90 protein-coding genes and 1 pseudogene (1 of these 91 only partly in view) are annotated in these 92,844 nt (G+C 67.7%); 53 read left to right on the forward strand and 38 right to left on the reverse strand.

Translation table 11 applies throughout. From position 1 onward, the window contains the following. The 5 genes from pheT to NI1_RS34040 form a co-directional block, all read left to right on the forward strand. Positions 1 to 2,080, forward strand: partial view of a phenylalanine--tRNA ligase subunit beta gene (pheT, locus tag NI1_RS34020; protein WP_067829612.1) — the 3' portion only. 422 nt of this gene lie to the left of the window's left edge; only the last 2,080 of its 2,502 coding nucleotides appear in the window; its start codon lies off the left edge, out of view; the stop codon is at positions 2,078 to 2,080. A gap of 479 nt (positions 2,081 to 2,559) precedes the next feature. After that, positions 2,560 to 3,891, forward strand: a complete 1,332-nt coding sequence (locus tag NI1_RS34025; protein ID WP_084524185.1) for an MFS transporter — start codon at positions 2,560 to 2,562, stop codon at positions 3,889 to 3,891. 9 nt (positions 3,892 to 3,900) lie between these two features. Beyond that, entirely contained in the window at positions 3,901 to 4,659 is a 759-nt protein-coding gene (locus NI1_RS34030) for an alpha/beta hydrolase (RefSeq protein ID WP_067829618.1), read from the forward strand. A gap of 9 nt (positions 4,660 to 4,668) precedes the next feature. Further along, the gene (locus NI1_RS38295; protein ID WP_157535486.1) at positions 4,669 to 5,178 is read left to right on the forward strand and encodes a PspA/IM30 family protein; all 510 of its coding nucleotides are present in this window, start codon (positions 4,669 to 4,671) and stop codon (positions 5,176 to 5,178) included. 36 nt (positions 5,179 to 5,214) lie between these two features. After that, on the forward strand, positions 5,215 to 6,246 hold the full coding sequence (locus NI1_RS34040; RefSeq protein WP_067829621.1) for a hypothetical protein: 1,032 nt from the start codon (positions 5,215 to 5,217) through the stop codon (positions 6,244 to 6,246). 58 nt (positions 6,247 to 6,304) lie between these two features. Here NI1_RS34040 and NI1_RS34045 read toward each other — a convergent pair whose 3' ends face one another. Genes NI1_RS34045 through NI1_RS34055 form a run of 3 tightly spaced genes read right to left on the reverse strand, consistent with a single transcriptional unit; the run spans position 6,305 to position 8,548 of the window. After that, a complete protein-coding gene (locus NI1_RS34045; RefSeq protein WP_067829624.1) occupies positions 6,305 to 6,715 on the reverse strand; it encodes a RidA family protein in 411 nt (136 codons plus the stop codon). Between the two features lie 10 nt (positions 6,716 to 6,725). After that, positions 6,726 to 7,481, reverse strand: a complete 756-nt coding sequence (locus tag NI1_RS34050; RefSeq protein WP_067829627.1) for an IclR family transcriptional regulator — start codon at positions 7,479 to 7,481, stop codon at positions 6,726 to 6,728. Further along, positions 7,478 to 8,548, reverse strand: a complete 1,071-nt coding sequence (locus tag NI1_RS34055; RefSeq protein ID WP_084524161.1) for a sugar kinase — start codon at positions 8,546 to 8,548, stop codon at positions 7,478 to 7,480. The genes NI1_RS34050 and NI1_RS34055 overlap by 4 nt, the downstream gene beginning before the upstream one ends. A gap of 87 nt (positions 8,549 to 8,635) precedes the next feature. Between NI1_RS34055 and NI1_RS39700 the strand changes: the two genes are divergently transcribed. From NI1_RS39700 to NI1_RS34080, 5 genes are all read left to right on the forward strand, one after another. Next, complete coding sequence (locus NI1_RS39700) at positions 8,636 to 10,240, forward strand: type III PLP-dependent enzyme domain-containing protein (protein ID WP_245663538.1); 1,605 nt, start codon at positions 8,636 to 8,638, stop codon at positions 10,238 to 10,240. Between the two features lie 10 nt (positions 10,241 to 10,250). Beyond that, positions 10,251 to 11,867, forward strand: a complete 1,617-nt coding sequence (locus NI1_RS34065; protein ID WP_067829630.1) for an N-acyl-D-amino-acid deacylase family protein — start codon at positions 10,251 to 10,253, stop codon at positions 11,865 to 11,867. 124 nt (positions 11,868 to 11,991) lie between these two features. Beyond that, complete coding sequence (locus NI1_RS34070) at positions 11,992 to 12,609, forward strand: bifunctional 4-hydroxy-2-oxoglutarate aldolase/2-dehydro-3-deoxy-phosphogluconate aldolase (RefSeq protein WP_067829861.1); 618 nt, start codon at positions 11,992 to 11,994, stop codon at positions 12,607 to 12,609. After that, the gene (locus NI1_RS34075) at positions 12,606 to 14,153 is read left to right on the forward strand and encodes a GntP family permease (protein ID WP_067829633.1); all 1,548 of its coding nucleotides are present in this window, start codon (positions 12,606 to 12,608) and stop codon (positions 14,151 to 14,153) included. Before NI1_RS34070 ends, NI1_RS34075 begins: the two co-directional genes overlap by 4 nt. Before the next feature lie 74 nt (positions 14,154 to 14,227). Then, positions 14,228 to 14,593: a DUF6188 family protein gene (locus NI1_RS34080; protein ID WP_067829636.1), complete on the forward strand. Its 366-nt coding sequence runs from the start codon at positions 14,228 to 14,230 to the stop codon at positions 14,591 to 14,593. Positions 14,594 to 14,881: 288 nt separating this feature from the next. Here the strand turns inward: NI1_RS34080 and NI1_RS34085 are convergent, their stop codons facing one another. Together NI1_RS34085 and NI1_RS34090 are read right to left on the reverse strand one after the other, a co-directional pair. After that, a complete protein-coding gene (locus NI1_RS34085; protein ID WP_084524163.1) occupies positions 14,882 to 15,376 on the reverse strand; it encodes a nitroreductase/quinone reductase family protein in 495 nt (164 codons plus the stop codon). An 85-nt stretch (positions 15,377 to 15,461) separates the two neighbouring features. Then, positions 15,462 to 17,132: an LCP family protein gene (locus tag NI1_RS34090; RefSeq protein WP_157535487.1), complete on the reverse strand. Its 1,671-nt coding sequence runs from the start codon at positions 17,130 to 17,132 to the stop codon at positions 15,462 to 15,464. Between the two features lie 89 nt (positions 17,133 to 17,221). On the opposite strand from NI1_RS34090, the gene argC reads away from it, so the two are divergent. Genes argC through NI1_RS34120 form a run of 6 tightly spaced genes read left to right on the forward strand, consistent with a single transcriptional unit; the run spans position 17,222 to position 23,045 of the window. After that, on the forward strand, positions 17,222 to 18,289 hold the full coding sequence (gene argC / locus NI1_RS34095) for an N-acetyl-gamma-glutamyl-phosphate reductase (RefSeq protein WP_067829639.1): 1,068 nt from the start codon (positions 17,222 to 17,224) through the stop codon (positions 18,287 to 18,289). After that, positions 18,286 to 19,497 (forward strand): bifunctional glutamate N-acetyltransferase/amino-acid acetyltransferase ArgJ, encoded by a 1,212-nt coding sequence (gene argJ, locus NI1_RS34100; protein WP_067829642.1) that lies wholly within the window; start codon positions 18,286 to 18,288, stop codon positions 19,495 to 19,497. The genes argC and argJ overlap by 4 nt, the downstream gene beginning before the upstream one ends. Continuing rightward, positions 19,494 to 20,393: an acetylglutamate kinase gene (gene argB / locus NI1_RS34105; RefSeq protein WP_067829644.1), complete on the forward strand. Its 900-nt coding sequence runs from the start codon at positions 19,494 to 19,496 to the stop codon at positions 20,391 to 20,393. Before argJ ends, argB begins: the two co-directional genes overlap by 4 nt. After that, positions 20,390 to 21,589 (forward strand): acetylornithine transaminase, encoded by a 1,200-nt coding sequence (locus tag NI1_RS34110; RefSeq protein WP_067829647.1) that lies wholly within the window; start codon positions 20,390 to 20,392, stop codon positions 21,587 to 21,589. The genes argB and NI1_RS34110 overlap by 4 nt, the downstream gene beginning before the upstream one ends. After that, positions 21,586 to 22,527, forward strand: coding sequence for an ornithine carbamoyltransferase (gene argF / locus NI1_RS34115; protein ID WP_174564550.1), 942 nt, complete (start codon positions 21,586 to 21,588; stop codon positions 22,525 to 22,527). The genes NI1_RS34110 and argF overlap by 4 nt, the downstream gene beginning before the upstream one ends. Next, positions 22,524 to 23,045 carry an arginine repressor gene (locus NI1_RS34120; protein ID WP_157535488.1) on the forward strand — a complete coding sequence of 174 codons (522 nt, stop codon included), beginning with the start codon at positions 22,524 to 22,526 and terminating at the stop codon, positions 23,043 to 23,045. The genes argF and NI1_RS34120 overlap by 4 nt, the downstream gene beginning before the upstream one ends. 4 nt (positions 23,046 to 23,049) lie before the next feature. Here NI1_RS34120 and NI1_RS34125 read toward each other — a convergent pair whose 3' ends face one another. The 3 genes from NI1_RS34125 to NI1_RS34135 all read right to left on the reverse strand — a co-directional run bounded on the left by NI1_RS34125 (position 23,050) and on the right by NI1_RS34135 (position 25,762). Further along, positions 23,050 to 23,808, reverse strand: coding sequence for an MmyB family transcriptional regulator (locus NI1_RS34125; protein WP_169815675.1), 759 nt, complete (start codon positions 23,806 to 23,808; stop codon positions 23,050 to 23,052). A gap of 2 nt (positions 23,809 to 23,810) precedes the next feature. Further along, positions 23,811 to 24,602 (reverse strand): helix-turn-helix domain-containing protein, encoded by a 792-nt coding sequence (locus NI1_RS34130; RefSeq protein ID WP_084524165.1) that lies wholly within the window; start codon positions 24,600 to 24,602, stop codon positions 23,811 to 23,813. A 407-nt stretch (positions 24,603 to 25,009) separates the two neighbouring features. Further along, positions 25,010 to 25,762, reverse strand: a complete 753-nt coding sequence (locus NI1_RS34135) for an MBL fold metallo-hydrolase (protein ID WP_218026859.1) — start codon at positions 25,760 to 25,762, stop codon at positions 25,010 to 25,012. Between the two features lie 72 nt (positions 25,763 to 25,834). Here NI1_RS34135 and NI1_RS34140 point away from each other — a divergent pair, with 72 nt between their 5' ends. From NI1_RS34140 to argH, 5 genes are all read left to right on the forward strand, one after another. Continuing rightward, positions 25,835 to 26,419, forward strand: a complete 585-nt coding sequence (locus tag NI1_RS34140; protein WP_169815676.1) for a TetR/AcrR family transcriptional regulator — start codon at positions 25,835 to 25,837, stop codon at positions 26,417 to 26,419. A 194-nt stretch (positions 26,420 to 26,613) separates the two neighbouring features. Next, on the forward strand, positions 26,614 to 28,146 hold the full coding sequence (locus NI1_RS34145; RefSeq protein ID WP_067829659.1) for a hypothetical protein: 1,533 nt from the start codon (positions 26,614 to 26,616) through the stop codon (positions 28,144 to 28,146). 85 nt (positions 28,147 to 28,231) lie between these two features. Beyond that, positions 28,232 to 29,434 (forward strand): argininosuccinate synthase, encoded by a 1,203-nt coding sequence (locus NI1_RS34150; protein WP_067829666.1) that lies wholly within the window; start codon positions 28,232 to 28,234, stop codon positions 29,432 to 29,434. 39 nt (positions 29,435 to 29,473) lie between these two features. Then, positions 29,474 to 30,391, forward strand: coding sequence for an SAM-dependent methyltransferase (locus NI1_RS34155; RefSeq protein WP_067829669.1), 918 nt, complete (start codon positions 29,474 to 29,476; stop codon positions 30,389 to 30,391). After that, a complete protein-coding gene (argH, locus tag NI1_RS34160; RefSeq protein WP_067829672.1) occupies positions 30,388 to 31,812 on the forward strand; it encodes an argininosuccinate lyase in 1,425 nt (474 codons plus the stop codon). The genes NI1_RS34155 and argH overlap by 4 nt, the downstream gene beginning before the upstream one ends. 22 nt (positions 31,813 to 31,834) lie before the next feature. Here the strand turns inward: argH and NI1_RS34165 are convergent, their stop codons facing one another. Beyond that, complete coding sequence (locus tag NI1_RS34165) at positions 31,835 to 32,074, reverse strand: DUF397 domain-containing protein (protein WP_245663539.1); 240 nt, start codon at positions 32,072 to 32,074, stop codon at positions 31,835 to 31,837. Further along, complete coding sequence (locus tag NI1_RS34170; RefSeq protein WP_067829678.1) at positions 32,071 to 32,925, reverse strand: helix-turn-helix domain-containing protein; 855 nt, start codon at positions 32,923 to 32,925, stop codon at positions 32,071 to 32,073. The genes NI1_RS34165 and NI1_RS34170 overlap by 4 nt, the downstream gene beginning before the upstream one ends. Before the next feature lie 387 nt (positions 32,926 to 33,312). On the opposite strand from NI1_RS34170, the gene NI1_RS34175 reads away from it, so the two are divergent. Next, positions 33,313 to 33,771: a hypothetical protein gene (locus NI1_RS34175; protein WP_157535489.1), complete on the forward strand. Its 459-nt coding sequence runs from the start codon at positions 33,313 to 33,315 to the stop codon at positions 33,769 to 33,771. Positions 33,772 to 33,791: 20 nt separating this feature from the next. Here NI1_RS34175 and NI1_RS34180 read toward each other — a convergent pair whose 3' ends face one another. Further along, positions 33,792 to 34,430, reverse strand: a complete 639-nt coding sequence (locus NI1_RS34180) for a TetR/AcrR family transcriptional regulator (RefSeq protein WP_067829684.1) — start codon at positions 34,428 to 34,430, stop codon at positions 33,792 to 33,794. A gap of 74 nt (positions 34,431 to 34,504) precedes the next feature. Here NI1_RS34180 and NI1_RS34185 point away from each other — a divergent pair, with 74 nt between their 5' ends. The 3 genes from NI1_RS34185 (at position 34,505) to NI1_RS34195 (ending at position 36,977) form a co-directional block, all read left to right on the forward strand. After that, the gene (locus NI1_RS34185) at positions 34,505 to 34,981 is read left to right on the forward strand and encodes an ester cyclase (RefSeq protein WP_067829687.1); all 477 of its coding nucleotides are present in this window, start codon (positions 34,505 to 34,507) and stop codon (positions 34,979 to 34,981) included. 75 nt (positions 34,982 to 35,056) lie between these two features. Beyond that, entirely contained in the window at positions 35,057 to 35,275 is a 219-nt protein-coding gene (locus tag NI1_RS34190) for a hypothetical protein (protein ID WP_067829690.1), read from the forward strand. A gap of 286 nt (positions 35,276 to 35,561) precedes the next feature. Then, entirely contained in the window at positions 35,562 to 36,977 is a 1,416-nt protein-coding gene (locus NI1_RS34195; RefSeq protein ID WP_157535490.1) for a DUF1254 domain-containing protein, read from the forward strand. 300 nt (positions 36,978 to 37,277) lie between these two features. On the opposite strand, the gene NI1_RS34200 is transcribed toward NI1_RS34195, so the two are convergent. The 6 genes from NI1_RS34200 to NI1_RS34220 form a co-directional block, all read right to left on the reverse strand. Next, positions 37,278 to 37,796, reverse strand: a complete 519-nt coding sequence (locus NI1_RS34200; RefSeq protein WP_174564551.1) for a ferredoxin — start codon at positions 37,794 to 37,796, stop codon at positions 37,278 to 37,280. 811 nt (positions 37,797 to 38,607) lie between these two features. Next, on the reverse strand, positions 38,608 to 39,030 hold the full coding sequence (locus NI1_RS34205) for a VOC family protein (protein WP_067829698.1): 423 nt from the start codon (positions 39,028 to 39,030) through the stop codon (positions 38,608 to 38,610). A 54-nt stretch (positions 39,031 to 39,084) separates the two neighbouring features. After that, positions 39,085 to 39,831 carry a helix-turn-helix domain-containing protein gene (locus NI1_RS34210; RefSeq protein ID WP_245663540.1) on the reverse strand — a complete coding sequence of 249 codons (747 nt, stop codon included), beginning with the start codon at positions 39,829 to 39,831 and terminating at the stop codon, positions 39,085 to 39,087. An 84-nt stretch (positions 39,832 to 39,915) separates the two neighbouring features. Next, positions 39,916 to 40,086 (reverse strand): hypothetical protein, encoded by a 171-nt coding sequence (locus NI1_RS38300; RefSeq protein ID WP_157535491.1) that lies wholly within the window; start codon positions 40,084 to 40,086, stop codon positions 39,916 to 39,918. Between the two features lie 173 nt (positions 40,087 to 40,259). After that, entirely contained in the window at positions 40,260 to 41,240 is a 981-nt protein-coding gene (locus NI1_RS34215) for an AurF N-oxygenase family protein (RefSeq protein WP_067829701.1), read from the reverse strand. A 28-nt stretch (positions 41,241 to 41,268) separates the two neighbouring features. Then, the gene (locus NI1_RS34220; RefSeq protein ID WP_067829704.1) at positions 41,269 to 42,414 is read right to left on the reverse strand and encodes an acyl-CoA dehydrogenase family protein; all 1,146 of its coding nucleotides are present in this window, start codon (positions 42,412 to 42,414) and stop codon (positions 41,269 to 41,271) included. A gap of 110 nt (positions 42,415 to 42,524) precedes the next feature. Between NI1_RS34220 and NI1_RS34225 the strand changes: the two genes are divergently transcribed. Further along, positions 42,525 to 43,193, forward strand: coding sequence for a TetR/AcrR family transcriptional regulator (locus NI1_RS34225; RefSeq protein ID WP_245663541.1), 669 nt, complete (start codon positions 42,525 to 42,527; stop codon positions 43,191 to 43,193). Positions 43,194 to 43,197: 4 nt separating this feature from the next. Here the strand turns inward: NI1_RS34225 and NI1_RS34230 are convergent, their stop codons facing one another. Then, on the reverse strand, positions 43,198 to 45,759 hold the full coding sequence (locus NI1_RS34230; RefSeq protein WP_067829883.1) for an ATP-binding protein: 2,562 nt from the start codon (positions 45,757 to 45,759) through the stop codon (positions 43,198 to 43,200). Between the two features lie 183 nt (positions 45,760 to 45,942). Between NI1_RS34230 and NI1_RS34235 the strand changes: the two genes are divergently transcribed. Continuing rightward, positions 45,943 to 46,221 carry a DUF4242 domain-containing protein gene (locus NI1_RS34235; protein WP_067829706.1) on the forward strand — a complete coding sequence of 93 codons (279 nt, stop codon included), beginning with the start codon at positions 45,943 to 45,945 and terminating at the stop codon, positions 46,219 to 46,221. A 24-nt stretch (positions 46,222 to 46,245) separates the two neighbouring features. Here the strand turns inward: NI1_RS34235 and NI1_RS34240 are convergent, their stop codons facing one another. Continuing rightward, entirely contained in the window at positions 46,246 to 46,710 is a 465-nt protein-coding gene (locus NI1_RS34240; RefSeq protein WP_369690161.1) for a DoxX family protein, read from the reverse strand. Positions 46,711 to 46,802: 92 nt separating this feature from the next. Between NI1_RS34240 and NI1_RS34245 the strand changes: the two genes are divergently transcribed. Both NI1_RS34245 and NI1_RS34250 read left to right on the forward strand, forming a co-directional pair. Further along, entirely contained in the window at positions 46,803 to 47,471 is a 669-nt protein-coding gene (locus tag NI1_RS34245; RefSeq protein ID WP_067829712.1) for an NAD(P)-dependent oxidoreductase, read from the forward strand. A 21-nt stretch (positions 47,472 to 47,492) separates the two neighbouring features. Further along, a complete protein-coding gene (locus tag NI1_RS34250) occupies positions 47,493 to 47,858 on the forward strand; it encodes an antibiotic biosynthesis monooxygenase family protein (protein WP_067829715.1) in 366 nt (121 codons plus the stop codon). Between the two features lie 49 nt (positions 47,859 to 47,907). Here NI1_RS34250 and NI1_RS38305 read toward each other — a convergent pair whose 3' ends face one another. After that, positions 47,908 to 48,111 (reverse strand): hypothetical protein, encoded by a 204-nt coding sequence (locus NI1_RS38305; RefSeq protein ID WP_157535492.1) that lies wholly within the window; start codon positions 48,109 to 48,111, stop codon positions 47,908 to 47,910. Positions 48,112 to 48,319: 208 nt separating this feature from the next. Here NI1_RS38305 and NI1_RS34255 point away from each other — a divergent pair, with 208 nt between their 5' ends. Beyond that, entirely contained in the window at positions 48,320 to 48,643 is a 324-nt protein-coding gene (locus NI1_RS34255) for a DMT family transporter (protein WP_067829717.1), read from the forward strand. Between the two features lie 6 nt (positions 48,644 to 48,649). Here NI1_RS34255 and ilvA read toward each other — a convergent pair whose 3' ends face one another. Further along, the gene (gene ilvA / locus NI1_RS34260) at positions 48,650 to 49,876 is read right to left on the reverse strand and encodes a threonine ammonia-lyase (RefSeq protein ID WP_439957328.1); all 1,227 of its coding nucleotides are present in this window, start codon (positions 49,874 to 49,876) and stop codon (positions 48,650 to 48,652) included. Positions 49,877 to 50,272: 396 nt separating this feature from the next. Here ilvA and NI1_RS34265 point away from each other — a divergent pair, with 396 nt between their 5' ends. From NI1_RS34265 to NI1_RS34280, 4 genes are all read left to right on the forward strand, one after another. Continuing rightward, complete coding sequence (locus tag NI1_RS34265) at positions 50,273 to 50,791, forward strand: hypothetical protein (RefSeq protein WP_067829720.1); 519 nt, start codon at positions 50,273 to 50,275, stop codon at positions 50,789 to 50,791. A 133-nt stretch (positions 50,792 to 50,924) separates the two neighbouring features. Beyond that, on the forward strand, positions 50,925 to 52,427 hold the full coding sequence (locus NI1_RS34270) for an NCS1 family nucleobase:cation symporter-1 (protein ID WP_067829722.1): 1,503 nt from the start codon (positions 50,925 to 50,927) through the stop codon (positions 52,425 to 52,427). A 77-nt stretch (positions 52,428 to 52,504) separates the two neighbouring features. After that, positions 52,505 to 52,960, forward strand: coding sequence for an RrF2 family transcriptional regulator (locus tag NI1_RS34275; RefSeq protein WP_067829889.1), 456 nt, complete (start codon positions 52,505 to 52,507; stop codon positions 52,958 to 52,960). 9 nt (positions 52,961 to 52,969) lie between these two features. Then, positions 52,970 to 54,193, forward strand: a complete 1,224-nt coding sequence (locus NI1_RS34280; protein ID WP_067829724.1) for a globin domain-containing protein — start codon at positions 52,970 to 52,972, stop codon at positions 54,191 to 54,193. 13 nt (positions 54,194 to 54,206) lie between these two features. On the opposite strand, the gene idi is transcribed toward NI1_RS34280, so the two are convergent. From idi to NI1_RS34300, 4 genes are read right to left on the reverse strand one after another with little or no spacing between them, the layout of a single operon-like run. Then, a complete protein-coding gene (gene idi, locus NI1_RS34285; RefSeq protein ID WP_245663542.1) occupies positions 54,207 to 54,776 on the reverse strand; it encodes an isopentenyl-diphosphate Delta-isomerase in 570 nt (189 codons plus the stop codon). Then, positions 54,773 to 55,645 carry a geranyl diphosphate 2-C-methyltransferase gene (locus NI1_RS34290; protein WP_067829727.1) on the reverse strand — a complete coding sequence of 291 codons (873 nt, stop codon included), beginning with the start codon at positions 55,643 to 55,645 and terminating at the stop codon, positions 54,773 to 54,775. The genes idi and NI1_RS34290 overlap by 4 nt, the downstream gene beginning before the upstream one ends. A gap of 14 nt (positions 55,646 to 55,659) precedes the next feature. Continuing rightward, a complete protein-coding gene (locus tag NI1_RS40020; RefSeq protein WP_281179525.1) occupies positions 55,660 to 57,561 on the reverse strand; it encodes a family 2 encapsulin nanocompartment cargo protein terpene cyclase in 1,902 nt (633 codons plus the stop codon). A 15-nt stretch (positions 57,562 to 57,576) separates the two neighbouring features. Then, on the reverse strand, positions 57,577 to 58,986 hold the full coding sequence (locus tag NI1_RS34300; RefSeq protein WP_067829729.1) for a family 2B encapsulin nanocompartment shell protein: 1,410 nt from the start codon (positions 58,984 to 58,986) through the stop codon (positions 57,577 to 57,579). Positions 58,987 to 59,465: 479 nt separating this feature from the next. Here NI1_RS34300 and NI1_RS34305 point away from each other — a divergent pair, with 479 nt between their 5' ends. After that, positions 59,466 to 62,381: an AMP-binding protein gene (locus tag NI1_RS34305; protein WP_067829731.1), complete on the forward strand. Its 2,916-nt coding sequence runs from the start codon at positions 59,466 to 59,468 to the stop codon at positions 62,379 to 62,381. 13 nt (positions 62,382 to 62,394) lie between these two features. Next, the gene (locus NI1_RS34310) at positions 62,395 to 63,042 is read left to right on the forward strand and encodes a class I SAM-dependent methyltransferase (protein ID WP_067829734.1); all 648 of its coding nucleotides are present in this window, start codon (positions 62,395 to 62,397) and stop codon (positions 63,040 to 63,042) included. Positions 63,043 to 63,071: 29 nt separating this feature from the next. Here NI1_RS34310 and NI1_RS34315 read toward each other — a convergent pair whose 3' ends face one another. Together NI1_RS34315 and ribB are read right to left on the reverse strand one after the other, a co-directional pair. Then, the gene (locus tag NI1_RS34315) at positions 63,072 to 63,758 is read right to left on the reverse strand and encodes an HAD family hydrolase (RefSeq protein WP_067829737.1); all 687 of its coding nucleotides are present in this window, start codon (positions 63,756 to 63,758) and stop codon (positions 63,072 to 63,074) included. Continuing rightward, positions 63,755 to 64,411 carry a 3,4-dihydroxy-2-butanone-4-phosphate synthase gene (ribB, locus tag NI1_RS34320; protein WP_067829739.1) on the reverse strand — a complete coding sequence of 219 codons (657 nt, stop codon included), beginning with the start codon at positions 64,409 to 64,411 and terminating at the stop codon, positions 63,755 to 63,757. Before ribB ends, NI1_RS34315 begins: the two co-directional genes overlap by 4 nt. A 176-nt stretch (positions 64,412 to 64,587) precedes the next feature. Here ribB and NI1_RS34325 point away from each other — a divergent pair, with 176 nt between their 5' ends. Beyond that, positions 64,588 to 65,124 (forward strand): RNA polymerase sigma factor, encoded by a 537-nt coding sequence (locus tag NI1_RS34325; RefSeq protein ID WP_245663544.1) that lies wholly within the window; start codon positions 64,588 to 64,590, stop codon positions 65,122 to 65,124. 40 nt (positions 65,125 to 65,164) lie between these two features. Next, the gene (locus NI1_RS34330) at positions 65,165 to 65,644 is read left to right on the forward strand and encodes a peroxiredoxin family protein (RefSeq protein WP_067829745.1); all 480 of its coding nucleotides are present in this window, start codon (positions 65,165 to 65,167) and stop codon (positions 65,642 to 65,644) included. Between the two features lie 102 nt (positions 65,645 to 65,746). Here the strand turns inward: NI1_RS34330 and rffA are convergent, their stop codons facing one another. Both rffA and NI1_RS34340 read right to left on the reverse strand, forming a co-directional pair. Further along, a complete protein-coding gene (gene rffA, locus NI1_RS34335) occupies positions 65,747 to 66,886 on the reverse strand; it encodes a dTDP-4-amino-4,6-dideoxygalactose transaminase (protein WP_067829748.1) in 1,140 nt (379 codons plus the stop codon). Continuing rightward, a complete protein-coding gene (locus tag NI1_RS34340) occupies positions 66,876 to 67,961 on the reverse strand; it encodes a glycosyltransferase (protein ID WP_067829751.1) in 1,086 nt (361 codons plus the stop codon). Before NI1_RS34340 ends, rffA begins: the two co-directional genes overlap by 11 nt. Positions 67,962 to 68,266: 305 nt before the next feature. Between NI1_RS34340 and NI1_RS34345 the strand changes: the two genes are divergently transcribed. The 3 genes from NI1_RS34345 to NI1_RS34355 are packed head-to-tail and all read left to right on the forward strand — an operon-like array spanning position 68,267 to position 71,154. Beyond that, positions 68,267 to 70,456 (forward strand): hypothetical protein, encoded by a 2,190-nt coding sequence (locus NI1_RS34345; protein WP_245663553.1) that lies wholly within the window; start codon positions 68,267 to 68,269, stop codon positions 70,454 to 70,456. After that, complete coding sequence (locus tag NI1_RS34350) at positions 70,453 to 70,923, forward strand: GtrA family protein (protein ID WP_067829754.1); 471 nt, start codon at positions 70,453 to 70,455, stop codon at positions 70,921 to 70,923. The genes NI1_RS34345 and NI1_RS34350 overlap by 4 nt, the downstream gene beginning before the upstream one ends. A gap of 9 nt (positions 70,924 to 70,932) precedes the next feature. Then, complete coding sequence (locus tag NI1_RS34355) at positions 70,933 to 71,154, forward strand: Trm112 family protein (protein ID WP_067829901.1); 222 nt, start codon at positions 70,933 to 70,935, stop codon at positions 71,152 to 71,154. 38 nt (positions 71,155 to 71,192) lie between these two features. On the opposite strand, the gene NI1_RS34360 is transcribed toward NI1_RS34355, so the two are convergent. The 4 genes from NI1_RS34360 to NI1_RS34375 form a co-directional block, all read right to left on the reverse strand. Next, positions 71,193 to 71,804, reverse strand: a complete 612-nt coding sequence (locus NI1_RS34360; RefSeq protein WP_067829757.1) for a TetR/AcrR family transcriptional regulator — start codon at positions 71,802 to 71,804, stop codon at positions 71,193 to 71,195. Next, the gene (locus NI1_RS34365; RefSeq protein ID WP_084524169.1) at positions 71,801 to 72,589 is read right to left on the reverse strand and encodes an ABC transporter permease; all 789 of its coding nucleotides are present in this window, start codon (positions 72,587 to 72,589) and stop codon (positions 71,801 to 71,803) included. The genes NI1_RS34360 and NI1_RS34365 overlap by 4 nt, the downstream gene beginning before the upstream one ends. Then, positions 72,586 to 73,314: an ABC transporter ATP-binding protein gene (locus NI1_RS34370; protein ID WP_067829760.1), complete on the reverse strand. Its 729-nt coding sequence runs from the start codon at positions 73,312 to 73,314 to the stop codon at positions 72,586 to 72,588. The genes NI1_RS34365 and NI1_RS34370 overlap by 4 nt, the downstream gene beginning before the upstream one ends. 97 nt (positions 73,315 to 73,411) lie before the next feature. Continuing rightward, positions 73,412 to 74,932 (reverse strand): multicopper oxidase family protein, encoded by a 1,521-nt coding sequence (locus NI1_RS34375; RefSeq protein ID WP_084524170.1) that lies wholly within the window; start codon positions 74,930 to 74,932, stop codon positions 73,412 to 73,414. Between the two features lie 287 nt (positions 74,933 to 75,219). On the opposite strand from NI1_RS34375, the gene NI1_RS34380 reads away from it, so the two are divergent. Further along, on the forward strand, positions 75,220 to 76,278 hold the full coding sequence (locus NI1_RS34380) for an NAD-dependent epimerase/dehydratase family protein (protein WP_067829765.1): 1,059 nt from the start codon (positions 75,220 to 75,222) through the stop codon (positions 76,276 to 76,278). A 3-nt stretch (positions 76,279 to 76,281) separates the two neighbouring features. Here the strand turns inward: NI1_RS34380 and NI1_RS34385 are convergent, their stop codons facing one another. The 3 genes from NI1_RS34385 to NI1_RS34395 are packed head-to-tail and all read right to left on the reverse strand — an operon-like array spanning position 76,282 to position 79,686. Continuing rightward, positions 76,282 to 77,316, reverse strand: a complete 1,035-nt coding sequence (locus NI1_RS34385; protein WP_067829767.1) for a sensor histidine kinase — start codon at positions 77,314 to 77,316, stop codon at positions 76,282 to 76,284. Further along, complete coding sequence (locus NI1_RS34390; protein WP_169815679.1) at positions 77,306 to 78,067, reverse strand: response regulator transcription factor; 762 nt, start codon at positions 78,065 to 78,067, stop codon at positions 77,306 to 77,308. Before NI1_RS34390 ends, NI1_RS34385 begins: the two co-directional genes overlap by 11 nt. 11 nt (positions 78,068 to 78,078) lie before the next feature. Beyond that, entirely contained in the window at positions 78,079 to 79,686 is a 1,608-nt protein-coding gene (locus NI1_RS34395) for a hypothetical protein (RefSeq protein ID WP_084524172.1), read from the reverse strand. 124 nt (positions 79,687 to 79,810) lie between these two features. Between NI1_RS34395 and NI1_RS34400 the strand changes: the two genes are divergently transcribed. From NI1_RS34400 to NI1_RS34420, 5 genes are read left to right on the forward strand one after another with little or no spacing between them, the layout of a single operon-like run. After that, entirely contained in the window at positions 79,811 to 80,476 is a 666-nt protein-coding gene (locus NI1_RS34400; protein WP_067829770.1) for a glycosyltransferase family 2 protein, read from the forward strand. Beyond that, positions 80,473 to 81,336, forward strand: a complete 864-nt coding sequence (locus tag NI1_RS34405; protein WP_084524173.1) for a TIGR04282 family arsenosugar biosynthesis glycosyltransferase — start codon at positions 80,473 to 80,475, stop codon at positions 81,334 to 81,336. The genes NI1_RS34400 and NI1_RS34405 overlap by 4 nt, the downstream gene beginning before the upstream one ends. 34 nt (positions 81,337 to 81,370) lie before the next feature. Beyond that, positions 81,371 to 82,666: a molybdopterin-dependent oxidoreductase gene (locus NI1_RS34410; RefSeq protein WP_245663545.1), complete on the forward strand. Its 1,296-nt coding sequence runs from the start codon at positions 81,371 to 81,373 to the stop codon at positions 82,664 to 82,666. Next, positions 82,663 to 83,097 (forward strand): hypothetical protein, encoded by a 435-nt coding sequence (locus tag NI1_RS34415; RefSeq protein ID WP_084524174.1) that lies wholly within the window; start codon positions 82,663 to 82,665, stop codon positions 83,095 to 83,097. Before NI1_RS34410 ends, NI1_RS34415 begins: the two co-directional genes overlap by 4 nt. Positions 83,098 to 83,106: 9 nt before the next feature. Continuing rightward, entirely contained in the window at positions 83,107 to 84,333 is a 1,227-nt protein-coding gene (locus NI1_RS34420; RefSeq protein WP_067829773.1) for a low temperature requirement protein A, read from the forward strand. Between the two features lie 93 nt (positions 84,334 to 84,426). On the opposite strand, the gene NI1_RS34425 is transcribed toward NI1_RS34420, so the two are convergent. Further along, positions 84,427 to 85,146 (reverse strand): DsbA family oxidoreductase, encoded by a 720-nt coding sequence (locus tag NI1_RS34425; protein WP_067829776.1) that lies wholly within the window; start codon positions 85,144 to 85,146, stop codon positions 84,427 to 84,429. A gap of 180 nt (positions 85,147 to 85,326) precedes the next feature. Here NI1_RS34425 and NI1_RS34430 point away from each other — a divergent pair, with 180 nt between their 5' ends. The 3 genes from NI1_RS34430 to NI1_RS34440 all read left to right on the forward strand — a co-directional run bounded on the left by NI1_RS34430 (position 85,327) and on the right by NI1_RS34440 (position 88,168). Then, the gene (locus tag NI1_RS34430) at positions 85,327 to 86,508 is read left to right on the forward strand and encodes an NAD(P)/FAD-dependent oxidoreductase (protein ID WP_067829779.1); all 1,182 of its coding nucleotides are present in this window, start codon (positions 85,327 to 85,329) and stop codon (positions 86,506 to 86,508) included. A gap of 73 nt (positions 86,509 to 86,581) precedes the next feature. Further along, the gene (locus tag NI1_RS34435; protein ID WP_439957329.1) at positions 86,582 to 87,496 is read left to right on the forward strand and encodes an RNA polymerase sigma-70 factor; all 915 of its coding nucleotides are present in this window, start codon (positions 86,582 to 86,584) and stop codon (positions 87,494 to 87,496) included. Positions 87,497 to 87,550: 54 nt separating this feature from the next. Continuing rightward, positions 87,551 to 88,168, forward strand: a complete 618-nt coding sequence (locus tag NI1_RS34440; RefSeq protein ID WP_245663546.1) for a DNA-3-methyladenine glycosylase — start codon at positions 87,551 to 87,553, stop codon at positions 88,166 to 88,168. 14 nt (positions 88,169 to 88,182) lie between these two features. Here the strand turns inward: NI1_RS34440 and NI1_RS34445 are convergent. Then, positions 88,183 to 89,553, reverse strand: a pseudogene (locus NI1_RS34445) (2-isopropylmalate synthase); the annotation flags it as partial. A gap of 175 nt (positions 89,554 to 89,728) precedes the next feature. Here NI1_RS34445 and NI1_RS34450 point away from each other — a divergent pair. The 3 genes from NI1_RS34450 (at position 89,729) to tyrS (ending at position 92,488) form a co-directional block, all read left to right on the forward strand. After that, the gene (locus NI1_RS34450) at positions 89,729 to 90,400 is read left to right on the forward strand and encodes a FadR/GntR family transcriptional regulator (RefSeq protein ID WP_067829784.1); all 672 of its coding nucleotides are present in this window, start codon (positions 89,729 to 89,731) and stop codon (positions 90,398 to 90,400) included. Between the two features lie 147 nt (positions 90,401 to 90,547). Next, entirely contained in the window at positions 90,548 to 90,976 is a 429-nt protein-coding gene (locus NI1_RS34455) for a DoxX family protein (protein ID WP_067829787.1), read from the forward strand. A gap of 207 nt (positions 90,977 to 91,183) precedes the next feature. Next, positions 91,184 to 92,488, forward strand: a complete 1,305-nt coding sequence (gene tyrS, locus NI1_RS34460) for a tyrosine--tRNA ligase (protein ID WP_067829790.1) — start codon at positions 91,184 to 91,186, stop codon at positions 92,486 to 92,488. Positions 92,489 to 92,844 lie beyond the last annotated feature (356 nt).

Here is a 92,844-nt window from a genome sequence, read left to right on the forward strand (position 1 = left end):
CTCCGGCATCCTGGTGCTGGAGCCGGGCACCGCCGAGCCGGGCGCGGACGCCAATGTGGTTCTCGGCCTGAACGATACGGTCATCGAGCTGGCCATCACCCCGGACCGCGGCTACGCCTTCTCGGCGCGCGGCCTGGCCCGCGAGCTGGCTTGCGGTTTCGACCTGGAGTACAGCGATCCGGCGGTGCGCCTGCTGCCCGACTCCGATGCCGAAGCCTGGCCGGTGAAGATCGACCCCGAATCGCTGTGCACCCGTTTCGCGGTGCGCCGGGTGACCGGGATCGATCCGAAGGCCGTGTCGCCGTGGTGGTTGCAGCGCCGCCTGCTGCTCTCGGGCGTGCGTCCCATCTCGCCCGCCGTGGACGTCACCAACTACGTGATGCTCGAGCTGGGCCAGCCGCTGCACGCGTTCGACACCGCCAAGGTCAACGGCGGCTTCGTGGTGCGGCGCGCCAACAAGGGCGAAACCCTGCGCACCCTCGACGAAGCCGAGCGCACCCTGGACGCCGAGGACGTGGTGATCGCCGACGATTCCGGCGTCATCTCCCTCGCGGGCATCATGGGCGGCGCGAGCACCGAGGTCGGCGCGGACTCCACCGACATCCTGCTCGAGGCCGCGACCTGGAATCCGGTCGCGGTCGCCCGCACCGCGCGCCGCCACAAGCTCGGCTCCGAGGCGAGCCGCCGCTTCGAACGCATCGTGGACCCCGAGGTGAACCTGGCCGCGCTCGATCGCGCCGCCACCCTGCTGGCCGAAATCGCCGGTGGCACCGTCGAATCCGTGCAGACCGACGTGCGCGTGCCCACCCCGGCCCCGCAGCCGATCAGCATGGACATCGACCTGGCCGACCGCACCGCGGGCGTCCAGTACGAACGCGGCGCGGCCACCCGCCGGTTGCAGCAGGTCGGCTGCACCATCGAGGTCGGTGTCAGCGACACCGGGCACGGTCAGCTCGTCGTCACCCCGCCCACCTGGCGGCCCGACCTCACCCAGCCCGCCGATCTGGTCGAGGAGGTGCTGCGCCTGGAAGGGCTCGACAAGATCCCGTCCGTGCTGCCCACCGCCCCGGCCGGGCGCGGGCTGACCGCCGAACAGCGCCGTCGCCGCGCCGTCAGCAAGGCCGTCGCGTTCGAGGGCTGCGTCGAGGTCCCGGCCCCGGTCTTCATGTCCGGCACCGTCTTCGACACCTGGGGCCTGGCCGCCGACGACCCGCGCCGCAACACCATGCGGGTGCTCAACCCCCTCGACGTCGATCGCGCCGAACTCTCCTCCACGCTGCTCCCGGGCCTGCTGGAGATCGCCGCGCGCAATATCTCCCGCGGCGAACGCGACCTCGCGATCTACGCCATCGGTCAGGTCACCCTGTCCACCGGCAAGACCGGCGCGGTTGCTCCGCTGCCGGTCGACCGTCGCCCCACCGAGGATGAGATCGGCGTCCTGCTGGATTCGCTTCCGCTGCAACCGGTTCGGATCGGCGCCGTGCTCACCGGCAAGCGTGAACCGCGCGGGCCGTGGGGTCCGGGCCGTCCCGTCGAGGCCGCCGACGCCTTCGCGCTGGCGGATGCCATCGGCGACGCCGCCGGGCTGACCATCGAGCGTCGTGCCGTGGCGTACCTGCCGTGGCATCCGGGTCGCGGTGCGGAACTTCTCGTCGACGGCGTCGTCGTCGGTCACGCGGGCGAACTGCACCCGGCCGTGCTGGAGCGCTCGGGCCTGCCCCCGCGCACCTGCGCCATCGAACTCGATCTCGATGCCCTGCCGCTGCGCGAAGTCCGTCCGGCCCCGGTCATCTCGGCCTTCCCGGCCGTCCTCCAGGACGTGTCGATCAGCGTCGAGAAGTCGGTCCCGGCCGCCACCGTGGAAGCCGCCCTGCGTTCCGGCGCGGGCGAACTCCTCGAAACAATCTCCTTGTTCGACGTCTACGAAGGCGCGCAGGCCGGCGAGGGCCGCAAATCCCTCACCTACGCCCTGCGCTTCCGCGCCACCGACCGGACGCTGACCGAGGACGAGGCCAGCGCGGCCCGCGACGCCGCCGTCGCCAAGGCCGCCGACACCGTCGGAGCGGTGCTGCGCGGATAGCGCGGAGATTGATAGCTATCTTGCTATCACCGAATGGTGTTGTCGCGTAGCATAGGCGGCATCACCACGTGTGATGACTGAGGAGGATGGAGCGCTGCGGTAACAGCGCCCCACCCGTACGGGCTACCTAAACCAACGAATCAGTCGGATCAGGCACAGGACCCCGGCGACTGCGGCAGCGCCAATTGCGATGGATGCCCAGTCGATCGGGGTTTCCTGCTTCAAGGAATGTTTCCCCATAACCCGTCACCTCCTCTCTGGCGGGGCGGCGAGGATCAGGCCAGGCCGCCACCCCCCTCGAGAAGAGGTGGCCCAACCATACTTGCTGGCTATCAATCGCGGGTTGCTTTGGCGCGCTTGATATTTCGATACCTTGCGGTCGGAAAGCGTCGTGATCGTAGACGGCATGCGGTCCAATTGGTGGGACGAATGTTTCGAAGGGGTGTAAGCGGGCGCATAGCCGGGTGCAGAATGCCTGGGTGGAATCTGATGTGGTGGGGCGCGCGACGCTGCGCAAGGTGACCCTGCGGCTGGTGCCGTTCCTGGGGTTGCTGTACTTCGTGAACTATCTGGACCGGGTGAATATCGGGTTCGCCGGGCCCAATGGCATGAAAGCCGATCTCGGATTGAGCGAGACGGCGTTCGGGTTCGCTTCGGGGATCTTCTTCATCGGGTACCTGTTGCTGGAGGTGCCCAGCAATTTGGCGCTGCATCGGTTCGGGGCGCGGCGGTGGATTGCCCGAATCCTGTTGACGTGGGGGATCATTGCCTCCGCCATGGCATTCGTGCCCAACGGGACCATGCTCGTCGTGCTGCGGTTCCTGCTCGGCGTGGCGGAGGCCGGCTTCTTTCCGGGCATCCTGCTGTACCTGACCTATTGGTTCCCGCAACGGCATCGGGCGCGGATCGTGGCGCTGTTCATGACCGCCGTGCCGATCTCGACCGCCCTCGGCGCGACCCTGTCGAGCCTCATCCTGCAATACGGCGACGGTGTTTTCGGCCTGACGGGCTGGCGTTTCATGTTCCTGGTCGAGGGTCTCCCTTCGCTGGTGCTCGCGGCCGTCACCTGGTGGTACCTGACCGATCGCCCCGATCAGGCGAGCTGGCTCGAACCTGCCGAAAGGCAATGGCTGGCAGCGGAACTCGAAGCCGAGCAGGCGAAAGCCGAAGCGGCCGAGCACTGGACGCTGCGGAAGGCGTTGACTCATCCGCGGATCATCGGGTTGGCGCTGGTGTACGGCGGCATCGTTTACGGGCTGTACGCGCTCGGGTTCTTCCTGCCGACCATCATCAACGGATTCCAGGAGCAGTTCGGCACGCACTATTCGGTGGTGCAGCGCGGGCTGATCAATGCGGTGCCGTATGTGATCGGCGCGGTGGTCATGGTGTGGTGGAGTCGCCATGGTGACCGCACCGGGGAGCGGGCCTGGCATGTGGCGCTGCCCGCCCTGGCCGGCGGTCTCGCGATTCCGGTGACGCTGTATCTGGGTAATCCGTTCGCCGCCATGGTCGCGGTGACCGTGTGTGCGGTGGGCGTGCTCGCCGCGCTGCCTACTTTCTGGGCGTTGCCCAGCACTTTCCTGTCCGGCGCGGCCGCCGCGGGTGGTATCGCGCTGATCAATTCCATCGGCAATATCAGCGGCTTCGCGGCCCCGTATGTGACCGGCTGGCTCAAGGATTGGACCGGCACCCAGAAGGCCGGTCTGTGGGTGGTCGGCGCGGCCATGATCGGCTCCGCGCTCGGCGTGCTGCTGCTGTGGCGCGGCACGCGGTCGAACGCGGTGGGTGAGCGCGCGGCCGAGGCAGGGTAAGAAAGGAGCATGCGGCATCCGGCGACCCCCATCCTCAATGCGCTGACCTATATGCCGGATCGGCGGATAGTGGCGACTCCCCAGCAGTTCGGGCTCGCCTACGAGGACCTCACGCTGACCACCGCCGACGGGCAGACCGTCAACGCGTGGTTCGTACGGGCGGCGGGGAAACCGTTGGCGCACTTGCTGTTCGCGCACGGGAACGCGGGGAATATCGGTGACCGTTCACCGGTGCTGGCCATGTTGTCCGCGGTGGGTTTCGACGTGCTGGTCTTCGACTATCGCGGATACGGTCGCAGCAGCGGCCGGCCCAGTGAAGCGGGCACCTATCTGGATGCGCGCGCGGCTCGCGAAGCACTGCTCGCCCAGCCGGGTATCGACCCGGAACGTGTTGTGTACCTGGGGAAGTCGCTCGGCGGCGGGGTGATGACGGAGCTCGCCACCGCGTACGAACCCGCCGGGCTGGTGCTCATGTCCACCTTCACCGGCCTGCGCGATGCGGCGGGCGCGGTCTATCCGATCCTGCCGAAGCGGCTCGTACCCGACGCCTATCCCTCCCTGAAACGCATCCGCCAACTGCACTGCCCGGTCCTGATCATGCACGGCGAAGCCGACGAGATGCTCCCCGTGGCGATGGGCCGCGCCCTGTTCGCCGCCGCCCCCGAACCGAAGGAGCTGGTTGTGTATCCGGGCGCCGGCCACAACGATCTGATCGGAATCCCGGGGTGGCCGCAAACCGTAGCGGCCTGGGTCGCGGGGCTTGCGTAGCCTGGCTGCATGAGCCATGCCGAAGGACTTGCTGCCGAATTGGGGAAGTTGCCGGATGCCGAGCTGGCCGCGGTGGTCGGAGCGGCGACGGACGGCCGGGCCGGATTGGCGGCGCTGCACGAGGTGGCGCTCTCGGTGGCGGCCACCGTGGGTCATGCCCCCAATGTCGATGATGTGATGCCTGCCACGTCCCCGCCGCTCGGATCGCCGCGCGCCCTGGTGACCGATACGTTCCAGCAGGTGGGGACCGGTCCGGTGGTCGATGCCGAGCTGGTACCACCGGCGGGTATGCCGTCCGCGCCGGGTGCCGGCGGGTATGCGAACAACGGTGTCCCTACTTTCGAGTCAGTTCGCGATAAGGTCGAGCAGCGCTACGGCACCGCGCAGGGGATGAGCGAACTGGATTCGCAGACGCCGGTGGGCCGCAGCGTGGAGGAACAGTGGGACGCGCGGGAGAAAGCCGCGCGGGAGCGCCTGGAACAGATTCGGAAGTCGGTGCACGGCAACGACAAGGACTGACATCCGGGGCTCCGTCTTATCGGATGGGTGGAAACTGTGACCGAGCCACGGGAAATCGCCGAGCGGCTGCTCGACCTGCAAGTTGACTGGATCGTGTCGGAGGTGTCGGGGGAGCGTTTCGCCGAGGTCATCGCGCGCGACACCGACGCCGTCATCGGCGTCGCCGACACCATCGTCTTCCGCGACGTGGTGGGGATCGATCAGGCCAAGGAGACCGTCGCGACGATCATCGACCTGATCGGTGGTTCGCCGGTGCTGGGCGAGATGGTCGGCTCGCTGGCCGATACGCTCTACGGCGAGATCGCCACCAACAAGGACTACACCCTGGGCGATGTGGTCGAGCGCGAGCCGGTGGAGCAGCTGCTGGAGAAGATCTTCGGCATGCATCAGGCGCAGGAGCGGATCCTGGAGCGCCTCACCGAGAGCCCGCTCATCGCCACCGTGGCCGCCAAGTTCGTGGACAAGCTGGTCGACGATCTGATGGAGGCCAACAAGCAGATGGCCTCCAAGATCCCGGGCGTGGGCTCGCTGGTGTCGATGGGCACCAATGCCGCCAAGTCGGCGCGCAAGGCCGCGGAGAAGGCGGGCGGCTCCTTCATCGGCGAAATGGCCGGTAAGGGTGCGCAATTCGCGCTCAAGCGGACCAATAACGCCATTCGCGAAATGCTTCGGGACGCGCCCGTGCACGACGCGGCCATGGAGTTCTGGGATCTGCACGCGGGTGAGCCGGTCGCCGGTCTGCGCGAATACCTTTCGCAGCAGGACCTGGTGGATCTGGCGCTGATCATCTACCGGATCGCGCTGACCACGCGTGAGAAGGAGTACTTCGGCGTGCTGGTCGATCAGGGCGTGGAGGTGTTCTTCGAGAAGTACGGGGATCACACGCTGGGCGCCATGCTGCCGGAGCTGGGGCTTTCGGGCGAGTCGATCGCCAACGAGATCCTGCGTTACGGTCCGGCCGTGGTGGAGGCCGCCAAGCGTAACGGCGTGCTGGCCAAGCTGGTTCGGGAGCGGCTCGAGCCGTTCTTCCTGTCGGAGCCGGTGCTCGCGGCCATCGCCGGGAAGTAGTTCGATACGACGCCGGGCCGCACCCTCGAAAGGCGTGCGGCCCGGCGTTCTTCGTTGGTCAGTTCTCGACGATTGCGATGCCGTCGATCTCGACCAGCATCTCCGCGCGCGGCAGCCCGGTGAAAACCGTGGTGCGGCTGGGCAATACGCCGCCCGGGCTGGTGTGCTCGGTGACGAACTTGCCGTACGCCTCGTTCATGATCGGGAAGTCCTCCCGCTTGGTGAGGTACACCCGCAGCATCACCACATCGTCGAAGCTCGCCCCGCCGGCCTCGACGATCGCCTTCACGTTCTCCAGCGTCCGGATCGTCTGCGCCGCAACATCACCCGGGTACAGGTACTCGCCGGTCACCGGATCGACCGGCCCCTGCCCGGAGACCTGCACGAACGGCCCCTTGCGCACCCCCTGGGAGAAGGTGTGCGCGGGTGCGGGCGCGTTCTCGGTGCGGATGGCGACTTTCTCGGTCATACGGTGCCTTTCACTTCTCGGGGCTCGGACTCCAGCCGAGCTCGGTGGATACGGCCTCGCCCGTTGCCCGCACGCGGGGCAGCAGCTCGAGGACCTGGTCGTGATCGAGCAGCATGTCCGGCACCGACATGGACAGCGCGGCGACGACCGCGCCGGTGCCATTGCGAATCGGGACGGCCACGCAGTTGATGAAGCTCTCGTGCTCCTCGTGGTCCTCGGCGAAGCCTTGGGACGCAACGAGTTCCAGCTCCGCCAGGTACTGCTCGGGATTGCGGATGGTGCGTTCGGTGAATTTGCGATATTCGAGCCGCTGCGCGATCCCCGCCCACTGCTCGCGGGGTAGCCCGGCCACCAGTATTTTGCCGACCGCCGTGCAGTGCAGGGCGGCGGGGCGGCCGATCCGCGAGTACATGCGCACGCTGTGGGTGGCGTCGAGTTTGTCGATGTACACGGCTTCACCGGATTCGTAGGTGGCCAGATGCACGGTCTGCCCGGTGTCGTGGTTCAGCGCGGCCAGATGCGGGCGCGCGATGGTGCGCACGTCCCGGCCTTCCAGCGAGTGGTTGGCCAGTTCGAACAGCCGGGTGCCGAGCCGGTAGCGGTGTTCGCTGTCGTGGGTGACGAAGCGCTCCGCCTCCATGGTCTGCAACAGCCGCAGCACCGTGGATTTGTGCACGCCGAGCGTAACCGCCAGCTGGTCCAGGGATTTCGGCTCTTCGCCGAGCTGGACCAGGAGGGTGAGGGCGCGCTGGAGACTCTGGCTCATGAGCCCACATTCTCGGGTACGGCCGCGAAGGTGCGGTAATGCATGCCCGCCCATTCGTCGGCGCTGACGGCGGCGAGGGATTCGAGCAGGGCGAGCGGCGGTAATTCGGCGACATCGCCGGTGCCGGTGAGGGCCGCCGCCGCGCACAGGTGGCCGAAGCGCAGGAGCTGCTCGTGCGGGCGGCCCTGGAGCAGGGCGGCGAGGTAGCCGCCCGCGAAAGCGTCTCCCGCGCCGATTCTTTCGGTGACTTCGAGGGTGAGCGCCGGGACTTCCAGGCGTTCACCGCCGAGGAATCCGGTGACGGAGTGTTTGTCGTTCTTGACGATCAGGTGGCGGGGTTCGGGGAAGGCGGCGCGCAGCTGATCGGCGTCCTCGAGGCCGAAGACGGCGAGGGCCTCGTCCGCGCCGAGGAACACCACGTCACTGCCGCGAATGTGTTCGGCCAGGATGTCGGCGGCGACGGCGGCGCGCTTATCCCACAGTGCCGCGCGGTAATTCAGGTCGAAGCTGATCAATCGGCCGTCGCGCGGGTGCGCCAGCAGGGCTTCGGTGAGCGCGGTGGCGGTGGGGGAGAGCGCGGTGGTGATGCCGGTGAAGTGGATGAGCCCGGCCCCGCCGAGCAGGGCATGCGCCGATTCGAGATCGGCGGGGGAGAGGGCGCTTGCGGCGGAACCGGTGCGGTAGTACAGCATTCGGCTGGCTCCGGCGGGCAGATCGTGCGGGCGACCCGAACCGCTGCCGCGTTCCTTCACGTACACGGCGGTCGGCCGAGCCGGATCGACGGTCACCGCGGAGGTGTCCACCCCGCGTTCGGCGAGCTGCCGCACCAGGTATCGCCCGAACCCGTCATCGCCCACCCGGGAAACCCAGGCCGTCGGCACGCCCAGCTGGGTGAGCACCCCCGCCACATTCGCCTCGGCCCCCGCCGCGCCGCGCTCGAAGACCGGCGAATCCTCCAGCGGCCCGGGACGCGCGATCAACACCGCGAGTCCCTCGCCCACGGTGACGGCCTGCGCGGTCGGCTGGATCACACCGATCTCCTTCGAATGCTTGCGGCTTTCGGACATTACGTGCAGACTAACCACGAGAAACACGATGTGCAACAAGCGTTGCAAATTATGCAATGCAGATTTGCTCTGATTGGAAGGAGCGTCGTGGCCACCGACAATGCCGTCGCCCTCGGTGATCTCTCGGCCTTCGCCGACACCGTGCTCGGCCCGCAGCACAAATCGCTGCCCCCGGCCGCCTGGGGCAAGACCGTGCGCGAATACCTGGCCACCGCACCGCATCTCGACGACCTGCAAACCCCGGTCCTCACGATGGACCGCGCGGCCCTGGACTCGAACCGCGCCACCATGGCCGACTGGGCTGCCGCCGCGGGCGTGCAGCTCGCCCCGCACGGCAAGACCACAATGTCCCCGCAACTCTGGTGGGAACAGCTCGCGGCCGGGTCGTGGGGCATCACCCTCGCCACCGGCTGGCAAGCCCAGGTCGGCCGCTCCTTCGGCCTGAACCGCATCATGCTCGCCAACGCCCTCCTCGATCCGATCGGATTGCGCTGGGCCGCAACCGAAATCGCCGCCGACCCCCATTTCGAGCTGTACAGCTGGGTCGACGGCATCGCCTCGGTGTGCGAGATGGAACGCCACCTCGAATCCGCGCCGGAGGGAGTGCGACTGTCCGTCATCGTGGAACTCGGCGGCCCGCACGGCCGCACCGGTGCGCGTGGACTGGCAGCCGCCCACGAGGTCGCCGAAGCGGTGCACAAGTCCCCGCGTCTGCTACTCGCGGGCGTCGGCGGCTACGAAGGCGCACTCGCACACGACCGCACCCCCGAGGGCCTCGCCGCCGTCCGGCAGTACCTGGACGAATTGGCCGTATTGCACCGCGAATTGGCGGCCGCCGGGCGATACGACGATTTCATCGGGGCGGACATCGCGTTCACAAACGTCACGCCCGCAGTGGATGAGCCGAGCCGCGCCCGCGAAATCGACGTGCGCAGCGGCAAAGCCACCGCGTCCGGGAGGGCTGCCCTATCCGGTGCGCCCATCGCCGGGGAATCCGATGGCACAACCGCCGCTCCGGGAGGTTCGAGTGCTGAGCCCGCGCGGGAGGGCGCGGCCCGGGGCGGTGTGAATGATGTCGCTGACGCTCCGGGGCATGCCGAGGTGTGCGCGGACCGCGTGAGCGCGGGTCCGGTGCGGCGGTGCGCGATCGTCACGGCCGGCGGCAGCGCGTATCCGGATCTGGTCGTCGAGCGGCTCGGTGCGCTCGCCGATGAGGATGGGGTGCACGGGGTTCCGACGACGGTGGTGCTGCGGTCCGGGGCGTATCTGGTGCACGATGACGGGTTCTACTCGGGGATTTCGCCGTTGGCGTCGGGGCGGGCGGACCGTCCGCTGCGTTCGGCGATGCACGGCTGGGCGCGTTCGGTGTCCCGGCCGGAGACGGAGCTCGCGCTGCTCGATGCGGGTAAGCGTGATCTTCCGTTTGATGAGGGGCTGCCGGTCCCGCAGGTGACCGCGGGACCGGTGGCGAAACCCTTGCCCGCGGGCGCGGTGGTGTCGGCTTTGAACGATCAGCACGCGTTCCTGCGGTTGCCCGGTGGTAATGACAGCGATGTGCCCGTGGGGAGCGTGGTGCGGCTGGGGTTGTCGCATCCGTGCACGGCGTTCGACAAGTGGCGGTTGATTCCGGTGATCGACGACGCGGGGGCCGGGCGGCCGCGTGTGGTGGATTTCCTGCACACCTTCTTCTGAGTGGAACATCATGGCTGACTTGCTGATTCGCGATATCGACGTGATCGACGGCACGGGCGGGGCGGTGTTCCGGGCGGATGTGGTGGTGGACGGCGGGCGGATCGCCGAGATCGCCGCGCCGGGGACCGTCGCGGGCGCGGACCGAGTGCTCGACGAGGGTGAGACTCTGGTGCTGGCACCGGGTTTCATCGATATGCACGCGCATTCCGATCTGCATCTGCTCACCGATCCCGGGCATTTCCCGAAGCTGAGCCAGGGCATCACCACCGAGGTGATCGGGCAGGACGGACTGTCCTATGCGCCGATCGACGAGGCGACCCTGGACGTGGTGCGCCGCCAGATCGCCGGGTGGAACGGAAATCCCGCCGACCTCGACTTCTCCTGGCGGACCGTGGCCCAGTACCTGGACCGCCTCGACAGCGCGGGAATCACCCCGAACGCGGCCTACCTGGTACCGCAGGGCACCTTGCGCCTCATGGTGGTCGGCAGCGAAAAGCGTGATGCCACACCGGAAGAGCTCACCCGCATGCGGGAGCTGCTGGCGCAGGCGCTGCGCGAAGGCGCGGTCGGCATGTCCAGCGGCCTGACCTACACGCCCGGAATGTACGCCGACACTTCGGAACTCGCGGCCCTGTGCGAGGTGGTCGCGGAGTTCGGCGGCTTCTACGCCCCGCACACCCGCTCCTACGGCGCGGGCGCCCTCGGCGCCTACGCCGAGATGATCGAACTGTCCCGCCGCACCGGCTGCGCGCTGCACCTCACCCACGCCACCATGAACTTCGGCGAGAATCGTGGCCGCGCACCGGAATTGCTCGCCATGATCGATGCCGCGCTGGCGGACGGCTGCGATATCAGCCTCGACACCTACCCGTATCTGCCCGGCTCCACCACGCTGTCGGCGCTGCTGCCGAGCTGGGCCATGTCCGGCGGACCCGATGCCGCACTCGCGCGCATCGCCGACCTCGGCACCCGCCTGAGGATCGTCGCCGATGTGAACGTCAACGGCTCCGACGGCTGTCACGGCGTCACCGTCGAATGGGAAACCATTCAGATCAGCGGCGTCGCCAACCCGGACCTGAACCGCTATGTCGGCAAGACGGTCGCCGCCATCGCGATCGAACGAGACATGCCCCCGGTCGAGGTCTTCTTCGACCTGCTGACCCGGGATCAGCTGGCCACCACCATCCTTCAGCACGTCGGCCACGAGGAGAACGTGCGCACCATCATGCGCCACTCCCGCCACATGGGCGGCACCGATGCCCTCCTGGTCGGCGACCGCCCCCACCCGCGCGCCTGGGGCACCATGCCCCGCTACCTCGGCCACTACACCCGCGACCTCGGCGTCCTGAGCCTCGAGGACTGCGTCCACCACCTCACCGGCCGCCCCGCACAACGCCTGCGGCTGCGCGAACGCGGCCTGGTCCGTACGGGTTACGCCGCCGACCTGGTCCTCTTCGACCCCGCGACCGTGCGTGACGCCGCCACTTTCGAGCACCCGAAACAGCAGGCCGACGGCATCCCGTACGTCCTCGTCAACGGCGAATTCGCGCTGGACGCGGGCAAACCCACGGCGGTCCGCGCCGGGCGCACCCTGCGCCTGGACGCCGAACATGGGGAAACCCGATGACCCCGGACCCGTTCGACCGCCGACTGCCCACTGCCGGAACGGAACTCATCTCGGTCAGGCATGCCGCCGATGGCCGATCGATCAGCGTGGACGCCACGCGAGAGGAGCAATCGTGACCACCGCCATGGATGTCATCCTGGCCGACCGGGTGCTGACCGTGGTGCGCGCGCCGGAGATCCCGGACCCGGTGGCGCTCGCCGATGCGCTCGCGGGAGCCGGAATCCGGGCCGTGGAGCTGACCTTCACCACGCCGGGCGTATTGGATTGCCTGCGTAAGGTTTCCGAGGCCGGGCGGGCGGTGATCGGTGCGGGGACCGTGCTGACGCGCGAGCAGGCCGAGGCCGCCATCGATGCGGGGGCGCGGTTCCTGGTGACGCCGGGGGTTACCGCCCCGGTTGCCGCCGTCGCCGCCCAGCACGATATTCCGGTTGTGATGGGCGCTTTCACGCCCACCGAGGTGATGCGCGCGCTCGATCTGGGCGCGGCGGCCGTGAAGATCTTCCCGGCCCGGGCGCTCGGCCCCGGTTATCTGAAGGACCTGCGCGGCCCGTTCCCGGGCGTGCGCTTGATTCCCTCCGGTGGGGTCAATGCCGGTAATGCGGCCGAGTTCCTCGCCAATGGCGCGGTCGCGGTCACCGCCGGCACCGATGTCGTCCCGCCCGTCACCGTGGCGGCGGGCGACTGGCCGGAAATCGCCGCGCGCGCCGCGGCTTTCGTTTCATCGCTGGAAGGTAAACCATGAGCGCCACCGTCGACTGGCTGCGCACCACCACGCCGGGACTGCTGCTGCTCTGCGGCCTCTCGATCGCCGTGCTGCTGCTCGCCATCATCAAGTTCAAGCTGGAACCGTTCATCGCCCTGCTGCTCACCGGGCTCGGGCTGGCGCTCGCGGCGGGCCTGCCGGTCGCCAAGATCGTGGGCACGCCGTTGAAGGCCGGGGAGTCGATCCTGGAGACCGGCTTCGGCGGCATCCTCGGGCATATCGCCGTCATTATCGGTTTGGGCACGGTGCTCGGGGCGATCCTGGAACGCTCCGGCGGCGCGGACGTGCTCACCGAGAAACTGCTGAAGGTGTTCGGGGAGAAGGGCGCTCCGGTCGCCATGGGCCTGCTCGGGCTCATCTTCGGCATTCCGGTCTTCTTCGATATCGGCATCTTCGTGCTCGCGCCGCTGGTGTACGTGGCGGCCAAGCGCGGCGGGCGGTCACTGGTGCTCTATGCCATGCCGATGCTGGCGGGCCTGTCCATGACGCACGCGTTCCTGCCGCCGCATCCGGGTCCGGTCTCGCTCGGCGGGCTGCTCGGGGTGAGCCTGGGCTGGCTGATCGTCATGGGATTCGTCTGCGGCATACCGGGATTCATCGCCGCCGGCATCGTGTGGGGCGGATGGATCGGCAGGCGGGTGCATGTCGAGGTGCCCGCGGAATTCCTGGTGCGCAAGGAGAACGGCGCCCCGGCGAACGGGGCGGAATCGAACGGCACCGAATCGAACGACACCGAGCCCGGCCGCACGCCGACCGATGCCGATACCGCTTCGGGCAGCGGCGGTTCCGTCGCGACGACCGCCACGACCACGACCGCGATCACAGGCACGGCGACCGCGACCAAGCGCCCGCCCTCGGTCGCTCTGATCGGCGGCATCATCGCCATCCCGCTCATCCTGATCCTCGGCGCGACCTTCGGCAGCCAGCTGCTGATCGCCAACTCCGAACCCCTTCAGGTGCTGACCTTCCTGGGCACCCCCGCGGTGGCCCTGCTCATCACCGTGCTGATCGCCTTCTACGTGCTGGGCGTCCGCCGCGGCTCCTCGGTGCAGGAGCTCAGCGCCATCACCGCCGAATCCTTGCGCCCGGTCGGCATGCTGCTGCTGGTGGTGGGTGCGGGCGCGTTCTTCGGAAAGGTGATCTCCGCCACCGGAATCGGCACCGCCCTCGCCGAAACCATGTCCGCCGCCGGACTTCCGGTGATCGTGCTGGCCTATCTGATCAGCTGCGGTCTGCGCGTCGCCCAGGGCTCGGCCACGGTCGCCATCGTCACCACGGGCGGCATCGTGGCCCCGCTGGTCGCCGAGCACGGCTACTCGCAGGTCTCGCTCGCTTTGATCGCCATGGCCATCGCGGCCGGGTCCATCATTCTCAGCCACGTGAACGACGGCGGCTTCTGGATCATCAGCAAGTACTTCAACCTGACCGTGAAGCAGACCTTGCAGACCTGGACGGTCCTGGAAACCGTGCTGTCGGTGGTCAGTTTCGCGGTGGCCGCGCTGCTGTTCGCGCTGCTGAGCTGAGCCGTTCGCCATGCTGCCCGGTGGGTAATCGGGCAGAGTGGACCCGAGGACCACTCGAAGCTTGGAGATTGCTCATGGACATACCGATCACCGGCGAACGTCTGACGGTGCGGTCGTCCAGCCCCCTGCTCGTCATCGAGGCGGGCGATTACGAGCTACATATCGAAGGCGAACTGGCGGTGCACAATCCGACCGGTCCGACCATTCATCGCATCCCCGGTGAGCCGCACACCGACGAACTCGTCGCCGCGCTCACCGGGGCCGTGGTCTCGGCGCTGGTGAACGACGGCGGGGAGCTGCGCATCGACCTGGATTCCGGCCATCGCCTGGTGGTGGAGCCGGATCGCTACTTCGAAGCCTGGACCGTCACCGCGCCCGGGCGCTTCCTGGTGGTCTGCATGCCCGGCGGCGAACTGGCGGTCTGGAACCAGGAGTCCTGAGCTTGCGCCGCGGCTGTGGGCTGTCAGGAGCCCACGGCCACGGCGTCGGCCCGTGTGGGATACCGCTCAGCACGTACGACGGAACCGACCGTCGCCATTGACGTGGCCCGCGTTCATGCCGTCCCCTCGCGGGCATCTCCGTGGTGGCCGTGCGATCAGCACGACCGCTCAGAGCATCCCGATCCGGAGGGGTGCACGTCAAGGCACAAGCGTGTCCCAAATTGTCCCACCTGAGCGGTTCGCGAATGTCCGGTCCGGTTTGCTATACGTCATGCGCATACCGGATGCTCAGGCGGACCTGCGCAATACCGCGATCGGGAAGCGGCGCGGGCTCAGCTCCCGGTAGGTCGCGAAATCCGGGTACCCGGCGACCAGTACTTTCCAGAGCCGCTCGTACTCGGTGTCATCGCTGATCACCTGCGCGTCCACGGCCCAGCGCTCCCGGCCCACCTGCACTTCGGGCCGCTCGGTCGCGAGCAGGTTCCGCCACCAGTTCGGCAACTCGGGGTGCCCGCCGTTGGACCCGCACACCAGCAGATCCTCGCCATCGCGCACCAGCATCAGCATCACCGGGCGCGGTTCGCCGGATTTGCGGCCGGTCACCAGCAGCCGGAACACCGGTTTGCCCGCGAGGGTGGTGAATCGCGTCCCGCCGAAGCGGTCGTAGAGGCGCGCGTGCAGCCGGGCGTAGAACCGCGCGACCGCGCCCAGATACGTGGAGGAGTAGTGGTTGAACCGCCCGCTCAGTGTGAGCTCTCCGGTTCCGGAAGTCTTGCCAGCCACCTGTTTTCCTCACGCCGAGCCGGTCGAATCGCAACTCACAATACACAGTGTCCAGTGAGTAGTCGGGGGTGTCCGGAAAGGATGCTCAGTTCACGCAGGGGATGTCGCCGCCGAGGTCGGTGACGACCGGCTTACCGGAGTCGGGGACATCGGAGGAGGTCGAGGTGGCGGGAGTCTTGGCGGCGGTGGTGGTGGTCGGGGTGGCGGCGGTACTGGCCGCGACATTCGGATCGAGGGCGTCGGGGAGCACGAAATCGGTTCCGAGGACCAGCTTTACGCGGCCCAGCTCGACATCGGCCGACGCGGCGATGGGGACGCCGCCGAGCATGTCGGAGAGCTGTTTGGCATCGGTCTCCGCGCCGGTGCCGTAGTAGACGGCGGTGGCGGTGCCGTCGGCGTAGGTGCCGTTGCTGACCTGGCCGGTGGCGAAACCCTTGGCGCCGAAGGTCTTCGAGATCTGCGCCGCCATGCCGGGGGTGCCGGTGGCGTTCACGACGTCCAGGGTCGAGGTCGGGACGGTGGTGGGGGTGGTCGGCGTCGCGGTGGGTTTGATGCCGAACGCCGCCTGCACTTCCTTCTTGATGGCGGCCGGATCGATGATGTTCACGTCCTGGCCGTTGATGTTGTCGTAGCGCAGCACCGGCAGCGTACGGAATTCGATGCTGGGGGAGTCGGCGCGGCCCAGGCTGGTGACGAACGATTTCAGATCCCAGTCGTCGGAGACCACCACATCGCGGTGCGCGGCGTCCATCAACTCCTTGATCCGGGTGATATTGGTGACGGTCCCGGAGTCCTTGAGCGACTTGGCGATCGAGGTCAGGAACGCCTGCTGGCGATGGGTGCGGTCGAGGTCACCGTTGGGCAGGCCGTGCCGCTGGCGCACGAAGGCGAGCGCATTGGAGGCGTCGAGGTGCTGGCGGCCGGCGGGGAAGACCGCGCCGGAGAAGTAGCTGTCGTCGACGGCGCTGTTGAGGCAGACGTCCACGCCGCCGAGGACTTTGGCCAGATCGTAGAAGCCGACCAGGGATACCTCGGCGAATTGGTTGATGGGCACCCCGGTGAGGGTCTTGACCGCCGACCGCACCGAATCGCGCCCCGCCTCGCGGCCCTGGCGCTCCAGCTCGACCTTGTCGGTGACGCCCTTGGCCTTGAGCTTCTCCTCGGTGTAGTACTTCTTCAGCCCGTAGGTCTCTTTGATCTTGGCGTGGTCGTAGCCGGGGATGCCGGTCACCGCCACGTAGTCGTCGCGCGGGATGGAGAAGGCCACGATCTTCTTCATGTCCTTCGGAATGTGCATGAGGATCAGCGAATTGGCGTTGTAGCCGCCTTCGGAGCCGTCGCCCGCGTGCAGCTGATCGAGGATGTCCTTGGGCAGATCGTTGCCGTTCAGATCCTTACGCGTGTCCAGGCCGATGATCAGCAGGTTGATATCGCCGGCCAGCGAACGGTCCTCGTCCGGAATGACATTGGTGCGCACGAACCCCGATTCCGCCGAGGTTTCGCCCCACCACACCACCCCGGTGATTCCGAGCACACAGACGGCGATGACCGCCATGACGCCGCGCCCGGTATTGCGCAGCCAGAGGTTGCCGGGCTTGCCGGAACCGGGGGTGCCGGCCTTGCGGTGACCGGCGCGCCGGCGGCCGTTTGCCGGACGTTCGCGCCGTGAGCGGCCGGATGTGGGCGCTGCCGAACGCCGGCTCTTGCCGCCGGTGTCGCGGATGGCCGGGATCGGTTCGGTTTTGTCGTCGTACATGGCCCTGTCGAGTCTGCCGGAGCGAACGGGAACCTGCCGGATTCGTACCCACCTGTGAATGAGCTTGCACAGTCGTGCATAATCATCACATGGCGGATACCTCGGTTGGGCCCACATTGCGGGTCGCGGTGGCTGGTGCGAGCGGGTACGCGGGCGGTGAAGTCCTGCGCCTGTTGCTCGGACACCCAGATTACCGAAGCGGGCGTATCCAGATCGGCGCGTTGACGGCGGGATCCAATGCCGGCGCCGCCCTCGGTGAATTGCAGCCGCATCTGCTGCCGCTGGCCGACCGCATCCTGGAGCCGACCACCCCGGAGATCCTCGCGGGCCACGATGTGGTGTTCCTGGGCCTGCCGCACGGGCAGTCCGGCGCGATCGCCAAGGCGTTGCCGGAGTCCACCGTCATCATCGATTGCGGGGCCGATTTCCGGCTCGCCGATGCCGCGGCGTGGGAGAAGTACTACAAATCCGAGCATGCGGGCAGCTGGCCCTACGGTTTGCCGGAACTGCCCGGCGGGCGCGACAAACTGCGCGGCGCGACCCGGATCGCGGTCCCCGGCTGCTATCCGACGGTGTCGAGCCTGGCGCTGGCCCCGGCCGTCGCGGCGGGCATCATCGAACCGAATGTGAACGTGGTCGCGGTCAGCGGCACCTCCGGCGCGGGCCGCAAACTCGATGTCGGCCTGCTCGGTTCCGAGGTGATGGGCTCGCTGCGCGCCTACAGCATCGCGGGCGCGCACCGGCACACCCCGGAGATCGCCCAGAACCTCAAGGCCGCCAGTGGCGATGCGGCCGTGGATGTCTCGGTGTCCTTCACCCCCGTGCTGGCCCCGCTGCCGCGCGGCATCCTGGCCACCTGCACCGCCCCCACCACCGTGGATGCCGCCACCGCGCGCGCCGTCTACGAGAAGGCCTACGCCGACGAGCCTTTCGTGCACCTGCTGCCCGAAGGCGTACTGCCGCAGACCGGTTCGGTACTCGGTTCCAATGCGGTCACCCTTCAGGTGACGGTGGACACCGATGCCGGCCTGCTGGTGGTCATCGGCGCGATCGACAACTTGACCAAGGGCACCGCGGGCGCCGCGGTGCAATCGATGAACCTGGCCCTCGGCATCGAGGAGACCGCAGGACTTTCCACCGTAGGAGTGGCACCGTGACGACAAGCAACGACGGGAAACTGGTCCGGACCCAGGGCGTGACCGCGCCGCTGGGTTTCCGCGCCGCCGGTATCGCGGCGGGCATCAAGGTGAGCGGGAAGCCGGACCTGGCACTGGTTTTCAACGAGGGGCCGGACTATTCGGCGGCGGGCGTCTTCACTCGTAACAAGGTGAAGGCCGCGCCGGTACTGTGGTCGCAGCAGGTGCTGAAGACCGGGAAGCTGCGCGCCGTCATCCTGAATTCCGGTGGGGCCAATGCCTGTACGGGTCCGGGTGGTTTCCAGGACACCCACGCCACCGCCGAGGAACTCGCGAAAGCCTTGAGCAACTGGGGCACCGAGACCGGCGCGGGCGAGATCGCGGTCTGCTCCACGGGTTTGATCGGTGACCGGCTGCCGATGGACAAGCTGATCCCGGCCGTCACCGAGATCGTGCACGAGATGGGCGGCGGGCTCTCGGGCGGCGCGGAGGCGGCGCGGGCCATCATGACCACCGATACGGTGCCGAAAGAGGCCGCCTACCACCACCGGGACAAGTGGAATGTGGGCGGCATGGCCAAGGGGGCGGGCATGCTCGCGCCGTCGCTGGCCACCATGCTCGTCGTGCTGACCACCGATGTGGTCGCGACGCCGGAGCAGCTGGATACCGCGCTGCGCAACGCGACCCGCTACACCTTCGATCGTCTGGACGTGGACGGTTCCTGCTCCACCAATGACACCGTGCTGCTGCTGGCCAATGGCGCGTCCGGCGTCGCGCCGTCGCAGGAGGAACTGAACGCGGCCGTGCTCGCGGTCTGCGACGATCTGGCCGAACAGCTCATGGGCGATGCCGAGGGCGTCACCAAGCGAGTGCACATCACCGTGCAGGGCGCGGTCAGCGAGGACGAGGCGCTCATCGGCGCGCGCGCCCTGGCCCGCGACAGCCTGGTGAAGACGGCGTTCTTCGGCTCCGATCCCAACTGGGGCCGGGTGCTGGCGTCCATCGGCATCGCGCCCATCGAACTGGATCCGAACCGGATCTCGGTGTCGTTCAACGGTTTCCCGGTCTGCGTCGACGGTGCGGGTGCGCCGGGTGCGCGCGAGGTGGACCTGTCCGGCGCCGATATCGCGGTGCTGGTCGACCTCGGCCTGGGTGACGGCACCGCCACCGTCCGCACCACCGACCTCTCGCACGGGTACGTCGAAGAGAATTCGGCCTACAGCTCATGAGCACGGTGCGCGAACAGCTTTCGGCCCTGGACAAGGCGCACGTGCTGGCCGGCGCGCTGCCCTGGTTGCAGAAGTTCCGCGACAAGATCGTGGTCGTGAAGTACGGCGGCAACGCCATGATCGACGACGAACTCAAGTCGGCCTTCGCCGCCGATATGGCGTTCCTGCGCACCGTCGGCGTGCACCCGGTGGTGGTGCACGGCGGCGGCCCGCAGATCAGCGCCATGCTGAAGAAGCTCGGCCTGCAAGGCGAATTCCGCGGCGGCTTCCGGGTCACCACCCCCGAGGTGATGGATGTCGTGCGCATGGTGCTCTTCGGTCAGGTCGGCCGCGAACTGGTCGGGCTCATCAACGCGCACGGCCCGTACGCGGTCGGCATCTCCGGTGAGGACGCGCACCTGTTCACCGCCACCCGCCGCACCGTGCAGGTCGACGGCGAGGCCACCGATATCGGCCTGGTCGGCGATGTCACCTCGGTGAATCCCGATGCCGTGCACGACCTCATCGCCGCCGGGCGCATCCCGGTGGTCTCCACCATCGCGCCGGACGTGAACGGCGTGGTGCACAACATCAATGCCGATACCGCGGCGGCGGCGCTGGCCGAGGCCATCGGGGCCGAGAAGCTCGTCGTGCTCACCGATGTCGAAGGGCTGTACACCGATTGGCCGGATCGGTCCTCGCTGACCTCGCGCATCGACACCGCCGCGCTCGCCGAGTTGCTGCCGCGCCTGGATGCGGGCATGGTGCCCAAGATGGAAGCCTGCCTGCGCGCCGTCGAGGGCGGGGTCCCGACCGCGCACGTGATCGACGGCCGGGTGCCGCATTCGGTCCTGCTGGAACTGTTCACCGGGGAGGGCATCGGCACGATGGTCACCCCAGCTCAGGAGATGCCATGACGACAGCCGACATCCAGCAGCGGTGGCAGACCGCGCTGATGAACAACTACGGCACCCCGAAGATCGCGCTGGTGCGCGGGCAGGGTGCCGTGGTCTACGACGCCGACGGCAAGCGCTACCTGGACTTCCTGGGCGGTATCGCGGTCAACAGCCTCGGGCACGCGCATCCGGCGATCCTGGAGGCGGTCACCGGGCAGCTGGGAACGCTCGGGCATGTCTCGAATCTGTATGCGAGCGAACCGGTTGTCGAGCTCGCCGAGCGGCTGCTCGCGCACTTCGGTGACGGGCACGGTAAGGCGTTCTTCTGCAATTCCGGCACCGAGGCCAACGAGGCCGCGTTCAAGATGGCGCGGCTCACCGGCAAAACCAAGATCGTCGCGTGTGAGGAGGCGTTCCACGGGCGGACCATGGGGGCGCTGGCGCTGACCGGTCAGCCCTCGAAGCGGGAACCGTTCGCGCCCATGCCCGCCGGGGTCGTGCACGTGCCATACGGCGATGCCGCCGCGCTGGCCGCCGCCGTGGACGACGACACCGCGGCGGTGTTCCTCGAACCCATCATGGGGGAGAGCGGGGTGGTGGTGCCGCCCGCCGATTACCTGGCGCAGGCGCGGGCCATCACCAAAGAGTATGGGGCGCTGCTGATCCTGGACGAGGTGCAGACCGGTATCGGCCGCACCGGGGCGTTCTACGCGCACCAGGCGGCGGGCATCGTGCCCGATGTCATCACCCTGGCAAAGGGTTTGGGCGGCGGGCTGCCGATCGGCGCGGTGCTCGCGCAGGGCGACGCGGCCGAACTGTTGCAGCCCGGTATGCACGGCACCACCTTCGGCGGCAATCCGGTCTGTGCCGCAGCGGCTTTGGCGGTGCTGCGCACCATCGACGAAGAGGGGCTGCTCGCGCACGTCGAGTCCGTGGGCAAGATCCTGGTGGACGGCATCGAGGAGATGAACCACCCGCTGGTCGACCATGTGCGCGGCGCGGGCCTGCTCATCGGCATCCAGCTCACCGAGGATGTCTCGGCGCAGGTCAACGAGGCGGCTGTGGCAGCCGGTTATCTGCTGAATCCCGCCAAGCCCAATGTGATTCGACTGGCCCCGCCGCTCGTGCTCACCGAAACCCAGGCCGACAACTTCCTGTCCGACCTGCCCGGCATTCTCGACGCCGCGCAGGCGAAGGCGAAGGAGACCACCAAGTGACCATCCGGCATTTCCTGCGTGACGACGACGTCACCCCGGCCGAGCAGGCCGAAATCCTCGCCATCGCAGCGGAATTGAAGGCCGACCCGCAGAGCCGCAAGCCCTTGGCCGGTCCGCGCGGCGTCGCCGTCATGTTCGAGAAGAACTCGACGCGTACCCGGTTCTCCTTCGAAATGGGTATCGCCCAGCTCGGCGGGCATGCCGTGGTGGTCGACGGCCGCGACACCCAGCTGGGCCGCGAGGAGACCCTCGCCGACACCGGCCGGGTGCTCTCCCGCTACGTCGAGGCCATCGTGTGGCGCACCTTCGAACAGACGCGCCTCGATGAAATGGCGGGCGCGGCAACGGTTCCCGTGGTGAACGCGCTCTCCAACGAGTTCCACCCCTGCCAGGTCCTGGCCGACTTGCAGACCCTGAAGGAACGCAAGGGCGACCTCACCGGCCGCAAGCTCGCCTACCTCGGCGACGGCGCGAACAATATGGCGCACTCGCTCATGCTCGGCGGCGTCACCGCGGGCCTGAACGTAACCGTCGCCGCCCCCGAGGGTTTCGAGCCGTTCCCGTGGATCGTGGACCTCGCCCAGAAGCGGGCCGCCGAAACCGGCGCGACCATCACCTTCACCGCGGACCCGCAGGAAGCGGCCGACGGCGCGGACGCCCTGGTCACCGACACCTGGATGTCCATGGGCCAGGAGAACGACGGCCGCGACCGCGTCGCCCCCTTCCGCCCCTTCCAGGTGAACGCGGACCTGCTGTCCCGCGCCGCCTCCGATGTGACCGTGCTGCACTGCCTTCCGGCGCATCGCGGTGAGGAGATCACCGACGAGGTCATCGACGGCCCGCACAGCGCGGTCTGGGACGAGGCCGAGAACCGCCTGCACGCCCAGAAGGCGCTGCTGGTGTGGCTGCTCGAAAAATACGACGGCAGCCGCGCGTGAGCACCAGCGAACGACGCTCGGCGACCGGCAGATCGGGTGCGGCCATCGCCCGCACCCGCGCCGGCCGCCAGGCCCGCATCGTCGCCATCCTCTCCCAGCACGAGGTCCGCAGCCAGACCGAACTGGCCGCGCTGCTCTCCGGCGAGGGCATCGAAACCACTCAGGCCACCCTCTCCCGTGACCTGGACGAGCTGGGTGCCGTGAAGCTGCGCGCCGCCGACGGTGGCGCGGGCGTCTACGTGGTCCCCGAGGACGGCAGCCCCGTCCGCGGCGTCACCGGCGGCACCGAACGCCTCTCCAAACTCCTGGGCGACCTGCTGGTCTCGACCGATGCCAGCGGCAATATCGCGGTGCTGCGGACGCCCCCGGGCGCGGCGCACTTCCTCGCGAGCGCGCTCGACCGCGCGGCGCTACCCGAGATCGTCGGCACCATCGCCGGTGACGACACCATCGCCGTCATCGCCCGCGAACCCATGACCGGTGCGGAATTGGCCGCCAAGATCGAGCAATTGGCCTGAGCGGTCAGGTGACCGGTACGAACAGGTGGATCTGCACTCGGTCGTAATGGACGCCGGCGGCCAGGCGGAACGATTGCAGATACACCTGGGATCGCCGATCGGTGACCGGATCGCGCAGCTGCGCGGGACCGAGCTCGCGGTGATAGCTCACCTCGCCCTTGTCCCAGATGCGCCGGAACTTCGGAAAACGGGACAGCTCCGCCAATAGCTCTGTGCACCAAGGCAGATCGGCGTGCTGGGCGAGACGCCCGCGTAGCAGCCGCACCGCCTGCTCCGCTTCCGCTTGCCAGTCGACCAGGATCTGCGTCGACATGGGATCGGCGAACAGACAGCGCAGCACATTGCCGTCCGTGACCATGCCTGGAAAGGCCGCCGCGTAGGAATCGTTGCAGGCCAGCAGATTCCAGCCGATATCCACGCAGCAGGCCGGGACAACGCCGAAACTCGCGAGCAGTTCACCGGTGACCGCGGTGACCTCGGCACGCAATTCCGCCAGGGTGGGCACCGGCCGGGTGATCCGCCCGGAGAGATCGTTGAGCTGGCGGACCTGTGCCTCGGTGAGCGGTTCCAGCTTCTCCAGATGTCGTACCAGCGCGGTCATTACGGCGGCCGTGGGCCGATTGCGCTTACCGGCCTCCAGATGGGTGATGTAACTCGTGCTCACGCCCGCGGCGAAAGCCAGCCGCTCCCGCGACAGCCCGCGCTCCAGGCGCAGTTTCCGCAGCAGCCGGCCGATATGGGGCAGGGCAGGTTCGTCCGGCATCGTCACCGCTCCGGCATCGGTACTCGGCGGCCGAGGTAGAACCAGATCCAGCCGGGGTGCGCGGCGGACTCGTGCACGAACACGTTCACCTCCGCGGCGAAAGTGTCGCCGTTCACCGGATCGCGAAACACTTTCGGCCGCCGGATGTGGTCGTAAACGATTTCGGCTTCCCATTTTTCGCGGAATTCGGGATAGGCGTACAGCTCGTCGAGAAATCCTCGATACAAGTCGGGAGCGTCGGTGCGGCCGATCATGCCGCGTAGTGCGGCCGTCATCATCGCGGCGTCGTAATCCCAGTCGGCCAGCGCCTGTTTCGCGATTTCGTCCGCGAAGAACCAGTGCATGATATTGCCGCGTTCCACCACACCCGGCATTGTGCGCGCATAGGTTTCGTTGCAAGACAGCAGGTTGTAGTGAATATCGAAATAGCAGGCCGGATTCGGCTCGGCGACCTCGAGCAGCCGAAGCATGTCCCGCGTGATCTCGTCGCGCAGCTCCGCGACCGTCGGCACGCCGGGCAGCGGCAGTCCTGCCAATTCGTGCAGGTGCCTGCGCTCCACCTCCGAAACCGGCTCGATCCGGTCCAGATGGCCGATAAGAACTTGCAATACGTCCGGCCCCGGATGGGTACGCACCCCGGATTCCAGCCGCGCGACATAGCTCACGCTGACCCCGATCGACATGGCAAGTTTCTCGCGCGAAAGATCTCGGTCGTCCCGCAGCTTGCGCAGCGCCGCCCCGAAACTGGGCGGCTGCACCATTTTTCGCCTACCGAGGCCGTACTGCTCGTCCATGACATTCAGAAACTATCAGACGGTCATAACGCCGGCCGAATTCGTTTCCGGTGAATTCCGAATCGCGACAGCAGTAGAGCGCACTTGTCAAGTCCGTTCGCGTTGATCGACGCCGGTTCATTCATATTCGCAGGAATGAAAAGCGGACTTCAGTGATCTCGAGCGCACCCGTATTGCGTTCAGCCGTTCCGGGCGAGCGCGTAGAGCTTGCCCTCGCCGAGGATCCAGATTCGGTGTCCCGAGGAATCGACGGCGAGGCCCGATCCCGCTCCGACACGCTCACCCTAACCGTCCGCACCCCACCCCTCGCGCCGAATTCCGCACCGGCACTTCAAGATCAACGGCACGCCAGTGCGGGAAATCCGGGCAAAACCCCTCACTGGTGTGCCACTCGATCGGTAGGGGGTCTAGTTCGCGACGGGCAGCGGCATGCCGGGGTCGAGGATGTGCACGGCCGTATCCGGCGCGAGGTCGGTGGTCGCGTCGCGGTAGAGGTCGGGGCGATTGCGGGTGGATTTGGTCATGATGCGGTCGCCGATCGGGCCGCTGGTGAAGGCGTAGTGGATGGGAACCGCGAGGCGGGGGCGCAGGACTCGGGTGAAACCGGCGGCTTCGGTGGCGTCCATGACCGCCTGGCGATTGCCGAGCGGGCGGATCCGCAGGCCGTTGATGGGCAGCAGCGCCAGGTCGATTTCCGGGAAGCGGGCCGGGATTTCGTCCAGGTCGGCGATGCGCCGGGTGTCCGCGCCGAAGTAGGCGGTGTGGCCGTCGGCGCGCAGGATGAACGTCACCTCGGGGACGCCGTGACTGGCGGGCGTGGCGATCACCTCGACGGGGCCGAGATGTGTGCTCTCCCAAGGATCCAGCTCGACCACATCGGTGAAGCCGGTGGCGCGCACGCGGCGGGCGATACCCTTCGCCACCGCGAACGGCACCGACTTGTCGGGGTAGGCGGCGAGGGCATCCAGGTCGCAATGGTCGTAATGCTCGTGGCTGATCACGATGCCCGCGAGCGCGGGCAGCTCGGCCGCGGTCGCGATGCCGCGCGGCTCTCCGGGGCGGTAGAACCGGCGCTCGGAAAACCAAGGGTCGGTGAGGATTCGGGCTCCGCCGAAGTCGAGCAGAACGCTGGCGTGGACGACACGGGTGACGGTCAGCATGGGGCACATCCATAAGAAGACGGGTGTCTAGTGATGTGTGTCAGTAGACAGCTGTCTTGTTATGCTGTCAAGGTGTCGGAGAAGAATTCGCGAAGCCGCAACCGGCGAGGTGAGGGAGCGCGCCTGCGCGACGAGATCGTCTCGGCGGCAAGCGTTCTGCTGGAATCCCTCGACGGGCAGGAGGCATTGTCGTTGCGGGCGGTAGCGCGGGCGGTCGGTATCGCACCGCAGAGCGTCTACCTGCACTTCGCCGATCGGCGGGAATTGCTGACCGCCGTATATGCGGTGCGGTTCGCGGAATTGCGTGCCGCGCTGGAGGATTCGCAGCGCGACCCCGACCCCGCCCGGCGACTGACGGCGCTCTGCCGGGCCTACCTCGACTACGGCCTGACCCACCCCGGCCACTACCGGGTGCTGTTCGGGACGGCAGGAACCCCCGGCTGGGAACCCACCCCCGAACAGCTACCCGGACTGCCCACCTTCCAGTTGCTCGTCGACGGCCTGACCGCCTGTAACAGTGCGGATCCGAAGGTCGACGCGACCTGCCTGTGGGCGGCGCTGCACGGACTGGTCACCCTGCGCCAGGACCGCCCCAGCTTCCCCTGGCCGGAACCGGCGGTGCTGATCGACGCGCTGGTGCGCGGTTACGCCCGCTGAACGGGTCGGTCGCCGAGCTGCTGCGTCCCGAAGCCGCGTCACCGGGATCCCGCACAAGAGCAGCAGCACACCACGGAGGGCTGCACCGGCGTGTCGCCACCGTCATGTGCCGTTGATCATGATGTGGGCGGTGAACGGCTGCCCGATGCCGCGCGGCGTTCCGGCGGGAAGCGACCGTGTGTGACCATGAGGCCGTGCCCGATTGGACCTATCACCCGCTGCGGCCGGCGGCGAACGCGCTGCTCGGGGAGCGCCGTGCGCAACTGGTCGCGCTGCGGTTCCTGTCCGTGCTGATCGCGGTGCCGGGCGGTGGGGCCGCGATCAAGCGGGCGTTCGACCATCCGGAGCCACCGGTCGAATGGGGCGGCCGGCTCGGGGCCACGGTTCCGGTTTCGGTGGCGCGGGACGCGATTCGCGTATTGCCGGTGCAGGGGGCGCGGGTGATCGAGGTCGGTCCCGTCGGCCCGGATGACGTGGAGGCGGTCCGGGCCGCTGCGGCTGGTCGCCGCTGCCGCGTCATCGCACGGACGGCGGATCGGGATACCGCCGCGGCGCTCGCCGATGCGGTGGACGGTGTCGTGCTGGATGTTTCCGCGGGCGCTGAGCGGGCCGCTGCGGATACCTGGCCGTGGCGATACATCACCGACACCGATGTCTCGAAAACGCTGGCGGCGCTGCGGGATCCGGATGTAATGGTGCTCGTACGGCCGAGTGTGCTGGTCGAGGCCGGCCCGGGATGGTTTCAGCGGGTGATCGAGGCGGCGGTAATGAGTGAGCCGCCGCCGCAGACCTTGCGCGAGGTGCCGATCGATCCGCGCCGGTGGCCGGGCTGGTTCTGGGGACTGCTGGTCGGGCTCGGGATGATCGTGGCGGGGCTGGCCGCGGCGGCGATCACTTTGGGGCCGGTGCTGCTCTGGTACGACCGGGATTATCTCGGGACCGACGTCGACGGGCTGCACGCGATCAACCACCATCTGGTGCACTTCTTGCAGCACGATCGAATCACCATGGCGGGCAACATGATCGCCATCGGATGCCTGTATGCGGGTCTGGCCTGGGGTGGGATCCGGATGGGGCGGGTGTGGGCGCGGAACGCCTACCTCGTATCAGGGCTGATCGGGTTTCCGACGCTGTTCTACTTCCTGGTGATCGGGTTCGTGGAGCCGTTGCATGTGCTGGCGGCCGTGGTGTTGTTCCCGATGTTCGTGCTGGCCGTCGCACGCAAGCCGGGTCCGCCGCGCTGGTCGACTCCGCCGCCGTGCCCCGAACCGGTTCGCCGCCGCGCGCTGATCGGCCAGCTGCTGATGGTCGCGATGGGCGTGGGCGTCATGATCGGCGGCATCGTCATCTCGTGCGTGGGCCTGACCTACGTCTTCGTCCCCACCGATCTGGCGTTCCTGCACACCGACGCGGACAACCTGCGGGCCGCCAACGATCACTTGCTCCCGTTCATCGCACACGACCGCGCCGGTTTCGGGGGTGCGCTCATCTCCACCGGCGCGGCGATCCTGCTGCTCGCGCTCTGGGGCTGGCGGCAGGGCGAATCATGGGTGTGGTGGACGCTGTTCGCGGCCGCGTTCGCGGGGTCGGCGAGTGCGCTGGTGATTCACTTCTTCATTCACTACACCGCGTTCGCGCACCTGCTTCCGGTGTATTTCGGCACCGCGGTGATCCTGCTCGGACTGGCTCTGGCCAGGCCGTTCCTGGTTGGGGCACCCCGGTTATGAATGGGCTTGCATCGTCATGCATAATCATTTGCAGCACGGCGGGGGGCTGCCGGAGAACTGGACGTAAGAATCGAGGAGCACTGACATGACCAAGCGCGTCGTACTCGCCTACTCGGGCGGGTTGGACACCTCCGTCGCCATCAGCTGGATCGCCAAGGAGACCGGCGCTGAGGTTGTGGCCGTCGCTATCGACCTCGGTCAGGGCGGCGAGGACATGAACGATGTGCGCCAGCGCGCCATCGATTGCGGCGCCGTCGAGTCCATCGTGGTCGATGCTCGCGACGAGTTCGCCAACGAGTACTGCCTGCCCACCATCCAGGCCAACGCGCTGTACATGGGCCGCTACCCGCTGGTCTCGGCCATCTCCCGGCCGCTGATCGTCAAGCACCTGGTCGAGGCCGCCGAATACCATGGCGCCGACACCGTTTCGCACGGCTGCACCGGCAAGGGCAACGACCAGGTCCGCTTCGAGGTCGGCATCGGCGCGCTCGCGCCCGACCTGAAGGTGATCGCGCCGGTCCGCGACTACGCCTGGACCCGTGAGAAGGCCATCGAGTTCGCGGGTGAGAACAACCTGCCGATCAACGTCTCCAAGAAGTCGCCGTTCTCCATCGACCAGAACCTGTGGGGCCGCGCGGTCGAGACCGGGTTCCTCGAGGATCTGTGGAACGCGCCGACCAAGGACGTCTACGACTACACCGTCGACCCGACCGTCAACTTCGAAGCGCCCGACGAGCTCATCGTCACCTTCGACAAGGGCATCCCGGTCGCCATCGACGGCCGTCCGGTTTCCATGCTGGAGGCCATCACCGAGCTGAACCAGCGGGCCGGGCGTCAGGGCGTGGGCCGGCTGGACATGGTCGAGGACCGTCTCGTCGGCATCAAGTCGCGTGAGATCTACGAGGCGCCGGGCGCCATCGCGCTGATCACCGCGCACCAGGAGATCGAAGCCGTCACCATCGAGCGCGAACTGGGCCGCTACAAGCGGCAGGTCGAGCAGCGCTGGGGCGAGCTGGTCTACGACGGCCTGTGGTACTCCCCGCTCAAGCGCGCGCTGGACGCGTTCGTCGCCGAGACCCAGCAGCACGTCTCCGGTGATGTCCGCATGGTCCTGCACGGCGGCAATGTCGTCGTCAACGGCCGGCGCTCGGACGAATCGCTGTACGACTTCAACCTGGCCACCTACGACGCGGGCGACACCTTCGACCAGTCCCTGGCCAAGGGCTTCGTGCAGATCCACGGCCTCTCCTCCAAGGTCGCCGCGCGCCGGGACCTCGGCAAGAAGTAGTAGCCTGCGACCGGGGGACCGGTCCAAGGAGGCGCGCCCATGCGAACCGATGACGACAGCTGGGACATCACGGAGAGCGTGGGCGTGACCGCCATCGGGGTCGCCGCCATGCGGGCCTACGAAACCCATCGCGGCGACGCGCTTTTCCACGATCCGTACGCGGCGAAGCTGGTGCGCGCGGTCGGCTCGGAGAATTGGAATTCGATGCTGTCCGCGGTGCTGGACGGTGAGAAGCCCGACGGCGGCGATTTCATCAACGGGGTGATGGGCTACTTCCTGGTGGCCCGCACCCTGTATTTCGACGCCTACTTCGAGGCCGCGATGCACGCCGGGATCCGGCAGTTCGTGATCCTGGCCTCCGGGCTCGACGCACGAGCGTATCGACTCGAATGGCCTTACGAGAGCCGGGTTTTCGAGATCGATCTGCCGAAGGTGCTGGCGTTCAAGGGGCGTGCCCTGGCCGACGACCAGCCCGCCACCGATCGCCGCGAAGTGCCGGTGGATCTTCGTCAGGACTGGCCGAAAGCCCTGCTGGACAAGGGATTCGAACCGGAACTGCCGACCGCGTGGCTGGCCGAGGGCCTGCTGCGCTACCTGCCCGGACAAGCGCAGACCCAGCTGCTCGAACACGTCGACGCGCTCAGCGCGCCGCGCAGCCGCATGGCCTTGAACATCGGCACCGGCAAGGCCGCGCTCTCTCCGGAATCGCGGGACAAACGCGCGAAAGCCTTGTCCGAGGCCGGGATTCACGCCGACCTCGAACAACTCTGGTATCCGTGGGAGGGCCGCACCGACCCGCGTGACTGGTTCGCCATGCACGAATGGCTGGTGTTGAACGGCGACCCGGTCGCCCAGCTGGAAGCTCGCGGCCGTACCGTGCCCGAGGCGGCCCGCACCGATATGGCCACTCACATCCTGATGACCGCAGTCCGACCCGAAGGAGACAGCACACGATGACGCAGCAGAGCGGCGGAACCAATGAAGGTGCGCTCTGGGGCGGGCGCTTCGCGTCCGGACCGGCGGCGGCCATGGCGGCGCTGAGCAAGTCGACGCATTTCGACTGGGTGCTCGCCCCCTACGACACCCTTGCCTCCAAAGCCCATGCGCGCGTGCTGCACAAGGCCGGGCTGCTCTCCGAGAGCGACCTGACCGCCATGCTGGCCGGCCTGGATCAGCTGGCCGCCGACGTGGCCTCGGGCGCGTACGGTCCCGCCGAATCCGATGAGGACGTGCACGGTGCGCTGGAGCGCGGCCTGATCGAACGCGTCGGCGCGGAACTGGGCGGTCGGCTGCGCGCCGGTCGCTCCCGGAACGACCAGGTCGCCACCCTGTTCCGCATGTGGCTGCGCGATGCCGCGCGCCGCGTGGCCGCCGGTGTTCTCGACGTGGTCGACGCTCTCGTCGAGCAGGCCGCCGCGCATCCGGATGCCGTCATGCCCGGCAAGACGCATTTGCAGGCCGCCCAGCCGGTGCTGCTGGCCCACCACCTGCTCGCCCATGCTCATCCGCTGCTGCGTGACATCGACCGCCTGCGCGACTTCGACAAGCGAGCCGCGGTGTCCCCCTACGGTTCCGGCGCGCTGGCGGGCTCCTCCCTGGGCTTGGACCCGGAAGCCATCGCCGCCGACCTGAACTTCGATGCGGCCGCCGCGAACTCCATCGACGCCACCTCTTCTCGTGACTTCGCCGCCGAGGCCGCCTTCGTCTTCGCCATGATCGCCGTCGACCTCAGCCGCATGGCCGAAGAGGTGATCATCTGGAGCACACCGGAATTCGGCTACATCACCCTCGCCGACGCCTGGTCCACCGGCTCTTCGATCATGCCGCAGAAGAAGAACCCCGACGTCTCCGAACTCACTCGCGGCAAAGCGGGCCGCCTGATCGGCAACCTCACCGGCCTGCTCGCAACCCTGAAGGCCCAGCCCCTGGCCTACAACCGCGACCTCCAGGAAGACAAGGAACCGGTCTTCGACTCGGTAGCCCAGCTCGAACTGCTCCTCCCCGCCATCGCGGGCCTGGTCTCCACCCTCACCTTCCACACCGACCGCATGGCCGAACTGGCCCCGGCAGGCTTCACCCTCGCCACCGACATCGCCGAATGGCTTGTCCGCCAGGGCGTCCCGTTCCGCGTAGCCCACGAAGCCGCCGGCGGCTGCGTCCGCGCCGCCGAGGCCCGCGGCGTCGGCCTGGACGAACTCACCGACGAAGAGTTCGCCGCCGTAGACCCGGCCCTCACCCCGGCCGTCCGCGAGGTACTGACCGTCCAAGGCTCCATCGCCTCGCGCAACTCCCGCGGCGGCACCGCCGGCGTCCAGGTCGCCAAGCAACTGGAAGAAGTCCGCTCGGCCGCCACCGAACAGCGCGGCTGGCTGAACTGATCATCCGCCGTGGCGGGCTGGACTATTCGGCCCGGTCCGCCACGACGTACCGCAGGAATGCGTCCCACGCGGCGGGACTGACCGCGAGCATCGGTTGCGCGGCATGGGCGTTCGCGGGATCGCGGCGGAACTTGGTGTCGCGGACGAGTACGCGGTCGGTGTCGAAGGCGACCTCGACGCACTCACCACCGTTGGGTCCGCTGTAGCTGGAGGTCCGCCAGGTCGGCTCGGCGGGATTCATGGCAGGTCTTTTCGAACTCATAAGGGCAGGTTAGCGATTCGTGCTGCGATGAGATCCGCGGTCTCGGTCGTGGACAGCGCCGCGGCCCGCATCCGTTCTGCCATCATCCTATAGAGCCTGACCTGCTCTTGATCCTGCACGTAGAGGGCACCGGCCGCGAACTCCAGATATGCGATCGGCTGCGCCGCGTCGAAGTCGAGCAGCATGAAGTCGTCGAGCAGACCGTCGTGTACGGCGACCGATGTCGGAATCACGTGCAGCTCGACATTCGGGCGTCGCATCAACTCCAGTAGGTACGTGAGCTGTGCGCGCATGACCCGTGCTCCGCCGACCGGACGATCCACGATCGATTCCTCGATCACCGCGCAGAATTCGAGCGGATTGTCGGGGTCGGTGAGTCTTTGCCGTGCCATTCGGCCCGCGACCACCTGGGGCACGTCCATCGGAGCGATCTGCAAACTGCTCTCGAGCAACGTGGTGGCGTACTGAACGGTCTGTAATTGTCCGGGAAAGGTTTTGGATCGGTAGACGAATTGCCCCGTCGCCAATCCCTCCAGGCCGACGAAGGTGCGAAACCAATCGGGAAGCACCTCGGAGAAAGGGGCCCACCAGGTCGTCCGATCAGCCTGTCCCGCCAGGGAAGCGATCCTGTCGACATGCTCGACATCGGCGCCGTACGCGCGGAGCAGCTTGGTGACCTCGTCGGGCTTCTGCTGCGTGCGTCCGGACTCCAGATAATTGATCTTCGGCTGCTGGCACCCGAGCACCTTCGCGGCTTGGGCCTGCTTGAATCCCGCGGACTCCCGCGTGACTCGCAGGTCGTGGCCGATCAGAAACCGCAGTGCCGCAGGGTCGGAACGGCGATCCGGCATGGCACCCTCACCCTCGTCCTGGCTACTGCTGGCTGATCGCATGCTATGCCCGCGTCGCGGGTCGACACGCCGGATCTCATTGCCGATTGTATATATACAACCTATCATTTATTGCATCGCGAGGTCATTGATCTGATTCGAATTCCTAAGCGTTCCTCGGCATCTCGGAATGGGTGCATCATGGGTGCTCTTCTACTCTTTGTAATCGGCGTCGGAATCGGCTGCTGCGCAATGTATTCGATGAACCGGCTACTTGACGTGCGCAATGCGAACAAATCCGCTTGGTCGGTCCAATCCATCCTGGCCCGCCTCGAATACGAGCAGCGCTCCACGGGCGCCGCGGCGCACGCTCGAGCTCGCAACCTCACCGGGCTGAGGTGATCGCCGATGGCTGATCACGGCTTACCCGCCCCCGAAATGCCCCTGTGCGCTTTTCGTGGTCACCTGGAAAACGATGGCGCAATGGTGGATTGGGCCCGCGAACTCGCCCGCCTGCACCGCGAACTGATCGCCGACCCGTCCTCCGCTGCTCGCATCCGTGCCGAAATCGCCACCATCACCCAAGCCGTCAACGCCTGGCTGATCATCCGCCTCCCACGCCCCCTGGCGGGAACCCCGCTCCACACAGACTCTCTGGGCGGCGTGATCGCCCGCCTCGCCGAAGCGTGGGAATGCGCCCACTGGACGCTCATGCATCATCCACCCGAAGACCCGCGCGTCCACCGCGCCTGGCAACACCTGGCCGAACTCCGCGACGGCTACCTGGACCTACTCCACGCCGCCGAATCCGGCCGAGTCATACTGCCCACCTTCTGGCCCGGCCTCGAAGCCCTCACTCGCGTTTGACGATTCGGCCGCGGGTCCGGTCAGCTGTCACTGATGCCGAGCGCGAGCACGAGGTGGTCGCCGAGCCAGGTTTCGTAGGCGGCGGCGCTCCACTTGCGGCGGCGCATCAGGCGGTCCGCGGTTTCCGGGGCCGTCAGTACCCACACGCTGTCGATGGCGGTCTGCGGGGTGAGCCCCGGGCGCAGTCCGTGGCGTGCCTCCAATGCGGTGACCATATGTGTATTGCCGGTTCGCCGTTCGGTTTCGATGGTGGCCGCGAACGCTTCGAGCGCGGGATCGGCGCCGGCGTGGGCGAGCACGGTCCAGAGCAGCGGGCCTACCCGCTCGTAGATCGCACGGGTCCAAGCCGCATAGGCGCGGGCATGGGCGGCGCCGTCGGGTGTGCGGCTCATGGCCAGGAATTCGGGCCGTTCGCTCATCGGCACCTCGGAGTCGTCCCCGGCCAGCACCGTGTCGTAGGTCGCCTTGAGCACCTCGGCCTTCCCGCCCACCGAGTTGTAGACCGTTTGCGGGCTGACGCCCGCGGCCTTCGCCAGGGCGGCGATGGTCATCGCCGAATACCCCGAGGTCATCAGCATCTCCTGCGCCGCACGCAGGATCCGCTGCCGGGTTTCGCGGGCGGCGTCGAGACGGCCCGAGTTGTCGTAAGAGCGTGCCATTGCCACCCGGTCATCATATTGGCTAGAATCCAATTCCATTGGAATTACAATCCACCCAAATGAGGTGAGTCCCCATGGACAACCCGGCCCTTCCCGCCGCCCTCGCGGTCTTCGACGCCATCAATACCGGCGACCTGCGCGCCCTGCCCGATCTGGTCACGCCCGACTTCATCGACCACGGCTCACCGTTCCCCCTCGAACCGGGCCCCGAGGGATACCGCCGGATCCTGACCTGGGTCACGCGCGTCTTGAAAATCCACTACCGGATCACCGACACCATCCAGGCAGCCGACCGAATCGTCCTGCGCGCCGAGGCCTCCGGCTACGGGATCGAAGCACTGCACGGCCCGGCCGCCATCGGCAAGCCCTACACCATGACCACGATCCACATCTACCGCACCGAAGGCGCCCGCCTGGCCGAACACTGGGGCGTCCGCGACGAGATCGGCGCGATGATCCAAGTCGGCACCCTGCCCGCACCCAACCCGGCCGCCCTCGACCTCGCCGCCCAACTGCCACCCCCGACCCGCGAAACCGCCTCCGCGAGTTGAAGCCAAGCCGACGCCAAGGATTTGTTAACGACCGCCCGGCATGGTGATCTTGTCAGACAACGAGGAGGGAACACAGTGAAGGTATTCAAGACCGCAACCGTGATCAGTGGGGTTGTCGCCGCAGCACTCATCGGCTTCGCCGGACCGGCTTCCGCATCGACGCCGATCGCGCACACTCCGTGCGAACGCGGCGAGGCCATGCAGAAATCGTGGGATGTGAACACCGGCGCACCGCTGATCTGCGTCAGCACCGGCGCCAGCGGCCCCAAGTGGGTTCCCGACGCCACCCGCTGACTCCACGCAGGGGGAGCGGACGAACAGCGTCTATTTCGACAGGCCGAGGCGAAATCGCCTCGGCCTGTTCGCTTTCCGCGGGGATTCAGCTCGCGCAAGGGCGCTGGAGGCCGCGGAACTTGGCCATGGTTGTGCAGGTCGCGGTGCCGATGTTCGCCTGGACGCTTGCGACGCGAGTGTCGAATGTTCCGGCGGGACGGGCGTGGTGACTTAGCCTCGATAATGCCTCAGCTATTTGATGGCAAATCTATTGGTTCGATCCTGGCGAGCCCCATGAGGAGGGCCTGTGAGTTCGAGATCGTATCGAGGGAAGATGCTCGCGGTCGTGGTCGGCGCAGCGGTACTCGCGCTGGGCATGACCGCATGTTCGAACGGTTCGTCGTCGGATTCGGGTGTGAGCGAGGAGGCGGCGATGAAGGCGTACATGTATACCTATCCGCTGGTGTCGGTGGAGGTGACGCGCCGGCAGTCGACGAATGTGGCGCGGCCGGCGGCGAGTGGCGAGGCGCCGATGAATCAGTTCGGGAATCTGGGGTTCCTGCCGGACGCGTCGTTCACCAATGTGGTGCGCGCGAACGTCGACACCCTGTATTCGTCGATGTTCTACGACGTGTCCAAGGAACCGCTGGTGATCAGCGTTCCGGACATGGGCGACCGCTATCACCTGTTCCCGATCCTGGATATGTGGACCAACGTGCAGGCATCCCCGGGCACGCGGACGCTCGGTGCGGGACACGCCTATCAGTTCGCCATCACCGGCCCGAACTGGCACGGCGACCTGCCCGAGGGCGTGCACGAGTACAAGATGCCCACCGACGGCGGCTGGATCATCGGCCGCATCCAGGTCAACGGTCCCGACGACCTTCCGGCGGTCGTAGCGATCCAGCAGCAACTCACCGCCGCGCCGCTGAGCGCCTACGGTACCTCCTACACTCCGCCGGAAAACACTGACCTGCACCAGGATTGGCCGATCGGCCAGGAAGTCGCGAAATACATTCACAACCTGAGCCCCCAGCAGTACTGGGACCTGTACTACTCGAGCCTGTCGCACAACCAGCCCCGCTCCGAGGACAAGGACCTGCTGGACGAACTGGCCAAGGCCGGCTGGACACCGGACAAGAAACTCGACCTGTCGACGCTCCCGGAGTCCGACCGCAAGACCTGGGAAGCCGCCTGGCCCAAGGCGCTGACGAAGATCGAGGTCGATCTCGGCGGCACCCCGGTCAACGGCTGGAGCGTCGCCCGCACCGGCATGGGCACCTACGGCACCGACTACGGCCGGCGCGCGCTGGTCGCCTACGCCGGTCTGGGCGCGAACCTGCCTGAGGACGCCCTCTACCCCGCCACCCGGATCGACTCCACCGGTGCGAACCTGACTTCGGACCGGAATTACGTGCTGCACTTCGCCGCCGGCGAGACCCCACCCGTGCGCGCCTTCTGGTCGCTGACCATGTACAACGACAAGGGCTTCTTCGTCGCCAACCCGATCAACCGCTTCGCCGTGCGCGGCGAGCAGATGCACAAGAATCCCGACGGCTCGCTGGACGTCTACATCCAGCGCGAAAACCCCGGCCCGGAAAAAGAATCCAACTGGCTGCCCGCCCCGGAATCAGGCGAGTTCAACCTGTTGATGCGGTTGTACTGGCCCGACGACAAGATCATCAACGGCAGCTGGAACCCACCCGGCGTCAAAACCGCCTGACCACGCGCGTGGTGACCAGTGCGCACGCAGTGGTCACCACACGAAACCGGCATGAGCGTGTACCGGGAAGCGTTGTCGGCCAACATGTTCGATGAGATAACCACAACGACGAGTGTCATTAGGCGGCTGGGTCGGTCGATGGCGACAAGTTCGTGAAACCCATTGACAACTCCGATAACCCAACCCCAGTCACGCTCGGCATCGTGGGTCTTCAGGACCACCCCCGGCGTAGTTGTCGCGGTATTGCGGGTGGCCGATGAACGCGGTGAGCAGCTCTGTGTCGGGCCGATCGTGGCCTTGCTACAGGTTTGGCAGCGGGTCACCGGGGGCCGGATATCGCCCGTTCTCCAATCTGAATACGTACCTCCGAAGATCGGATTCGAGGTCGGTGGCCAGATATGCGAGGAAGTCCCGGACACCTTCTGCCGCTTCTCCTTCCAACGTGTGAGCGCCCTCCCTGGTGTACTCGGCGAGCAACTGCGCAAGGTGGTCGGCAACCTTACCGCGGTCACTCCACCACGCACGAACGGCTGCGGGCGTCCATCGCGAGTCCCCATCACAGGCATAGCCGTCGAACGGGTCTGCGTCTGCTGCCTCCAGCAGGCATTCGACCTCGGCCGGCGAGTTGGGCTGGCGGTAGACGAACTCGTTGTAATACTCACCGCCGTAGAGCACGTTGCGCGGCGCGTGAATCCTTCCGGTCCAACAGGTATCGGTCTGCGCTGTGTAGAAGGGCCCCGGCACGTTCATCCAATGCCGGTCCTTCCACTTGTCACCGTGATAGACGGAATCGTTGAGATCGCGCTGAACCGAAGTCATCGGATCCCAATGTTGCGGTAGACCATTCACGACACCAGCATTCCGCATATACGGCACGCGGGCGAAGAGGGACTTCCTGGAATGCCGCAGGGGAGACTGTATGCCCGCGGGTTGGGCGGCTTCCCCGTGACATCCTGTCCGGCAGGAGGATTCCTCGTCGTTACCGGCCCGTGTTGAACTTGGCCTTGACGCCGGGCGACTCGCGCACCACGCGGTCCGGGGGACGCCACCCGATCCCGTTGCAGCGGCTGCATTGCTGGTGTCGCGGTGGGTCTGTGCGGTGACAGGGCGGGAGCATGATGTCGCCGGTGGCGTCGCAGGATGTACACGGCCGCCAGTTCTTCGGAACGTTGGAGGGCCGTACCGGTTCGAATGCGGTCATGTTCCAAGGCTATGACACATTTCAGAGTGCCGCAGGGAGATGATCCACTGAGGGTCGAAAGGAGTTCATGATCGACGTGTGGACGGGTTGCTGGTCTTGGTGAATGGTCTTTCCGGCGCGGGCAAGACGACCTTGGGTTCGGGGCTGAGAACTGGGACGACTGGGCTGCGCACGCGGTACCGCTCGGAGTGGGTCGCGTGCTGCTCGTGGACACTACCGAGCGGATTGATTATGCCGCCGTCGCATTGCAGGTTCGGGCGCTCGCCGATTCGTAGGCGATAGATTTTGTCGCACTTAGGATCTGACGGCGTGGACGTCTATCTGTTGCGGCACATTCATCACGCACGGCCGTCGGGCTACTTCACTTACCGCTACTAGGCATGGGAAGGACCGACGACTTCGGCTGGTGGGCAGCCGAAGTAATCGATGTCAATCCTCGAGGGGCGTGGTGTCCTCGCTCATTGCACTCGCGTCGTAGGCCAGGAGTTCCCAGCAGTGGCCGTCCGGGTCGTTGATCGCCCGGTTGTACAGCCAGCCCAGGTCCTGGATCTCACGTGGTTCGGTGGCTCCTGCGGCCAGGGCCGCGTCGGCGAGGCGGTCGACTTCTTCGCGCGATTCGGCGGCGAGGGCGTTGATCACCTCGATCGGGCCGTCGGCGATGTCTCGTTTGGTGAAGGTCGCGAACGTTTCGCGTGTCATCAGCTGCACCGCGAGGGCGTCGGCGAAGACCAGCTGGGCGGAGGTGTCTCCGGTGAAGTCGGGGTTGATCGTGGCTCCCAGGGCCGTGTAGACCTTTTTGCTCGCTTCCAGGTCGGTGACCGGCAGGTTGATGTAGATCTGGGTGAATGCCATTGCGTGCCTCCAAGAATGGTCGGTGTGCCGGGTGTTCGCGGCGACATCACAAACCTAGGGACGCACCTCGACTTCGGTCTTGTACAGAAGCGACAGCATCTCGTCATCGTCGGTTTGCCGCAGCTGGGAGGCGGTGCGACCGATGAACCGGGTCAGCGAACGCGCAAGATGCGGCTGGTCGTGGTAGCCCGTCCGCTGTACGACTTCGATCGGCGGCATTCCGTGCTGTAGGAGTAGTACGGCCTGTCTGGCCCGTTCGATCTGCCGGATCGCTCCCTGTGTCAGCCCGGTCGCCGCGGCCACCCGCCGCTGCACCGACCGCGGCGTGACCAACGTTGTCGTATCGCCGCGCAGCACATCGGTGACCAGCGGATCACGCATCAGCAGGCCGGCCCTCACCAGGCGGTTCACGAAAACGTCGGCGTTGTCGTAGGACGGAATCTCCCACTGCTCGCCCTGTAGTGCGAACGAGCGGGCCGTGGCGTGCGGACTCGACACCGCGGTGTCCACCAGCGCTGACATCGGCATCGGCGCCAGGAACGCACCGTGCCGGAAGATGATTCCGAGCGTTTCGCCCGTGCCGGGGCCCAATTCCAGCACCGTGGGGCCGGTCTCCGGGCCGCGAACCGAAACGTGTGTCTGTCCGCGATCGCGCCAGACGACGAGTTCCCAATTCGAATTGGCCACCGACCGCATCCGCGACGCGACCGCCCCGGTGTCCGACCCGGCTCGATAGACCCGCTCCATATAAGGCGAATCGGACAGTCGCTGCTCGATGCCAGCGTCCGGTTCGAAGCTCACGGCCAAGAAACTAGCACTGGCAATCGGTCTCAGGTCATGGCCGGCCAGGGGTGGCTTCGAATCGGCGCGGGCACAATGCGGGTTTCACCATTGCGCGGTCAGCTCGACCGGCGGCAGTCCTTCCTCGCGGCGCAGCCGCTCGGCGGCCGTGGTGAGTTCGGCGAGCGCGGCGTCGGACAATCCCGGCGCGACCCGAAGCGCTAGACGGTGCAAGCCGAACTTGTTCGGTACGGCCGATTCGCGTGTTTGCGCCAACTCAGGTCTCCTCGGGGGTTTGAAGCATTTGGGCGGGAATGTCCTGATCAATCACCAAGATCGGGTGCGATGCCCCGAAACCAAGCGGTACCCCCGCCGGCTCGACACCAAACTCCGCACAGCCGACACGCCGATCCGCCGTGCGGCGCGCGCGTCACCACGGTCCGGTCGGTTTACGGCGCGGTGAAGGCGGTGCGGTCGGGTTCGCTGCGGTAGCGGGAGGGGGCGCCGTCGATGTTCAGGACCTGCCAGAGGCGGCGGGTCACCGGGTTCATGAGGCCGAGATCGGTTGCCAGGCGGCGCATATCGCCGAAGTAACCGGAGAGGATGCGGCGGGAGTTGGGGGAGCGCCAGTAGGCGTCGGCGAAAACCTCGTCGGGAATGCCGAATTCGCGGGCGAAGGATTTCGGGGGGACGGTGATTTCGCCGGCCAGCCAGCGCATGGCGATGGGGAAGGCGATGCCGCAGATCTGTTTGAACAACGGATTCGTCTGGGCCAGGTGGGATTTCAGGAATTCGCCGGCGAAGGAGATGTGGCGGGCCTCCTCGGCGATGTGAATTTGCATGCAGCGCAGGACGGCCGGGGGGATGTTCGCGCCGTTGCGGATGATTTCCTTTTGCAGGTGGTCGATCGGTTCTTCGCCGCCGAGGATGCCGATGAAAAGGATGAGGTGGGCGTAGCCGCCGGCTACGCCGATCAGCGGGGACAGCGCCCGGAAATGCCTTCTACCGGCGGGGACATCCTCACCGATGCGGTTCACCAGCTCCTGGAACATCTGGATGTGATTGCATTCCTCGGTCATTTCGTGCATGCAGTACCGGAACTCGGGGGAGTTGTTCGGCAGCTTCATGACGTACTGCATCATGCCGCGGATCAGGATGCTCTCGAACATGAGACCGACCTTGATGGCGTAGGCCATCCGCCAGCGGCCGATCTCGATCTGCCGCGCCAGCGGCTGGTTCCGATACCAGCTGGTGCCGCCGAGCGGATCGTATGCCGGCAGCACCCAGCGCGGGTCGTCGCGGTCGATGGCGAATTCCGGTGAATCCCAATCGATGTCGAGAAAGGGGTCGAAATTCATGTCGACCGAGCCCTGGGAGAGGGTGGCCAGCATTTCGTGGTAGGAGTTGCCTCGCGGCGCCGCCAACGTCATTGTTGCCTCCTGATGGTCCGGAACGCCCTCACAGTGAGCGGGCGATGATTTCCTTCATGATTTCGTTGGTGCCCGCGTAGATCTTCTGGACGCGAGCGTCGGTCCACATGCGCGAGATCGGGTATTCGGTCATGTAGCCGTAGCCGCCGAACAGCTGGAGGCATTCATCGGCTACCGACATGGCGCGGTCGGTGATCCACCATTTCGCCATCGCCACGGTCGGAATATCCAACTCGCCCTTCAGGTGCCGGGATACGCAATCGTCGACGAAGACGCGCGCGACCCGGGTTTCGGTGGCGACCTCGGCCAGGGTGAACTTGGTGTTCTGGAAGGCGAAGATCGGCTTGCCGAATGCCTGCCGGTCCTTGGTGTAGGAAATCGTCTGCGCCAGCGCCGATTCCATGCCCGCGACGCCACCGACGGCGATGATCAACCGCTCCTGGGGCAGCTGCTGCATGAGCTGGATGAAGCCCAATCCTTCCTGCTCGCCGAGCAGGTTGGCGACCGGAACCCGGACATCGTCGAAGAACAGTTCCGAAGTGTCCTGGCCCTTTTGGCCGATCTTGTCCAGCACCCGGCCGCGCCGGAAGCCCGCCCGGTCGCCCTCGACCAGGATCAGCGAGATGCCGGCGGCACGATCCTCCGGGTTGGTCTTGGCGACCACGATGATCAGATCGGCTTGCTGACCGTTGGTGATGAAGGTCTTCGCACCGTTCACCACATACTCGTCGCCTTCGCGAATGGCCTTGGTCTTGACGTTCTGGAGATCGGAGCCGGTGCCCGGTTCGGTCATGGCGATGGCGCCGACCACCTCGCCGCTGGCCATCTTCGGCAGCCACCGCTGCTTCTGCTCCTCGGTGCCGTAGGCGAGCAGATAGTGCGCGACGATGCCGCTGTGCAGGCTCGCGCCCCACGCCGTATCTCCGGACCGGGCCTGCTCCTCGATGAGCACCGCTTCGTGCGCGAAGGTGCCGCCACCGCCGCCGTAGTTCTCCGGAATCGACATGCACAGCAGGCCGAGCTCACCGGCCTTGTTCCAGAGCTCGCGATCGACCTGATGCTGGGCGGCGAAGCGTTCGGCGTGGGGCTGCAATTCCTTTTCGCAGAAGGTGCGAGCCAGCTCGCGCAGCGCGTCGAGTTCGTCGGTGTGCCAGGGGGAGCGGTGGGCGGACATGGTTCTCCTGGGCGCAGGCGTTTGGGTACACCATGTACCCGATGCATATGGGTACATGGTGTACCCGAAGTGTTGTCCGGCGCAAGACCCCGGACCGATACGCTGGGTCGGTGGTGCACACAGAGGGCAAGGTGGACAGCTTGCACGCCCGCCGCGCGGCCAGCCGCGGCGATCGTGGCGAGGAGCGCCGCCGCGAGATCGTCACCGCCGCCATCGAGGCCATCGAGGAGCGCGGGCCGGACGCCAGCACCGGCGACTTCGCCACCCGCGCCGGACTGAACCGCGCCCACATCTACCGGCACTTCGCCAGCAAGGAAGAACTCGACCGCGAGGTCACCCTGCGGCTGTACCGGGAGCACAAGGAACGCATCCGCGACGGCATCCGCACCCACGAAACGCCCATGGACGCCATCCGCGGCCCGATCACCCGGCACGTCACCTGGGCGCAGGAACACCCGAATCTGTTCCGCTTCCTGGTCAGCCGCCGCTACGCCCGCACCGACGATCAGCCGCGCGGCAGCGAGAGCGCCTTCGCCTTCGAAATCGCTTCCGCCGGAAGGCGATACATTCCCGGCTTCTACGACCACCGGGACGTGGCCGACCAGTTCATCATCGCCGTGCACGGATTGATCGACGCGTCGATCCAATGGTGGCTCGACCATCCCAACGAGAGCCGCGAGCAGCTGATCGAGCGCCTCGCCGCCCAATCCTGGCTGCTGCTGCGCCAGCGGCTCGACGAAGTCGGGTTGGCGTTGGAGGACTCGCCCGCACCGGAATAGCGGCTCAGGACAGCAGGCCCGCTTCCCGGGCGCGGCGCACCGCATCGCGGCGGTTGGGGACCTGGAGTTTGGTCAGGATGGCGGAGACGTGATGGTCGACGGTCTTCACCGACAGGTAGAGGCGCTCGGCCAGTTCGGCATTGGTGAGGCCGTGTTCGAGGAGTTTCAGGACTTCGATCTGGCGGGTGGTGAGGCCCATCGGGTTGGCCAGGGTGGTGGCGCGGCGCGGGGCGGGGATATCGCGAACGCCGTTGGCGCGCAGGTCATATCGGACTTTCGCGGCGACGGCGTCCGCGCCCAGCCGGTCGAGGGTGTCGAGCGCGGTGCGAACCAGGACGATTTCGCCGGAGTCCACGCGGGCGAGCGCCGCGTCGTAGGGGGTGCCGAGCGCGTCGAAAGCCGTGGCCGCGGCCGGATATTGCCCGGCGGCCAGCAGCCGGTACGGTTCCGCCACCAATTCGTCGTCGATCCGGTCCCCGATGCGGCGTAGCCAGGTGGTCAATTCGCCGCGCGCCCACTCCAATCCGAGCGTGGGGACGCTGTCCAGGAGGCTGCGGCACTGGTCGAGCCGCGCGTCGGTGCCGCCGGTCAGCCAGACCCGCTCCACGATCGCCGCCGCCACCGGCAGCATGCGGATCGGTTCGCGGTAGCGGCAGGCGAGCTGCCACGCCCGGTCGATGCCGCCGTCGTCATCCCCTTTGCCACGCAGGGCGATCAGCGCGCGGATGAGCAGCGGCCAGCCGCGCGCCAACGGTGCACTGGGACTCTCCAGTACGGCGTCGGCGTCGGCCAGCGCACCCGGCCAGTCACCGGTGAGCAGCTTGAGCCGGCTGCGCGAACCGAGTTGCACGACATGGCAGACCGGCAGATCGTGTTCGATCATCAGCGGCAGGCAGGTGTCGAGCAGTTCGGTGGCCGCGCCGAGCCGGCGCTGTTCGACATCCAGGAACGACAGATTGGTGTAGCCGCTGGAGTAGATCTCGTCGATGTGTTGCGGTCCGGCGGAGAGGATTTCGAGGATGCCCTCCCGCGCGACGGGCTGCCCGCCTAGGATCGTGCAGTAGCCGGTGATCAGCTCGATCCGGACATGCAGCAGCGGATCGGCTGCAGTGCGGGCGATTTCGCGGGCGCGGTCCAGCAACCGGGTGGCGGTCTCGAGCTGGGAGGCGTGGACGGCGAGGAACGCCTGGAGGGCGAAGGCGTGCCCGGCCTGCGTGCGGGACCCGGGTGCATCGGAGGCGGCGAGCACGGCGGCGGCCGCGTGATCGTCGGCGGCGGCCCGGTTCGAGTTGTACCACTGGTACACGGCCAAATCGTGATGGTCGGCGCTCACCGCCGGCCGCGCGTCCATCTCGGCGCGCAAACGCATCGCCTTGCGGCACACCGTGATCGCATCGTCCAGGCGATCGGTGAGGTAGTACTCGGCGGCGAGCAGTTCGAGCAGTTCGGCCTCGGTTTCGGGCGGCAGCCGATGCTGATCCAGTGCGAGGCGGAAGAATTCGGCCGCCTGGGTGTGCGCGCCCGAACGCGCGGATACTCGCCCCGCCGCGGCGGCCGCGCGGGTGATGAGTTCGCGGTCACCCGCGCCCAGTGCGTGATGGGTGAGGACGGCGGGATCCGGTTGCCCGGCCGCGCGATGTGCGGCGATGAAACGGCGATGCAGGCTCGGTTCCGCGCCGGGTGGAATGACGCCGGCGACGGCCAGCCGGCACAGGTCGTGCCGGAAGGTCACGCCGCGCTCGTTGCGTTTGATCAGTTTGGCGTCGTCGAGGGCGCGCAACGCGGGCAGCGTGACACCCAGGCCGGTGAGCAGATGGTCGGCGATCGCGCCGGGCGCGCAGGTCAGCAGGTTCAGCAAATCCCATGCGGCGACGGTCAATCCGGCGGTGCGGGCCAGGATGGCGTCGCGCACCGTGCCGGGCAGTTCATCGGTGTGATGGTCGAGCATTTCGCAGACGAAGAAGGCATTGCCGCCGGTCAAGCGGTGCAGCCGGTGCGGATCGACCGGCCGGTCTCCGGCGAGGGCGGTCACCGCCGCCACACTCAACGGCGGCACCGTGAGGGTGCGCGCGTGCGGCGACCGCGCGATATCGCCGAGCAGTCCGCGCAGCGGATGGGTGACGCCGACCTCGTCATCGCGGGCGATGCCGATGAGCAGCAGATCGGTGCGCGATATCCGCCGCAACAGGAATCGGAACAGGTCGATGGTGCCTTGATCCGCCCAGTGCAGATCGTCCACGACCAGCACCGAGGGCTGAGCTCGCAGGGCGTCGAAGACCGCGGTGAAGATGTCGTAGGACTGGTCCCCGTCGCGCAGCAGCGCGCGGGTGGTGTCGTCGAAATGCTCGGCGAGATCATGCAACGGCCCCAATGGCCGTGGTGTGGAGAGCGGATCGCACGCACCCCACAGCACCCGTTCGCCCCGCCGTTCGGCGAAGGTCTCCACGAACGCCGTTTTGCCTGCCCCGGATTCGCCGCGCACCAGCACGGCCCCGCCCTGCCCCGCCCGGGCGCGATCCGCCCGGGTGGTGAGCTCCTCGAGCTCGATCTCGCGCTCGGTGAGCATCACCCGGTGAATTTTACCGGCGTAACGGCCTTTCCGAGGGGGTCCTGCACCGAATAGGCAGCGGTGCGAGACGCCCAATATAGGGAATCGCTCCCCATGATTTCGGTTCCCGATCGCGCGACCGTAGAAGTCACCGAACGCGACCGCGTCGGGCCCACACCAACAGCATCGGAAGCATGAATCATGAAGCGTTTCCTCATCGAACGGCAGATCACCGGAGCCGCCGAGCTCACCCCCGCCGAACTCGCCGCCATCTCCGAGAAGTCCAATGCCGCAATGGCTTCGCTGGGCGTCCCGTACCGCTGGATCACCAGCTATGTGGCCGGTGACAAGATCTACTGCCTGCACGAGGCCGACGACGAGGAAGCCATCCGCGAACATGCCCGCCGCGGTGGCTTCCCCGCCGATCTGGTCACGGTGGTAGCCGATGAGTTCGGGCCGCACACCGCCGCCGAACACTGACCTCGCCACGAAACGCCCGGGCAGCTACGACCACTGCCCGGGCCGCAGCACATCCACCCAATCGGCCGGCCAGGTCGCCAGCACGATGATCACCATGAAGACCAGATGCACCGGTGCGGCGGTACTCTCCTTCACCCCGTGATGGTTGACGATATGCGTGACCACGGCCCCGGTCAGGACGAGTATCAGCACCGCCGCGCCGAGAAACCGCGCCTCCTGGAACGGGATCGCCAACAGCACCGCACAGACGCCCTCGATGCCGCCGACGACGAACCGGAACCAGCCCGGCCACCCCCATTCCGGGAACTTTACCGAGTAGGCCGGGCCGAAAAACGTTGGTCCAGGCCAAAATTTGGTCACCGCGCCCAGAAGGAACTCGAACGCCAGAAACCAGAGCAGGCCGGTAGCGACCCATCCGGGCCAAGTGTGAGCGATACCCATACCGCCATGACCATCGGCCCGCCCGGAGTGTGACAGCCCCGCGTGCATCGGTGCTGTCACATTTTGCCGCTCCCACGCGTCATGGAGGTGAGGGCCCGAATCAGGGCCGCCGAGTGATGGTGTCGCGAAGGAGTCGGTCGATGAAGCTGGTCGTGTTCGGGGCGAGTGGCGGGGTGGGGCAGCAGCTGCTGGAGCAGGCGGTGACGGCGGGGCATGAGGTGACGGCGGTGGTCCGGGACGCGCGGAAGGTGGAGCGGTTTCCGGTCCGGGTGGTCACCGCGGACGTGCTCGACGGCGATCCCGCGGAGCTGGCGTCGGCGATCAGCGGCGCCGACGCGGTGCTCTCGGCGCTGGGCCCGGCGGGAAACAAACAGGCGGGCGTGGCATCCCGGGCCACCGAAGCGATCGTGCGAGCCATGACGGAGGCGGGCGTGCGTCGACTGGTCGTGGTCAGCGCCGCACCGGTGCGAACCACCCCGTCGCCCGGAAACCCGAACCCGCCCAAGCGCGACGAAGGCGACGGCCTCTTCCTGAAATACGTCATCTACCCGATCGTCAAAGCCGTGCTGCGCCCCCAATATCTGGACCTCGCCCTGATGGAGGACGAACTGCGGACGAGCAACCTGGATTGGACCGCGATCCGCCCGGTGCAGCTCACCGACAAACCCCGCACCGCCGCCTACCGCACCGCCATCGACGAGAACCTCCCCGGCGGCCGCTACATCTCCCGCGCCGACGTGGCGCACGCCATGCTCCACGCCCTCGACCGGCCGCAATCCATCGGCCACGCCATCGGTGTAGCCAACTGACACAACAGAATCGAGAAAACCATGCACGAAATACCGGTAACCCGTACCGAAACCCCGGTCCACGAACCGATCACAATGATCAACGCCTTCACCGTCCCCGTCGCGGAAACCGAAGCCTTCCTCCAATTCTGGCGCGAGAACGCCGAAATCATGGCCGCCCAAGCAGGTTTCGTCCGATCCCGCCTACACCAATCCCTGATCGACGACGCCGAACTCCGCTTCGTCAACGTCGCCAGCTGGGAAAGCGGCGTCCAACTGGAAGCAGCCCTGGCCCGCCCCGAATGGCAAGCCAGCGCCCAGCAATTACTGAACCTGGACGTCACCGCCCGCCCCAGCATCTACCAGGGCATTATCGACGTCGAACCCGGAGCCAGGCTGCGAGGCTGAAGAAGTCCGCCCGTGGCGTTCTCGGAGTGAGAACGCCACGGGCGGTGGGTTATCCGCGGCGGTAGTTCTGGTGCTTGGCGGGTGGGATGGCCAGGCGGCCGGTGCCGTGAATTTTGCCGGTGGAGGCTTGTTGTTGTTTGCCGGACTTGCCGCGGCGTTCGCGGCGGGAGAGGGGCGGCTCCGGGGGAGTCGCGTTCTCGAGGTCGGGCATTGTGTGGGGGTCGAATTCGGGGTGCGGAAGGTGCTTGGGCACGGGTCCTCCTGGGGAGCATGTGGGACCGACTCGCCGGACGGGGGCCGGTCGGGAATCGGGGAGGCCGCACGGTCAGAGGGTGCGGCGAGCGCGAGGGAGAGGTCGCGCCGGGAAGCTCAGGAGTACAGCTGAATCCACATGACGATGACTGTATCCGGGGATCGGCGTGGGGTGCATCTTATTTTCCAGCTGCGGTTATTCTGCGGCAATGACCTTGTTGCTCTTGGGATTGGCCATTGCTTGCGAGATCACGGCGACTGTTTCGCTGAAGGTTTCGGAGGGGTTCAGCAAGGTGGTGCCGTCGATAATCGTGGTGATCGGGTACGGGGCGGCGTTCTTCTTCCTGTCGCAGGCGTTGAAGCGCGGGATGCCCGTCGGGGTGGCGTACGGGATCTGGTCGGCGGTGGGGGTGGTGGCGGTGGCGACGATCGGGGCGCTGTTCCTGGACGAGCATCTGTCGCTGGTGCAGGTGGGCGGGATCGTGCTGGTGGTGGGCGGGGTGCTGGCGCTGGAACTCGGTGGGGCGCACTGAGTTTCGTCAGTCTTGGACGCGGACCGCGTATCCGGCGTCGGCCAGGGCGGTGAGGACGTCGTCGCGGTGGGCGGGGCCGCGGGTCTCGAGGGTGAGCAGGACCTCCACCTCGTCGATGGCCAGCCACGCCCCGGTGCGGGAGTGCGCGACATCCAGGACGCTGGCCCCGGTGCGGCCCAATTCGGCGAGCAGGCGGGAGAGGCTGCCGGGGCGATCGGAGATGGTGATGCGGGCGGACAGGTAGCGGCCGGCGGCGCTGAGGCCGTGACCGACCACCCGGGTGAGGAAGAGCGGGTCGATATTGCCGCCGGACAACACCGCGCACACCGGGCCGTCGCGCAGGTCGAGTTCCTCGGGGGTGCAGGCCATCAGGGCGGCGACAGCGGCCGCGCCCGCGGGCTCGACGATGAGTTTGGCACGCTCCATACAGAGCAGCAGCGCGCGGGACAGGGCGTCTTCGTCGACGGTCAGGATCGCCGGTGCGGCTTCCACGATGTGTTCGAAGGGCACCTCGCCCGGCAGCCCGACCGCGATGCCGTCGGCCATGGTCGCCATGCTCTCCAGGCGTTGCGGTTTACCGGCCGCGAGCGAGGCGGGCCAGGCGGCGGCCTCGGCGGCCTGCACACCGATGACCCGGACCTGCGGAGCCAGCCGCTGCAATGCACCCGCGATCCCGGCGAGCAACCCGCCACCGCCCGTGGGCACCAGGACCGTGCCGACATCCGGTATCTGCTCCAGGATTTCCAGCGCCACCGTCGCCTGCCCGGACACGATATCGAGGTGATCGAAGGGATGCACCAGCGTCGCCCCGGTCTGCGCGGCGAATTCGTGTGCGGCGGCGAGTGATTCGTCGATGGTCTCGCCCACCTGATGCACCGTCGCCCCATATGCCTTGGTGGCCACCAACTTCGGCAGCGCCGCACCCACCGGCATGAACACCGTCGATTCGATTCCCAGCGAGGTGGCCGCCCACGCCACCCCTTGCGCGTGATTGCCCGCGCTCGCCGCCACCACCCCGCGCACCCGTTCGGCCTCGGGCAGATTGGCGATCCGGTTGTAGGCCCCCCGCGGTTTGAACGACCCGGTTCGCTGAAGGTTCTCGCACTTCAACCGCACCTCGTGCCCGATCCGCTCGGACAGCACCCGTGAGGAGACCACGGGGGTCCGGCGGATGACCGGTGCCAGCAGAGTCGCCGCCGCTTCGATCCGACCCAGGAGATCCATGGCCGCCATGGTGCCAGGAGTTAACGGACCTGTCTCGTGGCGCACCGCGCTCCGCGCCCCTCTTGCGGACGACCGATGTCGGCGCGACCGTGGGATATGGCCACTCCCACCGCATTGCCCGCGGAGGTCGAAACTTCGCGTTCAGCAAGAGCGCCGGTTCGCCCGGCCGGATGATCGCCATGCTGCGTGATGCCGACCGCGCGGCGGCCGGTTATCCGAGCCGCCGTGGTCTTACCCGGCCCGCGATCCCCTGGGATGTCATCGAAGCCGCGCGGGCCGTGGCAAACGGCGCTGACCAGGCGCGACACGTTCAATCATGTCGCGGTACGCGGGTGTTCCGGATTAGTGTCGGACCGATCGGTCTGATAATTCTGCGCCACCCCTACCGCGGAAGCGAGCAGCATCGTGCCCGAAGCCGGGAAAGCCCTTGCCACGCTGGCCTTCTCCATCGCACTCGGCACCGTGCCGGTCCTCGGCGCACCCGCCGCGCACGCGAATGTCGGCAGCTGCGGCGGCGGCGACTTCCGCTGGACGGCGGTCAATGGCGGCATCACCATGCAGCCGCAGTTCCTCACCTTCACCTCGGTGGGCCGGCTGTGGGACTGCGTGGGTGCCACCGGCATTACCGGCGGCACCTTCACCGGCGTGCACACCGCCTGGTCGGACTGCATGCACCCCGCGGACGGGCCGATCACCGTCACCATCGTGTGGTCGAACGGCGAATCCAGCACGCTGGCGGGCCCGTGGCCGGTCGGCATGATGCAACCCGCCGTCGGCCCGCTCGAAGTCGTCGCCGGATTGGGGCAGGGCAGCCGCGCGCAGATCAGCGCCACCTACGAAATGGGCACCCCGGATCAGGTGATGGGTTGCATGGGATCCGGCATTCCGACCGGCGTGGGCCACCTGTCGGCAACCATTCTCTAGGCCCGCGGCCGAGTGATCTTGCGCCATAAGATATATGGATCGCGAAATAATCGGGAAATGGCTGTGCAATGCGGGGGCAACGGCCGATTCCTACCTTGAGCCGACCATTGTCGGATCTCGGATCGGATGCACTATGACCGATATCGCCTCTCCCGCGACGACGGCGGGATCCCCTGCGCCCCCAGTTTACGACCCGCGCCTGACCAATGACGATCTGGCCCCGTTGCGCGAACAACGCTGGGGCGCTTACCACATCTTCGCCTTCTGGATGTCGGATGTGCACAGCGTCGGCGGATATGTCACGGCCGGAAGCCTTTTCGCGCTCGGACTGGCCGGCTGGCAGGTACTGGTGGCCCTGCTCATCGGCATCACGATCGTATATTTCCTGTGCAATCTGGTGGCCGCGCCCAGCCAGCGGTCCGGGGTGCCGTATCCGGTCATGTGTCGCAGCGCTTTCGGGGTGATCGGGGCGAATATCCCGGCCATCATCCGGGGGCTGATCGCGGTGGCCTGGTACGGGATCCAGACCTATCTGGCCTCGGCGGCGCTGATCGTGGTGGCGGTCAAGCTGCTCCCCGGGCTCGCGCCGTACGCGGTCACCGACGACTACGGTTTCCTCGGGCTGTCGCTGCTGGGCTGGGCCGCGTACCTGGTGCTGTGGGTGATCCAGGCGGCCGTGTTCTGGCAGGGCATGGAATCGATCCGGCGATTCATCGACTTCTGCGGCCCCGCCGTGTATGTCGTGATGTTCCTGCTCTGCGGATACCTGATCTACAAGGCCGGCTTCGGCGCGATCGACCTGCAATTGGGTGAGGTGAAGTACCACGGCTGGGACGCGCTGCCGGTGGTGCTCGGCGCGATCGCCCTCGTGGTGTCCTACTTCTGCGGGCCGATGCTGAACTTCGGCGACTTCTCCCGCTACAGCAAATCCATGGCGGCGGTGAAGCGCGGCAACCTGCTCGGGCTGCCGGTGAACTTCCTGGCCTTCTCGCTGCTGGTGGTGATCACCGCGTCGCTGACCATGCCCGTCTACGGCGAACTCATCACCGATCCGGTGGAGACGGTGGCGCGCATCGACAACACCTTCGCGATCGTGCTGGGCGCGCTGACCTTCACCATCGCCACCGTCGGCATCAACATCGTCGCCAACTTCATCTCGCCCGCCTTCGACTTCTCGCACGTCAGCCCGCAGAAGATCAGCTGGCGGATGGGCGGCATGATCGCGGCGGTCGGGTCGGTGCTCATCACGCCGTGGAACCTCTACAACAATCCCGAGGTCATCCATTACACCCTCGAGGTGCTCGGCGCGTTCATCGGACCACTGTTCGGGGTGCTGATCGCCGACTACTACCTGGTGCGCAAGCAGACCATCGTGGTGGACGATCTGTTCACCATGTCCGAGTCCGGAAAGTACTGGTACCGCAAGGGATTCAACCCGGTCGCGGTGGCGGCGACCGTGGTCGGGGCGCTGGCGGCGGTCTTCCCGGTACTGGCGAAGGACGTGTACGGCATGCATACCGCGGCCCAGTACAGCTGGTTCATCGGATGCGGTCTCGCCCTCGCCGTATATGTGGTTGTCTGGCGATTTGCCAGCGATTATGCATTGGATGGTAAAACTGTGTCCCAGCAGACATAAACCGCACGCACTCGCGTATTAAAGGCCACAGCCGCTAAATATGCGTTTCCGAAGCGGAATTAGCTAGCGTGAACGACATGCAGCTCTCCCGGTTCACCGATCTCGGCTTGCGAGCGCTCATGCGCCTCGCGGTCGCCCGGGACGCCGAGGAGCGTGTCACCACGAAACTCATTGCCCGGCAGGTGAACGCGTCGGAGAATTACGTGGCCAAAGCGGTCGCGCGGCTCTCCGAACTCGGCTACGTGGCCGCACAACGCGGCCGGACGGGTGGTCTGTTCCTCACCGAAAAGGGACGGACCACCACGGTCGGCCATATTGTGCGCGCGCTCGAAGGCGATACCGAGGTCATCGATTGCGAAGGCGATAATCCGTGCCCGCTGGCGAGTGCCTGCCGGTTGCGGAAAATCCTGGCCAGTGCCCAGGAAGCGTTCTACGCCGAACTCGACCGCTACACCCTGGCCGATCTGGTGAACCAGCGCACCGTGGAGCTGCTGCATCTGCCGGTCTTCCCGGCAGTCGTTCTCGACGACTAGGAGACACCCATGACCGCGCCGGATTCGGTCCTGTCGGCCACCCCGGAACTGGAGCCCGAGCACGCGGAGGTGATCCGGGCGACGCTGCCGCTGGTCGCGTCGCGCATCGACGACATCACCCCGCTGTTCTATCGCAAGATGTTCGCCGCGCATCCGGAGTTGTTGCGGGACAGGTTCAATCGCGGGAATCAGCAGCAGGGGGCGCAGCAGCGGGCATTGGCGGCCTCCATCGCGACCTATGCCTCGCACCTGGTGGATCCGGCGCTGCCGCATCCACGGGAACTGCTGGCGCGTATCGGCCACAAGCACGCGTCGCTGGGCGTCACCGCCGCCGAATACCGGATCGTGCACGAGCATCTGTTCGCAGCGATCGTCGAGGTGCTGGGCGCGGATGTGGTCAGTCCGGCGATCGCCGCAGCCTGGGATCGCGTGTATTGGCTGATGGCAACCACTCTCATCGATTTCGAGGCCGGGCTGTACGAGGCCGCCGGGGTCGCACCCGGTGACGTGTTCCGCGAAACCCGCGTGGTGGAACGGCACGACGATCCCTCCGGGGTGGCCGTGTTCGTCGTCGAATCCGCCGATCCCGCCCGGCCGCTGCCGGAATTCGCTCCCGGACAGTACATTTCGGTCGGCGCCGACCTGCCCGACGGTGCTCGTCAGCTGCGTCAGTACAGCCTGATCAATCATTCGGGCGCCGGTCGCCTGGCCTTCGCCGTGCGCCGCGTGGGCGCCGAAGCGGGCACGCCCGCGGGTGAGGTCTCCTCCTGGCTGCACGAAACCATCGGCGCGGGGGACAGGCTCCAGATCACGCTGCCCTTCGGCGATCTCACCATCGACACCGAGGCCGGCACGCCGCTGGTGCTGATCTCCGCCGGCATCGGCATCACCCCGATGGCGGGCATGCTGGAATACCTCGCGGCCGAAACCCCGAACCGCCGGACCCTGGTGCTGCACGCCGACCGGTCCGCCGCGGCGCATCCCTTGAAGGCCAGGGTTTCCGAGCTGATCGCCGCCCTGCCCGATGCGGATTCCCGCACCTGGTACCAGGCCGACGGCCACGGATTGATCGACCTGTCGGGGCTCGACCTACCCGCGGACGCCGACTACTACCTGTGCGGTGGAAACGGATTCCTGCAATCGGTGCGCGCCCAGCTCATGTCCGCCGGAATTCCCAGCGACCGAGTGCATTTCGAACTCTTCGCGCCCAACGACTGGCTGCTGCCGGTCTGAATCCGACGGGCGATCAGTTGCGGTATGCCGCGACGGCGGCGAGAACCCCGGCGAGCCAAGGGGTGTAGCGGTCCGGTGCGGCCGCCACGGCCTCGGCGAGAGCATCCGGATCGACCCAGTCGATCTCGGCGACCTCATCCGGATTCGGTTGCGGCGCGACATCTCCCACCCGGCCGATGAGTACGTGATCGAACTCGTACTCGACCCGGCCGGTGGCGGGATCGCCGGCCTGATAGGTGAACCGGCCGACCTCGGTGAGCTCGGCCGCCATCCCCAGTTCCTCACCGAGGCGAATACCGGCCGCCTCGGCCACGTCCTGCCCGGGCAGCGGATGCCCGCAGCAGGTGTTGGTCCACAACAGCGGGAAGCGGGTTTTCACCGCGGCCCGCTGTTGCAGCAGCACCCGGCCGGTGTCGTCGAACAGCAGCACCGAGAAGGCCCGGTGCAGCCGTCCCGGCGCGGTGTGCGCCGCCGCCACCGGCAGCGAACCGGCCGCACGGCCCTGCTCGTCGACGAGCTCGACGAGCAGGGTTTCACGGTCGACCGCCGGGGTGGCGTCGGAAGCGTCGAGAGTGCCGGTCACCGGCCTACCTTATCGGCGGCGATCAACAGGTACTGGAAGCTCCCCTCCTTGTACGAGGTCAGGAAGGGTTTCTCCACACCGGTCGCCAATTCGGAGTGGGTGCGCATCTCCCAGTACGGGATGGTGGCCGGGGTGAGGTCGGTGACCGCGACCGGGACCAGGTTATTGGCCGCGAGGGCCTTGAAGTACTCGCTACGCGGATGGATATTGCAACCGTAGTGCGCGTCGATCCAGCTCACCGACGCCGACCGCGCGCCGAACACGTCATTGGAGCAACCGGTGATGCAGACGTAGCGGCCGCCGGGTTCGAGCAACCGGGAGAACTCGGCGAACAGCTCGTAGAGATCCACGTACATGGTGGTCTCATTGGTCCAGATGCCGCGCCGTGAACCGGTCTCGAATCCGGTCTCCAGCATGTTCTTGAAATGGAAGCGGACCTTCTCGGCCACGCCGCGATCCTCGGCCTGGGCATTGGCGAAACCGGCCTGGTATTCGGAGATGGTGACGCCGTCGACCGCGCAGCCGAAACGCTGGTTGGCCATGAAACTGGTGCCGCCGCGCCCGGATCCGCCGTCCATCAGCGTATCGCCGGGCCGCACATCCCCGAGATGGTCGAGCAGCACATCGGCCTGCGCGGTCTCCAGGCGATGCAGATCCTTGACGATGCGCTCCTGGCGGCCCTCCTCCGGGCCCTCCAGAATCGACCAGTCGGGGTCGCCGAGCCCGTAGTGATGGTGGAAGAGTCCATCCACCTCGCCGAGCACGGTGTTCACCCGGTCGTCATTGGGATTGTTGTTCCAATACGCCGCAACGGATTTCTGATATTCGGTGCGCAGGACACCATCGGCTTCTGGCTGAAGCGCGGTCATGGCGGGTCATCCTTTCAATCGTTGTAGCGGCGGCTGTCGGCATGCCACGCCCGGTTACCGCCCATCCAGGCCCACAGGCCGGTCAGGAAACGGTGCAGCTCGGGGGATCCGGTGGCGGCCAAGGCGCCGGCCTCCGCTTCGAAACGGTGAACCAATTCGTCGTGCACTTCGGCGGTGCGCTGCACGGCTTCGCGCCGCGAGCATTTCTCCTCCGCCGCCAGTACCGTCGGCAGGTTGAATTCCCTTCCGTTGGAGAGGTCTTCGCGTGCCATCGAGTACAAGTCGTTGACCATCTGGGCGGCCAGTGCGGCGGTGGTGGTGACCCGCCGCACCCGTGGGTCGGTGTATTCGGCGGCGGGCAGTTCGTAGCCGTCCACCGCGTCGATCGGGGCCATGCAGGGCAGGAAGCTGTGCGGCTGCCGGTTGAGCAGGTACTCCCACACCGGCGGCATGCGCCCGGCCGCCCGCCACCCGGCCTCCGCGCCCAAAGCGATGAACCAGCCCGCGATCTCGGTCCGCAGCCGCGCCACCTGGGTGGGAGAAGCGAACTGGGACAGATGCTCGAAGGAGGTCCGGAAGGCCCGCAGAATCGGATCGCTCTGCATGGCTTCTTCGACCTTGACCTGATACCGCGCCGGCAGATGCACCGGATCCATTGCGGCGGCGGCCAATTCGAGTCTGGGCCCGAGCTCGGCCTCCGCACTGGACTTGCTGCCGTCCGGCGCGATATCGCTGGCGTCCTCCTCGCAGTAGTAGTCGTCCACCGACCACTCCGAGACCGCGCACTTCGCGGCGGCCAGCAGCCGATCCGCGTCATCGCATCCCGGATGCGCGAGCATGATCAACCGCCCGAAGTCGGCCTTGCGAAGTTCGTCGAGCCGGCCTTCATAGAGCCCGATCGCCTTGGCCCAGTCGATGATCCCGGTGTTCACAGCCTCCGCCAGCACCGGATTGTCGCGCACCGGCGGTGGACAGTAGAGCGTCGGAATCACCGGCCCCCGAGCCCGCTCCCGGCGCAACGATGCCACGCCGATCCCGCTGGGTCCGTTGGGAATCCGCCCCGGCCGCCCGGCTGCCGTATCCGCCGACCGAGCTCCGTTCGAGATGGCGGTAGCCGCCGAACCCGTCGGTGCGACCGATGCCGCGGTCCCGGCGCGTCCGGTGAGGGTCTGCTCCACACCGTGCGCCGGAACCGGGGGCCGGACCCGTCGCGCCGCCCCGGGGGCGAGCGCGGCACCATTCGTGCCCGGTGCGGGCCGCGGCAGGCGGGAAGCTCCGTGCGCGGCGCCTCCGGCAGCCACGCGAGTATCCGAGTCGGTAAGGCCGCCAAGCGAATTGGTCCCCGGTCGGGTCGGAGTGCCCGGTGAAGCGAGGCCGCCCGGTGTAGGGACGCCGCCTGGTGAGGCGAGGCCGCCCGGTGTCGAGACGCCGCCTGGTGAGGAGGTGTTGCCCGGTGTAGGGACGCCGCCTGGTGAGGCGAGGCCGCCCGGTGAGGCGAGGCCGCCTGGTGAGGGGACGCCGCCCGGTGAGGCGAGGCCGCCCGGTGAGGGAACGCCGCCTGGCGCGGGGACGCTGCTCGGTGAGGGGACTCCGCCCGGCGAGGGGGTGTTGCCCGGTGAGGGGAGGGTGGTGCCGGGTGCGGGGAGGTTGATGAGGATTGCCGCTGAGCCCAGGCCGCGGGGGCCGATGAGGCGTTTGGGTTCGGCCGGGCGTCCGGGTTCCGGTGGGAGGGCCGCGGTCGGGGTGGTTTCGGCGGCGTCGGATGCACCCAGGCGCGGATCGTCCAGGGGTGCAATCGAATTCGGGAAGGCGAGGGTGGGTGGGGCGGCGGGGTCCAGGTTGGTCAGGAGCGCGGCGACCGCCGCCGCCACCTCGTGGGTGGCGGGCGGCGCCGCGGCGCGTGAGAGCACCGACATGACCGGTTTCTCCGATCAGTCGGACTGGCGAGCGACCAGCACATTGTCGAGAATGCCGAGCGCGTCGGGGACCAGGACGGCGGCCGAGTAGTAGCAGCTGACCAGGTAGGAGATGATCGACTGGTCGTCGATGCCCTTGAAGCGGACGTTCAGGCCGGGCTCGTACTCGTCCGGAATGCCGGTCTGGTGCAGGCCGACCACACCCTGATCCTTCTCGCCGGTGCGCATGGCCAGGATCGAGGTGGTCTGGGTGTCGCTGACCGGGATCTTGCCGCACGGGTAGATGGGCACGCCGCGCCAGGCGGGCACCCGGTGGCCGTCCACCTCCACCGGATCGGGATAGATGCCGCGCTTGCTGCATTCGCGCATGAGCGCCGCGATCGCCTTCGGATGCGCCAGGAAAAGTTTGGTGCTGCGCCGCATGGACAGCAGTTCGTCCATATCGTCCGGGGTCGGCGGGCCGGACTCGGTGTAGATGCGCTGCTTGAGGTCGCAGTTGTTGAGCAGGCCGAAGTCCGGGTTGTTGACCAGGTCGTATTCGCGCCGCTCGTACATGGCCTCGATGGTCAGCCGCAGCTGCTGCTCCACCTGATCGTGCGGATCGTTGAACAGGTCCGCGACGCGGGTGTGCACGCGCAGCACCGACTGGCCGAGGCTGAGCTCGTACTCCCGCGGCTGGCTGTCGTAGTCGACGAAGGTGCCGTCGAGCAGCGGCTCCCCGGAATGCCCGGAGGAGACCACGATTTCGGCCTCACCGTATTTGTTCTGTGGCGCGGCGGGCGCGTCGGCCACCGCGGCCAGATGCTGTTGCAGCGCCGGAATGTGCTCCGACAGCTCCGACAGGGCTTGGCGCGGCAGGGCCAGGATGGTGGTCGGGGTGACCGTCTTGACCGTCACCGGCCAGATGGCGTCGTCGTCGACCAGCATCTCGTCGCCGAAGAAGTCGCCGCCGGCCAGCATGCCCACCTTGGTGGTCTCGCCGTATTCACCGGTGCCGATCTTGCTGAGCTTGCCGTGCACGATGAGCAGCACCTGGTCCATCGGATTGCCGAATTCGGCGACCACGGTGCCGGGTTGCAGATCGCGCTGTTCGAAGCGCTGGGCGACGGCCGCCAGTACCTCTTCGTCGTCGAATCCGCGCAGCTGCGGCAATTCCTGGAGTTCGAGCGGGATGACCCGCGCGCTCGGGCCGTTGATGACGAACTCCACCTCGCCGTTGCCGACGGTGTGGGTGAGGCGCCGGTTGACCCGGTACACACCACCTTTGACCTGCACCCAGGGCAGCGAGCGGGTCAGCCACCGGGAGCTGATGCCCTGCATCTGGGGTTCGGATTTGGTGGTGTGCGCCAGCCGGCCGGCGGCGGCGGTACTGAGGGACTTGCGAACGTGGTTGGTTTCGGCCTGAGTGGGCAGTTCGATGGTCATGCTGCGGTCCTCGGATCGAAGGGCCGCCGCGGGTTAACTCGCGGCGGGCGTCCATGGCGAATCGGCAGGCCGCGAGAGGGCCTGCGAGAACTAGTCAAGTGAGTGAAATGACATGCGCGACACTGCGTTCCAGCGCTACCGATGGTAAGTCTGCGAGTTATTCACGCGCAGGAAAACTCCATAAACGGAAGATTTGCAGATTCACAGCAGTGATTCGGAGCTGGCGCCACGTTGGAGTGGTGCGAGTGCATTTCGAACACGTGCGCCCGCTCGCCGGGCGTTCCGTACCGGTAAGTACCCGATCCGTACCGGTTGCGGCCACGGCCGGCGCGTGCATGGCGCTGCTCACAAGCCCCGCGCAGTAGGCTGGGGGTATGGCAAGCTCATCACGACGCGTTGGGGTGGATGACGCTGGTCACGAGCAGAACAGGTCTGGGAGCACAGCCTTGAAATTCAATACGAAGTCCGTTGTAGGGCCGATGCAGCGCCTGGTGGCGACCGCCCAGAACGGACTCGAGGTGATCCGGTTCGGGGGACTGGTTCACGAGATCGAATCCTCGCCGTACGAGATCGTCGAGCGCAAGCGGATGTATCGGCTGCGGCATTACTTCCCGGACGCCGTCGGTACCGACCGTCCGGTTGTGGTGCTGGTGCCGCCGATCATGGTGACCGCGGAGATCTGGGACGTGAATGCGGCCGACGGGGCGGTCGGTATTCTCAATGCAGCCGGAATCGATTGCTGGGTGGTCGATTTCGGTTCACCCGCCACCGAAGAGGGCGGCATGGATCGCGATCTGGCCGACCATGTGCTGGCCGTCAGCTCCGCCATCGACACGGTCAACGAATTGACCGGGCGCGGCGTGCATCTCATGGGCTACTCCCAGGGCGGCATGTTCTCCTATCAGACCGCGGCCTTCCGCTACGGCAAGGGCGTGGAATCCATCGTCACCTTCGGGTCGCCGGTGGACGCGGTGGCCGGCATGCCGTTCGGGCTGCCGCACGGACTGGTCTCCGATGCCGCCGACTTCCTCACCGATCACGTGCTGAACCGGCTGCCCATCACCGAATCCATGGTGCGACTGGGCTTCCAGGCCCTCGATCCGATGAAGACCGCCAAGGCGCGCCTGGACTTCCTGCGCCAGCTGCACGACCGCGAGGCGCTGCTGCCGCGCGAACGGCAGCGGCGGTTCCTGGAAGCCGAAGGCTGGCTCGGCTACCCCGGGCCCGCATTGACCGATCTGCTGGAGCAGTTCGTCAAACACAATCGAATGATGCTGGGCGGATTTGTGATTCGCGACCAGCTGATCTCCCTGGCGGAATTGAAGTGCCCGATCCTGGCGTTCGTCGGCGAGGTCGACGATATCGGCCAGCCCGCCGCCGTGCGCGGCATCGTGCGCGCCGCGCCGAATGCCGATGTATACGAAGCCAGCATTGTGGCCGGGCATTTCGGGCTCGTCTCCGGTTCCACCGCCACCAAGCAGACCTGGCCGGTGGTGCGGGACTGGGTGAACTGGCTGAGCGCGCGCGGCGAACAGCCGCCGCAGGTCGAGCGCATGAGCCTCGATGTGGTGCGCAAGGGACCGACCTCGCCGCTCACCCGCGCCGTGCACGCGGTCGGCAGCCTCGCCGAAGCCGGGACCAGCCTGGGCAAGACCATCGAGGGCGTGGCCGGGCAGACCCTGCGCAGCACCGTCGAACTCACCGGTGAGGCGGCGCGCGCGCTGCCGCGCCTGACCCGCCTCGGCATGATCCAGCCGCACACCCGGATTTCGCTGGGCCGCTTGCTCGCCGAGCAGGCGCGGCGCAATCCGTCGCGGGAGTGCTTCCTGTTCGACGATCGGGTGCACACCCAGCAGGCCGTGAACCAGCGCATCGACAATGTGGTGCGCGGGCTCATCTCGGTCGGCGTGCGACCGGCCACCCGGGTCGGCGTGGTGATGGAGACCCGGCCGTCGGCGCTGGTGACCATTGCGGCCCTGTCGCGGCTGGGCGCGGTCGCGGTGCTGCTCGCGCCGGGCAGCGAACTGTCCAAGGTGGCCGATCTGACCGGCGCCAAACTGCTCGTCACCGACCCCGAGAACCTTTACGCCGCGGCGGCCACCGGGCACCGGGTGCTGGTGCTCGGTGGCGGCGGCGAGGCGCGAAACCTGGACGTGCCCAGCGGATCCGACGTCGTCGACCTGGAGCGCATCGATCCGGAGCAGGTCACGCTGCCCGCCTGGTATCGCCCCGATCCGGGTCTGGCACGCGAGCTGGCGTTCATTCTCGTCACCGGGACCGGCGACAAGTTCGACGTCAAGTACGTGACCAACCACCGCTGGGCGCTGTCGGCCTTCGGTACCGCCTCGGCCGCCGACCTGGGCCGCCGCGACACCGTGTATTGCCTTGCGCCACTGCATCATTCGTCCGGTCTGCTGGTGAGTCTGGGCGGCGCGGTCGCGGGTGGTTCGCGTATCGCGCTGGCCCGCTCGCTGGAACCGCAGCGGTTCGCTGAGGAGGTGCACCGTTACGGCGTCACCGTGGTCACCTACACCTGGACCATGCTGCGCGACATCCTCGATGCCGACACCTTCCCGAACGGTCACCCGCACCCCATCCGCCTGTTCATCGGCTCCGGCATGCCGGCCGGGCTGTGGCGGCGCACCCAGGAACGCTTCGCGCCGGCCAAGGTGCTGGAGTTCTACGCCTCCATCGAAGGCGATGTGGTGCTCGCCAACGTCGCCGCCGACAAGATCGGTTCCAAGGGCCGTCCGGTCCCCGGCACCGCCAAGGTCGAGCTCATCGGCTACGACCCCGAAACCGACGAAATCCAGGTCGAGGATTCGGGTTTCGCGCGCCGCTGCGCCGATAACGAAGTGGGCCTGCTGATCGGCAAAGCCTCCGAGATCGTCGACGTCTCGGCGGGCGGCCTGCGCGGCGTCTTCGCCTCCGGTGACGCCTGGATGCCCACCGAGAACCTCTTCCGCCGCGACAGCGACGGCGACTACTGGCTGATGGACCGCCGCGACACCGTGATCCACACCCCGCGCGGCCCCGTCTACACCCAGCCCATCGTGGATGTCCTCAACGATCTCACCGCCGTGGACATGGAGGTCGCCTACGCCCTCCCGGCCGGTGACCGCACCCTCGCCGTCGCCGCCGTGAGCATCCGCCCGGGCCTGCGCCTGGAACCCAAGGATGTCACCGAGGCCGTGCGCGCCCTGGCCCCCGACCAGCGCCCCGACCTGGTCTACGTGGTCGACGACATTCCCCGCAGCTCCACCTTCCGCCCCTCCACCCGGGCCGTCCAAGCCGCGGGCCGCCCGCAGCCGGGCGACCGAACCTGGTGGTACAACCGCGAATCCGAGTCCTACGAGATCCTCACTCCCGACCTCGCGACCCGCCTTTTCGCCTGATCCCGCGAGTAGCATGCGAGTGGTGAACCCCGCCGCCCGCCTGTTCTCCGCCGTCGCCGGTCAGCTCGGCAATCCGCACGGATTGCTGGGCCGGGCGACGGCCGTAGCGCTCAACCGAGGCAACCGCGCCCTCATCGAAGCCGCCGTCGACGCCGCCGCCCCCGCCCCGGGCGAGATCGCCGCCGATATCGGATTCGGTGGGGGCGTGGGTCTTTCGCTCCTGCTGAACCGGGTGGTGCCCGGCGGTCTCGTGCACGGGGCCGACATCTCCCCGGATATGCTCGCCCGCGCCCGGGCCAGCTTCGCCGAATCCATTGCGGCCGGGCACCTCAGCATCGACGAAGGCTCCCTGACCGCCCTCCCGTATGCCGACGCCACCATCGACGCCGCCATCACGGTCAACACCATCTACTTCGTTCCCGACCTGGCTCCGGCCTGCGCCGAGTTCAGCCGCGTGCTACGCCCCAAGGGCCGCGTGGTCATCGGCATCAACGACCCCGAGGGCATGGCCAAAGCGCCCTTCACCCGCTACGGCTTCACGCTGCGCCCGGTCCCTGAAATCGTCACCGCCCTGGAAGACGCGGGCCTGGAAGTGGAGCACCGCGCCCTCCCCGGCAAACCGTTCACCAGCCACCTGCTCATCGCGCGGCAGGCAGGCTGACCGAGTATCGCCCGCGGCGGCGGGCGCCGCTATCTGCTGGAGGCTACCGATTCCATTGGGGCGGTGAGGGTCTCGCGGAGCCAGCCGCGCGCTTGGAAGGCGTCGGCGGCGAGGTGATCGGCCAGGTCGGCCTCGGGCGGGTGGATCGACGGCGACCAGCTGGGAATGGCCAGTACTCGCATGCCCGCGGCGTGCGCGGAGCGGATACCGGCGGCGGAATCCTCCACGGCCACACAGCGACTCGGGTCGACATCCAACTGCTGTGCGGCATGCAGCCAGGGGGCGGGATGGGGTTTGGTCTCCGCTCGGTCCTCCCGCGCTACCACTACGCGCATGCTGGACAGCAGGTCGAAATGGGTGAGTGCGGCGGTCACGAAGCGGCGCGGTGAGGCCGAGACGACGCCGGTCACGGACCGCGCGGCAGCGGTGGTGAGCAATTCCGGAATGCCGGGAAGCAGGTCGACCCGGCCCGAATTCACCTGTGCCACCATGAGATTCACGCAATCGGTGATGACCCGTTCGACGGAATCGATTCCGCAGACCGCCGCCAGGTGATGGGCCCAGTCGCCGTGACCGTGGGTGCGGCGGCGGTCGATCTCGGTCCAGGTGTGGCCGTGCCGGGCGGCGTAATCGGACCAGCAGCGGTCCCACGGCGCCATGGTCGCGGCGAGGGTGCCGTCCAGATCGAAGAGCACCGCCTCGATACGGCCGCTCATGCCGGCGTCGGCATGGCGGGGATACCGGCCGCGATCAGCTGATCGATCGAAATCAGCTTCAGCCCATGGGTATCGGCGAAGCTGCGCAGCGCGGACAGCCGCATGACCGAACCGTCGTCGTGGCAGACCTCGCTGATCACCGCCACCGGCGTCAGCCCGGCCAGCCGCATCAGCTCGACACCCGCTTCGGTGTGGCCCTGGCGCGCGGCGAGTCCCTGCGGATGGGCGCGCAGCGGGAAGATGTGCCCGGGGCGTTGCAGGTCGCCGGCCCCGGTGGCGGGATCGGCCAGCGCGCGCAGGGTGGTGGCGCGGTCGGCGGCGCTGATGCCCGACACCACGCCCGTCACCGCATCGGCCGTCACGGTGAAGGCGGTCTGTTTGTCGTCCTCGTTCGCCGTGGTCATCAGCGGCAGGCCCAGCCGGTCGGCGCGCTCGGCCGGCATCGGTGCGCACACCACGCCGCCGGTGTAGCGGATGAAGAAGCCCAGCGATTCGGTGGTGGCCAGTTCGGCGGCCATGATCAGATCGCCCTCGTTCTCGCGCTGCTCGTCGTCCACCACGATCACGGCGCCGCCGGCGGCGATATCGGCTACCGCCGCGCTCAGCTCGTCGAAGAGGATGTTCCGGGACTGCGTACTCGTCGAAGCGGTCATCGTCAGTGGCCTCCGCCCTGTCCGGGGATGGGATCACGCGTACACAATGCAAACGACCGTAAACGAACCAAGATCATTATTAACGCAGCCGCGATGCGAATCCTTTTCCGGGTCGGCGATCTCTAATGGTGGTGATAGTGCAATCGAGACGCAGGGCCGTCGAGGAGTCGGGCGGAGTGGAACGTGGTTGGGCCGGTGCGCGGCTGGTCGAAGCGGCGCAGGCCGGGGATCGGGACGCCATCGCAGCGGTGGTGCACGGGGCGCACCCGCACGTGCGGCGCTTCGCGCAGCACCTGTGCGCCTCCTCCGCCGATGCCGAGGACGCGGCGCAGGAGGCCCTGATCATCCTGTATCGCAAGATCGGGACCTTGCGCGCGACCGCCGCCCTGGCGTCGTGGATGTTCCGGATCGTGCGCAACGAATGCCTGCGCCGGGCGCGGGCGGTGCTCGACACCGAACCCGCCGTCGACCTCGACTTCGACCCCGCCGCCTCGGCCGAGGAGGAGGTGCTGCGCCGCCTGGACGCGGAACAGCTCGCCGGCGCGATCGCCGAACTGCCGATGGTGCAACGGCGGGTCCTGATCATGCGCGATGTGCTCGGACACTCCGGCCGCGCCACCGCCGACGCACTCGGATTGAGCACCGCGGCAATGAAATCCCAGCTGCACCGGGCGCGCACCGCCGTCCGCCAGAGCCTCGTCCTCGACCGCTAGACCACCACCATCCGATCCCGCAACGAAGGGGAGTTCTGTCATGCTCGAAACCGGATCCATCGCGCCCGGTATGGAATTCGAAGATACCGACGGCCGCCCGTGGCGGCTGGCCGACTATCGCGGCAAGCACGGCGTTCTGCTGTACTTCATGCGCTCGACCTCGTGCCCGATCTGCAATCGGCACGTCCGTGATCTCGTCGCGAAACAGCAGGAGTTCCAGGATGACAACATCCGCGTGTTCGTGGCCGTCCCCGAAGACGCCGCGACAGGCGCGGCCTGGCGGGCCAAGCGCGCCGTCCCGTTCCCGGTGCTGGTCGGCACCGAAGCGCGCCCGCACGAGTCGATCGGCCTGAGCCGCAAGGTCTTCGGCTCCATGCAACAGTCCGGAACCGTGCTCATCGATGCGGACGGCATCGTCCGGCACGTGCACGGCGCGACCCTGCCCGTCAACGGCTACGACGGCAAGGGCATCAGCGCCGCCATCCGATCCATCCCCGGGCGCAGCGGCGTCGGTAAGTGAGGGGTGGGTGGCTGTCGCACGGCAGGTGCGACAGCCACCCGGATCAACCGCTGATGTCCGGCCTTGGAACAGAATTCGGCCACGGCTCGGGTCGGCCGCGGGTCAGACGGTGAACGAAGTGACTCCGTCGACGACGCGGGCCAGTTGCTGCTCGGTGAGGCCCGGCCACAGTGGCAGGCGCACCACGGTTGCGGAGAATTCGGCGCTGCGGGTGCAGGGGAGCGGGGTGCGGCCGAGTTTGAGGCCGGCGGGGCTGGAGTCGAGCGGGATGTAGTGGAAGGGGGCGACGATGCCGAGTCCACGCAGATGGGCGATCAGATCGTCGCGGCGGCCTTCGCCGGGAACGCGCAGGAAGTAGAGGTGCGCGGTGTGCTCGCGGTCGTCGGGGACGGTCATGAGCTGAACGTCGTTGCGGGCGGCCCACTCCGGGAGCCCCGCGGCGTAGTAGTCCCATACGCGGTGCCGGTTGGCTTGGATGGTGTCGAACTCGGCGAGCTGGGCGTCGAGGACGGCCGCGTTCAATTCGCTGGGCAGGTAGGAGGATCCGATGTCCTGCCAGGAGTACTTGTCGACCGCGCCGCGTAGGAAGCGGGCGCGGTCGGTGCCCTTTTCGCGGATGATCTCCGCACGGGCCATCAGGATTTCGTCGGTGAGCAGCACGGCGCCGCCCTCACCGCAGTGCACGTTCTTGGTGTCGTGGAAGCTGAGCGCGCCGATCGCGCCGATGGTGCCGAGCGGGCGGCCGCGGTAGTAGCCACCGAGGCCGTGCGCATTGTCTTCGATGATCGCGAAACCGTGGGTGTGGGCCAGCTTTTGCAGGCCCTCCATGTCGGCGGCGACACCGCCGTAGTGGATGACCACGACGGCCTTGGTGCGCGGGCTGATGGCGGCGGCCACCGATTCGGGGTCGAGATTGCCGGTCGCCAGGTCGATATCGGCGAAGACGACGGTCGCGCCGCGCAGCGCCATCGCGGTGGCGGTGGAGGTGAAGGCGAAACTCGGCACGATCACTTCGTCGTCGGGGCCGAGTTCCAGCAGCAGCCCGGCCATTTCGAGCGCGGAGGTGCAGGAGGTGGTGAGCAGGGCGTGCGGCGCGCCGGTGATGGCCTTCAGCTTCGCGGTCGCGGCCGCGGTGAACGGGCCGTCGCCGTGGCTGTGGTCGGACGAGAGCACCGTCTCCACATTCGCGAGCTCGCGGCTCGCGCGGAACGGTCGGCTGAAGATGATGCGGTCAGTGCTCACCCGGGTCGAATCCCCTCGCGTTGCTGTGAATTTCGGTGTGGCCGCCGCGCCCGCGTTCCTCCGGTCGCGGGGTCGGCGAATCCACCGTCAGGTACAGGGGTTTGCCGACGAGCACGTGCAGCGCCACCCCGAGGTATTCGGCGATCAGGCCGAGCGAGAACAGGATCGCGCCGGTGCACAACAGCAGCACGGTCATCAAGGAGGCCCAGCCCTCGGGATCGGTGCCGCTGTCGGTCAGTGCGTGATAGACCACCCACCCCGCCATCACACCACCGGCGAGCGCCAGTGTCACGCCCAGCATGCTCACCAGGCGCAGGCCGCGAGTTCCGCTGCACAGCACCATCTTCCAGAACAGCGAGAACAACCGGCGATAGTTGTAACCGGACTCCTCCCGCCCCTCGGCGCGCAATTGCACCGGCACCTGCGCCACATCGCTGACCACCCAGGTCAGCGCCACATCCAGGTACACGCCATTGGAGGCCACCTCGGCGAGCTGCCGCGCGATATCGCCGCGAATCAGCCGGTAGCTCTCGAACCGGGTCGAGGAGGGGAAGGCGAACACCGTCGCCAGCACGATCTTCGCCCCGCGCGAGGTGATATTGCGCAGGAACCCGTGCGGCCGCGTATTGACCGGCTTGGAGTACACCAGGTCCGCGCGCTCGTGCAGCGCCGCGTCCAGGAAATCGCCGATGAACGCCGGATCGTGCTGCCCGTCCTCGTCCATGGTGACGGTCCAGTCGCGGCTGGCCGCCGCCATGCCGGCGATGGTCGCGGCGTCCTGTCCGAAATTGCGGCTCATCCACACCACCCGCACCTGCGGATAGGTCTGTTCGAGCTCCTGCAACACCACATCGGAGCGGTCGGGCCCGTGATCGTGCACGAGAATGATCTCGTCCACGCTGTACACCGCACCACCGGGCGAGGTGGTTTCGGAGCCCAGTTTGTCGAGTTCGGCGACGAGCGCCGCAATGGTCTCTTCGCCGCGATACACGGGCACCACCACCGAGACCGCGTGCACTCGGGTGCGCGCCGGCGGGGCGGAGGTGGTCTCGTACGAACGGGACGGAATCGGCATCAGCTGGATCGACTTTCGAAGACGGTGCGTGCCGGAACTCCTCGCCAAATTACAGAGCCCGAGCCGCCGTGAACTCTAACACGGTGCAGGTCGCGGAATTCGGCTCGGAGTTTGCTCACCCCATCATCATTGCGTCATGGGTCGATGCCTTCCACCGCGACGCCCTGTAGGGTCTGGAACTCGTGGTGGAAAGTGCATTTTCGACGGTGGCGCGGGCCGCCGATCCCGAGGCCGGAGCAGACTCGGCAACCCACGACACCGCCCGGCGTGATGTACGTCGCTGGGGGCTGATCACCGCGGTCGGGGTGACGCTCGGCTATCTCGCGGTGTTACTGGCCGATGCCCGCCACTTCTACACCGACGACACCGAATCCCAGTACACCGGTTTATGGGTGTTCTTCGGGCGCGCCTTCCGCGACGGCGACTTCCCGCTGCTGGTGCCGCAGCAGTGGATGAGCGGCAACTACACCAATGAGGAAGCGGGACTGTTCAACCCGCCGCAGCTGCTGATCGATCTGATCGCGCCCTCGGTGCCGAACCTGGCCGTGTACGCCACCATCGTCAAACTGATCTTCGCGATCATCGCCGGGCTCGGCGTGTACCGCGTCTGCCTCGCCTACGGCAGCCGGCCGGAGTGGGCCGCCGCGGCGGGCGTCGCGTTCCCCTTCACCGGGTTCTTCCTCTTCTTCGATTCCGCCAGCTGGATCACCTCCATGACCGGCACCGCCTGGATGATCCACGCCTGGGCGTCGGCGGTGCGGTACTCGCGCGGCAGGAGCGGGCCGATCCCGGTCTTCGTCTTCCTGTACCTGGCGATCTCGGTGCAGTACGTGTTCCCCGCGGTGGAGGCGGTGCTCATGCTGGCCGCCGTCGCGGTCGGCGAACTGGTGGTGCGCGGATGGAAGGCGACCTGGGCTCCGATCTCCCGGCTCGCGGCCGTCGCCCTGTGCGCGGGCCTGGCGGGCCTGATCACCTTCCTGCCCTCGATGCTCTCGGCCAAGGTGAGCTGGCGCGGCACCTCGCAGATCAATAACGACCAGTTCCTGACGGTGCCGTGGTCGGAATCGCTGAACGCCTCGCTGCCCTCGACCATGCCCGCCTTCACCTCCTGGTGGGGGTACGTGCAGCCGCTGCCCATGGTCTACATCGCCTGGTTCCTGATTCCGGCGCTGGCCTTCGTGGATTGGCATGCGGCGCGGCAGCACTGGAAGCAGTTCGTATCCATCGCCCTGTTCGCGTTGATGGCGCTGTTCTGGACCGCCGGGCCGGGGACGATCGGCCCGCTGCGCTGGCCCGCGCGCGTGCTGCCGATGCTGGCGCTGGGTCTGCTGGTGCTGGTCTGCGTGCTGCTCGGGCGCTTCGGCACGGTGCGCGGGTGGCGCAATCGCGGCATCGCGGCGGGCGTGCTGATCCTCGCGCTCTGGGTGCGCAGTTTCTCCGCCGACCCGCACCACATGGTCTGGCATCTGCTGTCGGCGGTCGTCGTCGCGGCGCTCGGTGCGGGGGTGGTGTGGCTGGTGCGCGACAAGGGACTGGGCGCGGGCGTGGCGCTGGCCATCGTGGCCATGTTCCCCATCGCCTACTTCCAGGTCGATGCCGCCCAGCCGAACATCATGTCCTGGAACCTGCCCGCGAATCGCGAGGACGCCAAGGCGGCGTTCCCGAAGTTCGACACCGGCACCACCTTGCAGCTCGGCGACCGCGGCCTGTTGCAGCCCGCCGACAAGAGCCTGCAAGGCGCGTACGGTTCCCTGGTCTGGGGCAACTACGCCAAGGATCTCGAGCAGAACTACGTCAACGGCTATACGCCCAACGGCCACTTCTACTTCGGTGAGATGCTCTGCATGCGCTGGGACGGCAGCGTCTGTCCCGACTCCTACCGCCGCATGTTCGCCCCCGAACCGGCCACCGGGCGCACCCTCGCCGATCTCATGCTGATCGACCGGATCGTGTTGCAGAAGGCCATGTTCCCCGACGCGGGCAACCAACCCGCGCCCGACGGCTGGCATTTCGTGCCCGTGCCCGGTCACGAGAAGTACATCTGGGTGCTCGAACGCGACAACGGGCCGATCTCCACCGTGAACGGCCGTGTGGGCGATGCTCACAACGTCACCGCCACTTCGACTTCGGAGTCCGGCACCACCAGCACGCTGCGGGTGTCCTCGGAAACCGGTGGCCGCCTGACCTTCTCGCGGCTGGGCTGGCCCGGGTACCGAGTCACCTTGAACGGCAAGACGATTCCGTTCACCACGGTGGCCAAGGTGTTCGTCGCGGTCGATATCCCCGCCGGCACGAAGAACGCCGAACTCGAGCTGTCCTGGCGGCCGCCGGGCTGGAAGATCGGCATCGCCTCGGCCGCCGCGGGCCTGATCGGCCTGGGCCTGCTGCAATGGCTGTGGCTGCGTTCCCGCCGGGACGACGGCGACGACGGGGACGGCGGCGACCATCCGGCCCCGCCGCGCCCGGATCGTGAACTGGCGGACTCGCTCTCGTGACGGCCGTCGACTCCACGCCCGCCGGGCCGCTGCTCAAGCTGGTCCGGCGGCAGGAGATCGCCTTCGCCCTGGTCGGCGGTTTCAACACGCTCATGGGTATGGGCTTCACCATCATGTGGCTGGCGGTCCTCGACGGACCGCTCTCCACCGATGCCGCTGCCGCCCTGGCCGTCCCGTCGGCCTACTGCATCAGCCTGCCCGTCGCCTTCGTCCTGCACCGCACCCTGGTCTTCCGGGTCCGCGGCCAGGTCCTGCGTGATTTCATCGCCTTCGTGGGCGTCAACTTCGTCGGCATGCTGCTGAACACCGCCCTGCTCTGGTTCGCGGTCTCGATCCTCGACCTGCCCAAGAACCTCTCCGCGATAGCCGTCATGGCCCTGGTGGCGGTGGCCAGCTTCTTCGGCCACCGCCACATCTCCTTCCGCCGCCCCGCCCACGATTCCCACCCCGAACCGTCGGCCCGGTAGGTTGTGACCATGTCGGAGGAAACCTTGGACGCCACCCTGCTCAGCCTGCTCGCCTGCCCCCAGGACAAAGGCCCGCTCAAGCTCGTCCACGACGACAACGGCGACGCCGTGCTCTACAACCCCCGCCTCCAGCGCGCCTACCCCATCGACAACGGCATCCCGGTGCTGCTCGTGGACGAGGCCCGCGACGTCGAGGACGCCGAGCACTCGGTCTTCATCGCCCAGGACTGATCCGGTCCGGTAGTCCGCGCCGCGCAGGACCCGGAGGACTATTGCGACCAGTCGAGGTCGCCGGTCAGGTAGCGCTGGACGGTCGGGCCGACGATGGCGGTGACTTCGTCGATGGACATGGAGGCGATCGGCTCCAGTTGGATGATCTTGCGCGTCATCAGCAGGCCGGCGAGCTGGGACGCGGCCAGGGTGGCGCGTTTGTCTCCGGTGCCGGGCGGGGAATCGACCCGGGACCGTACATCTTTGAGCACGACCTCGAGCAGGAAGGCGCGCGCCAAGGCCGGATCGCCGCTGCCGAGCAGGGCCCGGAAGGCCGCGACCGCCTGCACGCCCACCGGCGAATCCCAGGTGGTGACCACGGCTCGCACGATGGTCTCGCCGAGCCGCTCCACCGGCGCGGTGGCGATCTGCGCCAGCACGACCTGCGGATCGATCGGCAATTCCAGTGCGGCGGTGAACAATTCCTGTTTGGTGCCGAAATAGTGGTGCACCAGAGCCGGATCCACGCTCGCCGCCGTGGCGATCGAGCGGATGGAGGCTTTGTCGAAACCCACCTCCGCGAACCGCACCCGGGCGGCGTCGAGGATCGCCTCCCGGGTGCCGGATTGTCCCGGGCGCCGGCCGCTGCGGCTGCCGTTGCCCGAGGTCACGCGGTGCGCCTGCGTAGGGTTGCCGCGCCGAGAGCCAGTGCGACGGTGGCGAATACCGCCACGATCGCCAGATCACGCCACATCTGGCCGGTGACGCCGGTGTGGGTGGAGACCTGTTGCAGCGCGTCCACGGCGTAGCTCAACGGCAGCACATTGCTGATCGCTTCCAGCCAGCCGGGGAGCTGGCCGCGCGGGACCAGCAGGCCGCAGAGGAAGAATTGGGGGAGCACGATCACGGGCATGAACTGTACGGCCTGGAATTCGGTGCGGGCGAAGGCGCTTGCCAGCAGACCGAGGGCGACACCGAGCACCGCGTCGAGCACGGCGATGAGGATCACCAGGAGTGGACTGCCCGCCGACTCGAGATCCAGCAGCCAGAACGCGACCACGCAGGCGATGACGGCCTGCCCGGTGGCGGCCACCGAGAAGGCGGTGCCGTAGCCGGCGAGCAGGTCGAACTTGGCCAGGGGCGTGGTCATCAGGCGTTCGAGGGTGCCCGAAACCCGTTCCCGCTGCATGGCGATCGCGGTGATCAGGAACATGACCACGAACGGCAGGATGCCGAGCATGGTGATGCCGACCCGGTCGAACAACCGGGGCGCGCCGGGCATGACCGGATAGTTCTTGTAGACGAAGTAGAGCAATGTCATGAGCAGGGCGGGCACCACCAGGATCATGGCCACGGTGCGATGGTCGGCGCGCAATTGGCGCAGGATACGCACGGTGGTGGCGGTGTAGCAGCGCAGCGGTCGCGGTCCGGCGGGACGCGAAAGGGTGGCGGTCACAGCTGTTCTCCCATTCGAATGAGCGCGAGGAAGGCGTGCTCCAGGCTGGATTCGCCGGTGTCGTGGCGTAATTCGTCGGGGCTGAGCTGAGCCAGCAGCCGGCCCTCGCGCATCAGCAGCAGTTTGTCGCAGTGCTCGGCCTCGTCCATGACGTGACTCGAAACCAGCAGGGTGCGGCCCTGTTTCGCGAGCGCGTGGAACTGCTCCCACAGGTCCGCGCGCAGCACCGGATCCAGGCCGACGGTCGGCTCGTCCAGCACCAGCAGTTCCGGATTCGCCACCAGCGCGCAGGCCAGGGAGACGCGGGTGCGCTGCCCGCCGGAGAGCTGATTGCCGCGATTCCCGGCGTGCCCGCTCAAACCGACCGCGGCGATGGCGGTTTCGACATCGGTCTTCGAACAGCCGTACAGCGCACCGAAATACGAGACGTTGTCGGTGACGCTGAGATCGTCGTAGATGCTCGGCGCCTGGGTCACGTAACCGACCCGGCGGCGCAGCGCGGGTGACCCGGCCTCGTCGCCGAGCACCCGCACCGACCCGGTTTCGATGATCTGGGTGCCCACGATGCTGCGCATGAGGGTGGTCTTGCCGCAGCCGGAGGGCCCCAGCAGTCCGGTGATGCTGCCGCGCGGCACGGTGAGCGAGATGTCCTGGAGTACCTGCCGGCCACCGCGACGCACCTCCAGGTGCTCTATCGCGATGGCGGCTGTGTTCGGCGACGTCACGGTCGGCCTCAATTCATCGAGTGTTGAATTCACTACGTGATGAATTGTGTGCCCGGCCGCCCGTGATCGTCAAGACCCGCTTGCGTGTCGCGGCGTGTCAGTGCCCGGAGTGCTGGTGAGCCGGGGGAGAGCCGGCCTTCGCGCCCGGATCGACGACCACGAACTGGCCCATCATGCCGAGGTCCTCGTGCCAGAGCAGATGGCAGTGAAACATGTACGGATTGTTCGGATCGGCGGGTCCGTCGAAGCGCACCGCGAGCCGCACCGTGCTGTCCGGCGGCAGGAACACGGTGTCCTTCGGGCCGCTCATGGCGGCCGGCGGCGTCTTGCCATCCACCTCGGCGACCCGGAACTGCACATCGTGAATGTGGAAGTTGTGCGGCATGCCGTCGCGATTGCGCACCGTCCACAGTTCGGTCTCCCCGCGGGTGAGGGTCGCGTCGATCCGGTTCATATCCATCGCGTGCTCGTTGATGGTGCCGAAGTCGAGGTCGAAAGTCCGCTCCCGCGCGGCATCCGACGCCTGCGGGGTAGCCGCGGGCGCCAGCGTGGCGGGCACCGCGGGGGACGAGCGCAAGGTTTCGGCCGCACGCAATTCCAGGAGATCGAATCGATCGTCGCCGCCGCTGAACCGGCTGCCGAAGAAATCCAGTCCCAGGTCGGGGTTTTCACTGCGCAGCGTCACCCGCTCGCCGGGCCGCACCCGCACCACGATCTCGGCTCGCTCGCCCGGCGACAATCGGACATGTTCGAGCGTGGCCGGATGCTCCAGCAGGCCGCCGTCGGTGCCGATGAGGTCGAACGCGCGGCTGTCGGAGAAGCCGAAATCGTAGATCCGCGCCGTCGAGGCATTGAGCAGCCGCAACCGCACCAGTTCGTCGCTGACCGTCCGGTAGGGCGCGAGCGTGCCATTGACCATGGTCCGATCGCCGAGTGTCCCGACATCGGCGAACATTCCACGGCCGTAACGGAATTGGTTACCGTCGAACTTCACGTCCTGCACGATCACCGGCAGATCGTCCACCCCGTAGGTGTGCGGCAGGGTGAGCGCCGATGCGGTGTCGTCGCCGAGAACGAACATCCCCGCCAGGCCGTTGCGCACGTTAGATTCGGTGGCGCCGTGCGGATGTGGGTGATACCAGAGCGTCGCGGCGGGCTGATCCACCGTCCACTCCGGAGTCCAGGTCCCGCCCGCCCGCACCGGCTGATGCGGGCCGCCATCCATCGCCGCCGGAAGATGCATGCCGTGCCAGTGCACCGACGAATCCTCGGCCAGGTCATTGCGCACCCGAACTCGCACCCGCTCACCGCGATTCGCGCGCAACGTCGGGCCGAGATAATCCCCGTTGAATCCCCAGGTCGCCGTCTGCCGCCCCGGCCGGAACTCCTTCTGCCCGGCGCGCATGTCCAGCTCGAACACCCGCGTACCGTCCGCCTCCACCGTGGAGTCGGCCAGCGGCGGTACCCATAACTCCTCGGTCATCGCCATCCCGACCGTGGACACGTCCGCCCGGGAATACGTCCACCCGAACCAGCCGCCCACCGTCAACGCGATGACCACCACGAATGCCCCGAGCCCCAGCAGTATTCGCCGGGCCCGCGATCGTCCACCAACCATGCGCCGACGTTAGGAAAACCAGCCCCGCCCCCACATCGGGCAGCGCCCGGAGATTCTCCCGGACCCGTACCCCGAGATCACCCTGTGTCACCCCTGGGCCTCGATACTCCTGCCGCTCGGGATATCGGTGTGGTGCCGTGCTGGTGGGTTTGTCCTGAATGTCGCGGGTTGTGCTGACGAAAGTCTGACCATCGGCGGAACGGCGGTATGTCGTGGTGACGCGCGGCCCACCCGGCGTCCACAATCTCCGGCATGACCGCTGTTCCCACGACCGATGGAGGCCGCCCGTGCGGGTATTGCTGACCGGTGCCGCCGGATTCATCGGATCGCACATTCATCGCGCACTCTCCGACGCCGGGCACGAGGTCGTCGCTGTCGATCTCATGCTCGCCGCCGCGCACGGATGCGCCGCACTACCACCCAGCGGCATCGAACGGGTGGATGTGCGTGACCCGGGTGCGCTCGACCCGTACCTGCGCGGCATCGATGCCGTCTGCCATCAGGCCGCCGTGGTCGGCGCCGGGGTCGACGCCCAGGACGCGCCCGCGTATGCCAGCCACAACGACCTCGGCACGGCCGTGCTGCTCGCGGCCATGGATCGCGCGAAATGCCGTCGCCTGGTGCTGGCTTCGTCCATGGTGGTGTACGGGGAGGGGCGTTACCTCGATGCGTCGGGGGCGGCCGCCGAGCCGGCTCCGCGTCGCCGCGAGGATCTCGAGCGCGGGGTCTTCGATCACCTGAGCGCCGAGGGTGAACCGCTCACCTGGGCTCCCATCGACGAGGATGCGCCGGTGCGGCCGCGCAGCTTGTACGCGGCGAGCAAAGCGGCGCAGGAGCATTACGCGACCGCTTGGGCCACGGCCACCGGTTCCACCGTGACCGCGCTTCGCTACCACAACGTATACGGCCCCGATATGCCCAGGGACACACCGTATTCCGGGGTCGCCGCCATCTTCCGCTCCAGTCTGGAAGCGGGTGAATCGCCGCGGGTGTTCGAAGACGGCTGCCAGGCCCGCGATTTCGTGCATGTCCGCGATATCGCCGCCGCCAACCTCGCCGCATTGGAGTGTCCGCTGCCAGGTTTCGTACCCCTGAATATCGCCTCCGGCACCCCCATCACCATCGCCGAAGTCGCGGCCCTGCTCGCGACGGCGCACGGCGGCAAGCCCCCGGTCGTCACCGGCGACTTCCGTTCCGGCGATGTGCGGCATATCGTCGCCAGCCCCGAAAGGGCGCGCACCGCACTGGGTTTCACCGCCTCGGTGAGCCCCCGGCAGGGGCTGGCCGAATTCGCCACCGCCCCCTTGCGTGCGGCCGTCGGGGTGGGCGCGCCCAGTTGGCGGTAGCTCTCAGTGCGCGCCGGTGGACCGGAGCAGCGGCAGGCGGATCTCGAAACGCGCGCCCTGCTCCCGGTTCTCGGCGTGGATCTCGCCGCCGTGCGCGCTGACCAGTCCGGCCGCGATGGCCAGGCCCATGCCGCTGCCGCTGCCGAGCGCGTCGGCGGTGGGGGTGCGGGCGGCGGTGCCGCGGTAGGCGATCTCGAAAATGCGGGGCAGATCGGCTTCGGCGATACCCGGGCCGGTGTCGTCGACTCTGACCCACGCCTGCCCGTCGCCGATTCCGGCGGAGAGCGAGATACGCCCGCCGGACGGGGTGTGGGCGAGCGCATTGGCCACCAGGTTGGTGAGCACCCGCCCGAGCGCGCGGTCGCTGCCCGACACCGGAATTCGGTATCCGGGCTGCATCGCCTCGAGGGTGATCTCCGCTCGTTCGGCGGTCGCCCGATTGGCGGCCAGCACCTCGTCGATCACCTCGCGCAGGTCGACGGGCTCCAGCTCCAGCCGCAAGGCCCCGGCATTGATCTTCGACATCTCGAACAGGTCGTCGACCATGGCGGAGAGCCGATTCGACTCCCGCACCAGCTGATTCGCGTACTGCTGTACATCCTGCTGCCCGCTGACCACGCCGTCCGCCAGCGCCTCACCCATGGCGCGGATACCGGCGAGGGGGGTGCGCAGGTCATGGCTCACCCAGGCCACCAGTTCGCGCCGGGACTGTTCGGCGGCGCGCTCCTGCGCCAGCATCTCCTTCTCCCACACCATGGTTCGCGCCTGCGCTCGCCCCATCAGCACGGCCGCGGGGAGGGTCACCGCCGTCACCACGCCCAGCACGATGCCGGTGCGCTCCAATGCGTCGTCGAACATCAGCCCGCTCACCGCCACCACCCCGGCGAGCGTGGCCAGGGTCGGGATCAGTACCAGCACAACCAGACTGGTGGTGACCGCGCGATTGCGGGTGTGGCGCAGCAACAGCGCGCCCAGCAGCACCACCGGCAATGATCCCGCGAGCGCGTAGCCGACGAGGCCGGAGGTGTCAGTCGGCACGGCCGCCGCCCGCCCGGTCGGGATCCGCCCCGGCGCCCGAGCCGGATCGTCCCGGTGCGGGCCCGTCGCCTACCGTGTCCTCTGCGGAATCCACTCGGCCCCAGGCATATCCGCGCCCCCACACGGTATCGATGAGGTGTGCGTCGCCGAGTTTGGCGCGCAATCGCTTGATATGCACGGTGACCGTGGACAGATCCCCGAAATCCCAGCCCCACACCTGTGACAGCAGCTCCTCGCGGCTGAACACCCGGCGCTGATGCGCGAGCAGGAACGCCAGCAGATCGAACTCGCGCGCGGTCAGCTGTACCGGCCGTCCCGCGATGGTCACCGTGCGTGAATCCTGCCGCAATTCGATGGTGCCGCCGCGCAATACCTGATCGGAGACGGGCCCGCTCCGCGCCCGCCGCAGCACCGACGCCACCCGCAGCGCCAGTTCCTTCGGGCTGAACGGCTTCGTCACGTAGTCGTCCGCGCCGGCCTGCAACCCGATCACCCGATCGTCCTCCTCGCCGAGCGCGGTGAGCAGAATGATCGGCGTCTCCGGATGCGGCCCGGCCCGCACCGCCCGCACCAGTTCGATCCCGTCCGGCGCGGGCATCATCACATCCAGCACCGCCAGATCGATGTCGTTGCGGTCGAGGACTTCTCGTGTGGCGCGCCCGTCCGCGGTCTCCACCACCTCGAAACCGTCCCGTTCCAGATAGCGGCGCACCACATCCCGCACCACCGGATCGTCATCTGCCACCAGAATGCGCACGGCCCTCACCAATTCGTCAGTATCAGGTGGGCGATCAGCAGTGTGCCCACGGCTTGTACGGCCAGCCAGCCGCGTTGATTGTCGCGCGGCAGCAGCGCGGTCCCCGCCAGCGCCCACACCTCGAAGGGCAGCCAGATCCGCTCGGTCTCGGCCTTGCTCAGCCCGCTCAGGTCCGCGGCGACAATGGCGAGCACCCCCGCCGCCGCGACCAGCGCCGCCGGATCGACCTCGGAGCGCCAGTGCCCCAGCCACTTTCGCGCCGAGTCGAGAGCGGAAGCGGCGGTCACGGTCGGCGGTTTCGGGGGAGTGTGGCTCGGCAGCGGCGCGTCCGTCGCTCCGGGCGGATCCCACGGGGTCGGACGGCGTGGCGACCGGTGCTCGGTGCGGAGAGCGGTGCTTCGTCGGTGGGCGGGCTCGGCCGCGGCGAGATCGGTCTCCGGCCCCTGGGCGGGAGCCCCTCCGTCCGGGCGGTGCACCATCGCCGGTCGCGGTGGTAGCAGGCGTAATCCGCTCCCTACGCGATACCCGGCCGCCGCCGTGGCCAGTCCGACCGCGCAGACTGTCGCCGCCAGATTCGCCCACACCCAATAGGAGTACGGCCGTTCACTGGCGATGCCTTGGTAGTACCGCTCGACCACCAGGTGATAGCCGTCCACCCACCAGAATCCGGCGGCGGTGAACGCCGCTACCACCACCGCCACGCCCAGCAGCGCGGGCAGCAGCGGGCGGAAGCTGCGTGCGGCCAGCACCGCCGCGGCCGGAATCGCCATCAGCACCAGGCCGTAACTGAGATACAGCGTGAACCCGAACAGCAATCCCGCCGCCAGCGCGGTGACCGGCCAATCCTTTTCCAGCCGAGTGGCCAGGGCCAGCAGGGCGACGGCCCATGCGCCCACGCCCGCGAAGAGCGCGTCCGCCGACACCGCGATCCAGATCGCCGCCGGAGCCAGCACCAGGAAAGGCATTGCGGCCCGGGCCCGTAACTCCGAACCCAGCGCGCGCAGGGTCACCGCCACCGCGACCACCGCGCTGGTGCCCGCGAGCAGGCACAGCGTCCCGGCCCACGCGCCGCCGCCCAAGCCGATCCGATCCAGCAGCACGAACACCAGCAATGCGCCCGGTGGATGCCCGGACACGTGCGTGGTCCAGGAATCGGGCTGAAAATCCAGAATGCGCCCGGCGAATCCGTTGACCATGGTGCGGATTCCACCGACACCACCGACTTCGTGCAGGTACTCGTCTTTGGTGGTGAGCCGGCCCGCGAACCCGCGCTGCCACCCGTCCACCATGGCGAGCGCGAACGCCCATGCCATGGCGGCGATCCAGCCGGTGAATAGCAGCCGCCCCCACGACAAGCGTTGCGCCAGCACCGGACCGTGCAGCACCACACCCGCCGCGATGGCCAGGGCCGGCGCCGTACCCCAGCCGACGTGCGGCGACCACACCCCGAAGATCGGGGCCGCGCCCGCGTACAACGCATCCCGCCACTGTTTGCCCATGATTCGCGGTAATAGGAACGCGGTCACGACCAGCAGCACGGCGATTCCGGCGCACAGGCGATCGACCCGGCGGGGCACATACCGCGCGACCTTCGTCGCGGAAGCGTTCACCATGCCGGCAACCCTATGCCCGCCGCGCGCGCGAACCCAGGTGAAACGGCATCGAGCCAGCTCCCGTCATACTTTTGTCATCGTGTCAGCCGCTCCAACCGGCGGGTCAGCCCGTACGGTCTTGGCCATGACCGAATCGACCGGGCAGCCCGGGGTCACCGTGGTGATCCCCTGCCGGGACGAGGCAGGCGCCTTGCCCGGCGTACTCTCCGCAATCCCATCCGGCTACCGGGTGATCGTGGTGGACAACGGTTCCACCGACGCCACCGCCGAGGTCGCCCGCGCCGCCGGCGCGACCGTGGTGAGCGAATCCACCCCCGGCTACGGCAGCGCCGTACACGCCGGAGTCGACGCCGCCACCACCGAACTGGTGGCCGTCCTGGACGGCGACGGTTCCATGAACCCCGCCGAACTACCCCGTCTGGTAGCCGAATTCACGCCCGGCGTGGACATGGTGGTCGGCCGCCGCCGCCCCACCAGGCGGGGCGCGTTCCCCGTGCACACCCGAATCGGCAACTGGGCCTTCGCTTTCCGGCTGCGCCGCCGCTACGGCCTCCCGGTCCACGACATCGCCGCCATGCGGGTCACCCGCCGCGACCGGCTCCAGGCCCTCGGCCACCTGCACGGCCGCTCCGGCTACCCGCTGGCCCTGCTCACCCGCGCCGCCCACGCCGGCTGGCTGGTGATCGAACGCGACATCACCTACAGCCCCCGCACCCACGGCGATTCCAAGGTGTCCGGCTCCTGGCTCGGCACCCTGCGCGCCGCCCGCGACTTCTGGAGTGTCCGATGAACCCGAAAGACATAGACCGGGACGGCTTTCCATGGCTTCCCGCACCGAAATCGAGCGACGGCCGTGTCGCCGGGGCCGCGGGAGCGGAGATCGCCGGTGCGCTGGCCGCCTGTGAAACCGCCGGATCGGAGGCGCCCGGAGTGCGGTCCGCCGGTGCGGTCCGGCCCGGCACCGCATCGGAGCCGATCGGCGCGACCGTGCTCGTCGTGGCCAAGGCCCCGATCCCGGGATTCGCGAAAACCCGCCTCACCCCACCGTTCTCACCGGTCGAAGCGGCCTACCTGGCGGCGTGCGCGCTGCTGGACACCCTCGAATCGGTGCGCGACAGCGGGGTCCGGCATCGCATGGTGGCGTGGACCGGCGACCTGGACCGCGCCGAACGGCGCATCGAAATCGCCTCGGCGCTCAAGGATTTCACCGTCGTGCCGCAGCGGGGCGAGGCCTTCGGCGAGCGGTTGGCCAACGCGCACGCCGATGCCTCCCGATTCGGCCTGCCGGTATTGCAGATCGGCATGGACACCCCGCAGGCTTCGCCCCGGCTGCTCGCCGAATCGGCGGCCCGGCTGGTCGAATCCGGCGCGGCGGTACTGGGCCCGGCCACCGACGGAGGCTGGTGGGCACTGGGTCTCAGCGATCCGCGCCCGGCCCGCTCGCTCACCGAGGTGCCCATGTCCACCGACCGCACCGGGGAGCTGACCGCTGCCGCGGTGCGCCGCTGCGGAGTTCAGGTGCACGCGCTGCCGGAACTCACCGACGTGGACACCTATGCGGATCTGCTCGCGGTCGCCCCGGTCGCACACGGCCGCTTCGCGCGCACCGTGCTCGATCTGTACTCGACGAAAACAGCGGTCGCGCTGTGAATCTCGCCGCTCCGTCGGCTCGTGAAGGACGTTCGTGAAGACCTTGCTACCGCCCGCGCTGAGCCGCCGTATCAGCCCCGCCCGCTCGACGGCGGTCACGGCGCGGGTCGGTATTGCCCTCGGCGCCGGCCTGCTCGTCGTGTTCCTCACCGGTCTGATCAGCCATCTGATTCAGCATCCGCCGGACTGGTTCCGGTGGCCGGCGCATCCGGTGTGGCTCTACCGTGTCACGCAGGGCGTGCACGTCACCGTCGGCGTCATGCTGATCCCGCTGGTGCTGATCAAACTGTGGTCGGTGTTCCCGCGGCTGTTCCGCGCGCCCGTACTGAACAAGCTCACCGGCGGGATCGCCGATCTGCTGGAACGGCTTTCGGTGGCGGTGCTGATCGGTGCGGTGCTGTTCCAGCTGGTCACCGGGCTGTTCAATACGGCCCAGTACTATCCGTGGAAGTTCTTCTTTCCCACCGCCCACTACGCCATGGCTTACCTCGCTCTCGGCGCGGCGGTGCTGCACGTGGCGGTGAAACTCCCGATCGTGCGGCACGCGCTCGCCGATCCGATCCAGGGCTCGAACCGGAAAACGGATGTGGGTGCGAAGGCCGTCCCGCGTGCGGGGGCTGCCGAAGCGGGCGCGGATGTGAGGCCGGGGCCGGATGTGGGCGTGGCCACGAATACGGGACGGAGTTCGGCCACGGACCCGGAGCCGGGATCGCGACCGGAACGGGCCCCCGCGCACGGGCTTTCGCGGCGAGCGGTGCTCACCGCCGCCGGTCTGGGTGCGGTGGTCGCCGGTCTGGCCGTCGCCGGTCAGACGGTGCCGTTCCTGCGCTGGGTTTCGCTGCTCGCACCGCGCAGCGGTGAAGGCCCGCAAGGCATTCCGATCAATCGCACGGCAGCGGCGGCCGCCGTCACCGAAACCGCCCGGGCCGCCGATTACGCGCTGCGGGTGACCGTCGGCGGCGCGACACGCAACTTCTCCCGCGGCGACCTCGAAGCGTTGCCACAGCATGACAGCGCCCTGCCCATCGCCTGCGTCGAAGGCTGGAGCGCCCAGGGCAACTGGAGCGGCGTACGCCTGTCCGACCTGCTGGCTCAGGTCGGCGACTACCGCGGCGGCGACGTCCGGTTCGTCTCGCTCGAGACCACCGGCATCTACGGTTCCTCCACCCTCCCGCGCCCGCATGTGCTCGACGACTCCACGCTGATCGCCCTGCGCCTCAATGGCGAAGACCTCTCCCTCGACCACGGCTACCCCTGCCGCCTCATCGCCCCGAATCGCCCCGGCGTCCTGCAAACCAAATGGCTGAAATCCATCGAGGAACTGTCATGACCGTGTTCCGTTGTGCCCTGGCCGTTTTCGGTATCGCCATCGCCGCCTACGGCATCGGCCTGCTGCTGGAACTCTCCACCGCGGACCTGAAATCCGTTGCCCTCTGGTTCGTCGGCGGCATCCTCGCCGACGACCTGATCTTCGGCCCGCTCGCCGCCCTGCTCGGCCTGGCGGGGCATCGACTGCTCCCCGCGCGCTGGTGGCCCGCGTGCGCGGCCGGGGCGTTCATCTCACTCGCCTTGATTCTGATCGCCGTCCCGATGCTCGGCCGCGAGGGCGCGGTCCCCGGCAACGACACCGTCCTGGACCGCGACTACACCCTGGGCCTGCTGATCGCCCTGGCCGTCGTCTGGGCGGCGGTCGCCAGCACCTTGATCTCTCGCCGCGAACACGCCGCCCCACCGCTCGCGCCCGCCCCGCCCGACCTCTAATCTCTGGTCGTGACCAGCAAGGATTCCGAATCGGCGAGCGAGGCCGAGAACACCGCCGAGGGCGGGCAGCTACGCGCCTCCACCCTGGAGCTGTTCTTCGACCTCGTCTTCGTGTTCACCATCACCCAGCTCACCCACTCCTTCACCCACCACCCCGGGTGGGCGGCGTTCGGCCAGGTCGCGCTCATGTTCGGCATCATCTGGTGGATGTACGACGGGTACGTGTGGCTGACCAACGAGGTCGCGCCCAGCAGCAGCGCCCGTCGCACCTGGCTGCTCATCGGCATGTTCGGGTTCTTCGTGCTGGCGCTGGCGATCCCGGGCGCGTTCACCGGCTCCGGTCTCGCCTTCGGCCTGGCCTATCTGCTGATCAATACCGTGCACACCTTGATGTTCCGCTCCAACGGCGGTACGCAAGTCGTCGCCGCGGTGCTGCGCCTGGGTCCGCTCAACGCGGTATCGGCGGGCCTGGTGCTGGCGGGCGGCCTGATCCACGAATGGCCGCGCTACCTGCTGTGGGGGCTGGCGTTCGGCATGCAGATCATCACGCCGTATCTGATGGATCCGAGCGGTTTCACGATCCGCACCAAGCACTTCTGCGAACGGCACGGGCTGGTTCTCATTGTCGCCCTGGGCGAATCGATCGTCTCCATGGGCGCGAGCCTGACCGGCATGGACATCACGGTCGGCCTGGTCGCCACGGTCGGCCTGGGCCTCGGGCTCTCCTACGCGTTGTGGTGGGCCTACTTCGGCCTCGACGACGAGCGCGGCGAACACGCCCTGGAAGCCCTGCCCGGCCCGGCACGCGGCCGCCCGGCCGTGCTCGCCTACGGCTACTCCTTCTTCGCGCTGCTGCTCGGCATCACCATGACCGCTGCCGGGCTGAAAATGACCATCGCGCACGGCAATTCGCCCGCCACCACGGCCGCCGCCCTCGCCCTGTCCGGTGGTGTCGCCCTCTATTTCCTGGGCCAGTGGGCGTTCCGGCTGGTGCTCGGCCTGCCACGGCCGTGGTGGCGGCTCATCGCGGCGGCCGCCGTGCTGGCCACCGCCCCGATCGGCACCGCTTGGGTCGCATGGGGTCAGCTGCTGGTGCTGTTCCTGGTCGGCTACGCCTTCGTCATCGCCGACGATCTGATGAGCCTGCGGGCCGGCGACCACAGCTCCTATGTCGGAACCGGCTCCGGCATACACGGCGGCGATGCGGCCGGACCCGCTGCGGTCGGCGAGCGGTGACCGCTGGGCGCGACCGGTTGAGCGCCGGAAAAGACTGACCGGCAAACGATTTCGGGCCCGGCGGTGCGCCGCCGGGCCCGATTCGTCGATTGTTCAGGCGCGATCGGGCAGTGCGCACCCGTCGGGACCGCAGGTGTCGGCATCCGCGACGATCTGCAACTCCGGTGCGTGATCACTCCACGCCTGTTCGAGGGCCTGCGCGAACACCTCGGCCGGCTGCGCACCGGACACGCCGTACTTGCGATCGAGCACGAAGAACGGCACACCGCGGGCACCGAGCTGCGCCGCCTCGGCCTCGTCCTTGCGTACCGCGTCGGCGTAGGCGTCGGGGTCGTCCAGCACCGCCCGCACCGCGGCCTCGTCGAATCCCGCGTCCACCGCAACCTTGACCAGGCGCTCGGTATCACCGAACAGCGGACGCTCATCGGCGAAGTTGGCCGCGTACAGCGCATCCAGCAGCGCCTCCTGGCGACCCTGTTCCAAAGCGAAATGCAGCAGCCGGTGCATATCGAAACTGCTGCCGAAATCGCGGCCCTCGGTGCGATAGGGCAAGCCCATCGCCTCGGCCTGCGCGCCGATCCCGCGCTCATTGGCCGCCGCCTGCGCCTCGCTGATCCGGTACTTCTCGGCGATGTGCGGCACCACCGCATCGCTGAGACCCTTGGGCAGTGACGGGTCCAGCTCGAAGGACCGATGCACCACCTCGACGGCGTCACGATGCGGGAACGCCTGCAACGCCTCTTCGAACCGGCGCTTGCCCAGATAGCAGAACGGGCAGTTGATATCGGTCCAGATCTCGACCTGTACGGCCATCACACCTCACTCCAACGACACTGTTTTCGCGGACCGGATGGCCCGCCACCAGGTGTTTCAACCCGGATGCGGTGCCGGGAATTCCGGCGTGACCCGCGTCACAGTGCCTGGTTGTCACGTTCAGCGCACCTGGTTTGTCCCATAGCCGACCGAATAGGAACGGCCCCAAGGGAGCAAGCCATGAACGCCACCACGCACAAGATCGTCGTCCTCGGCGCGGGCTACACCGGCATGCTGGCCGCCATCCAGCTGGCGCGTCGGACTCGCAAACTGGCTGGGGTGCGGATCACGCTGGTGAACCCCGCGGCCCGGTTCACCGAACGCCTGCGCATGCACCAGATCGCCGCCGGTCAGGAACTGAATCAGTACATGATTCCCGAGCTGCTCGCCGGCACCGGCATCGAATTCCGCCAGGCGGCCGCCACCGCCATCGAAACCGGTACCCGCACAATCACTCTCGACGACGGCACGGCGCTGCACTATGACCACCTGGTGTACGCGCTGGGCAGTGCCACCGACACCACCCGGGTCCCCGGCGTCGCCGAACACGCCTGGACGCTCAACGATCCGCGACTGGCACACCGGTTCTCGCTGCGCCTGACCGAGACCGCCGCCCGGCGCGGCAATGTCGTGGTCTGCGGTGCCGGTCTCACCGGAATCGAAGCCGCCGCCGAGATCGCCGAAGCGCACCCGGACCTGACCGTCACCCTGGTCGGCTCGGGCGAGCCCGGCGCCATGATGGGGGAGAAGGCCCGCGCCCACCTGAACCGCGCGCTGGACCGGCTCGGCGTGATCCGCGTGGCCGGTGTGCAGGTCACCAAGGTGCTGCCGGACGCGATCCGGCTGCACACCGGTCAACTGCTGCCCGCGGACCTGACCCTGTGGACCTCGGGCGTCAAGGTCTCGCCGCTGGCCAAGCAGGCCGGCATCGCCACGGACGCAAAGGGACTCATCATCACCGATGCCACCCTGCGCTCGGTCTCGCACCCCGAGATCCACGCCATCGGCGACGCCGCCGCCATCGAGATGGCGTGGGGCCGGGTGCACGGCACCTGCCAGACCGGCATGCCCAGCGCCGCCTACACCGCCGCCGCCCTCACCCGGCTGCTGCGCGGCAAACAGCCGAAGCCCTTCCGGATCGGCTACTTCCACCAGCCGGTCAGCCTCGGCCGCCGCGACGCGGTCATCCAGTTCACCAATGCCGACGACACCCCGAAGCGCTGGTACCTGAAGGGCAAGGCCGCCGTCTTCTACAAGGAGAGCGTGTCGAGCAGCCCGGTACCGGCCTTCAAGATGAGCAAGCACGTGAATGTGCAGGTGGCGATGACCAACGGCGGCCGTGCCACGCGGAAGCCGGCGTGAAGGCGCCAGGTGGGGCCGGACGGTGCATTCGATTCCGGCCCCGCTGGACGCTCCGACTACTAGACCGGTAGGTATGAGTTCCATGCAGGACCACGCGACCGACACCCCGGACGGCGGTATCGACCCCTTCGTCGAACACCGTCGCCTGCTCTTCGGAACCGCCTACCAGATGCTGGGCACCGTCACCGACGCTGAGGACATCCTCCAGGACACCTGGTTGAAATGGCATGCGGTGGACCGGGATTCGGTGGAACACCCCAAGTCCTACCTGGTCCGCACGGTCACCAATCTGGCGCTCAACCGCCTCACCTCCGCCCGCGCCACCCGCGAAACCTATATCGGCCCATGGCTGCCCGAGCCCTTGATCACCGCGGCCGACGCCGCCCAGGAGACCGAAATGGCGGATACCGTCTCGACCGCCATGCTGGTGGTCCTGGAGACCCTCGCCCCCGTCGAACGCGCCGTCTTCGTGCTGCGCGAAGTCTTCGGCTACTCGCACGCCGAGATCGCCGGCTTCCTCGACCGCCCCGAAACCACCGTCCGCCAGATCTCGCATCGCGCCCGCAATCACGTGCACTCGCGCCGCCCCCGCTTCGACGCCGACCCCGAAGCCCGCTCGGAGATCACCGAGAAATTCATGGCGGCCTGCCACGGCGGCGATCTCAACGCCCTCATGCAATTGCTGGCCCCCGATGTCACGCTCTGGAACGACGGCGGCGGCATCGTCACCGCCGCGCGCCGCCCGCTGCACGGCCCGGACCATGTGGCGCGCTGGATCCTCGGCGTGCTGGCCAAACCGGTATCCACCGGCTTCGGCCTGGAAACCGCCATGGTGAACGGCGAATTGAGCGTGCTGTTCACCCTCGGCGACTACCGCGGCGGCGCACTCACCTTCGACCTGGTGGACGGCCGCATGGAAAACATTCGCTTCCAGGTCAATCCGCAGAAGCTGGCCGGGATCGCGCGCGCGGACGAACCGAAAGCCTGAACCGGCAACGGTCATGTCCCGCCGGCTCCGGCGGCGATGGCAGAATCGGGCCTCGTGTCTGCCGAGGAACTCGCCGTCGAACCATTGGCCGCCGCCCGGCGGATATTGGGGGCGACACTGTGGTCCGGCGCGGTGGGCATGCGGATCGTCGAGGTCGAGGCGTACGGCGGCGACCCCGGCGGACCCTGGCCCGATCCGGCCGCGCACTCCGGCCGCGGGCGGACCGCACGCAATGCCGCCATGTTCGGGCCGCCGGGGGTGCTGTACGTGTACTTCAGCTACGGCATGCACACCTGCGTGAACGTCACCACCGGCCCCGACGGCATCGCGAGTGCGGTGCTCATCCGGGCGGGGGAGATCATCGCCGGCATCGACGAAGCGCGCGCCCGCAGACCCGCCGCCCGCAAGGACGCCGACCTGGCCCGCGGACCCGGCAATGTCGGCAGCGCGCTCGATATCCGGTTGGCGGACTACGGCACCCGGCTCTTCGACCCGGCCGCGCCCATCCGCCTCGAACTCGGGCCGGAGCTCACCGACCTGTCGGCGATCGCCGTCGGCCCGCGCGTCGGTGTCAGCCTGGCCGCCGACGTGCCCTGGCGGCTGTGGCTGCCGGAATCCCCGGCCGTGTCGGCCTACCGCCGCAGCCCGCGCGCACCGCGGGCCGCGGGCTAGACCTACTTCGTCGCATACACCTGCTGATACAGCTCCCACAGGGTCTGCGCCGTCACCTCCGCGCCCGTGCGATCGGTGTATTCCTGCACGTGCCGGGCGAATTCGACCTGGGTCTCCCGCGACAGGGTCAAGCCGTACCCGGCCTCCAGCAAGTAGGCGATCCCGCCCTTGCCGGATTGTGAATTCACCCGGATCACCGCCTCGTAGGTGCGGCCCACATCCGCCGGATCGATGGGCAGATACGGTACCTCCCAAGGGATTTCACGCTCGTCCCGGCCCAGCCGCGCGGCCCGCTCCCGATGCTCGGCGAACCCCTTCTTGATCGCGTCCTGATGCGTCCCCGAGAACGCCGTGTACACCAGCTCCCCGGCGTACGGGTGGCGCGGATGAATCGGCATGCGGGTGCACTCGGCCACCGTCGCGGCCACGGCATCGATATCGGAGAAGTCGATGCCCGGATCCACGCCCTGCGCATGCAGATTCAAGGCCAGCGTCGCCAGATCCACATTGCCGGTGCGCTCGCCGTTCCCGAATACGCAACCCTCCACCCGCTGCGCACCCGCCAGCACCGCCAGCTCCGCACAGGCCACGCCGGTCCCGCGATCATTGTGCGGATGCACCGACAGGATCACGCTGTCTCGCCGCGCCAGGTTCCGGTGCATGTATTCGATCTGATCCGCGTACACGTTCGGTGTCGCGATCTCCACTGTCGCGGGCAGATTCAGCGTCACCGGCCGCTGCGGCGTGGCATCCCACAGCGTGGTGATCCGATCGCAGACATCCAGCACGAAATCCGGTTCGGTCAACATGAACACCTCGGGGGAGAACTGGAACCGCACATTGGGCATATCCCCGGCCAGTTCCAGAATGTCGCGCCCGCCCGCGGTGATCAGATCGGCCACGCCGTCGCGCGAGACCCCCAGCACCACCTCGCGCCAGGTCGGTGCGGTGGCGATATACATATGAATCACAACGGGATTGGTGATCCCGCGAACGGACTCGACCGTCCGTTCGATCAGATCCCGCCGGGCGGGGGTGAACACCACGATGGTGACATCCTCGGGGGCCAGCCCCGCCGTGCCGATCAATCGCACGAAGTCGAAATCGGTCTGCGAGGCGCTCGGATACCCGACCTCGATCTCCTTGTAGCCCATGGCGACCAGCAGCTCGAAGAACCGTCGTTTGCGCGCCGGATCCATCGGCTCGGCCAGCGCCTGATTGCCGTCCCGAAGATCCACCGGCACCCACAGCGGCGCCTCGGTGATGCGATTGCCCGGCCAACGCCGATCGGTCAAGGGAACCGAAACCCGTTCGTACACATCGCGATAACGCTGCGAGGGCATGGGGGAGGGCTGCTGGCGATTCCAGGTCGTGGAAGTGGACATACTCGAAAATTCCTTCGCGTCGGTGGAGATGACCGGCGCAGCACATCGACCCGCGGACGGGGTGCCGGTCGATCAGACCCCGTCGCGGCGACGAAGGAGAAGCAGGGCACCCGTATGCATGTGGCCTAGACTAGAGGGTGATAACTCCTCAGACAAGTAGAGAGGTAGACCAGGTATGGCGCAGGTCCAGCGACACCCGCTCGCCGCCCAGGCCGCCGAGGTACTGCTCGGCCGGATTCGCGCGGGGGAGTGGGCGCTCGGCCATCGACTGCCCGGCGAGACCACGCTCTCCGCGCAGCTCGGCGTCGGCCGCTCTACCCTGCGCGAGGCCATCCGCGAACTCGCGGGCAAGGGCGTACTCGAAAGCCGCCAGGGCGCAGGGGTTTTCCTCACCGCGCTCGATGTGACCGAAGACTGGGACACGGTGCTGCGCCGCGCGGACATCGTCACCGTCATCGAGGCGCGCATCGCCATCGAAGCCGAAGCCGCCGCATTGGCGGCCCGGCGCCGCACCCCCGCGGACCTGCGCGCCCTATTGCGCGCGCTGGCCGCGCGCGCCGAAGCCGGGGAAGGCATCGAAGAGCTGGTGGATGCCGACACCGCGTTCCATCGCACCGTCATCGCCGCCGCGCACAACGACATCCTCATCCAGATGTTCGACGCCTTCGTCCCGCGCCTGCGGCAAGCCATGATCGACATGCTGCGCATCCGGCCCATGCGTGACCCCGGGGCGGACCACGACGCCCACGAACTCCTCTATACCGCCATCCGAGGTCGCGATCCCGAGGCCGCCGCCACCGCCAGCCGGGTCCATCTCACCGCGTTGAAGGCCGCCTTCGAGCGCTGACTCCGGCCGGGAAACCGCCCCTGACCACCTCCGATGGCCGTCTCGAAATTTTCTTCCGCACCCGCGATGAGTTTCCGTGCCGGGCTCCGTCAATACAGGCAAGCGCGCCGCACCCACCGAAACCCAAGCCCCGTAAGGAAACTCGAAATGACCGCCATCGCCGCCCCCGCCCAGTCCGTCGCCAACGCCACCCCTGGCAAGACCCGCAACCGCGTCCTGTGGACCCTCCAGATCGTGCTCGGCCTGTTCTTCATCATCGCCTCCGGCCTGCCCAAGCTGGTCGGTCAGGCCGACGCCGTGCACGCCTTCGAAACCATCGGCTGGGGCGACTGGTTCCGCTACTTCACCGGCGTCGTCGAGGTCTCCGGCGGCATCGGCCTGCTGGTTCCCCGCCTCACCGGTCCCGCCGCCGCCGGCCTGTCCATCACCACCGTGCTGGCCGCCGCCACCCAGATCTTCCTGCTCGACGCCCCCGCCCTGGCGCCCTTCCCCCTGATCCTGGCCGTCATCTTCGCCTGGATCGCCTACGAGCGCCGCGACAGCTTCGCCACCTTCACCTCCCTGGTGAAGCGCTAGCCGCTCGACAACCCGGATATTGGCTCGACCCGAAGTCCGCCGCCGATCACAATCGGCGGCGGACTTCGTATGTCGGGTGACAACTGGTTTCGCGACGTTCGGGGTAACTCGTCGGGTACGCCCGAGATAGCTGCGTCCCGGAGTTGCCGCCGCATGTTGAGCAGCCGACGGCAGGTCAGCCGGGCGCTGAAGTCCCGAAGAGGCGGAATGGAAAGATGGGTAACCGTGAGCGGAACCGACATCATCGACGAACTGACCTGGCGCGGGCTGATCGCGCAGTCCACCGACCTCGACGCCCTGCGCGCCGAGATGGCCAAGGGCCCGATCACCCTCTATGCCGGTTTCGATCCGACCGCGGCCTCCCTGCACGCCGGGCACCTGGTCCCGTTGCTCGCGCTGAAGCGTTTCCAGCGGGCCGGCCATCGCCCGATCGTGCTGGCCGGTGGCGCAACGGGTCTCATCGGCGATCCGCGTGACGTCGGCGAGCGATCCATGAACTCCACCGACACCGTGGCCGAATGGGCCGGGCGCATCCGCTCCCAGCTGGAGCGCTTCGTCGACCTCGGCGATGCCCCCAACGCGGCGATCATCGCCAACAACATGGATTGGACCGGCCCGCTGAGCACGGTCTCCTTCCTGCGCGATATCGGCAAGCATTTCTCGGTGAACGTGATGCTGGCCCGCGACACGGTGAAGCGCCGCCTGGAGTCCGACGGCATGTCCTACACCGAGTTCTCCTACATGCTCTTGCAGGCCAACGACTACTTGCAGTTGCGCCGCAACCACGGCTGCACCTTGCAGGTCGGCGGCTCGGATCAGTGGGGCAACATCATCGCCGGCGTCGAGCTGAACCGCCGCGTCGACGGCGAGCACGTGCACGCCCTCACCGTCCCGCTGGTCACCTCGGCCGACGGCAAGAAGTTCGGCAAGTCCACCGGTGGCGGCAGCCTCTGGCTCGACCCGGAGATGACCAGCCCCTACGCCTGGTACCAGTACTTCGTGAACACCGCCGACGCGGATGTGGTCCGCTACCTGCGCTGGTTCACCTTCCTCTCGCGCGAGGAGCTCGACGAACTGGAGCAGGCCACCGTCGAGCGCCCGCACGCCCGGGAGGCGCAGCGCCGCCTGGCCGCGGAGATGACCACGCTGGTGCACGGCGAGGAGAACACCGCGGCGGTGCAGCTCGCCAGCCAGGCCCTGTTCGGTCGCGGTGAACTCCGCGATCTGAACGAGCCCACCCTGGGCGCGGCCCTGACCGAAGCGGCCGTCGACGGCACGGTCGCCGAGGCCAAGCCGGGCGAAACCATCGTGGATCTGCTGGTCGCGGCCGGTTTGTCGGAGAGCCGCGGCGCCGCCCGCCGCGCCGTCAACGAAGGTGGCGTCTCGGTGAACAACACCAAGATCGCCGATCTGGAGTGGACCCCGTCCGACGCCGACTACCTGCACGGCAGCTGGCTGGTACTGCGCCGGGGCAAGAAGAACTTCGCCGGCGTGCGTCGCGCGGGTTCGTAATCCGCCGGACCGATACGAAAACAAGATCGCCGAGAGCTGGGTCACAGAATCGTGCCCCGACCCGGCGATCTTGTTGTTTCGGGGGTCCGCGACCTGCACAGACACCGCGCTCACCAGGCGATTTGCATTAGCGTTTTCCTGGGCGTAACTTAGTCCAGGTCAGAGCGACACGGACACCGACCGGGTGCCAAACGCCCAGCTCAGAGGCTGGAAACGAGGATCCGGAAACGAGGTTGTACGAGGAGCGCCTGGCTTTGAACACTCCAGCCGAAAACTAGTTCTTGACTCTGTCGAGACTTGAGGTTAGGCTGGAACGGTTGCCTCGTTGGACATCTGATCAACTTCAGATCTAAAAC

It is taken from the genome of Nocardia inohanensis NBRC 100128, assembly GCF_001612945.1.
Classification (GTDB): Bacteria; Actinomycetota; Actinomycetes; order Mycobacteriales; family Mycobacteriaceae; genus Nocardia; species Nocardia inohanensis.

Coding starts and splice junctions, on each gene's coding strand:
- NI1_RS34030 (WP_067829618.1), top strand. CDS start 3,901: ATGCGGCATCCGGCGACCCCCATCCTCAATGCGCTGACCTATATGCCG.
- NI1_RS38295 (WP_157535486.1), top strand. CDS start 4,669: ATGAGCCATGCCGAAGGACTTGCTGCCGAATTGGGGAAGTTGCCGGAT.
- NI1_RS34045 (WP_067829624.1), bottom strand. CDS start 6,715: ATGACCGAGAAAGTCGCCATCCGCACCGAGAACGCGCCCGCACCCGCG.
- NI1_RS34050 (WP_067829627.1), bottom strand. CDS start 7,481: ATGAGCCAGAGTCTCCAGCGCGCCCTCACCCTCCTGGTCCAGCTCGGC.
- NI1_RS34055 (WP_084524161.1), bottom strand. CDS start 8,548: ATGTCCGAAAGCCGCAAGCATTCGAAGGAGATCGGTGTGATCCAGCCG.
- NI1_RS34065 (WP_067829630.1), top strand. CDS start 10,251: ATGGCTGACTTGCTGATTCGCGATATCGACGTGATCGACGGCACGGGC.
- NI1_RS34070 (WP_067829861.1), top strand. CDS start 11,992: ATGGATGTCATCCTGGCCGACCGGGTGCTGACCGTGGTGCGCGCGCCG.
- NI1_RS34075 (WP_067829633.1), top strand. CDS start 12,606: ATGAGCGCCACCGTCGACTGGCTGCGCACCACCACGCCGGGACTGCTG.
- NI1_RS34080 (WP_067829636.1), top strand. CDS start 14,228: ATGGACATACCGATCACCGGCGAACGTCTGACGGTGCGGTCGTCCAGC.
- NI1_RS34090 (WP_157535487.1), bottom strand. CDS start 17,132: ATGTACGACGACAAAACCGAACCGATCCCGGCCATCCGCGACACCGGC.
- argC (WP_067829639.1), top strand. CDS start 17,222: ATGGCGGATACCTCGGTTGGGCCCACATTGCGGGTCGCGGTGGCTGGT.
- argB (WP_067829644.1), top strand. CDS start 19,494: ATGAGCACGGTGCGCGAACAGCTTTCGGCCCTGGACAAGGCGCACGTG.
- NI1_RS34110 (WP_067829647.1), top strand. CDS start 20,390: ATGACGACAGCCGACATCCAGCAGCGGTGGCAGACCGCGCTGATGAAC.
- NI1_RS34125 (WP_169815675.1), bottom strand. CDS start 23,808: ATGCCGGACGAACCTGCCCTGCCCCATATCGGCCGGCTGCTGCGGAAA.
- NI1_RS34130 (WP_084524165.1), bottom strand. CDS start 24,602: ATGGACGAGCAGTACGGCCTCGGTAGGCGAAAAATGGTGCAGCCGCCC.
- NI1_RS34135 (WP_218026859.1), bottom strand. CDS start 25,762: ATGCTGACCGTCACCCGTGTCGTCCACGCCAGCGTTCTGCTCGACTTC.
- NI1_RS34150 (WP_067829666.1), top strand. CDS start 28,232: ATGACCAAGCGCGTCGTACTCGCCTACTCGGGCGGGTTGGACACCTCC.
- NI1_RS34155 (WP_067829669.1), top strand. CDS start 29,474: ATGCGAACCGATGACGACAGCTGGGACATCACGGAGAGCGTGGGCGTG.
- argH (WP_067829672.1), top strand. CDS start 30,388: ATGACGCAGCAGAGCGGCGGAACCAATGAAGGTGCGCTCTGGGGCGGG.
- NI1_RS34165 (WP_245663539.1), bottom strand. CDS start 32,074: ATGAGTTCGAAAAGACCTGCCATGAATCCCGCCGAGCCGACCTGGCGG.
- NI1_RS34170 (WP_067829678.1), bottom strand. CDS start 32,925: ATGCCGGATCGCCGTTCCGACCCTGCGGCACTGCGGTTTCTGATCGGC.
- NI1_RS34175 (WP_157535489.1), top strand. CDS start 33,313: ATGGCTGATCACGGCTTACCCGCCCCCGAAATGCCCCTGTGCGCTTTT.
- NI1_RS34180 (WP_067829684.1), bottom strand. CDS start 34,430: ATGGCACGCTCTTACGACAACTCGGGCCGTCTCGACGCCGCCCGCGAA.
- NI1_RS34185 (WP_067829687.1), top strand. CDS start 34,505: ATGGACAACCCGGCCCTTCCCGCCGCCCTCGCGGTCTTCGACGCCATC.
- NI1_RS34200 (WP_174564551.1), bottom strand. CDS start 37,796: ATGACTTCGGTTCAGCGCGATCTCAACGATTCCGTCTATCACGGTGAC.
- NI1_RS34205 (WP_067829698.1), bottom strand. CDS start 39,030: ATGGCATTCACCCAGATCTACATCAACCTGCCGGTCACCGACCTGGAA.
- NI1_RS34215 (WP_067829701.1), bottom strand. CDS start 41,240: ATGACGTTGGCGGCGCCGCGAGGCAACTCCTACCACGAAATGCTGGCC.
- NI1_RS34220 (WP_067829704.1), bottom strand. CDS start 42,414: ATGTCCGCCCACCGCTCCCCCTGGCACACCGACGAACTCGACGCGCTG.
- NI1_RS34230 (WP_067829883.1), bottom strand. CDS start 45,759: ATGCTCACCGAGCGCGAGATCGAGCTCGAGGAGCTCACCACCCGGGCG.
- NI1_RS34235 (WP_067829706.1), top strand. CDS start 45,943: ATGAAGCGTTTCCTCATCGAACGGCAGATCACCGGAGCCGCCGAGCTC.
- NI1_RS34240 (WP_369690161.1), bottom strand. CDS start 46,710: ATGCACGCGGGGCTGTCACACTCCGGGCGGGCCGATGGTCATGGCGGT.
- NI1_RS34245 (WP_067829712.1), top strand. CDS start 46,803: ATGAAGCTGGTCGTGTTCGGGGCGAGTGGCGGGGTGGGGCAGCAGCTG.
- NI1_RS34250 (WP_067829715.1), top strand. CDS start 47,493: ATGCACGAAATACCGGTAACCCGTACCGAAACCCCGGTCCACGAACCG.
- NI1_RS34255 (WP_067829717.1), top strand. CDS start 48,320: ATGACCTTGTTGCTCTTGGGATTGGCCATTGCTTGCGAGATCACGGCG.
- ilvA (WP_439957328.1), bottom strand. CDS start 49,876: ATGGCGGCCATGGATCTCCTGGGTCGGATCGAAGCGGCGGCGACTCTG.
- NI1_RS34270 (WP_067829722.1), top strand. CDS start 50,925: ATGACCGATATCGCCTCTCCCGCGACGACGGCGGGATCCCCTGCGCCC.
- NI1_RS34275 (WP_067829889.1), top strand. CDS start 52,505: ATGCAGCTCTCCCGGTTCACCGATCTCGGCTTGCGAGCGCTCATGCGC.
- NI1_RS34280 (WP_067829724.1), top strand. CDS start 52,970: ATGACCGCGCCGGATTCGGTCCTGTCGGCCACCCCGGAACTGGAGCCC.
- NI1_RS34290 (WP_067829727.1), bottom strand. CDS start 55,645: ATGACCGCGCTTCAGCCAGAAGCCGATGGTGTCCTGCGCACCGAATAT.
- NI1_RS40020 (WP_281179525.1), bottom strand. CDS start 57,561: ATGTCGGTGCTCTCACGCGCCGCGGCGCCGCCCGCCACCCACGAGGTG.
- NI1_RS34300 (WP_067829729.1), bottom strand. CDS start 58,986: ATGACCATCGAACTGCCCACTCAGGCCGAAACCAACCACGTTCGCAAG.
- NI1_RS34305 (WP_067829731.1), top strand. CDS start 59,466: ATGCAGCGCCTGGTGGCGACCGCCCAGAACGGACTCGAGGTGATCCGG.
- NI1_RS34310 (WP_067829734.1), top strand. CDS start 62,395: ATGCGAGTGGTGAACCCCGCCGCCCGCCTGTTCTCCGCCGTCGCCGGT.
- NI1_RS34315 (WP_067829737.1), bottom strand. CDS start 63,758: ATGAGCGGCCGTATCGAGGCGGTGCTCTTCGATCTGGACGGCACCCTC.
- ribB (WP_067829739.1), bottom strand. CDS start 64,411: ATGACCGCTTCGACGAGTACGCAGTCCCGGAACATCCTCTTCGACGAG.
- NI1_RS34330 (WP_067829745.1), top strand. CDS start 65,165: ATGCTCGAAACCGGATCCATCGCGCCCGGTATGGAATTCGAAGATACC.
- NI1_RS34340 (WP_067829751.1), bottom strand. CDS start 67,961: ATGCCGATTCCGTCCCGTTCGTACGAGACCACCTCCGCCCCGCCGGCG.
- NI1_RS34355 (WP_067829901.1), top strand. CDS start 70,933: ATGTCGGAGGAAACCTTGGACGCCACCCTGCTCAGCCTGCTCGCCTGC.
- NI1_RS34375 (WP_084524170.1), bottom strand. CDS start 74,932: ATGGTTGGTGGACGATCGCGGGCCCGGCGAATACTGCTGGGGCTCGGG.
- NI1_RS34395 (WP_084524172.1), bottom strand. CDS start 79,686: ATGGTGAACGCTTCCGCGACGAAGGTCGCGCGGTATGTGCCCCGCCGG.
- NI1_RS34400 (WP_067829770.1), top strand. CDS start 79,811: ATGACCGAATCGACCGGGCAGCCCGGGGTCACCGTGGTGATCCCCTGC.
- NI1_RS34405 (WP_084524173.1), top strand. CDS start 80,473: ATGAACCCGAAAGACATAGACCGGGACGGCTTTCCATGGCTTCCCGCA.
- NI1_RS34415 (WP_084524174.1), top strand. CDS start 82,663: ATGACCGTGTTCCGTTGTGCCCTGGCCGTTTTCGGTATCGCCATCGCC.
- NI1_RS34425 (WP_067829776.1), bottom strand. CDS start 85,146: ATGGCCGTACAGGTCGAGATCTGGACCGATATCAACTGCCCGTTCTGC.
- NI1_RS34430 (WP_067829779.1), top strand. CDS start 85,327: ATGAACGCCACCACGCACAAGATCGTCGTCCTCGGCGCGGGCTACACC.
- NI1_RS34435 (WP_439957329.1), top strand. CDS start 86,582: ATGAGTTCCATGCAGGACCACGCGACCGACACCCCGGACGGCGGTATC.
- NI1_RS34450 (WP_067829784.1), top strand. CDS start 89,729: ATGGCGCAGGTCCAGCGACACCCGCTCGCCGCCCAGGCCGCCGAGGTA.
- NI1_RS34455 (WP_067829787.1), top strand. CDS start 90,548: ATGACCGCCATCGCCGCCCCCGCCCAGTCCGTCGCCAACGCCACCCCT.
- tyrS (WP_067829790.1), top strand. CDS start 91,184: ATGGAAAGATGGGTAACCGTGAGCGGAACCGACATCATCGACGAACTG.